Source organism: Saprospiraceae bacterium (assembly GCA_026129545.1).
In the GTDB taxonomy this organism is placed as follows: domain Bacteria; phylum Bacteroidota; class Bacteroidia; order Chitinophagales; family Saprospiraceae; genus M3007.
Map to the genome: position 1 here is coordinate 1 of JAHCHX010000004.1, position 115,343 is coordinate 115,343.

Sequence of the window (115,343 nt, forward strand, 5' to 3'; positions counted from 1 at the left end):
TTTTTTTATTTCACTCACCCCCGGTGGGTGGTTTATAACACCCCCCCCCCCGACTTGCCGCCCCGGTGGAGGCAAGTGAAATGGGCCGCCCTCGGCACCGCCACGGCAAAAGCGCTGACGGAACACGTCGAGCAAGTGGATTTTGTCGGCACGGGCGAGCCGGGGAGCACGGCGGAGGCGTTTCGGAAAGTCAACGGGCGGGGCGCGGGGTTGCGCATCCTCTTCCCCGCCGCCCGCCACTCTCGCCAGAGCGTGATGGCGCTTTTGGCCGACGATTTCAGGTGCACCCATTTTCCGATTTACGACAACCGCCCCGTCGAGGCCCCGCTGCGCTCGACAGCCGACGCGCTCGTTTTCACCAGCCCGATGAACGCGGAGGCGTATTTTTCGACAAATAAATGGGGGAAAAACCAGCGCGTCATAGCCATCGGCGCAACGACTGCCGAAGCCCTGCGCACGTTGGGAGCGGAGCAGGTCGAAGTCGCCGCCGCGCCAACCGAAAAGGCATTGGCAGATGCCGTGCTGCGTTTGCGGGGGTAATTTTTACTTTTGCCCCTTCAATCCACTCACCTTCAAATCATGGCGAAAAGACCCGTACCCGGCAAAGCGCAGCCCCGCCCACAACCCAAACCACAAGCAAAGGCGAAAACCGCCCCTGTCAGCACCGTCGGCGAATCCTCCGGCTGGCTCCGGTTCGCGCTGGTAGCAATAGTCATCACAGCCCTGTGCTACCTGCCCTCCATTTCCAATGAGCTCGTGAACTGGGACGACGACCCGAACATCACCGAGAACCCCAACCTCCAACGCATCAACGAGGACGGGCTTGCAAAAGCAATTCCCGATATTTTCAGCATCGAAAAGGGAGCGGTCATTGGCAACTACAACCCGCTGCCCATCCTGACTTTTGCCGTTGAGAAAAAAATCGCGGGCGGTTTTGGGGAAAAACACACCCGGCTCATCCACATCAACAACCTGCTGTTGCACCTGCTCACGGTCTTTTTCGTCATTAGTCTGCTGGCGCGGATGGGCATCGGCAATTGGGGCGCTTTTGTCGGTGGGCTGTTGTTCGGCATACACCCCATGCGAGTGGAGTCGGTGGCTTGGGCCACGGAGCGCAAGGACGTGCTGTTTGCCGTGTTCTTTTTTGCCGCGCTGGTCTATTATGTGAAATGGCTCAAGCAGGCGGAGCGCGGTGAAAACCGCAGCGGCACCTATATTATCATGCTATTCTTGGCGGCGCTGTCCTGTTTTTCAAAAGTGCAAGCCGTCACGCTGCCGCTCTCGATGCTGGTGCTCGACTATTGGTTTCGGCGCCCCATCAATTTCAAGCTGATTTGGGAAAAAACGCCGTTCTGGGCGCTCTCGCTCGTGTTTGGCCTCATCAACCTCTACACGCTTCGGCAACAAGGCTCCACGACCGACGATGTCACCGACTTCAACTTGCTACAGCGCCTTGCCATCGGCGCATATTCGTTCGTCATTTACCTCTACAAGTTGGTCGTCCCCTACCCCATGTCGCCCCTTTACCCGTACCCAAAGCCGCTGCCTATTGAGGTGTATCTGTTGCCTGTGGTGTTTTTGGCTTTCTGGTATTTTGTCTGGCAAATGTGGAAACGCGGCAACACGCCGAGCGAGGAGGCCCGCTCCAACGACTATCGCATCTGGGTATTCGGCGCATTGTTCATGTTTTTCAACGTGATGTTCCTTTTGCAGGTGCTGGGCGCGGGTCAGGGCTTCAAGGCTGACCGCTTCACCTATGTGCCTTATTTTGGGTTCTTCGCCGTCGCGGCGTGGTATTTTGACAAATTTTACAAATCGGAAAAAACAAGAGGGCTGACCACGGCGCTTGCCGCGGTGTTTTTCCTCGTATCGGCGGTATGGACGGTGCGGCAAATCGGCGTGTGGAAAAACGGCGAGACCCTCTGGACGCACGTCATCAAATACGAGGGCAAAACCAATTCGTTGCCTTATTGGAATCGCGGGCAATACTACCGTTCGCAAGGCGACTTCGACCGTGCCTTGAAGGACTACACGCAAGCGGTGGCCATCAATCCTCAAAATTCGGAGCTCTACAACAGCCGAGGCAAAACCTACTTCGACATGGCCTTGTCGGGCAAATTCAACAACCAACAACGCGAACTGGTGCTAAAGGCCATCAAGGACTACACCGATGCCTTAGCCATCCCGACCATCAAACTCAAAAGCAAAGCCGAGGTGCTCATCAATCGCGGTGCCGCCAATGGCTTTTTGCAAAACTTCGAACAGTCCATCAATGACATCACCGAGGGCTTGGCCATCAACCCGGACAACGCCAACGGATATTTCAACCGCTCCATCGCTTACTACACCATGGGGCAACACGACAAGGCATTGGCCGACTATGACGCATACCTGAAATACAACCCATACAGCGCCGAGGTGTGGTATGAAAGCGGCATGATACTGCGCTCCAAAGGACAAAACCAAGCTGCCATAGAGCGCCTCACGCGGGCGATTCAACTCAAACCGGGCCTTGCTATCGCTTATCTCGAACGCGCCCGCGCCCACGCGCAAGCAGGCAATCGCGCAGCCGCGCAGCAAGATTATCAGCGTGCGCAGCAAATGGGCGCGGCTAAAACGGAGTATGATACGCGGTTGGAAGGGGGGCAGTGAGCGTGGGCATGGGCGCATAAAATTTGAGGCACTCAACACGGTGAAGTCAAAACTTAGCTTGATTCGCCGGGATTTGTCAGTTCACCATGATTAGACTTGTTGCGGTGGAGGCCTTTGGCGAATGGAAAGCCCTTTTTCCGACTGGCTTCGTCAAATTTTTCGCCGAATATGCCCGATTTCGACTGCAAAATTTGTCTCGCCAGTCGAAAAAATGACAATCCCCTACAATCAAAGCCCTCCACCGCAACAAGTCTGTTGAGGGTGCGCGTTGAAAACAGCAGAATGGTCTGTCATTGCGAAAAATATGTTGATGAAGGCGCTACGAGGCGGCTTGTGTTGACAAGTCAATTTGTGTCAACCGCCATGTGCACTTTGAACAGCCTGTTTGTTTAGCCCGCAAAAGTAGCAAGTTTGACAGGCAATTTTGGACAAGAACGAAAGGCAAAAAATAACGCGCCGGCAGCCCTTCAAGTTTAGTGCCGCAAAACAAAGAGAGAAAATTTTTGAAACCCCTACTTTTTTTCAGGGCAGAAACGCTACCTTTGCCCGCCCAAAACGGAAACCCAACTGTTTTTTTAAAAAATAAGCATTTTACGCTGTAAAAATATGGCACATCACAAGTCCGCCCTGAAGCGCATCCGCCAAACCGAGAAGCGCCGTTTGCAAAACCGCTACTACAAAAAGGCGGCTCGCACGGCGATTAAAAATCTGCGCGACCTGAAAGACAAGGCCGAAGCTCAGACGTTTTTGCCCAAGGTCATCAGCATGATTGACAAATTGGCCAAGCGCGGCAACATTCACCGCAATAAGGCTTCCAACCTCAAAAGCGGTCTCACGAAGCACGTCAACGCGCTGGCTTAAAGTCCAAAGCATCGGCTGTTGGCCGCCCGCATTTCCGAAAAGTGTATCCCGTGACCGCGAGATACACTTTTTGTGTTTGTTATGATTGTCTTTTAATGACCGAGTAATGACCAAATTCTATCCGCTGAAAGTCCGCGACATCCGCCGCGAAACCCCCGATACCGTCTCCGTCGCTTTTGAGGTGCCGGAAGACTTGGCTGACACCTTCCGGTTCGTGCAGGGGCAGCACCTGACCCTGCGCACCACCCTTCATGGCGAAGAGGTGCGCCGTGCGTATTCGATATGTACTGGCACACACGAGGGCGACTTGCGGGTAGCCATCAAAAAAGTGGAAGGCGGATTGTTTGGCACGTTTGCCCACGAGCAACTGAAAGTGGGCGACACGCTGGAATCCATGCCGCCGCTGGGTCATTTTTACACGGAACTCGACCCAGTGCATCGCCATCTGTATGTAGCGTTCGCGGCAGGCAGCGGCATCACGCCCGTGATGTCCATTCTAAAAACCACGCTGGCAAGCGAGCCTCACAGCCGTTTCGTCCTTTTCTACGGCAACCGTGGCTTCGACCACATCATCTTCCGCGAGCAATTGGAGGAACTGAAAAACCTGCATCCCGACCGATTGGCCGTGCATCACATCCTGAGCCGCGAATCGCTGGGCAGCGACCTGTTCAAGGGCCACATTGACGGGGAGAAATGCCGCGCCTATTCCCGGTTGCTCTTCCGCGCCGAGGATGTGGATGCCTATTTTCTTTGCGGGCCGGAAGAAATGATTTTTTCGGTGAAGGATGCCCTTGAGCATATTGGCGTGGCGCCCAAAAAGATTCATTTTGAGTTGTTTACCACTTCGGGCGCAAGAAAAAAACAGCCAGCCACGACGACCGCCAAAACTGATGCCTTCGACGCTTCCGTGACGGTCATCCAAGACGGTGCCCAGTTCGACTTCATGCTCACTTCCTGTGGCAGCACCCTGCTCGACGCGGCCATGCGGGCGGGCGCGGATTTGCCTTTTTCATGCAAAGGCGGTGTGTGCAGCACCTGCAAGGCCAAAGTGCTGGAAGGCGAGGTCGAGATGGAAATCAATTACGGCCTTGAAGCCGACGAGGTGGAGGCAGGCTATGTGCTCACCTGTCAGTCGCACCCGAAAACAAAAAGGGTGGTGGTGAGTTTTGATGCGTGAACGCAGATTTTTTGTAAAAAACGTGAGCTCGAAGATATTTGACCTAACAGATGGCGCTTAACTAATTGATTCCCTGACACTCTCGGTTCACAAGGGGTGTCATCTTTTGCGGAACGAAAAAGGTGACATCTCGGCCTGTTTTTGAGATGTCACCCCTCCATGCTTCCGGGATGACACCTCAGAACCCGACAAAGCGAGCATCGCCGACTGATTCCCGATTTTTATCAACTTTTCACCTCTTTGAGGTGCTAAAATGACTTTATGGAAATCAAACGTTTGCGGCATTTGAATTTTTGTGACCACTCAGGCAGGGGCAGCGCCCCGGAATGTGTTTCAGGGCACCGTCGCTGGATTTTCAAAAGTGTTAACTCCGAACTCACGTTATACCTCGCGCCGCCAAGTTTTCAGCATGGTTGGAAGGATGATATCACGTTTACTAAACTTCAAAAGTTTAGTAAACGTTACCCTAGACGATGCTGAAAACTTGGCGGCGCGAGGTATAAAAAACGTAAAGACTTAGGAAGGACAGCAGACATTGAATTTTTGACAGGATTTACAAGATTTACAGGATAGAAGGAGTGGCTTCACCGCTAAAAATCCTGTAAATCCTGTCAAAAACCTATAAGCCTGTCAACCGAGTCTTTCACGCTTGGGGCTGCCTAAGTTTTTTCGATTTTTTCAACAAAGAAAACCATGCAATACTGGCTCGTCAAGTCCGAACCCGACGTTTACAGCTTTGAGCAGCTCGCCACCGATGGCAAAACCCGCTGGGATGGGGTGCGCAACTACCAAGCTCGCAACAACCTGCGTGCTATGAAAACGGGCGACCTTTGCCTCTATTACCATTCCAATATCGGTCTCGAAGTCGTCGGCATCGCCAAGGTGGTGAAAGAACACTACCCAGACCCGACGGCGGAAAAAGGCGACTGGTCGGCGGTGGATTTGGCCCCGGTGAAACAGTTGGCTCGCCCCGTGCTCCTGTCTGAAATCAAAAAGCATCCGGCGCTACAGCAGCTTTTGTTGGTGCGCAATGCCCGTTTGTCGGTAATGCCTGTTTCGTTCGACGAATTTTCCGTCATTTTGCAAATGGGAGAGACGCAACTTTGACACTCTATTCCAAACTTGCAAGACTATGTTCATCTACTCATCAGGTCGGGGTTATCGCACTGGCCGCTTAAGCGCGGGAGGGGGCATCGGCTGTCTTATATTTGGCGTTATCGGGATGATAGCCGCTTTCTTCATTCTAAAAGGGCTGTTCAAGTTGCTCTATTGGGCTGCACCCGTTTTATTCGTGCTGGCCCTCGTCATCAACTGGCGGGCAGTATTGGACACCTTGAAAAACTGGCTCAAAATGATGGAGCGCAACCCGGTGGGCGGCTTGCTCGCTGCTGCCTTAGCGGTGTTGCTGTTTCCTGTGTTTGTGTTCTATTTGTTCATAAAAGCCTTGGGTTACAACAAATTGGAGAAAATGCAGCGCGAGTTTGAGGGCGGCGCAAACGAGGAGTTCACCGAATTCGAGGAAATAGAGAGTATGCCCAAAGCTCGCGAATATGCGGAAGAACCGATGGAGCCGCTCGAATTGCCAGAAAAAGAGCCTGGACAAGCCAACATCGAAAAACGCACGAGCGGAAAAGAAAGTAGGAGCGCCCCCAATGGCAGCACTCCGCCTCCGCCCAAAACCAAGCCCGACAACCCTTACGACACCTTTTTCCCGGATTGAAGGCGGCACCCACACCATCCGCTCCTCACTCTTTGCACTCGGCCACCCCAATCATTGAGTCCGCCGTGCCGTAGTAAAGCAGCCAACGCCCATTGTGCCACACCATGCCCTCCAAGAAGCAGACATTGTTCACCTGCCCCGTCTTTTCAAAATCGCGCTCCGGGTGCAAAAAATGGCGGTCGGCACGGGCGATGAGTTTCTCCGGTTTTGTCTCGGAGAAAAGTGCCTGACCGACGGCATACGCCATGTTGGGGAGCGACTTGTCACCTATGGAGGCATCGTTGGCGCTGTTGTAGAGCAGTAGGATGCCTTCTTTGCGAGAAAGGGCAAAGGGTCCGGGTTCCACCAATTTGCTATCGAAAAAGCCGGGGCGCGGTTTGAGGGCTGCGACGAGATTGCCCTTTTTGTCCGTCGTCGGTTTCCACGAAATCAGGTCGTCCGAGGTGGCCGTGAAAATATCGGTGTCGCCCCAATACATGACGTACTTCCCTTTTATTTTTTTGGCCACGATGTCGCTGCCTGCTTGTGCGCACACGATAGCGCCCGATTTAGACCAGATGTCGCGGTATTTGGCATCGGCAAAGGCGAGGCCGTGTTTTTTCCAAACCACCAAATCGCGGGAAGAGGCGACACAGAGGCGAGCGGTTTTGCCGTCGTAGGCCGTGTAGGTCATGACGAAAGTAGTGTCGTCGCGCTTCACGACGCGGGGGTCTTCGCAGCCACCTTCCCACTCCAAAGCATTGAGGGTGTCAATATCAGGTGCCAGCACCGGGATGGGCGTTTTGCGAAACTGCAAGCCATCGCGGCTTTTGGCCAACCCGATGCGCGAAGTGCTGCGGTCGGGGTTGGTCGCGTCCTCCGCGCGATAGAGCAGCCACACCCAACCGTCTTTCACGACAGCGGCGGGGTTGAGCACGTTTTTTTCTTCCCATTGCACCGTTCGTTTGCGCACCGGGCAAAAAAACTGTGAGCGCTCGTCCGGCTCCAGAATAGGGTTGTAATCATCCAATTTGACAATGGATTGGAGCATCCAAGCGTCTTTGTCGGCACCTTTTTGGGCAAAAGAGCAAAGCGCAAAAAACAGTAGGAGAAGAGACAGCGATATGTTTTTCATGGCGCAAAGCAATGAGTTTTTCATCGCTCACGCAAAAAGCGGCTGAATATCTATTTCAAAACCGTCGAGCAAAACCGAACAAACCTTGCCCGCTGTCTCCAAGAAAGTATGCAGGGAATGGGCATTGTTTTGCTTCACAAAAATTCCATCGCGCGATGTTCGGGGCCAGCCTTTCAAAACTTGCGCACAGGCATCCCCTACCCGACAGTGCGTGTCAGGCAGGGGACGCGTGTCTAAAGTTTGGAAGCATTTTTTAAGGAATATCGGCCACGCCCCGCACCGCATACCCCCGCACCACATACCACACCACAAAGACAAAACAGACCAACGGCACTAACAGGAGATATTTCAACTCAAAATGCGACAACCATCCGCCCAATGGCGGCAGTATGGCACCGCCCACAATGGCCATGATGACCAGCGAGGAAGCCAGTTTGCCCTCGGCAGGCGGCAGCCCTTTGGTCGCCAGGGCAAAAATGGTGGGGAACATGATGCTCTGGCAGAAATAGGTCAACATGAGGCATATCACAGCCACCAAGCCGCCCGTGAAATAGGCCATTACCACCAAGCCCACTGCCCCGATGCTGTACCACACGAGCACCCGGCGCGCTTCATAACGGCTCATCAGCCAAGTGCCGAGGAAACGCCCTAGCATGAAGAGAATCATGGCGAAAGAGGCGTGAAAACCAGCGATTTGCTTCATCGTCTTGCCTTCAAACGGATAGATGGACTGCACCACGCCGAGATGTGTTTCGTTGGAAAAACCCATTTTCAAATCAACAAAATAGCTCCACAGCGTCACTTGGGCGCCCACATTGGCAAACTGAGCCAACACGCCCAACACCAAGTGCCGATGCCGCAGCAAATCGCCAACGGAAGCCTTTTTGCCCAAAGTCTGTTCCTCTTCGCGGCCCACCTCGGGCATCTTGGTGCGCCAAAAGAGAAAGGCCACGAACAGCACCAACGCGGCGATGGCGAGATAGGGGCCGCGAGTGGCCAGCGCCTCGGCAATGCGTATCGCCTCCGATTGCTCGAAGGGCATGGCTGCCAATTCCTCACGCGAATAGTCTGTACCAGAAAAGATGAAAAAACTGCCAATGGCAGGGCCGAGTATGATGCTGATGCCATTGAAGGATTGGGCGAAATTGATGCGCCACTCCGCCTCCTTTTTGTCGCCGAGCACGGTCACATACAAGTTGGCCGCCGTTTCCAAAAAGGCCAGACCGCTGGCGATGGTGAACAGAGCGAACAAGAAAAAAGCATAGACGCGCAGCCCTGCCGCCGGATAAAACAACAAAGCACCGGCGGCGTAGAGCAGCAAGCCAGCCAATATGCCGCGCTTGTAGCCGAATCTGCGCATGAAAATGCCCGCTGGGATGGCAAAAATGAAGTAGCCCAAATAAAAGGCCGAATCCACGATACCCGCTTGACCCCGATTGAGGTCGAGCGCCGTTTGAAACTGTTTGACCAAAGAACCGTTCAAGCTGTTGGCGATGCCCCAAAGGAAAAAAAGGCTGCACACGAGGGCAAAAGGCAGGAGGTAGGGGTTGCGCTGGGTGGATGTTGAGCTCATGGAAGGGATGTCGGTGATTTCGTTTGAGGGGCAAGATTAGAAAAAGATACAGGTCGAACGGGAAGTTTTTTTTCTTTTGCTGCGGCAATTTTGGAAGCCACCATTGCGACAACACAAAAGGTACAAAAATGACAAACCCAAACACATCTCAACAAAAAGCCATCGTCGTGGGCGCGGGTCTCGTCGGCTCACTTTGGGCGGTTTTTCTTGCTCGGCGCGGCTATCAGGTGGAAGTATATGAGCGCCGCTCGGATATGCGAGCCGCAGGATACTTTGGCGGGCGCTCCATCAATCTCGCCATGAGCGAGCGCGGCTGGAAGGCGGTGGAAAAGGCGGGCATCCGCGAGAAAATCGAAAAAGTCGCCATTGCCATGCCGGGCCGAATGATGCACTCCATCGCTGGCGAAACCACTTTCCAGCCATACGGCAAAGAAGGTCAGGCCATCTATTCCGTGTCGCGCGGGGGCTTGAACCTTGAATTGCTCAACATCGCCGATGCTTTTCCCAACGTGCGGTTTTTCTTCGACCACCGCTGCGCCGACGTGGATTTGGAAAAACCCTTCATCACGTTTGAAGACCTGAAAACCAAGCAAATGAAAACAGTGGAAGCGCCGCTCATTTTCGCAGCCGATGGCGCGTTCAGCGCCGTGCGCTATGCCTTGCAGCGCACCGACCGATTCGACTACACGCAATTTTACCTCGAACACGGCTACAAGGAACTGACCATCCCGCCTCATGCCGACGGCACCCATCGGCTCAATCCCGCCGCCTTGCACATCTGGCCGCGTGGCAACTTTATGGTCATCGCCTTGCCCAACGCCGATGGCAGCTTCACCTGCACCCTGTTTTTGCCGTTCGAGGGCGACACATCGTTTGCCAACATAAAAACCGATGCCGACGTGCTCGCTTTTTTCCAAAAATACTTCCCTGACGCGGTGTCGCTCATGCCCACGCTGGTGCAAGATTTTTGGCAAAACCCCACCTCCTCGCTCGTGACGGTGAAATGTGCCCCGTGGCAGTGGCAACAACGCATCCTGCTCATCGGCGACGCCGCCCATGCCATCGTGCCGTTCTATGGGCAGGGCATGAACGCGGGCTTTGAGGATTGCACCATCCTCGATGCGATGATTGACACCTTTCAGGGCGACTGGTCGCGCATCATCCCCCAGTTTGCTCGCCAGCGCAAGGCGGACGGAGACGCCATAGCGGAATTGGCACAGCGCAACTTCATCGAGATGCGCGATTTGGTGGCCGACCCGAAGTTTTTGTTGCGCAAAAAAATAGCCGCTCATCTCCATGAGCGGCATCCCGATTTTTTGCCAGTCTATTCGATGGTAACATTTAGCAACACACCCTATCGCACCGCTCTGTTGGAAGACGACGCGCAGAATAGGCTTTTTGAAAAAATTTTAGCGTTGGACGACATCGAGAACGATTGGGACGGCCCGGCAGTGGAACAGACATTCGGGCAGTGGATGATGCGGCGCTGAACAGCGATGCCCGTCGTCAATTGCGAATGATGCGCATGGGCCTGCCCCCATTTTCGCGCAGCCGCTCTTCCACCAACTTTTGGAACGCCGCCTCCGTTATTTTCTCGCCTTTTTTGGGCGGGGTCAAATCGCCTTTTTTCAATTTTTTGAAATCAATTTTTTGCGCCGCGATGATGGTCTCGCCGTTGTTGATGTCAATCTCGAGAATCATGCCGGGCAGTTGGCCAAACTGCGCTGGACCAGCAGCGAGCGGAAGCGCGTCGGCAAACCAAGCCACAATCTCCCGCTTGCGCACTGTGTCGGTCGTGATGGCTTTCATGCAGCTGTAGCCGAGTATTTCTTTTGTTTCGAGCGTCAGTTTCCAGTTGGCTGACACGAGTGAGTCCTCTATGAGGTAGTTTTTCCCGAAAAACTCGCGGTAGTCCGCTTTGCGCTGCGTTTTGAAATTGCGATAAGAAGTCGCCTCCGGGCGCTGAACGCGCAACACCATGCCGCCCCCGCCGCCCATTGGCTCGTCGTCGTCTTCCTCGACATTGCGATAGAGGCTTTCCGTGGCGTTGAAAAGCAACTCGGATTTGTGAATCCTGTACTCAGGAATCATGGCCTTCATGTCCTCCGCATCCGGCGGCAAGGTGCGGTGAATGTTGACTTTTTCCTCGAACAAGACAATGCCTTCATTTTGTTGCGAAAAGGCAAAAGCGGGAATAAAAAGGGCAAGATGGAGCAGTAAAGTGTTGATTTTCATAGCGTAATTTAATCTTGAATGTTGACGGGACAAAGGTAGGACGTGTCGATGCGCCGACACGTTAACTGACCTTGATATAAGGTTAATTAAGGTTAATCGCTGTGCGCCGACCCATCGGAACCCACTACTTTTGTGCTATCATGTCCGTTTTTCAAAAACATCACCGATTCCTTTGGCTCATCTTCAGCAGTTTGGCGTTGCTGGTGCTGTTTCAGTTTTTTTGGCTGCAAAAAGTATGGCTCGAACAACGCGACGCGCTGCGGCAGGAGACGGACTATATTTTCCAAAAAACAATGACGGCCTTGCAGGATTCGCTCGTGCGGCGCAACATGGTGCGAGAAGGGCTCAACCCCGACAGTTTCCCCGCGCCGCCTTTTCCCGCGCCGCCCATGATGAAGCAGTGGGAAATCAAACAAGATGCCCACGCTATTATTTCAATTAAACCTGGTGCCGAACACCTGCGCCCCGATTCAATAAAATTTGAGCGGGTGCAAATCATGGTGGCGACCGACGAGAACCTTTCCGAAGGCGAACCGCGCTTCGACAGGCTGATTGCAGGCATCCCGCACTTCCACAAGGAAGGGCCGAGCAAGTTCTTGTTTACCGTTGCGAAAGATACGATTCCGTTCGATTCGCTTCGGACGGCTTACCAAGCGGCGCTCGCAAAGGCGGGCATCCCCTTGGCCTTCCGGCTGCTCCATGCCGGGCAGCCCGATTCTTCCTCCAACGCCTGCATACGCACCGAACCCGCTTTTTCGGGCGTGCTGACCCAGCGTTTCTACGCTGCCGAATTCCCCGCCTACCGAGGTTTTTTGGCTCGAAAAATAGTGCCCCATTTCTTGTTCTCGTTACTTTTATTCGGCATCACTTCGGCGGCTTTTGGGCTGATTTACAAAAGTTTGCGCCAGCAAGAAAGGCTCACGGCGCTCAAAAACGACTTCATCGGCAACATCACGCATGAGTTGAAAACCCCCATCACCACCGTCGGCGTGGCGCTCGAGGCGCTGAGCGACTTCGATGTGCTGCAAAAGCCTGAGCAAGCGCGTGAGTATCTCGACATTTCCAAACTCGAGCTCGAACGCCTCACGCTTTTGGTGGACAAGGTGCTGCGACTTTCCATGTTTGAGGAAAAACAGCCGCGCCTGCAATCGGAGCCGCTCCACCTTGCCGAGCTGACAAGCCAAGTGCTCAACGCGATGAAACTGCAAGCCGAAAGTGTCGGAGGCACCATCACTTTTGAGGCGCCCGAACAGTTGCCTACGGTGCACGGAGACAAGCTACACCTCACCAGCGTGGTGTTCAACCTTGTGGACAACGCGCTGAAATACAGCGGGGCAAACGCGCCGAAGGTGCAGGTGTCGCTTGCCCCGCTGCCCAACGACAAAGTAAGGCTGACGGTGCAGGACCATGGAATCGGCATCGCGCCGGCATACCAGTCGAAGGTGTTTGAAAAATTCTTCCGCGTGCCAGCGGGCAATGTCCACACCGTGAAAGGACACGGGCTGGGGCTGAGCTATGTCGCCAACGTGGTGCGCCAACACGGTGGCACCATCCGGGTGGAAAGTGTGGAAGGGGAGGGCACCCGCTTCGTGGTCGAATTGCCGGGCACAGCCACAAGCCTATTTCGTTGATTCGTAGATTTATCCGATTCGACCCACGCGAAGTCTCTACTTTTGCCCGAATTTTTTCGCGCATGACTTTTTCCTCCAAACTCATCGAAAAAGCCGTTGAAGCCTTTGCCTCGCTGCCCGGCATTGGGCGCAAATCCGCTTTGCGCTTGGTGTTGCACCTGCTGAAGCAAGACAAAAGCACCACAGAGCAGTTCACCGCCGCCCTGACGGCCATGCGCGAGGGCATCCGCGAGTGTCGCGTTTGCCACAATCTGGCGGATTCGGAGAGGTGCCAAATTTGCGCCGATGCTCGGCGCGACCACTCGTTGGTGTGCGTGGTGGAGAGCATTCGCGACCTAATGGCCATCGAGGAGACCAGCCAATATCGGGGGCTTTATCACGTCTTGGGCGGGGTCATTTCGCCCATCGAGGGCATCGGGCCAAGTGATTTGCACATCGAAACGCTGGAAGAACGGGTGAAACAGGGCGAAATCCGCGAAGTCATCATGGCCATTAGCCCAACCATCGAAGGCGAAACCACCATCTATTATATCTCGAAAAAGTTGCGTCCTTTGGGCGTGCAAGTGAGTGCCATCGCACGAGGGGTGTCGTTTGGGGGCGATTTGGAGTATGCCGATGAGGTGACGCTGGGACGTTCCATCGTGGCGAGAGTGCCCTACGAGGCCAAGTGATTGTTTGCAAAAATTCCGCTAAGCCGGCTTGTTTCCCCCTCAATCCGAATAATGTTTGTGCAATTGCTGCTTTTTTCTCCCCAAACGGATGTTAATGCCATGATAATCGTCAGTGCATACACTTCATTCAGGCGGTGTGACGTACTTTTGCACGTTGAAATTTTTGCCCTAACTGTATGAGACAAATCACGATTCAGAATCCTGTGTCGGTCAAGGGTGTGGGGTTGCACACAGGCAAGTCGGTGACGCTGACTTTCAAACCCGCGACAGCCAATCACGGCTATCGTTTTCAGCGCGTTGATTTGCCGGAACAACCCGTGATTCCAGCAGATGTGAAATTGGTTTTTTCGACCAATCGCGGCACCTCCCTGCGCAACGGCGAGGCGCAGGTGGCTACGGTGGAGCATGTGCTGTCCGCGCTGACCGGCTTGCAGATTGACAACGTGCTGATGGAAATTGACGGGCCAGAGCTCCCAATCATGGACGGCACTTCGATGCCGTTCGTGGAGGCGCTGCGCGAGGCCGGACGTGCCGACTTGGATGCCGAACGCGAGTATTTTGTGGTGACGGAACCCATCGCTTACAAGGACGAACTGACGGGAACTGAGCTGCTGGCCTTGCCCTCAGACAATTTTGAGGCAACCGTGATGATTGATTTCAATTCAAAGGTATTGGGGCAACAATTCGCCGCGCTTCATAATTTGGACGACTATGTGATGGACATTGCGCCTTGCCGCACTTTTGTGTTTGTGCATGAGCTGGAAAAATTGTTGCAAATGGGCCTCATCAAAGGCGGCGATTTGGACAATGCCATCGTTATAGCTGACCGCAAAATGGAGCAGACGGAACTGGATGAGCTGGCCCGAAAATTAGGCAAACAGAGCGTGAAGGTGGATTCGGAAGGCGTGCTGAACACGGTGAAACTGCATTTTCAGAACGAGCCTGCCCGGCACAAGCTATTGGATGTCATCGGGGACTTGGCGCTCATTGGCAAACCCATTCGGGGCAAGATAGTTGCCACCAAACCCGGTCACACGGCCAACGTCGAGTTTGCCAAAATCCTCAAAAAACATCTGGTGGAAAAACGCCGCTTGCTCGGCATCCCGAAATACGACCCTGACAAAGAACCGATTTACGATGTGATGCACATCTCCAAAATGTTGCCCCACCGCTATCCGTTTTTGCTGGTGGACAAAGTGATAGAGATGAGCGACCATCATGTAGTGGGCGTGAAAAATGTGACAATGAACGAGGCCTTTTTTCAAGGCCATTTCCCCGACAATCCGGTGTTCCCCGGTGTGTTGCAAATAGAGGCCATGGCCCAAACGGGCGGCATTCTCGCGCTGAACACCGTGACTGACCCGGGCAATTGGGATACTTATTTCCTGAAAATTGACAACACCAAGTTCAAAGCCAAAGTCGTCCCCGGCGACACTTTAATCCTTAAAATGGAACTGCTCGAACCCATCCGCCGTGGCATAGTGCACATGCAGGGCACTGCTTATGTCGGCAGCAAAATCGTCTCGGAAGGCGAACTGACCGCGCAAATCATTCGCAAGAATAAGGAGCACGGTGGCAATGGAGGCTGAGCGAAATGAAAAGCTTCAACCCATTCTTTTTCAATGAATTATTCAAACGGCTTGCGAGACATTCACCGCGAAGCAAAAATTGGCAAAAACGTCACCATTGGCCCCTTCACCGTCATTGAAAAAGATGTCGTGATAGGTGACAACTGCCGCATTGAGGCCAACGTCAACATTTTCAACGGCGCCCGCATCGGAGAGGGTTGCCACATCTTCCCCGGAGCATCCATCAGCGCCGCCCCTCAGACGAAAGTGTTGCTTGAGGAGCCGACCACGCTCGAAATCGGGCATGGCTCCGTCATCCGCGAGCATTGCACACTCAATCGCGGCAACCGCAAATTCGGCGGCAGGACTGTCATCGGCGAAAATTGCCTGCTCATGGCCTACGTCCATGTCGCGCACGATTGCTTCATTGGCAACAACTGCATACTGGCCAACAACGTCACGCTTGCAGGGCATATCGAAATCGGGGAATGGGCCACCCTAGGCGGCATGGCCGCCGTGCATCAATTCGTGCGCATCGGCGACCAAGCCATGGTAGGCGGCGGCTCGCTCGTCCGCAAAGACGTGCCGCCCTTCGTCACCGCTGCCCGCGAACCCCTCTCCTATGCCGGTGTCAATTCGATAGGGCTTCGGCGACGCGACTTCAGCTACGACGAAATACACCACATCGAGAACATCTACCGGGTCCTTTTCGTGCAAGGGCTCAGCATCCGCAAAGCACTGAAAATCATCGAGGAAGAAATAGAGCCATCCAACTATCGCGACTTCATTCTGCGCTTTGCCCATAGCTCCAAACGCGGATTGATGAAAGGCTTCCGCACCATCGGCAACCCGGGAAAAGTGATGGCCGAGCCGGTACTTTAATGACATGACTATCCGACTTCAAAACGCGGGGAAACGCTATCGCCTCGATTGGATATTCAAGGGACTAAGTTTTTCTTTTGAAAAAGGTCATCGTTATGCCGTGCTCGGCCCAAACGGTTCTGGCAAATCTACTTTGCTGAAAGTGCTGTCCGGCCATTTGTCGCTCTCGAAAGGCTCCGTGTTGTTTGAAAATCCAAAGGGGAAAGTCGAACCGGATGGCATCTATCGCCACATCAGCTATGCGGCACCCTACATCGAGCTCATCGAAGAGTTCACTTTGGAAGAAGCGCTGACATTCCACGCAGGTTTGAAACCATTGTTGCCGGGTTTTTCGCCCGCCAAACTCTACGAAATACTTGCCTTGCCCCGCTCCCGCACCAAAGAAATCCGTTTTTTCTCCTCCGGCATGAAGCAGCGCGTCAAACTGGCCCTTGCCATCTGCTCCGACACACCCACGCTATTGCTGGACGAGCCAGCCACCAATCTCGACACCCAAGGCATCGAATGGTACAAACAATTGGTAGCCGACTTCGCCGCCAACCGCCTCGTCGTCATCGCCTCCAACGACCCGCACGATGCCGAATTTTGCCCAACGCGCCTCAACATTTTGGATTACAAATAAAAAATCATCTCGTTGACACACTCTGACACCTCCACTCCCATCTTGTTGTTCGACGGTGTGTGCAACCTCTGCAACGCATCGGTGCAATGGGTACTCCTGCGCGACCATAAAGCCGTGTTCAAATTTGCGGCCCTCCAATCCGAAACGGGCCAGGCCTTGTTGCGCCGATTTGGCCTGTCCGACAAAAATTTCGACACCGTCGTGCTGGTGGATGGTGAGCGCATCTTCACACGTTCCGATGCCCCACTAGAAATCGTGCGTCGCTTGGGCGGCGTGTGGGCTTTGCTGTTCGCGTTCAAGATAGTGCCCAGGCCCATTCGCAACGCCGTGTACGATTGGGTGGCCCGCAACCGCTATCGGTGGTTTGGCCGCCGCGAGGAATGCATGCTCCCGCGCCCAGAATGGAAAGACCGCTTCGTGTGAAGGGCCACCGCTACTAGACATTATTTTTGTGCTGCAAAGACACAAAGCCACAAAATGCGGCAAATCAATGCGTATTTTGCATTGCGTCTTTGTGGCTTCGTGGCAAATTTGAAAATGTCCAGCAGTGTGTGGAAGAGCCATCTACCAGACACCCTTGTTCGGCTTCCGACATTCCCTTACTTTTACCCCGTTTTTCATCTGAGTTAATCTTTCTCGAACAATCTCTCATCAGCATTTCCATGAAAAATCTTTTTCCCCTTCACCGCAGCGCGGCGGGCATCGTCGCGGCAGTTGCCATCCTCCTACTTTTCTCTTGCAAAAGCGACCCGAAAACAACCACAGTCGCCAATGCCACCGTCAACGTCCGCATGGAAGCAGCGGCCACCACACTCAACCCCTACCTGCCCGCCACGGGCTATTCGCGTTATGTGGCGCAACGCATTTTCCACTCATTGGGTGAGCTTGACCCCCTGACATTAGAGTTCAAGCCCATGCTCGTCAAACAATTACCCACCAAACGCACCGTCAGCGAAGGCGCTTATGCTGGCGCACTGGCCTACGATTTTGAAATACTTGACGAAGCCAAATGGGACAACGGCTCGCCAGTGACCGGCCACGACGTGGTTTTTTCCCTGAAAATCATCATGCACCCCGGCTTGCCGACGGAGGTCTATCGGGGTTATTTTGAATACCTCAAAGGGGTGGAGGTGGACGCGGCCAATCCCAAAAAATTCACTGCCTATTTCAGCCAATACTATATGCTGATGATGGAAAGCATGTGCGGGGTGCCGATTATGCCTGCCTACAACTACGACCCCGACAACCTGCTGGCAAACATTCCGCTCTCCGATTTTTTGGACAAAAGCAAGGCCGCCGAGCTGGCCGCCAACCCTTCGGCACAGGCGTTTGCCAAAGCATTTCAGGACCCAAAGTTTGTCAACGACAAAAACTTCGTGACTGGTAGCGGCCCCTATCGGCTCGAAAGCACCGACGGCGACCAAGGCGCGGTATTGATAAAAAAAGAAAACTGGTGGGGCGACGCAGTGGCGCAGCGGATACCGCTGCTGGCGGCCTATCCCACCAAATTGGTTTACAAAATCGTGCAGGACGAAGCAGCGGTGGAGAACCTGTTTTTGACCGACGCGCTCGACGTGGCGGTGCAGGTCACGCCAGCCAAATTCCTCGAAATGAAGCAAAACCCTGCCCTCGAAGCCAAGTATGATTTCCTGAGCATCGGCGCCACACAGTACAATCGGCTCGCTTTCAACCTGCGCAACCCCAAAGTGCAGGACAAGCGCGTGCGGGAAGCCCTCGCTCATGCCATTGACTACGACTATCTCATCAACAACGTGATGCAAGGGCTTGCGCAGCGCATCGTCAGCCCCATCAATCCGGCCAAAACGTTTTACGCCAAAAACCTGCCGCTCCGAGAGTTTAACATAGACAAGGCCAAGACCTTGCTGGCCGAAGCCGGTTGGCAGGACACCGATGGCAACGGTATCGTGGACAAAGTCATTCAAGGCAAAAAAACAGACCTCAAACTCGAATTGATGGCGCTCACAAAAGCAAAGGTGAACGAACTGGTGGCTCAGAGCATTGAGGAAACCGCCCAACGCGCAGGCATCAAAATCGTCGTCGTGGGCGTGGACATTGACAAATTGCAGACGGACACCCGACAAGGCAACTTTGAGGTGGCCATGTACGGTGCCGCGCTCCACCCCGGTTTGGTGGAGCTCTATCAGACCTACCATTCGGCCAACCTCGCCCCCAAAGGCGACAATCGCACGGGCTTCACCAAGGCGGACAGCGTGATTGTAGCCATACGCACCACCGAGAACGAAGCCGCCCGCAACGCGCTTTACATAAAAGCCCAAGAAATCATCAATGAGGAAATACCGGAAATCTATCTTTACGCTCCGCTTCAACGCACCGTGGTGGCTAAAAAATTCGACTACGTCGTCACGCCCAACCGCCCCGGCTACTACGAGCAGATGTTCAAGCTAAAGGCCCAACAGTAAAAAAACGACAAGAACAAAAAAACGCAATACAATGGCTTTTGAAGTAGAAGGCAAGCTCCATCGCATCTTCCCGACCGAGCAGAAATCGGCCAGTTTCTCGGCACGCGAGTTTGTGCTCGAAGTGCCTGATGGCAACTACCCACAGCTCATCAAATTTCAGGCAGTACAAGAACGCTGTGGCCTGCTCGACAGCTTTCGGGAAGGCGACCGCGTGAAAGTGCATTTTGACCTGCGCGGGCGCGAATGGAACGGAAAGTACCTCACCAACCTCAATGCTTGGCGCATCGAAGGCGCCGGTGGCGACACAGACAACAACAAAGCCGCCACCGACGAGAACTTTCCCAACGACCCCTTCCCCAACTACACCGACACGCCGCCTTCGGCCGGCAACATGGAAGACCTGCCTTTTTGAGCCACTCCCGTCGTCCTGTCATGCGCCAACGATTTTTCATTTTCGGCCTCTTCCTGCTCGCTTGCTCTATGCAAGCGCAAACGCTCTCCAGTGTCAGCACAAGATGGAGCGACTCGTTTGTGGAGTGGGAAATATACGCCATCATGCCGCGCGACACCACCGGGCAACAACCCGACGACGAAGACGACTCCGAACCGCCGGAAGAAACACTCTATGGCGAACTCAAACTGCGCTGGCTCAATGTCCGAGAAGATTTTTCCGAATGGAACTACGAGCTCGGAGAGGAAAGTGGCACCATCCGCCAAAAATGGAAAGACGACCTCTCTCAATGGGAACTGCGCAGCTATACCGGCAACGTGGTGACGATGCGAGCCATTTGGTCGAACGACCTGACGGAGTGGCGCGTGACCAACAACTCCATCGCACTCGATTTGAAGAGCAAATGGAAAAACCAGTTTGACGAATGGCGGGTGGACGACTCCAAACGAGGCAGCTTTTATCTCTACACCTACACCGAGCGCGACCCTCGCGATTGGGGCATACAAGACGCGCTCAATGAGGAAATATCCCAGTCCATGAAAATGGCGTTGATTTTCCTGACCGTCTTTTTCGGCTCGCCCAAGATGTGAGGCCAGCACGCCGCCCAGAGGCAGGGCTTGCTATCGCTTCCGCTCCGTCACATACATCAGCAAATCCTTGAGCGACTGTCGAGCGGGGCTTTCTGGCACATTGTCGAGCAAATCGAAAGCCTCTCGGCGGTAGCGGTACATGGCCTCCTGCGCATATTGAATGCCCCCGCTTTGGCGCACCAGTCGAATGACCTCGGCCACTCGCTCAGCCTTGTGGCTCTCGTTTTTCACGATATTCATGATGAAACGGCGCGTGGCGCGGTCGGCATTGGCCAAAGTGTAAATGAGCGGCAGCGTCATTTTTTTCTCCTTGATATCAATGCCAAGCGGCTTGCCCACGTCTTCGTCGCCGAAGTCGAACAGGTCGTCGCGGATTTGGAAAGCCATGCCTGTTTTTTCGCCAAAAAGCCACATGAGCTGAATCGCTTCCTCACTCGGCGCAGTGCTCACGGAGCCAGCGCAGCAAGCTGCCGCTATGAGCGAAGCCGTTTTTTGGCGTATGATGTCGTGGTAGATTTCTTCCTTGATGTCGAGCCGGCGAGCCTTTTCCATTTGCAGCAATTCACCCTCTGCCATTTCCTTCACCGCACGGCTGACGATTTCCAACATTCTATACTGCTGGTTTTTGACCGATAGCAGCAAGCCTTGCGACAACAAAAAATCACCGACCAAGACCGCCACTTTGTTTTTCCAAAGCGCATTGATGGAAAAAAAACCCCGGCGCTCGTTGGAATCGTCCACCACGTCATCGTGCACCAAGGTCGCCGTGTGCAAGAGCTCCACTAGCGAGGCAGCCGTGTAGGAAGCCTCATTGATAGGGCCAAAAAGTCGGGCGCTGAGCAAGACGAGCATGGGTCGCACCTGCTTGCCCTTACGCTGCACGATATACCAAGTGATTTTGTCGAGCAAGGGGACGTTGCTGCGCATTGCATCTCGGAAGCGACTCTCAAAGATGTCCAATTCGGCGACTATCGGCTTTTTTATGGCTTCCAGAGACATGGGTTCGGACGGTTGCGGCAGCGACACGGCTGGCGGGACGGTGTTTTTAATTTTCAAAAAAATTGAAACAGCCGCAAGGTAGGAAGGTTGGGGAAATAAGGCGGTTTGACGAGCCAGAATTCAAATGGATTGAAGGGCTTGCCCCGGTCAAGCCCTTCAACCTCTCTTCAACCCCTGCGTTCCAACTTTCTTCTCCTGAGGTATTCGCGGAACGAAATCATGCGCTCTTGCTCCTCGTCCCAAAGTTTGTTGAAGATGCAGCGCAGGCTTTGCCAAAAGGTGATTTTGTTCGCCACTTTGTCGAGAATAGGGTTCTCGTGGTGGCATCGCGCCAGTTCGTAGTTGGGCACCAACGGATTGAGGTGGTGAATGTGATGGTAGCCTATGTTGCCCGTCAGCCAGTGGAAAAGGCGTGGCAGCTTGTAGTAAGTGCTGCCTTGCACGGCAGCGCGGATGTAGTCCCACTTGTCTTTCCACTGTTTGTAGGTGGTCTCGTGTTGGTGTTGCACATAGAAAAACCACACGGCGATGATGGCAAAAAATACCAGAATCGGCAGGTGCACGAGCAGGAACGCCTCGTAGCCCAATAACAGGATAATGCCGAGATGCACTGCCAGCAGCAGCAAGTTGTGTTTCATCAGCGAGCGGCGGGCGTGTTCCCAGCCTTTCATGTTGATCAACGGTATCCGGCTGTGCACGAGTAGGTACCATACCGGGCCGATGACGAACAATACTGGTGCGCTGCGGAACACGATATAGCGTATTTTCTCCAAGCGGCTGAGTTGCCTGAATTCCTTCACCGTCAGCAGGTTGATGTCGCCGATGTCGCGGTGTTCCCACAAGATGCCATTGTGGCCGTGGTGGAAGTTGTGGCTTTTCGCCCAGTAGCGATAGGGCATGAAGCTGATGAGGCTGCAAATTTCGCCGATGATATCGTTGGCTTTGCGCGAGGTCGTAAAAGATTGGTGCCCACAGTCGTGCTGAATGATGAAAATCCGCACGAGGAAGAAAGCATTGACGGCTGCCAACAAAAACGTGAGCCATAGAGACACGTCGAGCAGCAGATACATCGCCGTCCATATAGCTACAAAAGGCAAAAAAGAATTGAGGATTTGGATGGTGGCCTTTTTTGAATCAGGGAGTTGATAGGCTTTCACAATGGCGGGAAGACGCTGCAAAATGGCGGGGTCGTACTGCGAGTATTTCAAGTTACCCATTGAAGAAAAAACAATTGAATTGTTGTTGTGCCGAGGCGGCGACGCGAGGCGCTCCCGTCGGCAGGTGGACAATTGTGACAAAAATGCAAAAATGCCGAGCTCGATAGGAAGATCGGCATTTTCAAAGCGGTGTAAAAGTCTTGCATTTATCCGAAATGACATTTATCCGACGGATGTTATTTTCTCAAAATTGATAATCAATAACAATTTTGAACAGCCGTGCGCCCGTACTTTTGGGTTGTTAATACCGATATTTCAATCGCTCATGAAAAAATCTTTACTCCTGCTCTTAATCGCTTTCGTTTCGCAAGTCTCCGCGCAAAGCAAACGCATCTACGTCAGCGAGCAAGCACCCGGCTTTGACGACGGCTCCTCGTGGTTCGATGCTTTCACCGACCTGCAATCGGCACTATCGCTCGCCCAATATGGCGACACGATTTGGGTAGCGGAAGGCACCTACTACCCCACCGCTACCACCGACCGCACCATCTCTTTCAAAGTCAAAAACGGTGTCCGCCTATTCGGGGGCTTTGCTGGCACGGAGACGGCCTTGGACGAACGCGACTGGCAAGCGCACCCGGTCGAACTAAGCGGCAACCTCGGCTCCTTTCTGCTTTTCACCGACAACTCGCTGCACGTCATGACCTTGGAAAGCCCAGACAGCAACACCGTCGTGGATGGCTTCACGTTCAGATACGGCAACGCCAACCTCAGCGGCAACGGTGCCGACGGCGGCGGCATTTTTGTGCTGGTGCCGAGCACATCGGGGGTGTCGGCGGCGCGAATCCGAAACTGTCTCTTCCAACTCAACTGGGCTTCCGACGCGGGCGGTGCCGTGCAGATATTCTCGCAGGGGGCGGATTACTCCGTTTTTGAAAATTGCGAGTTTGTCAGCAACGAGGCCCGTGTCGGCGGCGCGGTGTATGTCTCCGCCACGCAGATGCACACCCGTTTCGTGGAGTGCCGTTTTTCGTTCAATAAGTCCAACGAATCGGGTGGCGCGGTTGCCTTGAGTGACGTGTTCAATGCCACCCGCATCCAATCATGTTATTTTGAAAAAAACCGCACGGGCAGCGGGAATGGCGGGGCTATTTTCAGCTTGGGCAGAACACTGGCAGGCAAAGGCCCCGTTATCGAAAATTGCCAGTTTGTTGAAAACCGGTGCGCTCTCAACAACGCTTCGCTGAACAGCCAGGCAGGTGGCGCGATTTATCTGTGGGACATGGGCGGCCCCGATACTTTTTCGGTGCGCAACTGCCAGTTCACTAAAAACGTCAGCAACAACGCCTCCGCCGTTTATTTTAGAGGCCAAAATACCACGGGGAGCAATGTTGCGATAAACCGTTGCACGTTTGAAGAGAACGGGACCAACATGGGCACCGTGATGGTGTTGAGCAGCACGCACGCACGTTCGGTTCGACTGCACGATTGCCACTTCAAGGCCCACCAACAGTCCGTGCTGGTAGTGAGTGGGGGCGGATTGGCAAACCCCGAACAGACCCGGATAATCGTGGACAGCTGCTCTTTTCTGAACAACAGGGGTAGCGTGTTTTCGGCAATGGTCGCTGGCAACAACACACACGCCACGCTGTCCAACTCGCTCATCAAAAACAATCAAACATTTAGCACGCTTTTGCACCTGTTTCCCAAGGAATGCCTCATTCGGCATTGCATTTTTGAGCAGAATGAAAAAATGCTCAATTTTTGGGAAAACGAGTCGAACACCGTCTATGTGCAAAATTGTCTTTTCCGAAAAAACCACGCTTTTGACTTCATGTTCGGCACTTATGATGGTGTATTAAACGTGCTCAACAGCCATTTCGACTCCAACGTGTCGGCAGCGGACTATTCCACTATCTGGTATTCGGGGCAAGCATTTGTCAAGAACACGATTTTCACGAACAACCGGGGCGTGACGCTTTCCAACGACTCCCTCATCTCCTACACCATACCGGGCTATCTGAAACCCCACTACGAACACTGCTACTTCAATGGCCCATTGGTCAATCCGCTTTCCAACGCGACCTTTGGCCCCGGCAACCTGACGGGCGTGACGCCAATGTTTCAGCAAGCAAGCATCGGCGATTTTAGGCTCTCGCCCTGCTCGCCCCTCGTGGGTGCAGGCGACAACACCGCCGCCGCCGCTATTCCTTTCGACCTCAACGGCCAACCCCGCATACAAGGCGGCATCGTGGACATAGGCGTTTTTGAGCGCCCCCCACCCGCGCTCGCGTCGCCGCCACAAATCCAGTTGCCTTGTCCCGGCGACGATGTTGGCTCTGTGACCTTCGACGTGACCGATGGTTGCGAGCCATACGCTTTCGTGTGGTCGTCAGACGCAGCAATGGGTCAAAACCTCCATGATTTGCCCATTGGCAATTACAATTTTAGCGTCACGGATGCTCGCGGCTCGTCTTTGGTGGTGCCCATTTCAATCGTCGAAAAAACCGCGCCCTTGCTCTCTGCCGCGGTAGAGCCACTTGTCTGCGGCGATACCGCTGGCGGCAGCGCGGTGCTTTCAGCCGTTGGGGATGCGCCGTTCGTGTTTGAATGGGAAGACGGGAGTATCGCCTCGGAGCGCACGGGTTTGGCGGCTGGCACCTATCGGCTGACGGTGACAGATGCCGACGGCTGTATCGCCACAGACAGTGTTCACATTATGCAGGAGGGAAGATTGGGCGCCGCGGTTCAGGTAGAGCCTATTACCTGCCCGGGCTATTCGGATGGTGCGCTGACAGTGGCTCCCACCCTTGGGCTGGCACCTTTCCAATGGCTCTGGGAAACGGGCGACACGACGGAATCGCTCGTTGGCTTAGTGGCTGGCACCTATCGCTGCACTTTGAGCGACGCTCTGGGGTGCAGCATTGTGTGGGTGATTCCGCTTTTGGAGCCAACGGTGGATTGTGGCGACGGCGATGGCATTTTTCCCAATCCTTTCTCCGATTGGCTGACAATACGCACCAAGCGGGTGCCGGACGCGGCCGCTCATTGGCTTTTGGCGGATGACTGGGGGCGCGTCGTGTTCAGGGCTGCCTTGCCCGACCCTCAGGCAAGGCTGCATCTTGGGCATCTTCCCGCAGGCATTTATTTTTGGCAACTTTGGCAGGGAGGCCAGCTGACGGGCAAGGGAGTGGTGGAACGAATGTAGTCAACGCAACTTTTCGTTGGCCGCATGGCGGGCTGCGTCGCGGGCTGTTTTTTTCTCCAAATTTTTCTTCAACGCCTCTGTCAAGTCCACGCTAGTCTGGTTGGCGAGACAGATGAGCACAAACAACACGTCGGCCATTTCATCGGCCAAATCCGTGTGGGCGCTAGCGGCTTGTTCGGGTGTCTTGAACGACTGCTCGCCATAGAGCCGCGCCATCAGTCGAGCCACTTCACCCACTTCCTCCATCAAAATGGCGGTATTGGTCAGCTCGCCGTAATACCGAACCCCGATGGTGTTAATCCATTCGTCCACTCTCTGTTGTGCGTTTTGTATTGTCATGGTAAAAAAAGTTGAAGGGCTTGCCCGGCCAAGCGAGGCGGACGGGGTTGAAGGGCGGCGGTGTTTTCAAATGAGGTTGTTTCAGATGGTCTCTCTAACCTCTAACCCGACATCCTTATTGAAACTCTTCTCGCCCCAGATACCCCGCCTTGGCCTGCCAGAGCGGGTCAGCGTTCAAGAGTTTTTGGCGGATGGCTCCGTCGTAGTTCAGCGTCTGATAGGCTTCGGCTCTCGCTCGCACCACGCCTCCGAAATCATAATTTCTCAGGGCGGGGAAAGCCGTCCCGAGGCCTGTCGGCACGTCGGGCAGCCGATAAATCACCACGCCATTTGCAGGGGCGGTGTTTACCTCCCAAGTGATGTTTGGCGTGCTGGTGCGCGAACGGGCAAACACCAACACATCGAAGTTGCCCACGCATTGAGTGGCTACCAAGCGATTATCGGCCAACACCGTCGGCAACAGGTCGAAAGTTGGAGTGGGCAGATTGGCCGGGATGCTGGGAGCGAAAAAATCGCAGAAATAGGTGTATCCACCGGGCGTGTTGTCGCTGCCGCTCACACGCACGCGAAAGCCGTTGTAAGGCTTTGGGCCGGGGTTGAACACATCGTTTGTGATTGGCTCAAAAATATCCACGTCGCTAAAAACGGGTATCGCGCCGCCCGGCGCACGCAGCAAATCGCCCAATGCGAGAAATCGCAAGGAAGCCGTATCCACCACGCCGTCCACCTTATATTCCCAAGCGGCGGTGAAGGGAAAAGACATTTTGGCGGGAGCGGCAAAAATCGGGAACAGCAGGTTGGCATCAATCGTGGTGTTGAACACAGGCCCGCTTACGTTATTGAACAGGACAAACCGCCACGTCGGCTCGCCGTTCACCCTGATGCGCAGCCAAATTTTTCCGGTGTGCAACACGCGATATTGACCTGTAAAATTGTTGGAAGGTTGCGGTCGGGAAAATGTAAGCCCCTCGGACACGATAATGGTGTCAACCGATTGGGCACCCGTGAACGTCACGTTCAAGTCCGTCACTTGCTGATAGAGCAATTGGCGGAGGTTCAGCGTCTCGCCATGACCGATGTTGGTGTAAGTGGTCAGGGTCACGAAGGTGTCTTTCACGCCCGAACCAGGCGCGTTGAGGGTCTCGATTTTCACCACGGTGCAGTCAAGCCGGTCGTCAGGGCTTGCGTCGGACACTTCCAGCGTTTCGGTGGCATTGCCGGGTATTTCCTTGTAAGCCAGCACCTTGCCTTCCGCGTTGCTGAGGAACACGGAGAATTGATAGCCCAACGGGCTGAGCTCGTTGTTGACAGAGAGTTTGAAAGTAAATGCGGTAGGGGAGGGGCCTTCATCTTTTTTGCAAGCAAACAAAATGCTTGCGATGAACGCGGTGAATACGATGAAAAATCTGTTCATGGGAAATCGGTTTGGTCAATACGGATAAAAACAACAGGGCAAAGATAACCGCCGATGAAAAAATTAAAGAGGACTTTAACGACGTGTCAGATATTTGCCCACATTATGAACAGCATAGCAGTTTTTTGCGGCGCGAACAAAGGTTCCCACTCTTGGTTTGCCGAAGCCGCCACAGAATTGGGAAAGACCCTTGCCCAGCGTGGTATCCGAGTCGTGTTTGGCGGTGGCAGCGTAGGGCTGATGGGGGTGTTGGCCGATGCGGTTTTGGCACACGGCGGCCATCTCACGGGCATCATCACACATCAGTTGCATGGCCTCGAATTGGGGCATCCCGGCGTGACGGATATGCTGCACGTGGAAACCATGTCGGAGCGCCGGGTGCTGCTGCTCAACGGCACCGATGGCGTCATCACGATGCCCGGCGGCTACGGCTCCATGGACGAGCACTTTGAGGCGCTCACCTTGGCCCAGCTTCACCAATACCGCAAGCCCATTGGCCTGCTCAACGTACGCGGATATTACGACCCCTTGCTGCAAATGCTCGACAACATGGTAGCCAATGGCTTTTTGAAACCCGACAACCGCAACCTATGCCTCGACGCGCCCGATGTGACCGGTTTGCTGGAAAAAATGACTGCCTACGAGTACAAGGCGCTCACAAAGTGGGTTTGAACGAGAAAGGGGGGTTAAAGTTCTTTTAAATAAACCTGTTGGGGCGTGACGAGTTTTTGTTTTTCGGTTCTAAGGGCGCTACTTTTGTTTTTTAATAATCAAAACTGAAAGTTTCCGCTATGCGCAAACTCCTCGTAACTTGCTTAATCGCTCTCTTGGCCCTCGCAGCGTCGGCCCAGACGAATCCCCGCTCCAATGCGCAGCCCGCCGGCTCCACGCGAACCAGCCTGTCGCCTTCCACCACCCAGCCAAGAGGCGGCGACTCCTCCTCGCAAACCGACGGCCGCTCTCCTCAAACATTGGACAACAAGGCGACCAAATCGCGTCTGGATGCCAGCCCGGCGGGTGCCGCGCAGCCCACGTCGCCACGCAGCACCACCGCACGGCCTTCAGAAGCCAACTCGAGCTCGAGCACCACCACCACTCGGGGTATCGGCAGCACCATCGCCAAAAACGCCCCAGAAGTCGCCGCCGTCAATCCCGTGCGGGTGAAATGGATGAGCTTGGAAGATGCGCTCGAAAAAAGCAAAACCGACAAGCGCAAAATCTTTGTGGATGTTTACACCGACTGGTGTGGCTGGTGCAAGCGCATGGACTCCACCACGTTTATGAATCCCGCAGTAGTGCAATACCTCAATGACAATTACTACCCGGTGAAATTCAACGCCGAGCAGCAAAAGGAAATCCTCTACAAGGACAAAACCTATCAGTTCAAGAAAAATGGAGCTAGCGGCCACCACGAGCTGGCCGCCGAATGGCTCAACAACCGCCTGACCTATCCGACCGTCGTCTTTTTGGATGAAAATCAGGGTGTCATCCAGCCTTTGCCCGGCTTTCAGGACGCGGCGAAAATGGAAGCGGTGCTCAATTACTTCGGTACCGACAGTCACAAAAAGACACCGTGGGAGGCGTATTTGAAGAATTACAAGCAGGAGAAGGAATAAGGCGGCTTCAAGTATGCTTGCCAATCGGGGCAGCGCATTGTGTGATGCGTTGCCCCGATTGTTTTTTCAACCCCATCTGTTCGGTTGCCGACAACACTATGGGGCATATACTGTGCCCCATCAAGGTTTTTCAGCTCGCCGCGATTGCCATTTTGGTACTAAATATACTTCGCGCCGCCAAGCTTTGGGATGGCTAAAAGCGCAACCTGTCCAGAAACAGGAAGAGCAATCATGCCCCCCTGACAAATCCCAGCGAATCAAGTTATAGGTTGCTACTTCAATTGCGCTGAAAACTTGACGGCACGAAGTATAAAACCGTTTCCTTTGTCGCTGATTAAATCGCTATTTCTCCCATGCCCGGCAACTCCCTCGGCTCCCTCTTTCGCGTCACCACTTTTGGCGAATCGCACGGCACGGCCATCGGCTGCGTCGTGGACGGCTGCCCGGCTGGGTTGGATGTTGACCTAGAGTTCATTCAACAAGAACTCGCCCGCCGCCGGCCCGGTCAGAGCGCCATCGTTACACAGCGCAAGGAAAGCGACACCGTGCAAGTGCTGAGCGGTGTTTTTGAAGGCAAGACCACCGGGGCGCCCATCGCCTTGCTCATCCCCAACGAAGACCAGCGCAGCCGCGACTACGACCATCTGGCCGACGCTTTTCGCCCCAGCCATGCCGATTACACCTGGGAGGCAAAATTTGGCCGTCGCGACTATCGGGGCGGGGGCCGCAGCAGCGCACGCGAGACGGCTGCTCGGGTAGCGGCGGGCGCGGTGGCAAAATTATTTTTGAAAACACAAGGCATCGAGCTGCAAGCCTACGTCAGTCAAGTCGGGCATTTGGAACTGAAAAAAAACTACGCCGAACTTGACCTTGCCCTTACCGAGACCAACGACGTGCGTTGCCCCGAACCCGCCATGGCCGACAAGATGATTCGCCTCATCAAAAAGGTGCGCAAGGCTGGCGACACGCTTGGGGGCGTGGTGACGGGCGTGGTGCGCGGCTGCCCTCCCGGGCTGGGCGCTCCCGTGTTCGACAAGCTGCACGCCGACCTTGGCAAAGCCATGTTGAGCATCAATGCCGCAAAGGGGTTTGAGTACGGCTCCGGCTTTGAAGGGGTGAAAATGCTGGGCTCCCAGCACAATGACCTTTTTGTGCCAAAAAGTGGAGAAAAGAAGGCAGGGGAAGGGGCACCGTCCACGCTTACCAACCATTCTGGAGGCATCCAAGGGGGCATCTCCAATGGAATGGACATTTACTTCCGAGTGGCCTTCAAGCCCATTGCGACCATCATGCGCGACCAAATTTCCATCAACAAAAAAGGAGAGCCTGTCGTGGTGAAAGGCAAAGGCCGACACGACCCCTGTGTGGTGCCGCGTGCCGTGCCAATCGTGGAGGCCATGGCCGCCCTGGTTTTGGCCGACCATCTCTTGCGAGCCAAATCAGATAAGCTGTGAGGTTGCCAGTCATCGAATTTGCAGCCGCAGTCAACTCAAAACACATTTGAACGTTGATTCTCGGCGACCATCCAATTCTCAATCGAGCCAATTGGATTTGTCCTCCATAACCGAATCATTCGACTACAACCCTGCAATATGTCGCTTTTAAAACGCCTACGCGCCACTTGGTATCCCGATGAGTATCACGGCTGGGGCCGCACCCGTCGCTACTTCGAGGGCTGGTATTTCAAGGTAGTCTCCCCCGACGAGCGTCATGCGTTGGCTCTCATTCCGGGTATTTCGATGGGCCAACACGGTGAGCGACACTCGTTCGTGCAGGTGATGGATGGCAAGGCTTGTCGGGCGCAATACCACCGCTTTTCAGCCGATGCCTTTCGACCTGCGGAGCGGGGGTTTGAGGTTTTTGTGGGAGAAAATTTGTTTTCCGCCCAAAAAGTCAAACTCGACTTGCCGGGCCTCGCGGGCGAAATTCGCTTTCAAAACCCTACTCCTTGGCCTAAAATGCTTGGCGCGCCGGGCATCATGGGTTGGTATTCCTTTGTGCCGTTCATGGAATGCTTTCACGGCATCGTCAGCCTACATCACTCGCTCGAGGGGAAATTGAAAATGGGGGATGAGGAAATAGACTTTGCAAACGGGAAGGGCTACATCGAAAAAGACTGGGGGCGCTCTTTCCCCCGCGCATACTTGTGGATGCAAACCAATCATTTTGACACACACGACCGAGCGTCGCTCATGGCATCGGTGGCACACATCCCGTGGTTGGGCAGCTATTTCATTGGTTTTATCAGCGGCTTTTGGCTTGACGGGCGATTGTTCCGATTCGCCACCTACACGGGCGCGCGCAAGCGGCTTGCCATCCGCGACGAACAAGTGGAGTTGATTTTCAAAAATCCCAAAACAGAACTGCGGCTGCTCGCCCAACAAGCGGCGGGCACGGCGCTCAAATCGCCCATAGCAGGGGAAATGACGGGAAAAATTCAGGAGAGCCTTCAGGCCGAGGTGCAAGTGGAACTGTTGGAAAATGGCCGCCGCATCTTTGAAGGCTCAGGCCGGAACGCGGGCCTCGAAGTGGCGGGCGAAACGGAACTGCTGGTGTAAAAGTTTGGCGACGCTATTCGGAGAAATGCCAATCTTCGCCCCACGAAACCAACTTTTCCCATTTCATGCTCATTTTCAAAGAAGTTGCAACCTTGCAGACTTGGCTGGACGCGGCTCGCGGCAAGGGGCGCGTCATCGGTTTTGCTCCCACCATGGGAGCCTTGCACGACGGCCACCTCGAGCTCATCCGCATGGCTAAGCGCGACGGCTGCCTTGCCGTTGCCAGCATTTTTGTCAATCCGACCCAATTCAACGACCCCAAGGATTTGGAAAAATATCCGCGTCTGCCAGAAAAAGACACGGCGCTGCTCATCAGCGCCGACTGCGACGCGCTTTTTATGCCGCCGGTGGCGGAGGTGTATCCTCCCGGCGTGGACTTGACCCTTGACTTGGACTTTGGGCATCTGGACAAGGTGATGGAGGGCGAGTTCCGCCCCGGTCATTTCAAAGGCATGGCGACGGTGGTGCATCGCCTGCTTGACATCGTGCGGCCACATCGGCTTTACATGGGGCAAAAAGATTTCCAGCAGCTCAGCATCGTGCGCGATATGATTCGTCAGTTGCGATTGCCCGTGCAACTGGTGATGTGCCCCACCGTTCGAGAGCCCGACGGGCTGGCCATGAGTAGCCGCAATATGCGCCTCACGCCCGCGATGCGTGCTGTCGCGCCAGTCATTTATCAGACCATGCGATGGGCACAAGCGGCGCTCCAGCAACAATCAGCCTCTGAGGTGCGGCATGAGGCCATGCGGCGGCTCGCGGCTGCTGGCCTGAAGCCCGAGTATTTCGATGTGGTGGATGGGGTTTCGCTGCTGCCAGTTCGTCAATGGTCGGACAGTGACTTTATCGTGGCCTGCGTGGCTGCTTTTGCGGGAGATGTGCGATTGATTGACAACCTTGTGCTGAAGGGTTAATGATTTATGCGCTACACCGAGGCGACGCACTTTCGGCACAATAGACAGAGATATGTGACACGCAATCGGGTGACGAAGCGTTGACCATAAAAAGGCCCCATTCGATCTCTACATCTGTTGGTGAAAAAATATCGCCATGTGCTACCGCCAGCTTATCACACTTTTTTGGCTTTTTGTTGCGGCGAGAGCAATGTTCTGCCAGTCGTTTCAGAAAGAGTATATGCCGGCTAATGGGGGATTTGTCATACCATACAACGCGGCGCAACGTCCTGACGGCAGGTTTCTCATTTCACATTCGGTCAATAGCGATTCGACTCGATTGTATGTCACTTGTCTGGAGCCGAACGGTGCGGTGGCGTGGAGCGTTGGCCTGCGTGCCCATCCCGATATTTCAGGCGACGAGGGGCTTGTAGAGGCTCCTATTGTGGCTACCACCGACAACGGGTGCATTGTGATGGCGAGCAAATCGTATCAGTCGCAAGTGATGCAGCAGGGATGGGCCTTGGTAAAATTGGCCCCTGATGGTTCCGTGCAATGGAATAGGCAGATGGCTGGGGTAGGGCTGCTCGACGATTTTTTGGAACATTCGGAAGGGTACACTTTTGTGGCAGCACGATACCCGCCGACGCTCAATCGTCGTTATTTGGCTTTGCTTAATAACGACGGCATCGCTCTGTGGGAAAAAGATTTGTCAACCTCCCTGAGCACAATAGCGGTGTCCAAAATGCAAATGTTGCCCGGTCGGCGCATTCTTTTGATGCTTGTGACCGGAAACGCCACTCAGTCGGTTGGCCATCTGCTTGGAGTAAGCGAATCTGGCCAAATTTCCGATTTCCTGTCTTTGCCTGACTTTACTTTTCTCGGTGCTTGCGAACATCCTGACGGGCGTTTGTTTTTTTTGGGCAAAACGACGAACCGGCTGTTGTTGGGGGCGCTGCAAGCAGGGGGATTGGAATGGATAAAGACATTAGAGGTGCCGACGGACTCTTATTCAAATGGCGCATTGATTTTGGATGGTGCGCAAACCCATCTCATTGTCTCTTTTCAGGGAGCCGAATTGCCTGACCAGCGCGTGTTCATGAGTTTTGATTTGAACGGCCAATTCTCCAATGGTTTTTTCGTGCCGTCGAAAGAGGGCGTTGCAAATAGGCTAATTCCCACGACGGACAATGCGCTGGCGTGGGTTTCATTCAGTAAGCGCAATCCGCTGCGTGCTTTCGTATTTGCCAAAACTTCTTTCGACAGTTTGTTGGCCGATTGCCCCATTGGTTTGATGTGTCCGATAGGCACTCGCGATACTTTGTTGAATCCGTTGACTCCGCCAACTTGGAAGACTCAAGATGTTTCCAGAATCGTCGGGCGTTCGGCCAATAGATATGCTCAGTCCATAAATGTTAGTGATTATTGTGCCGATTTGCCTGTTTTCAACGCACAGTTGTTCGCATCGGACACGCTTGCTTGCGTGGGCGACACGATTCGATTTCGCCGCGATAGTTTAGCGCAAGGCTATTCGAGTTGGGTTTTTCAGAAAGGCACCCCCAGTGTCTTTTCGGGAGGGCATCCACCCGGCGTGATATTTCTCGATAGTGGAGATTGGGAAGTGCGGCACATATTTGAACAGATGGGGTGCCGCGATACTGCCTGGTTCAATATCCATATCAAACCAAAGCCACAAATCGGACTGCCACCCGATACCGCTATCTGTGTCGGCACTGCTATTGATATCCGTGTTGGCGGAGCGCCGGACTGGCAATATGCTTGGAGCGATGGAGTCGAGGGAGATGTGCGGGAAGTGATGTATCCGGGCAGTTATAGCGTCACGGTCACCAATGGCGGCGGCTGCACGGATGAGGGTAAGGTGCAAGTATCGGCCATAGATTTTCCCCAGCCTCCGCTGCCGTCTGACACCCTGTTGTGCGAGAAGCAGTCAGTGCTTATTGACCTTGTGGCACCGTTAGGGTGGCAGTATGCTTGGGCTGATGGATTTCAGGGGCTGGGGCGCCTTTTTTCCGAAAAGGGGGTTTATGTTTTATTGGCTGAATCGCCTGAGGGGTGCCAATTGGCTGACTCAATACAAGTGGACGTAGCACCATGCGCAGAGTGCTTTGTCTATTTCCCAAATGTGATAAAACCCGAGTTGGGAGATGCAAACGGGATGTTTGGCCTCCAAACGGGCTGTAACGTGTCAGCATACTCAATCCGAATTTACGACCGATGGGGCGGGCTGATTTTTGAGGGCAATCAGCCTCAACAAAGTTGGAACGGGACATACAGGGGAAAACTGGTCCCGCCCGGTGTCTATGTGTTTCATGCGGCGTTTGTGTTGGAAAATGGGGGCGAGGCGAAGCGGTTTTCAAAAAGTGGTTCTGTAGCCGTCGTCCGATAAGCGAACGGCAACAAAGCGCCTGTCTGATTGTTTTGCCACCTGTTTTTTATTGAGCAATAAACAGCAGAAAATGAAGATAGGTATCGTCTGTTACCCTACTTATGGCGGCTCCGGCGTGGTTGCCACAGAATTGGGTCTTGGTCTTGCCCGGCGGGGGCATGAAATTCATTTCATCACTTACAGGCGGCCTGTCCGGCTGGCGCATTTTGATGCCAATGTGTTTTATCACGAGGTGGATAGCGAGGACTACCCCTTGTTTGAATACCCGCCTTACGACACGGCGCTGGCTTCCAAAATCGTGGACGTGGTGCAATACTCCAACCTTGACATCCTACACGTCCATTATGCGATTCCGCACGCGGCAGTGGCATACATGGCTAAAAAAATCTTGCTCACGCAGGGGCGCTATCTTCCAGTGGTGACGACGCTTCATGGCACGGACATCACGCTTGTGGGCAACAACCGCGCATTCGCGCCAGTCGTCGAATTCAGCATCAACAAAAGCGACGGCGTCACGGCGGTCTCTCAAAACTTGAAGGACGACACCCTGCGGCTTTTCGATATTCAACGCGATATTCGAGTGGTCTATAACTTTATTGATTTTGAAAGATTTAGAAAAACCAACAAAGAGCATTTCAAAAAAATCATCGCGCCTGAAGGTGAGCGCATTCTGGCACACACGTCGAACTTCCGCAAGGTGAAACGAGTGGAAGACGTAGTGCTAATCTTCAAACAAGTCCACGAAAAAGTGCCCTCCAAACTGCTGATGATTGGCGACGGGCCGGAGCGCCAAAATGTGGAACGCCTGGCCCGCGACTTGGGCCTCTCCAAGGAAGTGCGTTTTCTCGGCAAGCAGGACGCTATAGAAGAGCTGCTCGCCATCTGCGACCTCTTTCTCATCCCGTCTGAAAATGAGAGCTTTGGCTTGGCGGCCTTGGAGGCCATGGCCTGCGAGGTACCCGTCATCTCCTCCAACAGCGGCGGCCTCCCGGAAGTGAATATACACGGCGTGACCGGCTTCATGAGCTGCCCCGGCCATGTGGATGAAATGGCCCAATATGCCATACAACTGCTCGAAGATGAAGATATGCTGCAAAAATTTCGCGCCAATGCGCTTGCTCAAGCCAAGCGATTCGACATCGAAAACATTCTGCCGCACTATGAAGCTTACTACGAGGAAGTGCTGGATAGAAGCGCCGCAAAAGTGGAGTGACGCGAGTGGCGCGTGATGCCTACATTTGCCGCATGGATTCCTCAGTTTTTTTCAAATGGCTTGCATTGGTGACGGCTGGCACGGCAGCCGCACTATCTGCGTTGCATTTTGGCTTGCCCGAAGCGCAGGCGCACTGGAAATTTGCGGTCGCCTCCGTCCTGCTTTTTACCCTTGTATGCCTCGGACTTTTTTTTGCTGGCAAAAATGCCGTGCAAAGCAAGAGCAGAGCGGCATTCATCAATCTCGTGTCAGGCTCCGTGTTCGGCAAAATGGTGCTGGCGCTCATCTTTCTGTTTGTTTACCAACGTGCGGCAAAACCCGAAAACGAATGGTTTGTGGGCATTTTCTTGCTTTGTTATGTGGTTTACACGGGGTTTGAGGTGTGGTTCATGACCCGCTTGGCCAAGGCTTGACACTATTTGAGCCTGAAAATTTTTGCCTCTCAATCACTTACTACTGTCAAACGCGCCAGCCCGTATCGCACTGGCCCAAGAAACTGGTGGTTCATCGGTGAACGAAATTTTCACTATCCTTGCACTTCCTCGAGGTCGCGCATCGTTCAGTTTTGGAGCCTTGCGTGGAGGCTCTTTATCATTCACAATCGTAATTACCTTAGGCAGGGGCAGCGCCTCGGAATATGTCTTGGGGCGCTGCCCCTGCCCAATGTAGTTACTCACAATCAAAAAAAGGCCGATGGTTACAAGAAATGGATTTACCCTAATGACCATTGATGAGTTCGAGCAATGGATGGCTGCTCGCCAAGTGACCCGCACAGTGCTGACATTGCAGCAACACCACACCTTCTCGCCGAGTTATGCCAATTTCACGGGGAGCAATCATTTCTCTTTGCTGGTGGGCATGAAAAACTATCATGTCAATTACAACGGTTGGGCAGATATAGGCCAACATTTCACCACTTTTCCCGATGGCATGATTGCCACTGGCCGCAGCCTCGAACTGTCGCCTGCTTGCATCAAAGGGCGCAATGCCAACGCTATCTGTGTGGAAAACGTGGGCTATTTCGATGCTGGCAAGGACAACATGACCGCAGCACACCGGGATGTCATCGTGCGTTCGGCAGCCGCTATCGTCAAGCGTTTTGGGCTGCCCGTCAACACGGACAGAATCGTGTATCACCACTGGTTCGACCTCAACACGGGCGCGCGCACCAACGGCAACAGCGGCTCCGTGAAATCATGCCCGGGCACAGCCTTTTTTGGAGGCAACAAAGTAGCGCACGCGCAGGCTAACTTCCTGCCGCTCGTGACGAGGGCCTTGGGCGGTCATTTTGGGGGGCAATTGACGGGGGTGCTCAAATTTGGCTACGTCACCGCTCAAAGCCTAAACATCCGTACTGGCCCCGGCACGCAGTTTTCGAGGGTGGGGGCCACTTCGCTGGGCGCTATTTTGCGGATTTATCGAGTGCAAAACGGTTGGTATAAAATCGCCAAAAACCGCGAGGAATGGGTGGCGGGCAATTTCGTCACCGATGTGCAAATGGCCGAAGTGGCCAACGCCGATAGGCTCAATGTCCGCTCGGGGCCGGGTACCAATTTTTCCATCGTCGGCACCTATTTGCGGGGCGAGGTGGTCTTCATTTTTGAACAAAAAGGCACTTGGTCCAAAATCGGCCTCGATGAGCGTTGGGTGTCGCGCAATTTTTTGAAAATATTCTGACGCTTGATGGAAACGCCACTCATTTTGTTGCATGGCGCAATAGGCAGCGCCGCACAGTTCGACGCGCTGCGCCCTCATTTGGGTTCGGAGCGCCCAGTTTTTGCCTTGAGTTTTCCCGGTCATGGTGGCTCTTCAGCCGATGAACCCTTTTCCATGTCGCGTTTTTCCGACTTTGTTTTGCGTTTTTTGGAAAAAGAAAAGGTAGTGCGAGCGGATTTTTTCGGCTACAGCATGGGCGGCTATGTGGCGCTGTATTTGGCTTGGCAACACCCCGAGCGTGTGCGCCGTGTTTTCACGCTCGGCACCAAATTCGATTGGACGCCCGAAACGGCTGCCCGCGAGTCAGCGATGCTCAATGCCGAGAAAATAGCGGAAAAAGTGCCCGCTTTCGCACAAATGTTGGCTGCTCGTCATGCCCCTGCCGATTGGAAAGAGGTGCTGCGCCGCACGGCGGATATGCTCCGCGATTTGGGAGCAGGGCAGGGGCTTCCGGCGGAGGCATTTGCACGCATCGGCTGTCCGGTCACGATTGGCCTTGGCGAATTGGACAACATGGTGACACTTGAGGAGAGCCGTGCGGTGGCTTCCGCTTTGCCTCGCGGGAGTTTGGAAATTTTGACAGCTTGCAAGCATCCTATGGAGCAGGTAGATGTCGTACTTTTAGCGGAGCGATTATGTAAATACTTTGAGTTAAACGTAAAAACTTAGCGAGTCCCCCTCTACCCGCCAAAAGGCGGGAGGGGGTGGGGCGGATACGAGCGGCTAAGTTTTTTGCGTCTCAACAAAAGTATACCTCGCGCCTTTCGTTGCATTGGCCTTTGATGTTTACATCCTGTCGGAAGATTTCAAGGTAAAAAGGATAGGTTTGTTCATAAGAAAAAGAGAAAAACTTGAAGTAAATGCCTGTGAGGATGAGTTGAAGTGGGAGAAATGGGTGTCTAGCAATAGAGAACCGTTAGCTGCACTAGCCTCTTTGGTACTTTCTATGATTGCATTTATAGCTTCAGCTTTCATCCTTTGGTGTAGAGAGGAGACGGATTTTGCCACTTTTGTTATGTGGTTGTTCCTCGCCGTTTTCTGCTTGGGCATCGTTTATGTCTTTTACAAAAATCTACGCATGAGGCTGATGGCAGAACTGGCAAAAGAAAATCAAGAAGCTTAAAGATGACAAATTAACATCTCCAATATGGCCATGTAACCTTTTCAGCCTCCCTGCTGTCTCGTGCAGCGACACAGAACATGAAAGCAGCGAGGCGGGAAAGCCGCCGGGAAGGATATGTCCGCGACTCTATCAGACGAAACCCTAGTTCAGCAGGCTCAGGCCGGGCAGCAAAGCGCATTTGCGATGTTGGTGAAACGCTATGAGAAATATGCGTTCACGCTGGCATTGCGTTTTGTCAAAAATCGGGAGGACGCGCACGAAGTGGCGCAAGATAGTTTTCTGCGAGCCTTTCGTTATCTGCCCGATTTTCGAGGCGATGCAAAGTTCTCGACGTGGCTTTACAAAATTGTTTATTCGACCTCTTTGAATTTTTTAAGAAAACAAAACCCTGACGTTCAATCGCTTGACGACGAAAAACGCCCGGTTCATCTGAAAGACGAAGGCGCTCCCGATGTGTCGGCATCCTTGGAACGCCAAGACCGAAACGTCTCGCTTCAAAAGGCGATTGGCCTTTTGTCGCCCGACGACGCGGGCATCATCACGCTGTTTTATATGTACGAACACAGCCTCGACGAAATCTGCGATATGATGGGCCTCACGATGACCAATGCAAAAACCAAACTTTGCCGCGCTCGGCAACGTTTGAAAGTGATTTTGGAAGACAAATTTGCGCACGAGATTGCCTAACCCTGTCTTGAAAGGGATAAAAAACTCGAACAATGGAAAATAATTTGATGCTCTCCGACGACCTTCTGTGGGACTACGCCGATGGATTCCTGACGGCGGAGGAAAAGGCCCGCGTGGAGGCTGCTTTGACCAACCACCCGGAATGGCGCGAACGGTTGGAGGCGGTATTGGCCGAAAAACGCGCTTTCCACGCCCTGCCTTTGGAAAAGCCCAAGCCCGGCTTCTCCGACCGGGTGATGGCCGCATGGGCAACCGAGTCCCACTCGGCTTACGTCGCCACGGCAAAAGGAAAAGACTGGGTGGTGTACCTCGTCTCGACGGTGCTGGGGCTGTTCATTTGCGTGGCGTTTGTGGTGGCGGGCATGCAGGCTGGGCCAAAGACGTTGCCCTCGGGCTTGGAAGTGCCCAAAGTGCCGGAGCTCCAATGGGAACAGGTGGTGGGCAATGTAGCCGTTCAATACGGAGCCTACCTGATGCTGGCTGTGTTGATGCTCAAACTCGTGGAGCGGTATTTGCAGCAACGCCGCGCGCTGGACAGACTGAAAGCATAAAGGCATGGAAAAAGACAAGAAGAAACCGCTATTCATTCATCAACCCGAATACAAAGGCGGGCCGAAGGCGCTCACCCAATTCATTTACGCTCAGCTTCGTTACCCTGCGGCGGCCTTGGAGGCTGGTGTGGAAGGCATGGTGTTGGTGGATTACGACATTGACTACAAGGGAAATGTGGTGGCGACGAGGGTGCTGCAAGGCGTGGGGCATGGTTGCGACGAGGAAGCGTGTCGGGTGGTGCGCCTACTGAAATTCGACGTGCCAAAGAACCGGGGCGTCAGGGTGCTTTTTCACAAAAAAGCGCGCATACAATTTAAGAAGCCAGCCTCTGTCGCGCAGCCTGCCGCCCCAGACTCTCCCCCTGCCGCGCTTCAGGTAAGCTATTCGTTGACACCTGCCGAAACGCTTGCCGAAACGGTCGCGGAAAACAAAAAAGAAGTTTACTCTTACACGATTCAGTTCTGACAAGGTGACTCACGCCAAGTCCTCGAAGGCTTTTTCCGCGGAAATACGAATATCGGTGGCGGGGGAAATAGGCTTGTTGCGGTGGAGGGCTTTGGGTGAAGGGGACTGTCATTTTTTCGATTGGCAAGGCAAATATTGCAGTCGAAATCGGGCATATTCGGCGAAAAATTTAACGAAGCCAGTCGGAAAAAGGGCTTTCCATTCGCCAGAGCCCTCCACCGCAACAAGCCTATTTGATGTTCCTCGCCTTGTCTTGTTACTACTCTAATGAATGGGCGACAGGATGTTGAATTTTTGAGCCAAGAAAAGGGTCGTCGCTACATGATTCGCGTCCCTTCGGGTATCACCGCGCCTTTTTTCACCGCTACCACGCCATCGCGCACACAAAACTCGTCGGTCTCCATATCGGGCAGATGCGTGCCGCCTTTGATGACCACGTTGTTGCCGATGCGACAATCCTTGTCGAGTATGGCGTGCTCGATGTGGCAGTAGTGCCCGATGCCCATTGGGATTTCGTCGGTGTGGAGGGCTATCTCTTCCAGCGTTTGGTAGCTATCGTTGCCCATCACGATGGTGTCTTTGATGACCGTGTTTTCGCCCAGACGCGAGCGCAGGCCAATGATGGAGCCTTCAATCAGTCGCGCATGGATGATGGAGCCTTCCGCGATGAGCGCCCGATTGAGTTGTGTGCCGCCATAGAATTTGGCAGGTGGCAACATCCTGCCGCGCGTATAGACTTGGCGGTTGGAGTCGAAGAGGTTGAACGACGGGATGTGGTCGGTGAGCTCTATGTTGGCCTCATAGAAGGAGCGGATGGTACCAATATCGGTCCAATACCCCTCGTATTGATAGGCAGCGACTTTGCGGCCTTCGTGGATGGCTGCCGGGATGATTTCCTTGCCAAAGTCCGTTGCTTCGGGATGTTGGTCGAACAAGTCGCTGATGGCTTTCCGATTGAAGATGTAGATGCCCATGGAGGCGAGGTAGTTGCGCCCACGCTTTTTGTTGAGTGGGCCGACCTCGCTGACCCAGTTGGGCAGCTCGTCGGTGTTGGGTTTTTCTATGAAGCGAGGGATGTACCCGTTTTCGTTCACTTTCATAATGCCAAACCCCGTGGCATCGCGGGCATCCACGGGCAAGCAGGCGATGGTGATGTCGGCACCTTTTTCGATGTGATGTTTGGCCATTGCCTCAAAGTCCATTTGGTAGAGCTGGTCGCCGGAGAGGATGAGCACATAGTCGAAGTCTTGCCGCTCGTAGTGTTTTCGGCTTTGGCGCACGGCATCGGCGGTGCCTTGAAACCACTCCTTGCTGCCTGGTGTCTGTTCGGCAGCCAGAATATCCACAAAGCCGCGTGTGAAAATATCGAAATTGTAGGAGTTTTTGATGTGGGCGTTGAGGGACGCGGAGTTGTATTGCGTGAGCACGAACATCCTTTTCACGCCGGAATTGATGCAGTTGGAAATCGGGATGTCAATGAGGCGGTACTTGCCGCCTATCGGCACGGCGGGTTTGGAGCGTTGTTCGGTCAGCGGGAAAAGGCGGCTTCCTGCGCCGCCGCCAAGGATGAGGCAAATCATTTTAATCATGGTGGGTGGTTTGTTGTTTGCTGTTTCGTTTACAAATCGTACTTGTTGTCAAAGCCTTGTTGAACACTCCGTTTGCGAAGTTTTATTGAGGCAGCCGCAAATTCGCAAAGGCTCTAAGAATTTGATTGTTAAATCTTTGTGCCTTAGTGATTTTGTAGCAAAATGTAAATATGATGTCTTGCCCTTACTTTTTCTTCACTACTGGCTTGCTCGTTGTTTTGGCGGCAGCGGGTGGTTTTTCTTCGGATTTTGGGGGCTTTTCCATTTTGTTCTTGGGAGGCTTTGGAGGCGATTTTTTGGCCGCGGGTTTTTGGGTGGTTTTTGTGGGAGCGGCGATGCCCTCTTCGTGGTTTGTCACCGCCTGTTTGGGAGGCTTGGCTGATTTTGGGGTTGGGGCGGATTTGGGAGTGGTTGGCTTGGCCTTTGCCTCATGTTTGGCCGGGTCTTCTGCGGGAATAGGTTTTGCCGCTTTGGCCGCTGGCTTTGCGGGCGCTTCTTCTTTTTGGGGCAAAGGCGGCACCGATTCGGGAGCTACGCCGGCACCTATGCGCTGATACACCGACACATATTTTTCGATGGTTTTTTCCCATGAAAAATCAACCGACATGATTTTTTGGCGCAAGTAGGCGACGATGCCCGGCTCGTTGTGCCACATCGCAATGGCGCGATAAATGGCATGGGAGGCATCTTCCACGCTGAATTGGTCGAAGCGGATGCCGCGTCCTTTGCCGTCTGGCTCGCCGATGTCCGGCACTGTGTCCTTCAGGCCGCCCACGCTGCGCACGATGGGGATGGTGCCATAGCGCATGGAGTACATCTGGTTGAGGCCGCAAGGCTCCACGCGAGAGGGCATGATGAGGAAATCCGAGCCGGCGTAGATTTGATGAGAGAGCGCCTCGTTGTAGTCAATCACGGCATTGAAACGACCGGGATACTGGTGCGCCATGGCGCGGAATTGGTTTTGCGTCCAAGGCTCGCCCGTGCCCAGCACGAGATAGCAGGCCCGCAGCCCGCTGTGGATGGAGCGCCGATAGGTGTCGGGCAGCAAATCCACGCCTTTTTCGCCCACAAGCCGCCCGATGAAGCTGATAAGGGGCAAATCTTCGGGGAATCCGAACCACTCGCAAAGCACCCGTTTGTTTTTCGATTTGAAGGCGGCGATGTTGTCGTTTTCCATGCGATGGTGTATCATCGGGTCGGTGGCGGGGTCCCACACATGGGCATCAATGCCATTGACGATGCCCCACTGCTTGCGCCACTCGTCGCGGAACAGTTGCTCCAGCCCGAGGCTGCTGCTGTGCAGCTCGTAGAGATAACTTTCCGACACGGTGGTGACGGCCCACGCCGTTTTGATGGCGGCGGCCATTGGGTTCACGATGCCATTCCAGTCCAAAATGCCGCGAGCGCCTGCTTCGTAAGGGGGCAGCAAGTCGCCATTGTTCCAGCTAAAGGCACCTTGATATTGCCCGTTGTGTATCGTGAAAACGGTCGGGATGGGCGCGAGCTGCTGGTAATTGGGGCAGTATTTCACCATCCAAGGGATGAGCGCGGTGTGGTGGTCGTGGCAATGCAGCACGCGCGGGCGCTCTTGCCACGGAAACGACATGAGCCAATCCAGCACTGTCTGCTGGAAGGTGATGTAGCGTTCCACCTCGTCGCCGTAAGGAGCGCCGGAAGGGTCGTTGTAAATGCCGGGGCGGTCGTACAGTCCCGGAATGTCCACCACGAAAAAGGGGAACCCGAGCGTGTTGCCTTTTTCCTGCTGCACGGTGAAGCGCCGCTCTCGCCAATTGACCCAGACGGAGCCGCTATACACCGTGACCCATTCCCGGCTGTGTATCCATTTCAGGGCGTACTTGGGGATAATGGCTGCGGAAAGCATGCCCGCTTGGGTAAAATACTTGGGCAAAGAACCGACCACGTCGGCCAAGCCGCCTGTTTTGGCGGCGGGGTAACATTCGGCGGAGATGTGCAGGACTTGTATCATTTTGCTGCTTTTGACGAAGAGTTCTTAATGTGCTAATGGAAGAATCACGCAAAAGCAGGATTCTCCAAGAGCGCGTTTCAAATTGTCTCGGAGAGCATCGGGATTAACACATTGTGCTTATCAGCGGTCGAGGGTCAAATTTGCGGGTAAAATACACACATTGCCTTCTTCCTTTCCAAATGACATTGTGGGAAAATTTTTGAAAAAATATACTTTGGCAAATGTTCGGTGGAACTTTGCTTTATTTGCCAAAAAAATTTTCAAACAATGAATCACAACTTTTCTCGTCGCCAATTCCTTAAAAATACCTCTCTTGCCGCCGCCGGAACGGTCTTGGCACCGCAGCATCTGCTCAACGCCCTGTCTTTTCCGCCGATACAACATTTGGGCGTGCAGCTGTGGAGCATCCGCGAGGACATGGGCAAGGATACGCCCGGCACGGTGAAGGCATTGGCCAACATGGGCTACCGCGAGGTGGAGGGCTTCGGCTATTCGGATGGCAAGATGTTCGGCATGCCAATCGCTGATTTTTCCAAACTATTGAAGGACAACGGTATCTCCATGCCTTCGAGCCACGTCATGTTTACCTCCAAATCTTTCGACGCGGCATCGAAATCGCTCACCGACTCGGCCAAAAAAGCCATTGACGACGCGGCCGCCATCGGGCAGAAATACGTCGTCTGCCCTTACATGATTGATGAAGACCGCGCTGCCGTCGCGGACATGGTGAAGGTGTTTGCCGCTGCCGGCGAATATGCCAAGAAGGCGGGGTTGCGTTTTGGCTACCACAATCACGATTTTGAGTTCACCAAGCGAGGCCCCGACAATCGCCTCATCGTCGAGTGGTTGCTTCACGAGGTGGACCCCAAACTGATGGCTATGGAAATGGATATTTACTGGGTAGCGTTCGCCCACCACAACCCGCTCGATTGGATAAATCTATATCCCGGACGCTGGGAACTTTGCCACGCCAAGGATATGGCAAAGACCGAAAAACGCGAGAGCATCGAGGTGGGCGATGGTTCCATTGATTTCACCGCCATTTTCAAACAGAGCCAAAAAGCGGGCTTGAAATACTACATCGTTGAGTTGGAAAACTATGTGACCACGCCTTTGGAGGGCGTGAAGCGGGCGCGTCAGAATTTGCTGAAATTGAAGTTTTGAGGATGTTGAGAGCGTGGAGGGGTTGAGCGTGAGACTGTTCAAAAAGGCAGGTCACCTTTTGCGAGCAAAAAATGGAGGCGCGAAGGAACACGCCACTGGGCATTTTCAAATTTGCCACGAAGTCACAAAGACGCAACGCAAAATGCTCATTGATTTGCCGCATTTTGTGCCTTTGTGTCTTGCGGCACAAAAATAATGTCCAGTAGTGTGGCGCAGGGCACAAGGTTTTGATTTTCAGAAATTTATGCTCTGAAAAATGCGGTTCGTGCCGCGTAAAAAGAAAACATCTCGACGCTCAACCCCTCCAAACTACTCGCTCCATACCTGCACCCCGCTGTTGTTGTTGCTCACGATGAAAATTCGTTTGCCACCCGCGCCGCGCAGCACGGCTAAGTCGCGGGCCTCCTTCATGGCCCAAAAACCGGTGTTCAGGTTGTTGGCCCAAGAGAAGTTCCCTTTCCCGTCGCCCAACAAAAGCGTGCCGTTTCCGGCGTCGCATCGGTTGGTTTCCACTTCAAGGCCGTATTTGTTGCCAGCCAGCAGCAGGTCGGTTTTGCCGTCGCCATTGAAATCGCCCACTGCAATGCCTTGCACGACAGATACTTGTGCCTGTATGGGCAGGCTTCGGCGCACGAATTTGCCGCCCTGATTTTCCCACCAGCAAGTTTCCAAAGTGTAGCAATAAAGATTGAGGGCGGCATCCAAGTCTTTTTGTGGCCACACCTTGTCCATAGTGGCCACGGAGTAGTCTTTGGCGTAGAGGAATCTCTTTTTCAGCGGTGGCATCTGCTTGTTGAGCACCTCTTTTTGCATGAGTGGGTATAGTTTTCCATCCTCGTGATAGGCCACGATGGGGTCGAGGGTGCCGTTGTTGTCGAAGTCTTTGGCGAAGCAGCGCAGCGGGGCATCGGCGGTGGCGGTGAGGCGAGTGTTCAGCCCCAAATTGCCCGTCACGAGGTCAAGGTCGCCGTCGCCGTCCACGTCAGCCACCGCAAGCCGCCACCACAGCCCGTTTGATTTTTCAAGTCCCCATTGAGCAGTGACATTCTCCAACTTGTTGTTTCTCAGTTTGAAAATGGTGACAGGCATCCATTCGCCCACCACGATGAGCTCGAGTTGTGGGTCGTTGTCCACGTTTGCCCACACGAGGTCGGTCACCATGCCGCAGCGCTCAAACTCCGGCGCCACCGCTGCGGTGACATCGGTGAATCGGTTGCCATCGTTGCGCAGCACGACGCTTCGCGGAATGAGCGGCCACTTGGCAGGGGTGGCGCGCCCGCCGATGAACAGGTCGAGGTCGCCGTCGCCGTCGTAATCGTGCGCGGCCACACGGAGCGCCACATCTTGGCTTTGAGGCACGGCGCCTTGCGCGCTGGCAAAATTGCCCTTGCCGTCCGTGTTGATATAGAGGCGGTTTTGCCAGGCCAGCGGCGAGGTGGCCTCCGCGCCGCCGCTCACCACAAACAAATCGAGGTCGCCATCGCCATCGGCATCGAAAAACACCGCGCCGTGGTCTTCGTAGATTTTGTCAGCCTCCCAAGTGGCGGCAGATGTGGGTCGGAAGGAGCCATTTGGCATTTGCACAAACAAGCCTCCCGGCTGGTCGAAGGCGTTGCCGATGTAAAAATCGTCGAGGCCGTCGCCGTTCACATCGCCCACTGCCATGAGCGGGCCGAGCTCGGTGATTTTCCACGGGTTGAGCGGCCATGCCTCGAAGTCGTTGAACTCGTTTTCCGTGTGGGCGAATTTGATGCCTGCCGTGTTGTTTTTTTCCGAAAACAAAGTGGTGCTGGGTTTGTCGGGGCCGATGTGAGCGACGTAGCCGGTCGCGTCGGTCTGCTTCAGCAGCAGCCGCTGATTGGCCGACACGTTGGTGAGGGTTTGGGTCTTCCCGTCGGGCCAGCGCACCACGAGTTTGTCCACTTGGGCGGTGTTGCCAAGCCCGAAGTGGAGCAAATGTTCGACGGAGGAAAAAATGCCGCGCGTGGGGAAGTTTTCGAGATACTGAATTTGCCCGTTGTTGTAGTGAATGATGGCGGAAGCGCCCACGGCAAACAGGTTGGGGGCATTGCCTTGCAATTTGATTTGCAGGTAGTTGGAGTTGGGCTGACCGCTGCTAAGGTTTTCATAGACGAAGGCGGGCTGCTCCAAGTTGTTCACCACCAGTTCGAGGTCGCCGTCGCCATCGAGGTCTGCCCATGCGGCGCCGCCCGACCATGCGGCGGGCACGGTCATCCATTGGCCGCTCACGTCGTTGAACGTCCAGTCGCCCTTGTTCTGAAAACAGAAGTTGCGGACTTTGAAGGTAGGCACGAGTTTCAGAAAGTCGTCGAAGTTGGGGTAGATGTCGCGGAGGCGTTTGCCGCTGTGTTCTTTTTTTATTTCTGGAAAAGTAAAATCTGCGAAGTCGCGGCTGGTCACTTCACGTCGGTAGCCATTGGTGACGTGGAGGTCGCGCAGGCCGTCGTTGTCCATGTCGAACAGCAGCCCGCTCCACGACCAGTCCGTTTGAAAAACACCGGCGAGGCAGGCCACATCGCTGAACGTGCCGTTGCCGTTGTTGCGCTGGAGCACGTTGCGCACCACTGGCTCGAAGTATCCGTGCTGCACGATAGCGGTGTGCTTGCTGAGCGAGTTGGTGGCAAGGAAAGACTTGCGGCGGGCGTTGTTGGCGGCCAACATATCCACCGCGTACAAATCCACGCGGCCGTCGTTGTCAAAATCCGTCAGGTCCGTGCCCATCGTGTGTTGTGAGCAATGTTGGAAGTAGTCGGCTAATTTGTTGGTGAACGTCCCGTTGCGGTTGTTGATGTAGAGCAAGTCGGGTTGCACGAAATCGTTGCCCACCAATATGTCCACGAAGCCGTCGCGGTTGATGTCGCTCACCGACACACTCAGTCCATAAGCCAGATTCCACACGCCCGCCTGTTTGCTGATGTCGGTGAACTTGCCTCCGTCATTTCTGTAAAAACGGTCGGTGTCGAGCGGGGCTTTAGGTTCGAGCAGGGGGATGTAGGTTTTGCCATCGGGTCCGAGGTTTGCTTCCAGTTTGTTGGAATGTACCTGCTCGGTAGGATAGTTGAGTATGTAGCAGTCGAGGTCGCCGTCGTTGTCGAAGTCAAAAAAATTGGCACCGGTGGAGGCGCTTTGGTCATCGAGTCCGAATTCCTTGGCGCGTTCGGTGAAGGTCACGATTTGCCCCTGTCCGTTTGGGGAAGGAGAGGTGCCGTTGTTGATATAGAGCTTGTTGCGGCGCTGCTCGTTGTTTTCCACCCCGCCTCGGCACACATAAATATCGAGCCAGCCATCGGCATTCACGTCGGCCACGGTGACGGCAGTTTCAAAACCCTCTTCGGATGTCACGCCCGCGGCATCGGTGATGTCGCGGAATTTGAGTTTCCCCTCGTTGAGGTAGAGGCTGTTTTTTCCGTTGCAAGCAACAAAGTAGATATCGGGCAAGCCGTCATTGTTGAAATCGCCTACGGCCAGCCCCCCCCCGTTGTACATGTTGATGTTGGTCGTGATGTTGTTTTCGTAGGTCTCGATGATTTTATTCTGAAAATCAATCCCAGTCGCCTCGGGCGACAGCAGTTTCAAGAGAGGGTTGGAGGCGGTTAGCGTAGGCTCTTCCACTTGTGTAGGCGCTAAGGCCGTATCACCTTTGCAGCCAGACACACCTATAATAATATAGGCACTGACCCAAAAAGTAAAAAGAGAAACTACAAACCGAGAGATAGGGTAAGGTCTTACTTTTGCCATGTCTGAAAAATTAGAACAAAACGTCTGCCACTGCGATTCCGCCAACTTTTCGCTCCTCACAATCATTTGATTTACCTAAGCCCAGTGAGGGGCGACGAAAAGCGACTGATAGTACGCAAGACACCGCAAAGGTATTTTCATCATGGGGATAATTCAGAAGTTTAAACAATGGCTTGCCGAACCAATTGACGGGCGGGTGCTGGGCCTGTTCCGATTGGTGTTTGGTTTGTTCATGGCCTACGAGGCGTACGTCTATTACCGGATGGGTCTGATAGACCAAGGATTGTTGGCTCCCAAGGTGCTGTTCAAGTACGATGGTTTGGGTTGGCTGCATCCAATTTCCAAACCAGTCATGTTAGTGGCATTGGGCGTGATGGGCGTGTCCGGGTTGCTGATAGCGGCGGGCTGGTTTTTTCGCTGGGCTTGTTGGTTGTTCGCGTTGAGTTTGTCGTTCATTTTCTTTCAGGAAAAAAGCTATTACAACAACCACATCTACCTTTTCATCCTGCTGGGCATTTTGCTGAGTTTCACGCAGGCTGACCGTTTTATGTCGTGGCGCAAAAATGCCTATTCGTCCGGGATGCCCGTCGTGGCGCGTTGGCAGCAGTTCATCTTTCAGGCACAAATCATCATCGTCTATTTTTACGGAGGCATTACCAAACTCAAAAGCGATTGGCTTTTCCGGCAAGAGCCGATCCGCTCCATGGCCGAGACCATGCCGTCAAGCCATTTGATGGCACCTTTTGTCAAATCGGAATTTGCGATACACGCGCTGACCTATGGCGGCCTGCTGCTCGACCTGTTGGCCCCGCTGCTGCTTTGGCATAAACAAGTGCGACGTTGGGCCTTGTTGCCTTTTGTCGGGTTCCATCTGGCCAATAGCCGCATATTTAGTGATATTGGCATCTTTCCTTACGTCATGCTGGCCTCGCTGATTTTATTTTTTGAAACAAGAGAAATCCCATGGCTACGTCGGTTGGTGAAAACGCCCGCGCAAGCACCAGCCTCCAAAAAGACCAAACAAAAAGACCCCCAGACTACCGCCTCCATATTGCCGGCCGAAAATCCACTATCAACGCCCCGCTGGGTAGCGTATGCCCTCGCTGTGTATTTTGCCTTTCAATTGCTTTTCCCTTTTAGAGGTTTTTTTCTTCCCAACAACATGGACTGGACAGGTATCGGGAAGAATTTTGCATGGCGCATGAAAGTGGATACCCGTGCGTTGGAGGCATTCGAGGTGACCATACACCATCCGACCACAGGCCAAGTGATGCCAGTGGAAGTGCTCACGTTTGTCAATCAGATGCAGGTGCTGAACATGACCCTCGATGTGCGTTCCGTCGCCGCATTTGCGCGAGCGATGAAAGAGGTAGCGGCGGAAAGAGGCGTGCCGAATGCAATCGTGAAAGCCCGCATCATGGTGCGCTACAATGGCCGGCACGCGCAGCTGTTTGTCAACCCTGATGTGGACTTGGCATCCGTGACTTATAGCCCCTTCAAAAAGTTGGATTGGGTGATACCCTTAAATAAGTAGAGGGCGCTTCGGCGAAAAAAAAATTCACACAGAGGGTGTACTTATTCCAAAACTGAAAATATATTTGTGGCCTCTTTTGTGCCCATTGGGGTAGAAGGGCTTTTTTTTAATCGCGTAAGTCTCATGAAAGGTAGGTTGTGTCTTGGCATTTCTCACGCCCGGCACGGATAACAAGACCCGCAAGTCGGTTATTTCTCACCTTCTTTTCATTCTCCCACATCCGATTCTTGGCAAGGTTTTTGCCTTTGATTCACGACATTCTTGCACATTTCTCCCGGTGGCAGAGCGATGTTGAGTTTGTCACTTTGCAATTGACTTAGTCCGACTTTTCATACTTCACACGGTACTCCGTCTTTTTTAATCTCATGAAAAAAAACTGTACTCAGTTTTCGCCATACGGTGATTTTTTCGAGCATTGATAGCGCTGGTCACGCCACGCTATCAATGCTTTTTTGTTTTCAAAAAAGGCATTCATAGACTCTAAGCAACTAAAAATCAGCGAGTTTTTGTTGCTCAACGCCTATGGAAATCATCAATCAAACATCTTTTTAACTTAAATTTTCACACATCATGAAAAGAACATTCGTAAAACGGGGTCTGATGTCGCTCGTCGCCGGGTTCTTCCTGTTTGGTGTACTGATGCTGACGGCTGTAAGCGCTCAAGCGCAGTCGGGGGCTACACCGTACACATGGAAGGGCTCTGACCAAGCGGTTTTGGTTCTCGAGCAAGAGGTCGCAAGCCTCTACAACCAACTGTCCAGCCTGCAGCCAGGTTCGGCCAACTACAACAACAAACTGGCGCACGCCCTCTACTACAGAGTGATTCGCCGGGAGGTGAACCAAGGCTCGTATGTGTCTGTGGCAGTAAATACCGCGTTGGACATCGTGACGAACAATGCCGGCACTTTTTCGCCCGCCGATGGTTCGGATATGTTCAACGACATTACTGTGGACGCTGCATTGAGGCAGCAAATGAAAAACAACGCTATCAATTTGCTGACGCTTTGAGTCCCTGATGTTTATTGGTGACCGAAGTTTTTTTTCTTTTTTTTAAAACAACAATCGTCTCATGGAAAAGAGAATAACTACACTTTTAGGGCTGATGCTCATGAGCTGTCTGTTTGTTACGCAGGCTTTCGCTCAGGCAAACGTCCTTCATCCTGTAGCGGGCAACCTTGGCACCTTCACTATTGGTGCAGGTGGCAATACCTTCTACAACTACTACGACAACGGCGGTCCCGCTGGTGTCTATGCAACCAACATTTTTAACTCTACCGTAACCTTCGCTCCAAGTGTTGCTTCCAACAAGGTGCGCGTTACGTTCACTTCCTTCGCTACTGAGGCAGGCTTCGACTTCCTCAGCGTTTACGACGGCCCCACCACGGGTTCTCCTTTGATTGCCTCGACTGCTGGCGCTACTCCGCCAACCAACCAGCCGGGCAACGTGGTGCAAGCTACCCTTACCAACTTGACGGGTCAGCTGACCTTCAGCTTCTTCTCCGACTTCATCATCACAGCCGCTGGCTGGTCTGCTGTCGTGGAAGAGTTGGTGGCGGGCTGTACGGTCAACGCTCCGGCGAACATTACCGTGAGCACTGGCCCAGGTGCTGTTGGCTGCACGGTCAATGTGACCACTCCCGCTCCGACGTTCAACCCGGGTGGATGCCAATCTAACTTTGTCATTCGTTACACGGTCAACGGCGGCGCTCCTATCGTGGTGCCTCAGCCAATACCTGCCAATATCAACCTCGGCCCCTTGCCCAAAGGTGTCAATGTCATTCAGTGGCAGGTGGCGAGTGCGGCAGGTGTGGTAAGTGCTATTGCCAACCAAACGGTGACGGTGATAGACAACACCCCGCCGATTATCACTTGCCCAGCGAACACCACGCTCAACCTGCCTCCGGGCTTCTGCTCGATTGCGTACAGCTATTCGGTGCCTTTCACCGACAACTGCCCGCTCACGGTCAATCAGGCTGCTTGGGCTATAGATACGGCTGCACCGCTCTTGGTGAACTCCTCGCTTTCTTGCGGTATAGGTCCGAACCACTACTTCCAAGTGCTCAACCTGCCTCCGGGAGCCTTTGCGACTCCGTTCCAAACGACTTTTGCTCGCATCGGCGTTAACAGCGCGTATCAGATAAACTCCACTTTCCAAGTTCGTCTGTGGACGCTGAACAACCCTGCTCTGCCCTACAACGTGACGCTCGCAAACCGTACCCTGTTGGGCACCTCGGCGGCACTGCCGTTGCCAGCGGGTCTTGGTGGTGGCAACTTCAACGTTCCCATCTCTGTGACCATCCCGGCTGGTTCCACTGTGCTGTTGGAAGTGATTTCCAGCGGTCCGTTCTCTGTGGGCAACCAAGGCGGTGGCGGTGGCCAGTTGACATGGCTCGGTGCCACTCCTTGTGGCATTTCGCCTGATGCTCCGCAAACGTTTGCGCAGATTGGCTTCCCCACCAACGATATGGCTGCCGTGTTGTACGGTCAGGTTACTGTGCCCGGCTTCGGTGTTCAGTACGCTGGTCTGCCTTCTGGTGCCGAGTTCCCGATTGGTACGACGACCAACTGCTTCACCGCTACGGACGTGGCTGGCAATACTGCTACCTGCTGCTTCACGGTGACTGTGAACGAGTTCCCCAACCCAATCACTTCTTTGGTGTGCAACGACTGGGTGAACGTGTCTTTGGATGCGTCTTGCACCATGACACTCGGTGCTGACCAAATCCTCGAAGGCGGCCCCTATGGCTGCTACGATGACTACATCGTTCAGTTGGACAAAGTGCCGCCTTTCGGCAACGGTCCGTGGGTGCCCGGCGTATTGGGTCCGCAGGACATTGGCAAGACCTACGCCGTGCGCGTGGTGGACCCCGAAACTGGCAACAGCTGCTGGGGCAACCTGCTCGTCGAAGACAAGTTGGCTCCGGTGCTTAATTGCCCAGAGGCAAGCATTCCTTGCAACATTGTGCCCAATCCTGCTCCAATTGACAACTGCCCGGAAATTTCGAGTGGCAATGTCGTGTTGTCGCAAAATGCCGCGTTCACCAACTATTGGACGGGTTACATGGGCAACGTGCAAAACCTTACTGGCTCTCTTATTGAAGTCAAAGCAATAAAAGCACAGGCTTCTCTCGCTGGTGCTGCTGCTGGTGTTTACAACCTCAGGGCATACATGAAAGTTGGCACTTACGTCGGCTTTGATGCCAATGCTGCTGCATGGACACTTGTGGGCGAAGTGAACGTCAACATCACTGCTGGTTTCCCCACTGTTTTGTTGTATGATATTCCGTTTACGAATTCATTTAGCATACCCGGTGGCCAAACAGCTGGTTTCTACATTGTTGTTAACAATGGTGCCAACACGCTGGTTCGTGTAGTAGCTGAGCTTGGCGCTGCTGATACCGACGACGGCAAACTGCTGATTAACAACCCGGGCAACTGGGTGAATGGTCTGTTTGGTGGCGTTGCGTTCCCGGGCGAACAGGTGAGACCACGTATTGACTTCACCTACAGCTCGAAAATTCCTGCTTGTGTGCCGCTGCCTAATGCCTTGACTCAAAACCAAGTAACCAAAGTTGGCAATACTTGGGTTGTGAACGCAGGCGCTGGTAGCCCCGTCATGGAGAACTGCTCCAACGTGACGCTGAGCTACATTGATAGCGAAGTGGCACAAGACTGCGCTTCTGGCTTGACGAAAATCATCAATCGCAAGTGGACGGCTGTGGATGCTGCCGGTAATACCCGTACTTGCATCCAGAAAATCAACGTGCTGCGTCCGAAGCTCGGCGACGTGGAATTCCCACCTGACTACGACGACGTTGACGAGCCTGCACTTCCGTGCACCGCTGGCAACCCCACGCCGCAGTATATCCAAGGCTTGGGTCTGCAAGGATTCCCGCTCGTGTTTGGTCAACCCGATGGCTGCACCATCAACTGGACCTACACCGACACGCGCATTGACATCTGCGACGGCACCTACAAAATCCTGCGCAAATGGATTGTTATTGACTGGTGCGCTGGCCAATCTGTGGAGCACAGCCAAATCATCAAGGTACTCGACAAGACCGGCCCCGCCATCTCGTGCCCAGCCGACCTGACGGTCTCGACCGACCCGTTCTCGTGCTGCGCCATCGTGAACCTTCCCGACGTGATTATCCGCGACAACTGCTCGCGCATCAACAACATCGGCGGGATGATAATCGGCATAGACCCGTTCACGCTGGACACCATCGGGATGTTCCCCATCGGCGGCCAGCTGACCAACTTCCCGGGCAACAACCTGTGGGACCTCGACACGTTGGGCGCCTTTGGCCTGACGCCGTGCCTGCCCGCCGGCACGCACACGGTCATCTACCAGGCCGAGGACGACTGCGGCAACACCTCGACGTGCTCGTTCCGCCTGACGGTTCGCGACTACGTTCCGCCGGTGGCGGCCTGCACCGAGTTCACGGTGGTGAGCATCGGTGTTGACGACCCGTACGACTGCTACGGCCCCGGGGGCTTCCTGGGCGTGCCGCCCGCCCTGGGCGACTGCGAGTTTGGCGGCGTGACGTGGGTGAAGGCCTCGACGTTCGACCAAGGCTCGTACGACAACTGCAACAACATCAAGTTCACGATACAGCGGATGGCGCCGTACTCTGACTGCATCAACTCGCTGAACTCCATCAACGGCTTTTTGCCGTGCGACGACCAGTTCCCGGACTTCCCGAGCGAGTTCGAGCGCGCGGTGGCGGAACAGGACTCCATCAAGTTCTACTGCTGCGAGGTAGGCACGACGCAGACGGTGATACTGCGCGTGTACCAGTTGGACGCCTTCGGCAACTTCGCCATCGGCCCCGACGGCACTCCGATACACAACACCTGCATGATAGACGTGCTGGTTCAGGACAAAATCAAGCCCGTGTGCATCTCGCCGGCGAACGTGACGGTCTCGTGCGAGGCCTTCGACCCGAGCCTGTGGGCGTACGGCAAGCCGACGGTGCAGGACAACTGCTGCCTCGACGAGAACCGGGTGTACCAGGGCCAGTGCGGCCTTGAGCACTCGGCGAGCTACGCGCTGTTCGACACGCTGTGCAACCGGGGCACCATCACGCGGACGTTCCGCGTGTACGACTGCCACGGCCAGTCCACGCAGTGCACGCAGCGCATCGTGGTGACGTACGAGCAGGACTACTGGATACGGTTCCCCAACGACGTCATCGTGACGGTGTGCGACGGCACGGGCAACTACGGCGCGCCGACGTTCAACGGCGCCCAGGACTGCGAGCTGCTGGGCGTGTCGTTCGAGGATCAGGTGTTCACGGTGGTTCCGGACGCCTGCTTCAAGATAGAGCGGACGTGGACCATCATCAACTGGTGCACCTACAACCCGAACGCCAACTGCGTGACGGTTCCGAACCCGGAGCCGAACGCGACGGCGAACTCACCGCAGAACCTGACGGGCCCGACGGTGTCGCCGTGCGGCACGCCCGCCCCGTGGGCTCCGACGAACGTGGCCATCGCCCCCGGCCAGGCGCCGACGAACTTCTGCACGTTCTGGTCCGCGACGGCGAACTGCTACCGGTACAAGCAAATCATCAAGATAATAGACAACCAGAAGCCGACGGTTGACTGCCCGGCCTCCCCGGTGGAGTACTGCGACCTGTCGGCGAACGACCCGCTGCTGTGGAACCAGTCGTACTGGTGGGACGGCGTGTCGCACGACCTTTGCGAGGGCGACGCCCCGCTGAGCATCACGGCGACGGACGCCTGCTCCGGCGCGAACGTGAACATCACCTACCTGCTGTTCCTCGACTTGGACGGCGACGGCTCGATGGAGACGGTGGTGTCGAGCAACAACCCGCCGGCTCCCGGCACGGTGAACTACAACAACCTCGGCACGCCGAACTACTCTGGCGGCACGCCGCGGGTGTTCGACGGTCGCCCGGTTCCGGCCGCGCAGGTGTACCGCTGGGCGGTGCACTACACGACGAGCGGCACGTCCCGCACGGCTGCGGTGCAGTGGAAGACACAGGCGCAGCTGCCGACGCCGGCCAACCCGAACGGCACGTCCGGCGTGGTTCCGCAACTGCCCTACGGGACGCACAAAATCAAGTGGACCATCTCCGACGGCTGCGGCAACGAGGAGACTTGCGAGTACCACTTCGTGGTGAAGGACTGCAAGGCCCCGACGGTGGTGTGCCTGCACGGCCTGTCGGTGAACATCATGCCGACGAAGATGATAACGCTGTGGGCATCCGACTTTTTGCAGTACGGCGAGGACAACTGCACGCCGTCGAACCTGTTGAAGTACGGCATCCGCAAGGCTGGCCAGGGCACGGGCTTCCCGGTCGACGCGCAGGGCAACCCCATCACGTCGGTGACGTTCACCTGCGCGGAGCTGGGCCAGCAGCCGGTGGAACTGTGGGTGCAGGATTTGGCGGGCAACGCCGACTTCTGCCTGACGTACCTTGACGTGCAGGACAACGCGGGCAACTGCGGCAACAACAACATCAACGTGGCCGGCGCGCTGAAGACCGAGGACGCGCAAGGCCTCGAGGACGCGAACGTGAACCTGCAGAGCGGCGCGATGAGCCACTTCGCGATGACGGACGCCGACGGCAAGTACCAGTTCAACGGCCTGGTGGCGCAGAACGCGCCGTACACGGTGACGCCGACGAAGGACGACAACCCGCTCAACGGGGTCTCGACGTTCGACCTGGTGCTCATCTCGAAGCACATCCTGGGCCTCGAGCCGTTGAACAGCCCGTACAAGATGATAGCGGCGGACGCGAACAAGTCGAACTCCATCACGACGTTCGACATCGTGGAGCTGCGCAAGCTCATCCTCGGCATCTACACCGAGCTTCCGAACAACACCTCTTGGCGCTTCGTGGACAAGTCGTTCGCGTTCCCCAACCAGGCCAACCCGTTCCAGACGCAGTTCCCCGAAATCAAGACGGTGAGCGGCTCCGCGGTTGACCAGTTGAACGAGGACTTCGTGGCGGTGAAGGTTGGCGACGTGAACGGCACGGCGATACCGAGCTCGCTGCTGTCAGGCGACGACCGCACGGCCGGCACGCTGCTGTTCGACGTGGACGACCGCGAGTTGCGCGCGGGCGAGTTGGCGACGGTGACGTTCCGCGCCGCCGAGCGCGTGCAGGGCTGGCAGTTCACGCTGAACCTGTCGGGCCTCGAGGTCGCCTCCATCGAGGAGGGCGAGAAGGTGCGGGCGTCGAACTTCGGCGTGTTCGCCGACGCGCTGACCACTTCTGTTGACGGCGACGCGGCCGAGTTCTCGGTGACGTTCCGCGCCGTGAAGGCCGGCCGCTTGAGCGAGATGCTGGGCGTTTCGAGCCGCATCACGCGGGCGGAGGCCTACTCGCTGTCGAGCGACCGCATGGAGGTGGCGCTGCGCTTCAACGGCGCGGGCGGCGCGACCATCGCGGGTGTCGGCTTCGAGCTGTACCAGAACCAGCCCAACCCGTTCGTGAACAAGACGGTCATCGGCTTCCACCTGCCAGAGGCGGCGGATGCCACGCTGACGGTGTTCGACGAGAGCGGCCGCCTGCTGTTCGTGCAGAAAGGCTCGTTCGCCAAGGGTCACAACGCCATCGCCGTCGACCGCGCCCTGCTGGGCACCAGCGGCCTGATGTACTACAAACTGGAGACCTCCACCGACTCGGCAACCAAGAAAATGGTGCAGACGAAGTGAGTCTCTGACTGAGGCAAGAAGTGGGGGGGCGAGCGATTGCCTCCCCGCCTCTTCGCCTTGATAGAAAAAAAGCATGAGGCGGTGGACGAGCCGACCGCCTGACGGATTGTCCGGGAAGCGATTTTCAAAGACACATACTTTAAAATCGGTTTTTGGGATGGCCTCTCTCCTAAAGTTGGAGGGGGGCTTTTTTTGTGGGAAAAAAAGATATGGGAGACTGCTTCGGTATAAGCATCAAAATTTTCTTGCCTTGCCCGAATCATATTTTGCGAAATGCCCCTTTTATTGTTTGTAACTTCCGATTCGAATCAATGTTAATTTTCCCAAAAGCAGAAACGAAATTTAATTTTCTGTAAATTTTGCTTAATTTTGCCCCATTAAAAGCGCGTTCGAGCATCCAATGCCGCTTACTCAACACTTCTCCGATATTGTTTTAGAAATGCCGACCCCGCTCGGCGAATGGAGAAGCCGCCCTGCCTCCCAACCAAATTTTAGCCTCTGTTTTTATTTTACGGATACGCGACAATGGCGCAGTGCGCCAAGTAGTGTTTAGTTTCGGCATTGAGCAGCAAGAGTTGTTCGATGTCTCCTTTGTTTTTTGGATAATCCTGTTTTGGCCGCCACACCGCAGCGCTAAAACGGAGTGTCCTTGTTTTTGAACATTCTCCTTCAACATTCATAACTCATCTTTGAGATAAACCATGTCCCTCTCTCGTTTCAATGCACTCCAAGCTATGGAGAACCGCATGGAGCCGTTTCCGGTAGAATTTGCGGAAGGCCAAGCGGAAAACATCGCGTCATATTTTGACATCAATGTGTTCAATGACGAAGCGATGAAAAAACACCTGCCCGAAACGGCTTACCTCAGCGTGAAAGCGGCTGTTCAAAGCGGCCAAAAACTCACTCTTGAAGTGGCTGATGAAGTGGCAAACGGCATGAAAAAATGGGCGCAAGAAAAAGGCTGTACCCACTTTGCGCATTGGTTTCAGCCGCTCACAGGCAAAACTGCCGAAAAGCATGACTCTTTTTTTACCTTGACCCACGATGGTCGAGTTATTGAGGAGTTCACGGGTTCGGCATTGGTGCAGCAAGAACCCGACGGTTCGTCGTTCCCTTCCGGTGGGATGCGCAGCACTTTTGAAGCGCGCGGCTACACCGTGTGGGACCCGTCCAGCCCGGCCTTCATCATGGAAGTGGGCGAGGGCATGACACTTTGCATTCCCACTATTTTTGTGACGTACGATGGCGAAGCGCAGGACTACAAGCTCCCGTTGCTTCGGTCGCAGGCATTTTTGGACAAAGCGGCTGTTGCGGTGGCGCAGTTTTTCGACCCGAATGTGACGAAGGTAACGGCTACATTGGGTTGGGAGCAGGAGTATTTTGTGGTGGACGAGGCACTGTTCAATGCGCGGCCTGACTTGGTGATGGCGGGCCGTACTTTGTTGGGACGCCCCGCGACCAAACACCAACAATTGGAAGACCATTACTTTGGTTCCATTCCTGAGCGCGTGTACGCATTCATGCGCGATTTGGAGACGGAAAGCCACAAGTTGGGCATCCCGGTTCGGACTCGCCACAACGAGGTGGCTCCCTCACAGTATGAAGTGGCACCTGTTTTTGAAGAAATCAACGTCGCGGTAGACCACAACCAGCTGTTGATGGACTTGATGGACCGTGTTGCGCGGCGGCACAAGCTGTGCGTGTTGCTCCATGAAAAGCCCTTTGCAGGTATTAACGGCTCTGGCAAGCACAACAACTGGAGCATGGGCTCGAACACGGGGGTCAACCTTTTAGGTCCCGGCAAAATCCCTGGAAGAAACCTGCGTTTCCTGACCTTTTTTGTGAACACGATAGCGGCTGTGCACAAATACGCCGACATTTTGCGTGCGAGCATCGCTCATGCGGGCAACGACCACCGTCTGGGCGCAAACGAAGCACCGCCCGCTATTATCAGCGTGTTCATTGGTGAGGCGATGACCCAACTGCTTGACCAAATCGCCAAGGGGAAAAACACGGATGGCAAAGAGGTGAGACGTGCGCTCGACTTGATTGCCAAACTGCCGAATCTTGAACTCGACAATACTGACCGCAACCGCACCTCGCCTTTTGCCTTTACGGGTAACAAGTTTGAAATCCGGGCGGTTGGCTCCAGTCAGAACTGCGCTGGCCCAATGACGGTGATGAACACCATGATGGGGTTGCAATTGGTAGAGTTCAAAGCAGATGTGGATAAATTGGTTGCCAAAGGGGGGGATAAGGACGAGGCAATTCTGACGGTGCTAAAAACGCTCATCAGAAAGTCGAAGGCGATATGCTTCGAGGGCAACAACTACTCTGAGGAGTGGAAAGAAGAGGCTCAAAAACGCGGCCTGAACAACTTCCCGACCACACCGGAGGCGCTGGATGTCTTGGGAAGCAAGTTGGCGCAGGACTTCTACGCAAAATCTGGCGTGATGAGCAAGGTTGAGTTGGAAGCGTTCCACACGGTGCAACTCCATGCTTATTGCACGAAATTGAGCATCGAAGCCAAGACGTTGGACGAAATCGTGCACTCAATGGTGATGCCGGCGGTTATTCGCTATCAGACTGAATTGGCTGACAATATCTACTCCATGAAGGAAATTGGAATGGACGATGCGATTGGCTATCAGAAAGATATGCTGAAGCGTGTGGTGAAGAACACCAACATCATCCGTGAAGGCTTGGAAAAACTGCACAAGGCGCTCGAAAAGGCTCATGAAGCAGAATCCGTGCGCGAAGAAGCAGGTATTCTTTGCCACAAGGCAAAGCCTCAGATGGAGATTATTCGTGAGGCAGTGGATGAATTGGAAGCCATTGTGGACGACCAATACTGGCCTTTGGTGAAATACCGCGAACTGCTGTTCTTGAGATAAGCAGTTTTGTCAATTGTGATTAGACATGAGCCACCCTGTATTTTGGGGTGGCTCATGTGTTTTTAAGCGTTCCTTACATAAAATAACGTGGGGCCGGGGTTATAGGCAACACAAAAAAGTCCCGTCCGCTTCACTTGGCCGGGCAAGCCCTTGAGTACAGGGCCTGACAAGGTGGTCTTGAACGAACAACACTTGCAATCTTTTGAAAATCATGGCCATCAGACAAATCCCGACAAATCAAGGTAGAAAATCCTCTGCGCGTGTCGCTCATCATTCCGCTACGGCGCTGGTGGGTTGCGCTTCTGGCATCGGGGCTATTGTTTCCTTCCGCTCTTCCAGAGGCTTCACCCTGCCTGCCAGCCAAATGCTCATTGCAATCAACGCCATGGATAGGTAACCAACCCAATCGTAGTGCTCGATGCGACCTTCGGCTGTTTTGTGCACAATAGCTCCTCCAATCAGCGCCGCCACGCCAGTGGCCAACTGTTGCATGGATGAGTTGATGCTCATGAAACCACCGCGCTGCTGTGGCGCGACCACCCCCGAAACAATGGCTTGCACGGGTATCATGCGCCCATTGACAACAATGAAAAACATACCGGAGATAAGCAACACGCTCCACAAGGGCATGGGCCAAAGGTTGGTGATGAGCCAGACGGGTATGAGCGAAAGCAAAGCGAAAACAACGAATACTGGGTATTTGCCGCGACGGTCAGCGATTTTTCCCACTAAGGGCGAAGTAAAAATGGTGAGTGCCCCTCCCACAAGGTATATGAGGAAAATGTTGCTTTCGCTATATCCCACGTTGCCGACCAGTGAAGGGGCGATAAAGGGTATGGTGACAAAATGCCCCATCATCAGCACGATGGAGAGAGTCAGTGCCTTCATCTGATTGGGTGTCTGGAAGATGTTGGTGAGCACATGAAGCGGGTTGCCTTTGGGTTGGGCATTGTTCAGATGCTTGTTGACTGGCGACACAAACGTGGCAATCAGGATGGCGACCAACACACCTACCCCTCCAATGGCGGCAAAGGGAATATGCCAACTAAATTTGGCTGCCAGCCACAAACCTGTCGGGACACCCGCCACCGATGCAAGCGAAAACGCCGTCATCAATATGCCCATGGCGCGTGCGCGGCGCTCATACTCAAATGTATCGGCCACGATGGCCAACACCTGAGCGCCAATCATGCCACCAAACAAACCTGCCAGCACTCGAGCCGCCACGAGCAACTCATAGTTGGGGGCCAAAGCACATGAAAAAGTGCCGATGACAAACCCTATATAGGCAAACAGCAGCACCTTTTTGCGGTCGAATCTATCCACGAAAAAAGCTGAGATAAAGCTCGAAATCCCTGCCGTAATTGCATAAGCCGAAACGGCTAACCCAAATTGTTGGGGGGTGATTTTCAGGAGGTTCATGAGTTGCGGACCCAAGGGCATCATAATCATGAAGTCCATGATATGGGTAAAATTGACCGCAGCGAGGATAAATAGCAGTAGGCGTTCTTTTGAATTCATAGCGCGGGGAGAAACAGCTGGTAGGTGCAAAGAGTTCGCAGGCAAAATGTTAAAGAGCGTGTGAAGTGAACCACACTACCGGACGTTATTTTTGTGCTACAAAGACACAAAGGCACAAAATGCGGTAAATCAATGGGCATTTTGCTTTGCGTCTTTGTGACTTCGTGGCAAATTTGAAAGTGTCCAGTAGTGTGGAAGTGAACAAGTTATCCTTCACACCTTCTTATACCTCCTGAATGTTGCTTCCAATCACCCATCGTTTGTCGCCAATGCGATGCCAGCCGTTGCTGCTGGTCTCGTGAATGGTGACGAGCGCGCCCTGTTTCAGCTCGGCCACCTTGGGGTTGTTGGTGCCGGGGCCTGAGCGTACGTTGAGAAAAGACGAGGTCACCTTGCCGCGACGGGTCGTGACGGGTGCATTGTTCCCAGCGATTACCTGAATAAAGTCAGCACTTGCAAAGCGCCCCTGCCCGATACGCCAAAAACCAGAGACTTTCTCGAACAAACTCACGATGTCGCCCTGATTCAATTCGGCTACTTTGGGGTGAGAGGTGCCAGGGCCAGAACGCACATTCAAAAATTTGGAAATGACCTTGCCGCGTTGTGTAGCGGTGGAGGAGGGAGGCTGGGAGGCAGGGGTAGGGGGCACGTTGGCTTGGCCACCGACGGCCATTTTCACGGCTTTGAGTGCGTTGATGCGGCCATAGCCGAGATAGGGAGAATGGCCATTTGCATTGTAGCCGCTGCCGATTTTGTCAGTGCTTTGGCGCAGGATGTCCCTGATTTGGCTCAGGGTCAGGTTGGGGTTGGCGCTCAGCATAAGCGCACAGATGCCAGCCACCAGCGGCGTGGCGCTGGAGGTGCCGCCGAAGCCGCTGGTAAAAGTGTGCATCATGCGTCCCCTGTCGTCCACCTCTATGGTGGCGGTGGTGATGCCCACGCCGTCGTTTCCGTTGGTAGGGGCACACAGGAAGGCATTTGGACCGTAGAAAGAATAATCGGAGCGTTCGTCGAGGCTATTGGAAGCGGTGACGCAAATACCTTCTGGGTGCGCGGCAAAATCGCTGATTTGGCGAGGCACGTTGTTGGAGGCAGGGTTGGCGTTGCCAGCTGCGAAAAACATGGGCACCCCTTTGCCGCCGCGCCCTTCGCGGGCGATTTTGTTCAGGTAGTTGGAAACATAGGTAGAAAGCGGCACAGGTTTGGGAAAGCCGAGGCTGCAAGAAATGATGTCGGCACCATTGAGCAGCGCGTGTTCAAAGGCATTTTTGATAGCTTCGTCGCTGAGAATGTCGAGTTTGATGGGGATGATGCGGGCGTTGGGTGCTGCGCCCAGTATGCCTTGCGCATCCAGCGCGCCGGCGGCGACGGCAGCGCAAGAGGTGCCATGACTGAACACGCCCCAACTCCCGTCGGCTGCCTGATACCAAGGGGAAGCATCGGCGCTTCGATTGGCGGCGTTGAATGGGTTACGGACTTTGGTGCCATCGCCGCGCAGTTGCGGATGGTCGGTGGCAAAACCCGTATCAATCACCGCAATCCTGATATTGCTGGAGCCTAAGCTGCCTATGAAAGCCCATGCCTCTTTCACTTTGGCATCGGCACCGCGCTTGAAGTGGGATGCGCCAAAAATGGCGTTTGGTATGTCAACAATCGGGATGGCACCGCCAGTATTCTCCAGATGCCATTGGGTAGCGAAGAAGCGGCCTGTGGGCGGTGCGAAATTGTTCGTGACGGGTTTGGTCACAAATTCAGGCTCCGCCACCGCCACGATTTTCTTTTTCTGCATGAGCATCACGCACTTGATGGGGTTGGGGGACTTTTCCGTGACGCTCACGCGATATGCTTCCGGGCTGACGATTTCAATCACATTCAGGCCGAGCTCATCCATCAGGTCGCGTTGCTTGTCAAAATCGGTGCCGGGTTTGAATTCGAGGTAAATGTTTCCCGTGGGGATGAAGGGCACCTCTTCGTCGCCGTCCACGTTCCAGACGTGGGTGCCGATGGACACGTCGGGTTGGGCGCGGAGGTCTTCCAGTTTTTGGTCGAGATTGCGCTTGGCCTGAAACACCTCAAACCCCTCAAAATCATCAGGCGGTGCCGCTGTCACGCCGCGTTTGGCCGCTTTCTTTTTCACGCCGTACTGTACAGCGCCTTTGGTCTTGCTTTTGGTCAGGCTGATTTGAACACCACCGTAATTGAAGGTGGCTTTATCTGTTTTTTTCGATGCCATCGGAACACAGGGTTTTAAAGTTGAAAAAATACTTTGGAAACATGGCAAATGTAGGACTTTGAGAGGCGTTGCGGGGTTGCTATATTTTAGAAAAACCGTAAAAACTTAGGCAGCCCCAAGCGCATAAGACTCGGTTGGCAGGCTTTTAGGTTTTTGACAGGATTTACAAGATTTACAGGATTTTTGGCGGCGAAGCCACTTTATTGAACCTATAAATTTTGTAAATCCTGTCAAAAATTGAATGTCTGCTGTCCTGCCTAAGTGTTTACGAAAAACCTAAAAAGCGTGTTGCCGAGTATTTGACGAGTTGATATATTTAAAAATTTTGAAAACGCAATAATTTATTATTTCATACGCTGTAAAAGGCAGTTTTCGCCAATTTTTTATCAACCTAACAATCCATATGCAAAAAATCCTCCTTGCTCTTGCTTTTTTGTTGGCACCCCTTGTCTCGCCAGCCCAAGCCACCATCTCGTCTGTTTATTTTGAATTGGGCAAACACGAACTCAGCGCCACTGCTCGGCAAACGCTCGACGCACTGGCGCTGCAACTGCTCGTCGCTCCCGACTACATGATAAAAATAGAGGCATGGACTGACGACCGCGGTTCCGAATCGTACAACCAGCGCCTCGCCACACAGCGTGCCGAGGCCGTGCAGCAATACCTCGCCGACAGGGGCCTGCTGCCCGGCAAAGCCACCGTGCGCAGTTGGGGCAAGCAGAATCCTGCCTACGACAACTCCACCGAAGAAGCCCGCCAGCTCAATCGCCGAGTGGACGTGACTTTTTCCCCGGTTTTCTTTTCCGACTATCGGGCGCTGCAAACTCGACTGTCGGCACCAGCCGAGCAGTTGCTGCGCATCCTTCCCGACCGCGAGCAACAAATCACGGCAGCAAAAGGCACCATCATAAAGATACCGCCGCAGGCTTTTGTATTTGAGGATGGTACTGCTCCCACTGGGCCTGTGGAACTCATGGTGCGCGAGGCATTTTCGCCTTCCGATTTTGTTCTGCAAAATCTTACCACCTTGAGCGATGGCCGCATCCTTCAAACAGGTGGGATGGTCTACATCGGCGCACAGGCCGATGGCAAGCCCCTCCGGCTGGCGGAAGGTGCGTCGCTTACGGTGGCGCTTCCAACGCGACGTGCGGACCCCAACATGGAGCTGTTCTACGGCGAGACCAACCCCGATAACAGCATCAACTGGTTGCCTACACGTCAATCCTTTCGGCAAACGATGAAAAAGCCTCGCACGGAAATCGAGATTGACCCCGCGACAAGCGCCCGCATCGTGGCGCTGCAAGTGCCCGAATACCCCGAGCCTTTGGTGCCGAAATTCTCTGGCGACCTGCCGCCCATGCCGCGCAAGCCCGTCGCCCCCATCGCGCCCAAACCACCCCAAAAACCAACTTGGGAAAACGCACAGCGGAAATATGGCTACGGCTATGGCCCCGTGATGAACAGGATGACTAAAAAACGGCTCAAAAAGGCACAGAAATACTATCAAACTGCTTTGGCAAATTACGAGCGCGACTCGCTTAGCTTCATCAGGCTTCAGCAACGCTACTTGAACAACTTGGATAAACATCAAGCCGCGCTTGTTGCATATGAGACAGCTGAACAGAAATGGAAGAACGAGGTCGTTGACCGCATCAGCGCAATCATCCAGTTCGACCGCGAGTACTACCTGCACGAGTACTCGAAAAACTTGCAAACAACCATCCGGTATGTGGGCAAACACATACAGCGGTATGAGCATTACAGCGACTTGGAAAATGCGGTGGAAAATATCCTCGAACGAATGATGCGCTACAGAAACACGGATGGTTTGGCAACGGCCAATGCGAACAGGTCTGTCACAAAGGCGCTTTATCGCCAGCATATCGGCTCGAAAATCATGGATAGCCCCGGCTATTTCAGTCTTACTGAACTGGCTCGAAGGAAATGTGGCCCCGACACCTTGCATCGTGTCACTCACAGAATGCGCATGAATTGTGGCCTTGTGGCTATTTCCGATAGCCTGCGAGCAAACATTCGGGAAAAGGAATTGCTCGAAGCAGCTACGACACAAGATGCCGCCGTCGCGCTCAATGCATACGTCGCCGATGTGACCCGTTTAGGCTGGATTAACTGCGACAAATTCTTGGACGACCCGGCCGAAAGGGTACAGCTAGTAGTGAACGAGCCGGAGGATGCCATGATTTATGCGGTGTGCCGCGACATCAGCAGCATTCTGCCGCTCAACCGATACAAGGACGGCTCATATTCCGTGTCGGGATTGCCCAAAGGGAGAAAGGTGTCGGTCGTCTCTATCAAATTGAAGGAGGGAGTGCCATTTTTTGCGATGCGCGATGCGCGGGCTGGCGACGCTGACGCATTGAACATGGAATACAAGAGCATGACGCTACGCGACTTGAAAGAAGAGCTGAAAAAGCTGAACATTTGAAAAAGCGCCAGAAACCCGCATCGCTTCACGACGAAAGGGCCGCGGCATTCATGCCACGACCCTTTCGTCCTTCATTCTCAAGCCCTTTCAACAGGCAATTATTTCACGTCGGCAAAGAATTCTTTCACTTTGTCTTTGTGAACAATCATTTGTTTGTAAGTGTATTTGCCTGTCACCGGGTCTTTCACGGCTTTCACCACTTTCACGTGGTCTTTGCCGGAGCCTGCGTTGGCAGCACGCTGAGCAACACGGGCGTTCTTTGAAACTTTCTTTGCCATGATTACTTAATTTCGCGGTGAACGGTGTATTTGCGCATGATAGGGTTGTATTTTTTCAACTCCATGCGGTCGGGCGTGTTTTTGCGGTTCTTCTGCGTGATATAGCGCGAAGTGCCCGGCAAGCCGCTGTTTTTATGCTCGGTACATTCGAGGATGACCTGAATGCGATTGCCTTTGCTTTTCTTTGCCATGATTTTTTTATTTCAACAATGAGCGATGAACGAACGAATAACGAAGTGTGTGCGGCAGGCAATCAAAGATTGCCATGATAGATAATCTCGCCTTTTTTCTCCAGCTTCTTGATGTACTGGTACAAGCCTAATTTGGAGATGGTGCGGATGGCCGAGGCGCTCACTTTCAGCGTGACCCATTCACCTGTTTCAGGCATGTAGAATTTTTTGGTTTGAAGGTTAGGATAGAAGCGGCGCTTCGTTTTTCGGTTGGAGTGGGAGACGTAGTTGCCGCTCATCGGCCTCTTGCCCGTCAAATCACAAACTTTAGACATTGAACTTGAATTTGAGTGTTCTAATTGATGGTTTCAAAAAATGAGGATGTATCGGCATTTTGATACACCCTCAAACACTTCAACTGTGGTGACTCCGAGAGGACTCGAACCTCTAACCTTCTGATCCGTAGTCAGATGCTCTATCCATTAAGCTACGGAGCCATTTTTCGGGGTGCAAAGATAGCGCAGGGCTGCCCGAAAAACCAAGTAGGTTTTTAAAATTTTGGAAATTTCCTGGATACGACAAAATCGTTGCGCCCAATGCTCATCACATATACCCCTGCTGGAAGGTCTTTTGCGTCGTATTCGACGTAGTTGACCCCAAACTGTTGTGGCGTCAATTCCTGCTCATGGAGCAGTTGGCCGAGCATATTGAACACGCGAAAACGATATTTCTCAAAAATGGGTGTCTGATAATAGATTTTGAAAAAATCGCGGCCATAGGTCTCCACCTCCAAGATGCTGAGCGGCCCAATCACCCCGTCGCAAAGGTCACGAACGGCGCTGGTCGCATTGCCTATGTGCAAATAGCCGCCAGTCTTGGTCACGTCTTTGAGCGATGTCTCGGGTTGCACATTGTCGAGGATGAGGTCGCGCATCCGTCGGGCGCAGGCTACGGGGTCGGTGAGCGCGTCGGAGGTGAGTTTGTCGCAGGGCATGCTGTAGAGCAGGGCTAAGGCCCCCGTCACATGTGGGGCGGCGGCTGAGGTGCCGCCAAAGGTGCTATACGTCGGGGTGTTGTTGGGGGCTTGCACGACCGTCGTGTAGGAATCGTTGCCCGGAGCGCCCAAGTCAATCGAAATAGCGCCATATCCGGTACTGGGTACTCTGGTGCCGAGTTTGTTGGTGTTGTTCACTGCAATCAAAAACTCGCTGGGGCAGGTGGTGGGCATATCGCCTTCCACGTCCACGTTGGTATTGGTGTTGGTGGTGGCGCCGATGCTGATGATGCCAACTTTGCCCAACGAGTCATACACGGCGCACCAAAGCGGGTGGTTGACGGCCTTAGCCTTGTCGAGGCCAAATGAGGCGTTGGTCGTGACGACGAAAGCGCCTTGTGCCCCGTTGGTCTGATTGTAAAGCCGGCGGGCGGCTCCGGTGTAGTAATAGGCAGCTATGATTTCGGACTCGAACTCAACGTTGAAAAGGCCCATGAGTTTGACATTCCAGTTGACCCCCGTGACTCCGATGCCGTTATTGCCCCGCGCACCGACGATGCCACAGACCGAAGTGCCGTGGCTACTGTTGGTGGTGCCTGCGTTGTCGTTGCTCGTGCGAGGGTTCCAGCCGCCATGGTCGTCCACATACCCATTGTTGTCGTCGTCCACATTGTTGTTGGGGATTTCAGCGTGATTCAGCCAGCGATTGGGCACGAGGTCGGGATGGGTGAAAAAGATGCCCTTTTCCAACACCGCCGCCACGATGGTGTCGCCATTCAGGGTGACACCGCCAGTGGCCGATTCCCAAGCATCGGGCGCGCCTATGAGCCTCATGCCGTCTTGCCGCCACCATTCGGTATCGTTGGGTTCCAAGCCGCGGTCAACGGTGCGGTGGTTGAATTGAGCTGCTTGCACATTGGGCAGGCGACGAGCCGTTTGGAGCATGGCTTCCGCATTTACTTGGTTTTCATCAAACTGAAAAAGGTAAATATGCCATTCAGGGGCAATGTTGGCCTCCATTTCCACAGTGCCACGTCCTGTTTCGTTGAGCAAAAGGAGAGTGCGTTGCACATCGGCGCTGGGCGAGAGCTGCACGAGCAACTCACCGAGGCGGCGTTCATGCCCGTCAAGGGTGAGCCTGGTGCTTTTTCCCGCATCGGCTTGCCCGAAGGTGAGCGCCGTGTGGGTGAATAAAAAAAGCAAGACGATGACAATGTGTTTCATGTTTTAAATTTGTCTGAGCTGGCGGAAAATGAATAGTGCGGTCAAAGAAAAGAGAAATTCGGGAAAAGGTTGGGTTTTGACTGGCTCGAATTTGTTTGTTTCAAGCCAAGTCCAATGTTTCTCGTAGTTTTTGGAAATAAGCCGCCGAATGTAGCAGCCTGCTTCCATACCAAGAAAACATCTCTCCGTCAACAAGTTGGATTCGCGCATTGGGGCAAACTTCCCGCAACGGCTCAAAGTGTTTTTCGGCAAATGGGTAAGGCTCGGACGAGAGCAATATGACTTTGGGTTTGGCTTCGGCGAGTTCTTCCAACGTGATTTCGGGGTAACGACTTTTGTGCGAAAAAACGTTGTGAAAGCCCGCAACGCGCAGCATTCCGTCAATGAAAGTGTCGCCGCCCGCTACCATGTAGGGTTTTCGCCAGATGAAATAGGCGGCGGGGCAGCGGGTGGAAGGTGGAGGGCAGAGGGCAAACTCTGTTTTTATTTTTCCAATCAATTTCTGAGCCTCGACGGCTTTCCCGACCACTTGACCCACCTTCGCCATCATGTCGCAGGCCTGTTCGAGTGTTCGCACATCGCTGAGCCAAACGGGGTAGTGCGCGGCGAGTTCTTCTATCTGAGTGCGCTCGTTTTCCTCCTTGTTGCCTATGATGAGGTCGGGCTTCAGGTTTTTTATTTTTTCAACATTCAACGTTTTTGTTCCTCCAATACGGGTCTTTGTCCCAAACCATTTGCTCGGATGGACGCAAAACTTCGTGATGCCAACGACTTCATTCTCAAGGCCTAAATCCGCCAACAACTCTGTCTGCGAAGGCACGAGCGACACTATGCGGCGCGGCGGCCAAGCAGGAATTTCGAGTTCTCGATTGAGTTGGTCGGTGAAAGTCATTTCGGTATTAAAAGTCATTAGGGGGGCATTTTGAGGGTCATTAGGGGTCATTAGGGGGCATTGGGGGTCATTCATTTTTTTAAAAATGACTTTTATCGTCGGGGCAAATCAGTTCTCTGGGTAGAGGGCTGGACAAGGTATAGTCAACGCAAATCAGCCCCGTCCGCTTTGCTTAGCCGGGCAAGCCCCCTGATTATAGGGTCTGACGAGGTGGTTTTGAACGAACGGCGTTCGCAATCCTTTGAAAATCATACAAATCAATCAAGGGCATCCTTGCCTTGCCTACGAGCAGGTTCAAATTTCCTTTAATCTGGGCATAATGCTTTACTTTAATGACCCCTAATGCCCCTCAAAATGCCCCCCTAATGACCCTCAATGCCCCCCAATCTCTGCCTTATCGCCTCGTACAACACGATGCCGGCGGCGACACTGACGTTGAAAGAGTCGAAGTTGGTTGCCTGCGGGATTTTGACGACCGAGTCGGCCATTTTTTGGAGCTTCGGGTGCACGCCCTCGCCTTCCGAACCCATCAGGAGCGCCGTTGGCACGGTAAAGTCTGCCTCGAAAATCGGCTTGGAACGCTCGCCCAACGCGGTGGCAACAACCTGCACGCCAGAGGCTTGCAACATTTCCACCGTGCTGAACATACTCCTGACCCGACACAGCCGAATCCGCGCCAACGCTCCGGCAGAGGCCTTCATGGCCTCCTCATTGGCAGGTGCGGAGCCTGACTGCGGCACCACGACCGCATGAACGCCCATGCACTCTGCCGAACGGCAAATCGCGCCGAAATTCCGCACGTCCGTCACCCCGTCGAGCAGGATGAGCAGGGGAATCTGGCCTTGCTCGAACACGAAGGGCAGCACATCTTCGAGCGACTGGAACTCTACCAAAGCCAGATAAGCGACCACGCCTTGATGCGTGCCTTTGGTCATTTTGTTGAGTTTTTCGCGGGGTACCACTTGGAGCGGTATGCCGTGTTCCTTCGTCAGGTGGCGAAATTCCTTTTCCATCTCCCCGCGTATGCCCTGTTGGAAATAAACTTTTTCCACCGCTTTTCCGGCGCGAATGGCCTCCGCGACGGGGTGGTGGCCGTAAATCAGGTTTGAGTCTGCCATGTTGTGGGTGAGCCAACCAAAAGTTGGCGGCACGGGGCAAAAATATACCTTGACTCGTCAAGATTTATCTGATGCGCAGAATTGCGCTCTCTGATTTTAGATGAATCGGGACTTCACATAACCTGCGGCGGTGTCGGAATTCCAGCGGACTGACCGGGCAACAGACTTGGGCAGGGAGGCGTTTAATGCGCGTTTGGGAGCCTTGGAGCATTGTTGAAAATGCGCAGGGATGATGACTAAAAACTAAAGACACAAACAACCATGGAGTTTCTCAAATCCCGTTTCCGCAACGAACAGCAGTTCCGACTTTTTGCCATGCTTGCGCTGGCTTCGTTTTTCTGTGGCTTGCTGGTGGCTGGTCGCGCTTACATTATTCGGCACGATTTGACGCACATCAACACGTTGAAAGATTTGTATTGGTTTCGAGCGCCCACGTTTTTTTTCCTGCTGTGGAATTTGTTTTTGGCTTGGGTTCCCTACCTCACGGCGCTGAAAGTGGAGCGATTGCAAAGGCTCGGAAGCAGCCGTCTCTTGTTGTGGCTTGGGCTAATCGTTTGGTTGGCTTTTTTGCCCAACGCGCCTTACATCATCACTGATTTTATCCATTTGCGCCACCGCCCGCCAGTGCCATTCTGGTATGATTTGTTCTTGTTTTTCACAACAGCCAGCTTGGGGCTGATACTCGGCCTGCTTTCGCTCTATGAAATCCACCTCGTTTTGAAACGGTGGTTTTCGAAAACCTTTGCTCAATTGCTGATTTTGTCGGCCATCGGTCTTTGCGGGTTCGGCGTGTGGCTGGGGCGTTTCCAACGCTGGAACTCTTGGGACATCGTGACACGCCCAGATGCGCTGTTGCTCGACATCGCCAACACGCTCGCCACTCGCCATGCACTCGTGCACGCTGTGGGTATATCAGCCTTGTTGTCGGGAATTTTGCTCATGGGATATGGTTTGCTCACGGTCATGCTTGATGATAGCAAGACCCACTCTGGCAAAACCCGGCCCTTGAAATGAGGCCTACCACACATTCAGCACTTCGGGCTGCTCTTTGTAGAGCTCTTTCACCGCAGGCACGAGCCATTCGCCGCCAAAGGTGACGGTGTGGTGATGGGAGAAATAGATTATCCACGCTGCGCTGGCATCAAACACCACGCCTTCGTAAACACCTTTGAAGATGGATTCCGGCACAATTTCAAAAAGCCCCTCCTCGCAATCGAGCATATAAAGCGGTGCTTCGTGACGCTGGCGAATCATCTGGATGACTTGCTGTGTCTTTTCCTCCGCCATCCCGTTGAGAAAAACGACTTGGGTGGGGGAAGCATCGGTGAGCGGGTTCCAAAAATTGGAATCAAAATTCCATTTTTCCTTTAAAATGCGACGCAGGAGGGCTGCTTGCTCTCCGCGGACACGCTTGGGGGCAGCCCCATTGAGCACTGGCTCTGGCTGGAGCGGGTCGCCGGGGAAAAGCACGGGCAATTCGTGAGCGATGGTGCGGGCCGATTTTTCCACCACGCGGAAGAGGGAGCGCAGGTATTCCGGCACGTTCGGGTCAATCGGAATATGCACCTGTTTTTCGCGGCGACCGATATGGATGTCGAGGAGGAATTGCACGGGGGCGGCGGCGGCGACACGCTCCACCGTTTCGAGTGCCAAATCCGAGTTGAAAATGGTGAAATAATAGAGATAATTGCCGGAAAAACGGTCGTTGCCGCGCGGGATGCCGTTGCAATGCGTCTCCAATGCTTCCTGAATAGGGTCAAGATAGCCCGTTGTGAGGTCGTCGTACCATGGTGCTCCGGCGGGATAGCCATGCCATCGGCGCATCTGAAAATGGAGTGTGAGCACAAGCACTTCTTGGGGGGCGGGTTTGCGCCAGCCTTGTGCCTGCCACTCGGCTCCCGCTGCACGGAGGGCTGCTTGAGGGTCGGTTTCTGGAGCGAGGGAAGCGACTTCCTCTTTTTCGGGGGGCAAGCCACACACGCCAGTCTCGGTGCGGAGCTCACTCCCCGACTCGGCGGTCAGACGGACATAGTGCCAACGGCTTCCGTACTGCTGATAAAGGATTAGTCGGTACAAATTCATGGGGAAAAGGTAACGCATTCGCGGTAATCTGGAAAAATTATATCAATAATGGAAAGAAAAGTTCGTGCCAGTAATTGAAAATAAAAGGCAAAAACTTAGCGAGTCCCCCTCTCCCCGCCAAAAGGCGGGAGGGGGGGGCGATACGAGCGGCTAAGTTTTTGCAATAAAAGATAAATGGCCTAATGCTTCCGTTCCCCAATCTCACTCGCGTTCCTCCTTTTTCTCCGACTGAAATATGTGCCGAAACCGACTCGGCAACAACCTGAACTTCTGCCCCAGCCATTTTTCCAAAGTCAGCGCCACCAGCGCGTAGCCTTCCGTGACACCCGGCATGGGTACCACCACGATGACAAAAAACGGCAGGAACCGGGGGATGTCCTTCAACTGCTCGATGGCCGCCCGCAATTCTTCAGGTGTGGGGTGGCGGTGCGCCGGGGTGAGCCGCAGCTTGCCCGAGCCGTGCCGGGCGAAGGTCTTGAGCATAAGGGTCGTCTCTTTGCCTTCCATGACAAGGGCCCAGAGCAGGCGTTGCGGGAGACGGGTTATTTCGCGGAGTTTCATAGCGGCACAAAGGTAACGCCAACCCACAGACTATCATGCAAGACATTCAACTCGCCATCGAACTCGGCGTTGAACTGATGTGAGACATCGTGGCTGCCATGCCCGTCCGCGAAAAAATCCTGCACGAGATGCTGAGGCCGAGAAGGGAGGGAGAATGAGCAAGGCCTTAATCCTTCAAAACACTCAAATCAAACTCAAAACCCGGCAATACGTCTTCTCCTGACAGTTTTTTATCGAAGCCTGCGAGAGTTTCTGTGCTGCCGTCGGCGCGGTAAACCCAGACGGATTGAGATTCGGGGTCGAGCAGCCATGCAAGGCGGACGCCGTTGGCTATCCAAGCATCGGTCATTTTTTCTTTTAGTTCCGTCAGCGAATCACTCGGGCTGCGTACTTCAATGACGAAATCGGGGACGATTTTGGCGAAAGATTGCCGCTCTCGTTCTGACAGGCGGTCATATTTTTCACTGGAAATCCATGAAGCGTCCGGCATCCTTTTGGAGCCATCGGGAAGGGTGAACATGACAGAAGAACTGAAAGTTTTCCCGAGTCTGGTTTTGCGATTCCAGACAGTCAAATCGGTACCGACCTCAAGTTCGCTGCTGGCAGAATCAGGAGAAACAGGGGGCATAACAATTACATTTCCGTATTTGTCTTGTTCGATTTTCAGTTCGGGATTTTCCCGGCAAAAAGCGTAAAACTCTTCGTCGGTCATTCTTCTGGGCTGGAAATGCCGCACCTCCCATTCGCCGAAACGGAGAGAAATTTTGCCATTTTTGGGTGGTGGAGTGAGGACTGCCGCTTCCATACTTGCTCGATTTTGGATAAAAGTAAAGCGAGAATTTTGAACCCAAAATTACAGATGTTTCCCGAAAAATAAAAAACGGCTTGCCCGGCAAAACTGCCAGACAAGCCGCTTGTGTCGGTAGTACAGTGGATTTGCAAATCCGCCGTAACTTTCAATTGGCTACACACTGCAAGTTCGCTACTTTCGCCAACTGAAAGTTGGCGTTACTGCGCGCAGGCTCTCATGCAAGACATTCAACTCGCCATCGAACTCGGCGTTGACCTGATGTGAGACATCGTGGCTGCCATGCCCGTCCGCGAAAAAATCCTGCACGCGATGCTGAGGCCGAGAAGGGAGGAAGGGTAACTACGCGAGCAACAAGCCTTGCACCCGAGAGAAATGGCGGATGTTCACGGTCTTGACAGGCAGGTTGTCGACGAGGGCGGTAGCGGCGATGAAAATATCGGTCGCTTCTATCATTTGCCCTCGGCTGCGGAGGTCGCGGAAGATTTCGCCGGCTTTTTCGGCTATTTCAGTTGTAAAGGGCAAAATGAGCAATCCTTGCAATTCATAGCGCACAGAGGCCATCTTAGAAGCATCGGTTGCTCCGGCAAACAGTTCATAAACAGTCACGGATGAGACATATCGCAGCCCTGTAGAAGAAAGTTTGAAGAGCGTAGTTTTTGATTTGTCCTTCGAGCGCAGATGCTCGATGAAAAGCGTTGTGTCTATTACTATTCTTTGATTTTCCAGTTATTGAGAAGTTGACGCGCTTCTTCGATGGGAGCAATATCTTCGTCTGACCAGACACCGACTTTCAGCAGGTTTTCACGATAAGCCTCGACATCAAATTTGGCTTTTTCTTTCTTCTTTTCAGAAATCAAAAAATCCAAATAGTCAAGCAGTTGTTGCTTGGCCTCTGGGTCCAAGAGTTCAAATTTTGAAAGCAATTCGCCCATAATGCGAGAATTTTGAACCCAAAATTACAGATGTTTCCCGAAAAATAAAAAGCAGCTTGCCCGGCAAAACTGCCAGACAAGCCGCTTGTGTCGGTAGTACAGTGGATTTGCAAATCCGCCGTACCATTTACACTTCCTCCAACTTCTTCGTCACCACCTCTTTCCCGTTCATCTGGGACTTTCTGCCGAAGAGCAGCCCTGCCCCATCGGCATCTATCAGCACCGTGTCGCCTTTCACATAGTCGCCGGCGAGCAGGTGTTTGGCGAGTTCGTTGATGAGGTCGCGCTGGAGCGTGCGCTTGAGCGGGCGCGCTCCGTACTGTGGGTCGAACCCATTGTCCACCAGCGTCTGGGCGGCGCTTTGGGTGAGTTCGATTTGCAGTTCCTGCTTGGCCAGCATCTTGCGGACGTTTTTCAGGAGGATGTCGAGAATTTGCGCCATCTGGTCCTTGAGCAGCGGGTGGAACACCACCACCTCGTCAATGCGGTTGAGAAATTCGGGTCGCAGATTCATTTTCAAGGCATCCATCACAGCGGCCTTGGCAGCTTCGAACACCTCGTGCTTGCGCTTGTCGGGCATTTCGTCGTAGTCCTCGAATGCCTCGCGGATTTGGTCGCTGGCGAGGTTGGAGGTCATGATGATGATGGTGTTTTTGAAGTTGGCCGTGCGGCCTTTATTGTCGGTCAGGCGGCCATCGTCGAGCACTTGCAGGAGTATGTTGAAGGTGTCCGGGTGGGCTTTTTCAATTTCATCCAGCAGCACGATGGAGTAGGGGCGACGGCGCACGGCTTCGGTAAGCTGGCCGCCTTCGTCGTAGCCGACATAGCCGGGCGGTGCGCCCACGAGCCGCGACACGCTGTGTTTCTCCTGATACTCGCTCATGTCAATGCGTGTGATGGCTTTTTCGTCGTCGAAGAGGACATCGGCGAGGGCTTTGGCGAGTTCGGTTTTGCCCACGCCCGTCGGGCCGCAGAAGATGAAGGAGCCGATGGGCTTGTCGGGGTCGCTGAGGCCTGCGCGGCTGCGGCGGATAGCATCGGCGACGGCTTCCACCGCTTCGTCCTGACCGATGACGCGCTTGTGCATTTCGGCTTCGAGGTGGAGCAGGCGTTCTTTTTCGCCTTTGAGCATCTTGGCGACGGGGATGCCCGTCCAGCGTGCCACCACTTCGGCGATGTCGTTGGAGGTGACCGTTTGGGTGGTCATGCGGTTTTCGGGCGCGAGTTCGGCGAGTTTTTCCTCAGCGGCCTTGAGCATGGCTTCTTGCGCCGGGATGTCTTGGTATTTGATGCGGCTGGCGACTTCCAGATTGCCTTCGCGCTCGGCGCGTTGATATTGCAGGTGTAGTTCCTCCAACTTCTGTTTGCAATTCTGAATGGCCTCCACGATTTCTTTTTCCGACTGCCATTTTGCCCGCAGGCCGTCGAGTTTTTCCTGCACGTCTTGGATTTGCTTGTTCATCGCCTCCAGCTTGCGCTCATCTTTTTCGCGCTTGATGGCCTCGCGCTCTATCTCCAACTGGCGCAATTGGCGGTCAAGTTTGTCCACCGCTTCCGGCACGGAGTCGAGTTCGAGGCGGAGTTTGGCGGCAGCTTCGTCTATGAGGTCAATCGCTTTGTCCGGCAGTTTTCTTTCGGAAATGTAGCGGTGGGAGAGTTCGGCGGCAGACACGACGGCCTCATCGAGAATTTGCACTTTGTGGTAGTTCTCATATTTCTCGCGCAGGCCGCGCAGGATGGAAATCGTGTCTTCCATGCTTGGCTCGTCCACATAGACGGACTGGAAACGCCGCTCAAGGGCCTTGTCGCTCTCGAAGTATTTTTGGTATTCGTCGAGCGTGGTGGCGCCGATGGTGCGGAGCTCGCCACGCGCGAGGGCGGGTTTCAGGATGTTGGCAGCGTCCATCGCGCCTTGCCCGCCGCCCGCTCCGACGAGGGTATGGATTTCGTCAATAAACAAAATGACCTGCTCATTGCTGTCAATGACCTCTTTGATGACGGCTTTCAGGCGCTCTTCAAATTCGCCTTTGTACTTCGCGCCAGCGATGAGGGCGGCCATGTCGAGGCTGAATATCTTTTTGCCCGCGAGGGTTTCGGGGATGTCGTGGCGGACGATGCGCCAAGCGATGCCCTCGACGATGGCGGTTTTGCCCACGCCGGGGTCGCCGATGATGACCGGGTTGTTTTTCTTGCGACGGCTGAGGATGTGCAGCACGCGGCGAATCTCCTCATCGCGCCCGATGACGGGGTCGAGTTTGCCCGATTCGGCCAGTTCGGTGAGGTTGATGGCGTATTTCTGGAGGGCATTATAGACTTGCTCGGTGGTTTGGTCGGTCACTTTGCGGCCTTTGCGGAGTTCCTTGACGGCGGCGGTGAGGGTTTCGAGTGTCGCGCCGTTTTCGCGGAGCAGGCGGGCGGTTTTGTCGTTGCCTTTGGCGATGCCGAGCAGCAGGAGTTCGAGGGAGATGTACTCGTCGCCGAAGTCTTTGAGCATGGCTTTGGCGGCGGCGACAGCTTTGTTGGCCTCGTTGGTGAGGTACTGCTTGTCGGCGCCCTGCACTTTGGGGGTTTCCCACACAAGTTTGTCGAGGTCTTGCTCGAAGCGGGAGAGACTGACACCGGTTTTTTTCAATAAAAAATCGGTGACGGAGTCGTCCACTTCCAGCATACCCTTGAGCAGATGGGCGGTGTCCACGCTTTGTTGCTCGTAGCCGGCGGCGATTTGCTGGGCTTGAAGTATGGCCTCTTGGGCTTTGATGGTGAAATTATCGTAGGTCATTTTTGTTGGTGATGCGTTGAGTTGGTGATTTGTGGAGTTATTGACAAAAGTTGATAAGGGTTTATGAGTTTGATAACGCAGCGTACGCCGTGATTCATCAACCGTTATCAACGCTGTAAACCTTCATCCACTCTTTCTCAAATTTATTTCCAAACCCAAAAATGAGGAGAGTGGCTGAAAAAGTGGCAGGTTGGGTTGAATTTTGAGGACTTTTTGGCGGGGGAAATTAATATAGGGTGACGATTTGGCGCTAGCCTTTTCTATGCGTGTTTGGCAAGCGCTGCGGTTGGTTTAATCATGGCTTCTGTAAATTCGGTATTAAGTTTTTCAAAACCCCTTGCCGAGGGCGGTCTCTTTTTTTTTTTTTTGCATCAAAATATTTTGTTTCTCAATTTGAAATCATCTCATCATGCAAAAAAAGAATCTTTACATCGCACTTGCCGTGGTGTGTTTGTTGGCTTGCCTATCCATTTGGTTGGGGTGCCAAAAAGAACTAAACGGCAACAACGGCTCAAGCGGAGTGCTGAATCGAACGGACTGTGTCCTGTTTATGAGTTTTGAAGTAGAGACCACCACGGCAGCTCGCACGGTGGTTCCTTCGGATTTTGCTCAATTGGAGCCTATTGACCAAATCATGGCTCTTCCGCACCGGGAGCGCTTTGCCGTTGAGGTTTGCTACAAATCATCGGGACAAAAGGACCTGTCCATGACGCGGCTAACACCAACGGAGCCAATCAATTACCCCAAAAATACGGCTGATGGGTACTTAGCGCCGGATTACAGCCGCTTGATTGTTGTGAATGGTGTTGCGACCTACTACGACCAGTTCAATAACGTGATGCGAAGCGGGTCACACAGCCCCGATGCCGATGCTGTAATACATATTTTGGACATGGTGGCCAATCGCAAGCCGCTTACCGATGCGGAATTCAACCAAGGCCTCCAAATCATGCGAGATAGTGGCTTGGCGATACAGGAACATCAAAACAATCTGGTCACTATTCGTTACAACTACCCGGACGGCTCCTATTCCGTTCAGGCTCTGGACAAAAGTACTCGTGCCGCCGTCGGCAACCTGCATTATGGGCCTAACGGAAAATTGCAAACGCGCTCTATGCTTGATGTGGAAGGCACAGCGCAAAACCCCATCGTCAGGCGCGCTTATATGGAATCGTTCATCACGTCCATGGTTGGGGATATCCCCATGAAAGTGGAGCAGTACTCCAAGTTTGACAATTTCACGCTCACATTCAATCAATAAACGCTTTTCCAGTCATGAAACAAATTGCTTCTTCAATCATATTGCTCGTGCTTGTCACAGCGCTGAACGCTCAGAACAGAAATACTTTGTGGCTAAATGGAAATGGAGCCACTTCTGTAAGCTGGAATAGAGCTGTCACGGCTGCTCAGAATGAAGGTTACGATTTCAATAGAGTCAATACCTTTTTTTATGCCCCCCACCTAAACGGTGTCGTCGGCTCTGCGAATCAAATGAACGCACAACTGAACGACGAAAACTATACAGATGTGCTGGGTATCGGCCATGACGGCGGCGGTATTATCCTCCGCCAAATGGCAAATGCTCAAGATAGCCGCCTTTCTGCCCTAATCCTTGATGGCGTGCCAAACCAAGGGTCGAGGGTGCTTGAGGCAATGTTGCCACAAGGTACGACAAATCAAATGACCACGCTCATCAACCAAGTGCTCGCATTCAAGTCCAATGCCAATCAATGCAATGCCTGCCGAATTGTGGAGGCATTTCAGGATTGGGTGAATGCGGTCAATGCAAACGAACAGAAGTACAGGGAATATCAGCCTAATAGCCCAGTAATGAACAATTTAGGCACTCCCTCAATGCCCTACGCGGTCATTTGGGGCAACGAGGACGAAGATGCCTTGGTGCTTACCCGGCTTTTGGGGTCAAGGGCACAAGCGGTGCTTTGGGGCGATGACACGGGTTATCTGGAATGTTACCGTGATGAAATAGAAGACCGCCGCCGCTTGATAAACGATGCCTATTTCGACGGGTTGGCACAGTCGGTCATAACTGCCGCCAGCGCGGTCGGAAAATTTTTGAAGCCCACCGGCCCGAATATCGCGGACGGTGTATCCAAAGGCCTTGAAGCCATTCACAAAGCTATTCAAGCGGCTCGCAGACGCGACAGGGAAATGGCCGAACTGCTCGAATGCGAGATGGTTCATCAAGGCCTGAACGGTTATTGGAACCTCATAGTAAGCGATGGGTACACTCCTGTCACCACACACATAACCGAAGAATATGACTGTTGCGAAACCTGTTATGGCGAGCCGGATGCCCAAGTACAAGGCTATTGTTTTGCTTGGTGCATGACGTTGGAATGGCCTTGTACGCGGACATATACGGTTACTCACTACGAATACGAACCACACGACGGCCTATTGAGCAAATCCGAACAACTGCTTGCAGGGGCCGCAAAAACATACGAAGCCAAAAAAGCCAACCATTTTCAAGAGCAATTCTGGACGCAACAGCCCATCAAAGATGCGTTTGTTGATTTGTTCAACGGCGGAGCGGGCGCTGCTTTCCAAGTGCCAAAGTAATACTACCCAACAATTTTGTCAGGGCTGACGATACATTCATTCGTCAGCCCTGACATTTTTGCATTTTATGAGAACCATACTTTTTTTGCTTGGAATGTCTGCCTTGCTATGCTGTGGCAAAAAACAAGTTGAAAAACCCGTACTGATTTGGCGAAGCTCGCCCTTCGGGAAAGTCCAGATTGAAACAATTTACCCCATTTTTCATGACAATAAAATAATGGTCACGCATAGCACGGAACACGCCCCGTTCACCATTTGCGCCTTGTCAACAAAGGACGGACACATCATCTGGCAGTATCAAGATACCGCCGTCAACCCAAACGTGCTTTACTATAACCTCAGAGCGTATCAAGACGGCAGCACCCTGCTTATCCCTATGGGCAACCGCTTGATGGCATTTGATATGCAGAACGGCAAAAAACTGTGGGAAAACACCATGCACGACGCTGCGGAAGATTTTATAGAAGGCATTGGCTCGCTTGCTTTCCGCATCTACTACGACTTGGTTGAGCCTAAAGCATATTTATATTGCATTGACACAAAAAGAGGCGATGCTTCCCTGTTTCAAGTTTTTGAAATCGAACAGGGCCACAAGGCATTTTATCGAACCCCACGCCCACTAATCGGTCAACGCGGCGATACCTGCCTCGTTTTCACCAGTATTTTTCAAAACCTACAATCAAAGGAAACATTCGCTGGTCTTAATTGGATGGACTATCAGAGCAAGTCAATCACTCAACGCGACACTATCTATCCAATCAATTATCAAGGTGAAGGTGTTACTAAACAGCCATTGCTCGACCCAGCAGGCAAACAACTTTACTTTGTGGCAAACAATGAATTAGTTTGTTACCATGCTTGGACTCGAAAGGAGCTGTGGCGAACCGAAATGCCCCGCGACATGCTCACCTCTTTCCCCGTCGCCGACAGAAAAAGAGTCTATTTCGCGTGTGAAGACGGAAAAGTTTACGCTGTTGATAAAAACAATGGCAACATCCTTTGGTCAACTCATGTATCGGGAACCCCCAGCAGGATTTATGACGACGGCCAGTCGCTTCATGTAATAGGCGGCAGCGACGGGATATGGCACATCTTGGACAAGGATACTGGAATTGAAACCTTCCAGACAGAATCGCCAAATCGCGTCAACTACCCGAGTATTTTTTTCCGACGTGCGTTTTCAGTTTGTCCAGACAAAAACGCCGCGATTTGTACCGATGGAAAAGATTTTTTTTATTATCAGTGGTGAACCATTCAGGCTGAAAAAAACGCTGCATTTGCCTATCTAAGTACCCGGACAGATTTATTTCACACAACGACACGGGGACACTACGATTTTATTTTTCTGATAATCAATTCTTTGTGCCGTTGTGTCGTCGTGTGAAATGCTTGAATAATTTTGTCTCAGCACTTACCTTGAATAGAATTGATAAACGCAGGGCATTTGGATTTAAAATTTGCCACAAAAGCGCCAGAACACAAAGATTTACGGGGCAATTTCGTAGAGACTTTGTGGCAAGATTAAGAAACATGGTTATAGTCAACGCAAAGTGGTTTTGAACGAACGGCGCTCGCAATCCTTTGAAAATCATACAAATCAATCAGGGCTATCTTCAAATCTTCTTTAATCTGGGTATAACGGCGTGCACAGCACAACTTTAAACAATCAATTGGCGGCTATCCCTCCACTCCAAACTCCTTCATCAGCTCCAACCCGTAGTCACGAATCACCTCCACCACCCGGATAGCCCTTTGCCCCCGCTCCGTGAGGGCGTATTCCACTTTGGGCGGCACCACAGGATAGACCGTGCGGCTGACGAACCCTTCCTCTTCCAACTGGCGCAACTGCGTCGTCAGCATCTTGTGCGTGACGTGCGGGATGTCTTTTTTCAATTCGCCGTAGCGCATCACACGGTCTTTCAAGCGCCAAAGGATGGGCATTTTCCACGCGCCGCCGATGCGGTCGAGCGCGAACTCGACCGGGTTGTAGTAGAGTTTTTTGTTGTAGAGAAAGTCGGGCATTTATGTTGAACAGGTTGATTCGTGGAAGATAGGCTCACATCAGATGGCATTTTTTGAAAGCAAATACCACACTCGCTCACCAAAAAGTGAGTGACGCACTTCGCAGTAAATGTATTGCCATTGGCCGCATCGCGGGGAAACATTTGCACCGTCAATTTTCAAAACGGTTCAAAAAAAATCCTTCTAGACATGAGCGCCAATATCAACATTGCCCGCCCCAAAAAAATCGCCCTCATTGCCGCCAACGCCTCGGTGAGCAAGCAAACCGGATGGCCCATCGGCTTCTGGTGGGCCGAACTCACGCACCCCTACTGGGAATTCACCGAGAACGGCTACACGGTGGACATCTTCTCGCCCGAAGGCGGCGCCCTGCAAGCCGACGGCTTCAGCGACCCGGAGGACGCGAGCGGCTACTCGGCCCACGACATCCTTTCGCTGGGCTTCAAAAAATCTGCCCAACACGCCGCCCTGCTCCAGCAGACCCGCCCCATCTCGGCCATTCGGGTCGAGGACTATGACGCGGTGTTTCTCACCGGCGGCCAATCGCCCATGTACACTTTCATTGACAACGAAGCCCTGCACCGCCTCGTCGTGGAGTTCTACGAAAAAGAAAAGGTGCTGGGCATCGTGTGTCACGCAACTTGTGTGCTCCTGAAAGCCAAAACCGCCGATGGCAAGCTGCTCGTGGACGGCAAGACCTGGACGGGCTTCGCCGACAGCGAGGAACAGTACGCCGACAATTTCGTCGGCCAACGCATCCAGCCATTTTGGATTGAGGCGGAGGCAAAAAAACTGCCCAACACCAATTTCATCACAGGCGGCATGTTCAAGCCCTTTGCCGTGCGCGACGGGCGGCTCATCACGGGCCAGCAGCAATTCAGCGGCGCGGCAGCGGCCAAGATGGTGGTGGAAGCACTCGGAGTGTAAGAAGGTCGTCAAGAGGCAGTCGTCGTGGCATACCTAAAAGTTATACCCAGATGAAAATGATTTGAATCTGCCCGTTGGCAAGACAGGGGTTTCCTTGATTGATAACAGTGATTTTCAAGGATTTAAACGGGCATTTTTTCGCAAACCACTTTTCGTTGAGTATAGTCAGGCGAACGAAATATGAAAAGAGCATTGGAAAAATGAAACGGTTGAAAACATGGGCGGCGGTCGTGGCATTGAGCTGCTTTTGTCAGGCCGCCCTTGCCCAAATCAACGAGAGCGACACCCTGCTGCTGCAATACGCCAGCGCCGTGGGGGGGAGCTGGCAGACGGGCAACCTCGATGCGCTGGCCTTTCGCGCCAAAGCCGAGGCCAGCCTGGCGCCAGCCCCCTTCTGGGCCTTCAAGACGCAGAACTCGTACCGCTATCAGGAATTTTTCGACCGCAAGGCCGACGAGGATATTTATAGCCGCAACTTCCTCTACGGCTGGCAGCAGCGCCGGGTCTATCCCTTCGCCATGTTGTTCGTCTCCACCAATTTTCGGCGGAAAATCAACTTTCGGCACTTCGAGGGCGCGGGCGCGACGTGGCAGGTCGTCAGGCAGCCGCAGCACACGGTGAAAATCTCGCTATCGGCGGTGTACGAGCTCACCCGCTTCGCCGACGATGCCTACAACTATTCGGAATACGACGGTTCGCCCAATATTCAAACTTGGCGTGCCACGACTTGGATTTTTGGCAAACACGCGCTGGCAAACAATCACCTGCGACTCCACTACGAAGCCTTCGTGCAGCCCTCGCTCCAACGCGCCAACAACTTTCGCTGGCAGGCCGAAATCGGCCTCGAATGGCCCATCTGGAAAGGCCTTAGTTTTTCGGCCAACTACATCTTCGCGCACGAAAACATCGTGGTCAGCACCGTAAAACCCAATGACCGCCTGCTGACATTTGGCATCGCTTACAATGGGAAAGTAAAGTCAACACCATGATAGTCAAGCGCATTTTCAACCCGCTCAAAGTCGCCCGCTACCTCCGCGCCGAGTTGGCGCTCTCCGTGGGGGTGTCGTTGGGCGTGTATTTTTTGTTCCAAAAAGGCATCGCCCAAGTCGGGCTGCCTTTTTCGATAGCGGCCATTTTGGGCAGCGCGTTGGCGATTTTTGTCGCTTTTCGCAACAACAGCGCCTACGCCCGCTGGTGGGAAGCCCGCACGCTTTGGGGCGGCATCGTGAACAACAGCCGCATCCTGCTGCGTCAAATCATCGCCAACGCCGACCACGCCGTGGCAACTGGCAAGGCTAGCCCCGAACATGCCGCCGCTTTCAAGGCCGAAATGGCCTACCGCCAAATCGCCTTCGCGCACGCCCTGCGCCTCCACTTGCGACAGCAGCCGCACGGCGACGAATACCGCCATTTCCTTTCCGAAAAGGAGTTGGCGGCGCTGCAAGGCAAGCAAAACATCCCGAACTTGCTGCTCCAGACGCAAGGCATTCGCATCAAGGAAGCCATGCGCACCGAACTGCTGGGGCCGTTCGACAATATCAGCCTTGAGCCGACGCTAGCGGGGTTCAACAATTTTCAGGGAAGTTGCGAGCGCATCAAAAACACGCCCCTGTTGCGCCAATACGATTTTTTCACACGGCTTTTCCTGCTGGTGTTCATGCTTTTGCTGCCATTTTGCCTCATCGGCGATTTCGCCAAAATGAACATCGCCGCGCTCATGCCGCCAGTGTCCGTGTTGATTTCTTTTGTGTTCGCCACACTCGGCAAGGTGGGCGAGGTCAATGAAGACCCGTTCGAGCACCGCATCACCGACGTGCCCATGACGGCTATATGCAACACCATCGAACGCGATTTGCGGGAAATGCTCGGCGAGCAGGCATTGCCCCCGAAAATGGAAGCGCGAGATGGGTATTTGTATTGAGGACATGCCATCATGGTCATCTGCCTAATCATAGCGAATCAAGGTATAAAAGCAACCTTGTCATGAACAAAAACCGCATCGAGGCATTCAGCGACGGAGTCATTGCCATCATCATCACCGTCATGGTGTTCGATTTGAAAATCCCGGAAATCGCGGGAGATTTCTCGGAAAAACACTCGTGGCTGGCGCTTGGCGCTTTGCTGCCCAAATTGGGTGCCTACGCGATGAGTTTTGTGGTGCTCGGCATCATGTGGCTCAATCACCACATCATGTTCGACCAAATCCGGCACAGCACTTCCAAGCTGGTTTGGTACAACAGCCACTTGTTGTTCTGGATGTCGCTCATTCCGTTGCCGACGGCATTTTTGGCCTTGCATCCGCTGATGCCGCAAGCCTGTATGTTTTACGGCATCGTGCTGGGCGGGTCAGCCCTCGCATTCACCTTGCTGCGCAAGTACGCCACCACCACCGCACTCATGCCCCACCACCACCGCTACCACACCAGCAACCGCGTTGCCACGGCGCTTTATTTTTCGGCAGCGCCATTAGCCTTCGTCTCGCCTTATTTGTCTTACCTGATTTTCTTCGCTATCCCAATCTGGTATTTTTGGCCAGACAAATTACATAGGCCTGATTGAACCAACCACCAACCAGCAACCAGCAACCAGCAACCAGCAACCACCAACCAGCAACCAACAACCACCAACCAACAACCAGCAACCACCAACCACCAACCAGCAACCACCAACCACCAACCACCAACCACCAACCACCAACCAGCAACCAACAACCAACAACCAACAACCAACAACCAACAACCAACAACCAGCAACCAGCAACCACCAACCAACAACCACCAACCACCAACCAACAACCACCAACCACCAACCACCAACCACCAACCAACAACCACCAACCAACAACCACCAACCAGCAACCACCAACCAGCAACCAGCAACCACCAACCAGCACCAACAACCAACAACCAACAACCAGCAACCAGCAACCAACAACCAACAACCACCAACCACCAACCAGCAACCAGCAACCAGCAACCAGCAACCACCAACCACCAACTACCAACCACCAACCACCAACCAGCAACCAACAACCAGCACCAACAACCAACAACCAGCAACCAACAACCAACAACCACCAACCAGCAACCAACAACCAGCAACCAACAACCAACAACCAACATGCACATCGCCATCATCGGAACCGGCAACGTCGGCGGCGCGCTCGCCCAAAATTGGGCCAAAGCTGGCCACACCATTCACCTCGGCATCCGCGACTTGAACAATTTTAAAGGAAAAGAACTCCTCGACTTGCCCAACATCACGGCGCACACCATCGCCGATGCGGTGGCGGCTTCGGAAGTCGTGCTCATCGCAGCCACACCGCCAGCCATTTTTTCAGTCGTGGAACAAATGGGCAAGGTGGAAGGCAAAGTCATCATTGATGCCATGAACTCCGTCAGGGGAGGCCCCGAACCTTACGCCAACACCTTCGAGGCGCTGAAAGACCTGGCCAAAGGCGCACATCTCATCAAGTGTTTCAACACAACGGGCTTTGAGAATATGCGCGACCCCAAGTATCCCGGCGGGGCGCTCGATATGTTCATGGCAGGCAGTTCCGAAAAAGGCAAACAAGTCGCCCGCCAGTTGGCGCTCGACGCGGGTTTTGCCGAATGTTACGACTTCGGCGGCGACGACAAGGCGGCGCTGCTGGAACAATTCGCGTTGGCTTGGATAAACCTCGCCATCATGCAAGGGCAAGGGCGGGGCATTGGCTTCAAGGTATTGCGGCGTTGAGGAGGCCGCCCTATCGCGAGAACGTCGGAAGGGTTTCAAACCCTTCCGACGTTTAAGATTAACCCTTCCGACGTTTGTTGTAAATTTAATTTAGCCGCGTACATTTGCCCAATCCTTATATTTGCCGCGCCTCCTCCCCATAGATTTTTATGCTTGACCAAATCAAACGCTCACTCAAAGAAGACATCAGCGCTCCCCGCTACGGTGAAGCCTTCCGGCGTTTGAAAGAAGAAATTTTGCTGCCCAATTGCGACCTCTACGACGACACCGTCCTCATCGAGGGTCGCTACAATGAAGCCAACCGCGCTGGCCACCTCGGCATCATTGATTTCCGCGAAAAAGACCGCAGTTTCAACAACATTGCCGAAGCCCTGCTCTGGCTCATCGGTCGCATGGGAATCGCGGATTTGAAGGAGCAATGGAAGCAGGAAGCCGCCAAGCACATCGCCATACCCGAATACCACGCCTTCACCTGCGACCGCTTCGAGCAAAGCGACCAGTTCCAACTCGTTTTGATAGAAAACCCGGCGAGCAAAAAAATCCACCACTTTTACCTCTATGGCGATGCGCGGCAGGCACACGAAAGCTTGCATGAGCGGCTGGGACGCGATTTGAGCGGACACCTCCTGAATTGGGAAGAAGGCGACTACGAGCCGGAAACCAAAATCCTGTTCAAAACCCTAAAACCCGCCGTGCACCGCCACCCTGTGCTATACAAAAGGGAAGTCGTCAAAACCCTTTTCGCCAAGTTTTTCCCAAAAATCAACGAAAAAGAACCCATAGACACCAAAAATGTGTCCCACCTGCTCGGCAGCCCATACTTGAAAGATTTTGGTGCCGACGACCTTGTTTTCGTCCTCATCACCATGGACGATGCCAACTGGAACAAGGACGTGACACCGCTGGCCGTCGAAACATTCATCTCCTCTTTTCTCAACGTCGCATTGCCCGCAAAAAAAGCCCCGCGCTTCTTTTTCTTCTTCGGTATTGAATATCAAAAAGAAAACTCCAAAAAGCGGGAAGAAGTGGACGAAGCCATTCAAAACCGCAAATTAGGCGGCGAGGTACTCGACGAACTCCAACCCGTGCCTACCGACGAAATCACCGAATGGTTCAGCCGATACCGTAAAATCATGGTAGAGCGCGGAAAAGAACCCCGCGAAATGACCGAAGCATTCTTCGGGCAACACCAAACACGCGACATGAAAGAAATCGAAGCCGTACTCTTCGAACTCATCTGCATCCACAACAAAGGTTTGGCTATCCGAACCGAAAACCTGAAACGATAACACTATGGCAAAATACATTCCAAGCCCCGCACAGCAGTATGCCCTCGATGCAGCCATTGAAATGAACCAGCCCTTGCTCATCACCGGAGAACCCGGCACCGGCAAAACCGAAATGGCCGAGTGGGCGCTGGATTACCTGAACCAAAAAAACAACAATACCTACTGGCCCGAAGTGCTGCGCTTCAACACCAAAACCATTTCCAAAGCAACCGACCTGTTCTACACCTACGATGCGCTCTCGCATTTTCAGGCAGCCAACATGCGGGGCGAGCAAGCCGCGTCGGTAGAGCAGTTCATCACGCTCAACGCATTCGGCAAAGCGGTGGCCTACTCTGACCCCGCGCGCACGGAACTGGCCGAAAAATTCGGGTTGGTCATGCCCCAAACACCCATGAACTCCGTCGTGCTGATTGACGAAGTGGACAAAGCCCCCCGCGACTTCACCAACGACCTGCTGGACGAAATCCTCCACTACCGCTTCGCCATCCGCGAAATCCCCGGCTTCGAGGCGCAAAAAGCACCCGGCAGCAATATCGTGGTCATCCTGACCTCCAATTCGGAAAAAAACCTGCCCGACGCCTTCCTGCGCCGCTGTGCTTTTTTCCACATCGAGTTCCCCAAAGGACAGTTGCTGCGCGACATCGTGGAGTTGCATTTGGGCAAAATCACCCCCGAAACCAAAAAAGGCTACGACCAATTGTTGACCTTTTTTGAAAAAGCGCGGGAAAAGTCGGTACGCAAAGCGCCCGCCACCGCAGAGTTGGTGGCATGGCTGCGCATCCTCGGACTGAAAGGCTACCTGACATCCAACAATGCGGACGAACGCCGCAAACTGCTCGAACACAACCTCTTGTTTTTGGTGAAAACCAAAGACGACCTCGATGCCGTGAAGGAATTGTTGAAAAACACCGAACTGTAATGATTGAAAATATTCAACCCCTCCGAGATTGGGGCGTGTGCATGACCTCGGCGAGGTCAAATGTTGGTAGTAGCATCATCAGGTTCAACATACCCCATGCCGACCTCGTCGAGGTCAAATGTTGGTAGCATCATCAGGTTCAACATACCCCATGCCGACCTCGTCGAGGTCAAATGTTGGTAGCATCATCAGGTTCAACATACCCCATGCCGACCTCGTCGAGGTCAAATGTTGGTAGCATCATCAGGTTCAACATACCCCATGCCGACCTCGTCGAGGTCAAATGTTGGTAGCATCATCAGGTTCAACATACCCCATGCCGACCTCGTCGAGGTCAAATGTTGGTAGCATCATCAGGTTCAACATACCCCATGCCGACCTCGGCGAGGTCAAGTGTTGGTAGCATCATCAGGTTCAACATACCCCATGCCGACCTCGGCGAGGTCAAGTGTTGGTAGCATCATCAGGTTCAACATACCCCATGCCGACCTCGTCGAGGTCAAATGTTGGTAGCATCATCAGGTTCAACATACCCCATGCCGACCTCGTCGAGGTCAAATGTTGGTAGCATCATCAGGTTCAACATACCCCATGCCGACCTCGTCGAGGTCAAATGTTGGTAGCATCATCAGGTTCAACATACCCATGCCGACCTCGTCGAGGTCAAATGTTGGTAGCATCATCAGGTTCAACATACCATGCCGACCTCGTCGAGGTCAAATGTTGGTAGCATCATCAGGTTCAACATACCCCATGCCGACCTCGGCGAGGTCAAATGTTGGTAGCATCATCAGGTTCAACATACCCCATGCCGACCTCGGCGAGGTCAAGTGTTGGTAGCATCATCAGGTTCAACATACCCCATGCCGACCTCGGCGAGGTCAAATGTTGGTAGATAAATTCAATTAAAAATATGGCAGATGTTTTTTCTCAAATCTATATCCAAACCGTGTTTGCCGTCAAAAACCGGCAAGCCCTCATCCGTCCAGAGTGGGAAGAAGAACTCTACGAATACACCACAGGAATCGTTCAAAATCGTGGAAACAAAATGCTGGCCATCAATGGTATGCCCGACCATATTCACATATTCATCGGCCTGAAACCCTCGGAAACCATATCCGAGTTGGTGCGGGAAATAAAGATTTCCACCAATGATTTTATCAAGGAGTATCATTCGTCAAAACATAAATTTGATTGGCAAGCAGGATATGGAGCGTTTTCGTATAGCCGCTCTCATCGTGATGCCGTGTGCAAATACATTTTGAACCAGAAAGAACATCACCGCAAAAAGACATTTGAAGAAGAATTTATGAAAATGGTCGCCGATTTTGAGATCGAAATCGGGAAGAAGCAAATGTTTGATTTTTTTATACCGGATGAATCGTAGGTACCAACATTTGACCTCTCCGAGGTCGGGATGGGGGTGGCTGACACGCTGGGTCTACCAACATTTGACCTCTCCGAGGTCGGGACGGGGGTGGCTGACACGCTGGGTCTACCAACATTTGACCTCTCCGAGGTCGGGACGGGGGTGGCTGACACGCTGGGTCTACCAACATTTGACCTCTCCGAGGTCGGGACGGGGGTGGCTGACACGCTGGGTCTACCAACATTTGACCTCTCCGAGGTCGGGACGGGGGTGGCTGACACGCTGGGTCTACCAACATTTGACCTCTCCGAGGTCGGGATGGGGTATGTTGAACCTGATGATGCTACCAACATTTGACCTCTCCGAGGTCGGGATGGGGGTGGCTGACACGCTGGGTCTACCAACATTTGACCTCTCCGAGGTCGGGACGGGGGTGGCTGACACGCTGGGTCTACCAACATTTGACCTCTCCGAGGTCGGGATGGGGGTGGCTGACACGCTGGGTTTACCAACATTTGACCTCTCCGAGGTTAGGAATAAAAGCGAAAGGTCAATTTAATGATACGACCATGAAAAAGATATGCGAATGACCTCTCCGAGGTCGGGATGGGGGTGGCTGACACGCTGGGTTTACCAACATTTGACCTCTCCGAGGTTAGGAATAAAAGCGAAAGGTCAATTTAATGATACGACCATGAAAAAGATATGCGAATGACCTCTCCGAGGTCGGGAATAAAAGCGAAAGGTCAATTTAATGATACGACCATGAAAAAGATATGCGAATGACCTCTCCGAGGTCGGGAATAAAAGCGAAAGGTCAATTAATGATACGACCATGAAAAAGATATGCGAATGACCTCTCCGAGGTCGGGAATAAAAGCGAAAGGTCAATTAATGATACGACCATGAAAAAGATATGCGAATGACCTCGGCGAGGTCAAATGTTGGTAGCTAATGTTAAAAATGCAACCGCAACACACACATATTGCCCTACCGTTGGAGCAATTTTTTGCCCAACTCCACGCCGCCGGTTTCCGCATGGACACCGCGCGGAAGATGCGGCTGTTGCGGGCATTGAAGTCGCACGGTGCGGAGCATATCGGGAACGTCGAACAATTAAAATACGCCCTCGCCCCCTTCGTCGCCACCACGCCGGAGGAGCAGCGGCGGTTCTACGAATTCTTCGACGCATTCTACCGCGATTGTGAGTTAGAAGCAGATAAATGGGCGGACGGTGAAACAGACCCCGGCGAACCGCCGTCGCACAAACCGCCGCCCCCCGGCTTTTGGAAAAAACACCGATGGTGGCTCGCCCTGTTGCCCGCCCTGTTGGCTGCTTGGTTTGCCGCACCCTATATCAAAAACTGGCTCACCCCCTTGCCGCCGTCTTTACCGCCCGCGCGTATCGAATATGCCGGGCCTGACGACAACATCCGCCGGGAAGGCCAGCAAAAACCGTTCAAAAACGCCACCACCGACATCCACCCCGACTCCTGCCGATGGGAAGTGCGCGACGCTGAGACCGGTGCCTTGGAACACGCCGATACTGCCCTGCATTTGGACTGGGCGGCACAAGGCTACGGAAGCACCAAAAAAATCATCCTGAATGCCGGGACGCGCGGAAAGGACTCCATGCAGGTGAACATCCACTGCGCCAACCCGCCCGCCATGCCGCTCTGGACAGCTCCCGAATCGCCGCTCTTGCAAGGCCGCGAGTACGAGTTTGCCGTCGCGCCGAAAGAGAAAAACGCCCGTGTGCAGTGGTTTTTACAGGGGAGCATTGGGGGAGGAATCAGAAGAGACACCACCATCTGGGCTACAAAAATCCGCTACGCATTTGAAGGAAACGGCCCGGCCAGCGTGACATGCAAAGTCTATTTCAACGAAAAAAACTGCTACGCGGAAGAAGTGCGCTCGTACACGGTCGGCACCGACAAACCCATGCTCCCGCTCGCCGACCTGCGCTACGACACCCCGCGCACCGAAGCCCGCCTGAAAATCTGGGTCTGGCTCTTGTTCCTCTTGCCCCTGCTCCCTGCGGGCTGGCTGATTTGGCGCTGGTGGCAAAAACGCCACGAAAAACCCCAATTGCTCACCGACGACGAACTCGCCGCCAAACACCCGCTCCACGACAAAGCCCCTTACCTCATCCCCTACCTGCCGCAAGACGGCAAAATCAGCACCCCGCCCGATTTCTTCCGCATGGCCGACGTGCTGCGCCGCCGCGAAGAAAGCGAACACCGCGAGGTGGACGTGCCAGCCTCCGTGCGTGCCACCGTGGACAGCGGCGGATTCCCGACCCTGCTCGAACGGCGCAACACCACGCCGCCCGACTACCTCTTCCTCGTCGAGCGACCCTCCGCCCAAGACCAACAGGGGCGGCTGTTCGAGCGGCTCACATCTTTTTTCCGCAAACAGGATGCGCCCCTCACCGTGTTTTTCCACGACGGCAACTTCCACAGCTTCTGGAGCGACGAAAAACCCGACGGCGTGTCCCTCGATTTTTTGCAAAAACAACACGCGGGCTACCGGCTCGTGCTCATCGGCACGGGGCATGGGCTATACAACCCCTACGATACCCGCCTGCCTGCGCTGCGCCGCTCGCTGCTGGATGCCCTCCAGTTCTGGAAAAAATCGCTGCTCCTCTCCACCCTCCCCGTCAGCGGCTGGGCGGCGCAAGAAGTGCTGCTGCACCGCCATTTCCTGCTCTATCCCGCCGACACGGAAGGCATACGCGCCGGCCTCGAGGCGCTGGACGCCCTGGAAGAACACGAACCCGGCCCCTACACCAAATGGGAAGAAACCCTCGCCCGGCACCGCAGCGACCCCAACCCGCGCCTCCAACTTTGGGATACAGTGGAGCAGCACCGCGACTTTCTTACCCCCCGTAGTGTCAACGAAGGCGGGTCGCCCTCCAACGGCAATCTCTCAACCTTCATCAAGGCTTCGGCGGGCAAACCCACAACCAGCAACCAACAACCAACAACCAACAACCAACAACAAACAACCAGCAACCAACAACAAACAACAAACAACCAACAACCACCAACCGGCAACCAACAACCAACAACCAACAACCAGCAACCAACATCCGACTTCAAATGGCTCTGCGGCCTCGCCGTCTCCGTGCTGCCCGACTTCTCGCTCACAGTCGCCATTGGCAAAAAAATGGGCCTCGAAGTCACCCACGACAGCCTGCTGCGCCTCAGCCGCATCCCCTGGCTCAACCAAAACGAACCCGACCACTACCTGCGCCTCGCCCTGCTGGCCCAACTCAGCCCGGAAGAGGAGCGCCTCGCCCGCGAAGCAGTGGCCGAGGAACTCGAAGCCGTGCGCAAAAACGTGGTCGGCGGCTACGCCGAACTCGACTGGAAAACCAGCCTCGCCATCCACCGCTTCGCCCTCGACCCACAACACCCCGAACACCGCCAGACCCTGCGCGAACTCATGCAACTCGGCCTGCTCTCCGAAGGCCAGTTGCGGGAACTCGACGGGCTGGTGCAGCGGCGGCTGGAGCCGGGGCCCGATGGTGAGGCGGTGAATCAAAGTCACCACCTCACTGCACCCGCCGGGACGCGCTTCGCCGCATACTTGGACCGCAAGCTGTTTTTCACCCCAAACATGGTGTGGGCGCTCCTGCTCACTGCGCTGTCGCTGGGCATGCTGGCTTGGGGTTGGTGGCAGCAACGGCAATGGCAGCAGCAGGCCGAGCCGCCCGCTTCGATGCTGGCGCAACAGGAGGCAGTGGTGGATTCGGCGCTGCTCTGGCACAACGAAGCCGTGCGGATGGCCCTGAAAATCAGAGCCGAAGAAGAGTATGTGGTGTGGGCGGGTACCTTGCAGGATACGGCGCGGGCAGCGGGGCGCCTGTTCCGAATGGCCGACTCCCTATCGCGGGCCGAATCGGTGGCAAGCCCCCTGCGCGACACCAACTACCTGCACTTCCAATTGAACATGGCCGCCCAGCAGTTCAACTTTTTCCTGTCGCAAGTGCCGTTCATGGAAGCCGCCACGCTGGCCGCCGCAGAAGAATATCGCCTCGCCCAAGGGCGCTTGGGCGGCCTCTTCTCGGTGGACTCCCTGTTGCTCAACCTCTCAAAATCCGAAAACCGCTCCGCCAGCCTCACAGCCCTGCACGGTCACGGCATCTGCCAGTTCTATTTCCACCAATACGCCCGCATACCCGGCTCGCTCGACTCCGCTCTATTGGCTTACCACGACATCCTGCGCCGCACCGACTCGCTCTACTTCGACACCCTCTCCACCATGCCCGTGAACCTCCAAACGCTGCTGGCCGCAGAAAATGCCATTGAACTGGCGGCCAGCATAGTGCTGCGCGGGCAAATGCTGGACGCGGCCACCAACGGCTACCTGCCCGAGGGCATCTACCAGCGGGCGGTCGTAAGCGCCGAAGGGTTGCCTTATGGCTACTTGCTGAATAACGGACAATTCCGCGTGGACTTGCCGGGCAGTTGGAAAGCACCCGTCCGGTTGTTCGTGCGGGCACCCGGCTACCGACCTGCCGAAATGACCGTGCTGCCCCAGGATTTTGATAAAGCCATAGTGGTGCGTTTGGTGGCTGATACGGTGACCGCCGCCGTGCAAGACCCGCCCCCATCCACGCAAAACACTGCCCAAATCCTCGCCGACATCAACCGCTCCATGGTGCGCATACAGGGCGGCACTTTCACCATGGGCTGCCTCGACGAAAAACGCGATGGAAGCTGCGCCGATACCGAAAAACCCTACCGCGACGTCACCCTCGGCGACTACTACATCGGCGCGACGGAGGTGACTATCGAACAGTACCTGATTTTTTGCGACGAAACCAAAACGCATTACCCCGAATGGCTGGAGCCGGGAAACGAGTACAACATAGAGACGGGGACAAATGATTATTACAAACGAAGGGGTATGAGCCGCGAGAATAAAAAACACCCCATCACGGGCGTTTCGTGGAACGATGCTGTGGCCTATTGCGAGTGGCTCTCGAAAAAAACCGGCCAACCATACCGCCTGCCCACCGAAGCCGAATGGGAATATGCGGCCCGGGGCGGCATCGCGTGGAAAGACGGCCTTCAATACGCGGGCAGCAACAACATAGATGAGGTGGCTTGGTACGAGGGCAACTCGGGCAGCCAGACGCACCCCGTGGCGGGTAAAAAGCCCAATCAGCGCGGCCTCTACGACATGAGCGGCAACGTGTGGGAGTGGTGTCAGGATGTCTGGCACGACAATTATCAGGGCGCCCCCTTGGACGGCCGCGCTTGGATGGATGGCGGCAGCAGTGGCACCGCCGTGTTGCGCGGCGGCTTGTGGGGCAACGTTGGTTCGAATTGTCGCCCGGCCTCTCGCATCTGGGATCTACGGGACGGCAGGGACCGCGACTTCGGGTTCCGCTTGGCCAGGGCGGCCTCGGCGGGGGGGCGGTAACCCTATGGCACTTTTACCCTCTTACCCTTTGCCCTTTTTTTCTTTTATTTTTTTTCTTCATTCGGCGAAGCCGAAAAAATTTTTTTTGAAAAGGTTTTTTTTCAAAAAATGCGAAATTTGCAGCGGGTATGGCGCCCACCGCCGTGTTGCGCGGCGGCTCGTGGAACAACAATGAATCGAATTGTCGCCCGGCCTCTCGCAACAGGAATCAACGGAACAACAGGAACAACAACAACGGGTTCCGCTTGGCCAGAACTGCTCAGAATCACGGCCAGTACACAAAGCATTTTGCACGGGATTGGGACTACGGTTCCGCCCGGCTGAGATGAGTAGCCCAGGCGCCATGCCCAGGTCTATGCTTGGTCTCGAGCAATCGGGACGAATAAGACCGAACAGGTCGCGTGGCCCCGGTACGGCTGGTAGCCCCGAGCATTCGGGGTCGAACGTCGCGCCGGGGCTTTTTGTCTCCTCGCCGCCTCTATCTTCTGCGTCTTTTATACCTTGATTCGCTAGGATTTGTCAGATGTCTATGATTGATTTCCTTGATTTTGAGCAGATTGCGCTTTTGCCATGCACAAAACCTAACGGCGCGAAGTATAGAGCCGTTTTGCCCGACGTTTACGAAACCTTCAAGGTTTCGTAAACGTGGAAAACGTGGAAACGGTCTATTATTCAAAAATCTCGCGGTTCAGTTTCCGCCTTAGCCGCCAGGTATTCGCTTGGAGGGCATGGCCTTCCCAGCCACGCAAGCCGCGGTGGAATTCCTCCAGGGTGATTTTTTCTTTGAAAAAGGCGGCGATTCGACGGCGCGTGCGCTTGCGGAATCGGCGCACGTTGCTGGAAGGGAGCAACCGAAAATGAGGAAAGATGCGAAAACCCAGAAAAGTGACCCCTTCCGAGGTGCGATACACGCGGCTTTTGCGCTCGTGCAGGAGCAGCCGGAAGTCTTGCAGAAAGACTTCGATGGCTTTTTTCACTTCCCACAGTTCTTCTTTGGAATGGCCGAACACGACGAAGTCGTCCACATAGCGGAGGTACGGCATGCCGAGCGTTTCGCGCACGAAGTGGTCGAGGCGGTTGAGATAGAAGTTGCCCCAGAGTTGGCTGGTGAGGTTGCCGATGGGCAGGCCGCGTCGGCGCAACCCCTCCCCCACTAGGAGGGGAGTCATATCGTCGCCGGGAAAGTAGGCGATGTGTTCCTCCTGCGGGTTGGAGTTGTCTATGATGAGGTCAATGAGCCAAAGGGTGTTGCGGCAGCCGATTTTGCGGCGGAGTTCGCGCTTGAGGATTTGGTGGTCAATGGAAGGGAAGAATTTTTTGACGTCGCATTTTAGCACGAAGGGGTATTTCAGACAGTAGGCCTGAAAGCGGTTGGCGGCTTTGTGGGTGCCTTTGCCCTTGCGGTTGGCGTAGGTGTCGGCAATCATGCTGCCCTCCAGAATAGGCGCGATGACGTTGCACAGCGCATGGTGCACCACGCGGTCGCGATAGGGCGCGGCGCTTATCATGCGGGGCTTGGGGTCGAGGATGTGGAAGGCACGGTAGGGGCCGGGCTGGTAGGTTCGGGTCTCGAGTTCGGCTTTTAGGGCAAAGAGGTTGCGCTCCAGTTCCACGTTGAAGCGGCCCACATTGGGCTGAAAGCGCTTTCCCCGCTGCGCTTTTTGCGCCGCCAAGAGCAGGTTCTGAAAGTCCGTGATGGCGGGCCAAAGGTTTTTGTGTGTTTTCATGGCAGACTTTTGAGCCAAGCACCGACTTGAGCGCCGATGTTGTTGATTTTGTCCTGCACATATTCGTAGCGGCGCAAATCGAGGCAGTGGAGGTCTTTGGCCAATCGAACGAGATAGCGGAGTTTTTCCAGTTCGAGATTGACACGCTGCAGGATGTGCTTTTTGGCCTCGGCGCGAGAGAAATATGCTTCGACAAGCATTTGCAGGATGTCGGTCAGCAGGTTTTGAATGCGGTCGGCGAGCACAAATTTTTGGTGACGCGGAAATTTGACCAATCGCGGCACGAGGTAAAGGAGGAGGTCATAGGTATGGGTGACGACGGTTTCTTTTTCTTGCATGATGACAAATTTTTCGGGCAGAAAACAAAACAAAAAGTTTTTCATTCTACTTTTGCAACGTCGGAAGTAAACGTCAGTAAACGTCGGAAGGATTTCAAACCCCAACGTCGGAAGGGTTTCAAACCCTTCCGACGTTACGAACACCCTTCCGACGTTCGGACGAAACAACAAAACCCTTCAACAATGAAAAAACATACTTCCCCCATGCGATGCGGTGTTTTTTACCACATCTACAATCGGGGCATCAACGGTGAAGACCTGTTCAAAGAAGAGCGCAATTACGCATTCTTCTTGCGACAGTATGCGAAGTACATCCAACCCGTCGCAGAGACTTACGCTTATTGTCTGTTGAAAAATCATTTTCACTTGTTGGTGAAGACGCGGGCGGCGGCGGACATTCTTCGGAACATCAACGTCGGATATCCCAACGTCGGAAGGGTTTCAAACCCTTCCGACGTTACGTCCGACGTTACGGACGTTACGAACACCCCTTCCGACGTTTCGTCCGACGCTACGAACGCCGACAAAATCATCAGCAACCAGTTCTCCAAACTTTTCAACAGTTATGCCCAAGCCATCAACAAAGCTTATAGGCGCACGGGCGGCCTGTTTGAAGAACTGTTCCGGCGCATTCCGGTGGACGACGATGATTACTTTGTTCAATTGGTATATTACATTCACGCTAACCCGCAAAAACATGGGTTTGTGGAGGATTTTCGTGATTATTCGCACTCTTCTTATCATGCCCATTTGTCGAAAATGGACACCAAACTCAAAAGGACAGAATTGTTGAATTGGTTTGGGGATGAGGAGGGTTATCAAAAATATCACCTGCCGAATCAGGTGTTGGAACATTTGGAAAAATTTGAAATCGAATTTGATTAACTGAAAAATGAACGTCGGAAGGGTTTCGCGGCCCCCAACGTCGGAAGGGTTCAAAACCCTTCCGACGTTACATAAACCCTTCCGACGTTACGTTACAAACCCTTCCGACGTTACGCAAATATGGCAAAGCAAAAACGCGACAACTCCACGCCCCCCACCACCTCGCACAATCACGAGGACACCGTCATCACCCTCTCAGGGATGTACCAGAATTACTTTCTGGACTACGCTTCCTACGTCATTCTCGAACGCGCCGTGCCAGCCATCGAGGACGGCCTCAAGCCTGTGCAGCGCCGCATCCTGCACGCTATGTACGAGCAGCACGACGGGCGCTACCACAAAGTCGCCAACCTTATCGGCCAGACGATGCAGTTCCATCCGCACGGCGACGCGGCCATCGGCGATGCGCTCGTGAATATGGGCCAGAAGGAGTTGCTCATTGATTGCCAAGGCAACTGGGGCGATTACCGCACGGGCGATAACGCCGCCGCGCCGCGCTACATCGAGGCACGCTTGACAAAATTTGCCCTCGACGTGGCGTTCAACCACGACACCACGGTGTGGCAACTCAGTTACGACGGTCGCAAACGCGAACCCGTGACGTTGCCCATGAAATTCCCGCTCGTGCTGGCGCATGGGGTGGAGGGCATCGCGGTGGGTTTGAGCACCAAGATTTTGCCGCACAATTTTATCGAAATCATCAAGGCGAGCATCGCGTGTTTGAAAGGCCGGAAGTCGGAGTTGATTCCCGATTTCCCCACGGGCGGCATGATTGACGCTTCGAGCTACAACGGCGGCACGCGCGGCGGCAAAGTGCGTGTCCGCGCCCGCATCAAAGAGGAAGACAAAAAAACGCTCCACGTCACAGAAATACCTTTCGGTGTCACCACTGCCGACTTGATGGAGAGCATCGTGAAGGCCAACGAAAAAGGCCAAATCAAAATCAAAAAAGTGACAGACAAGACGGCGGCCAATGTGGATGTGGAAATCGAACTGCTGCCCGGCACCAGCCCCGACGTGACGATTGACGCGCTCTACGCCTTCACCGATTGCGAGGTCAGCATCAGTCCCAACTGCTGCGTCATCGTGGACAACAAACCCCTGTTCACCGACGTGAACGAGTTGCTCCGCATCTCCACCGAAAACACGAAGGAACTGCTGCGGATGGAGTTGGAAATCCTGAAACACGATTTGGAGGAAAAACTTCATTTTTCCTCGCTGGAAAAGATTTTTATCGAAAACCGCATCTACCGCGACATCGAGGAGTGCGAGACTTGGGAGGCCGTCATTTCGACCATTGACGTGGGTTTGAAAAAATACGTCATCACGCCATCGGAAGCGGGTTTTTCAAAAGAAACAAAGAAAATCAAGTTGCTGCGCGACGTGACGGAAGACGACATCGTGCGCCTCACCGAAATCCGTATCAAGCGCATTTCCAAGTACAACTCCTTCAAGGCCGACGAGGAAATCGCCAAACTGAACGAGGAACTCGAACAGACCAAGCACCATCTCGCGCACCTCACGGAGTATGCCATTGATTATTTTGAAAACTTGTTGGCAAAACACGGCAAAGGCCGCGAGCGCCGCACCGAAATCGCCCAGTTCGACACTATCCAGGCGACGGCGGTGGTGGCGAACAACGCCAAACTTTACGTCAACCGCGCCGACGGCTTCATCGGTTATGGCCTCAAAAAGGACGAGTTCGTGCAAGATTGCTCCGACATTGACGACATCATCGTGTTCCGCCGCGACGGGGTGATGAAGGTGGTGAAAATCGGCGACAAAACCTTCGTCGGCAAAGACATCGTGCACGTCGCCGTTTGGAAGAAAAACGACGAGCGCACCACTTACAACATGGCCTACGTGGACGGCAAATCGGGGCGCACCTACGTCAAGCGTTTCAACGTGACGGCCATCACCCGCGACAAGGAATATCAACTCGGCTCTGACGCGAAGAACTCCAAGTTGCTCTACCTCACGGTGAACCCCAACGGCGAGAGCGAGGTCGTGACCGTGACGCTCAGCCCGGGCAGCACGGCGAAAATTAAAGTGTTCGACTACGATTTTGGGGAACTGGCCATTAAAGGCCGCGACTCGCAGGGCAATATTTTGACCAAATACCCGGTGAAACAAATCCGCCAAAAAGAGGTCGGCAAGAGCACCATCGGCGCGCAAAAACTGTGGTTCGACGACATCACGGGCCGCCTCAACACGCAGGAGCGCGGCCATCTGCTGGGAGAATTCGACACGGGCGACAGCCTTTTCATCCTCTACAACGACGGCTCCTACGAAGTGACCGACACCGACGTGCAGCAGCGATTCGAGATGAAAGAAATCCTCACGCTCTGCAAACTCACGCCCGACCTTGTGGTGAACGCCGTCCACTTCGACGGCCACAAGGGCTGGACGATGGTGAAGCGTTTCCGCATCGAGACCAACAAACTCAAAGAACGCTTCTCCTTTCTCACCGACCACCCGAAGTCGAAACTGCTTTTCGCTTCCGTCAAGGAAAACCCGCGCATCAAGTACACCTTGAAAATAAAGGGCAAAGCCATGACGGGCGAGGTATCGCTTGGCGACTTCATGGACGTGAAAGGTTGGAAAGCCGTCGGCAACCGCCTCAGCGACCAGATGCTTGGCGGGGTGAAGGAAATCGAGGCGGGCGAGGTAAGCCGGAAGTCTGTTCCGGCTCAAACTGAATCGGCACCGGCGCAACAGGCCAGCCTTTTTGGCGAGGAAGAGGAATTAAGCCGGAACACCGCTCCGGCAGAAAAACCCGACGAGAAAGAGGCTGGCGACAAGAAGACGTATAAGGCGGGGGATACGATTGAGTTTGATTGAAAGCGCATAAAAAACGCAGGTGAGGGTGGTAGCACACTACTGGCCATTTTCAAATTTGCCACGAAGTCACAAAGACGCAAAGCAAAATACGCATTGATTTGCCGCATTCTGTGCCTTTGTGTCTTGCAGCACAAAAATAATGTCCGGTAGTGTGAGGCAGAAGGCTGACTTCATCTCCGCTAAAACAGTATGCGACCTAAAAGCAAGTCTTACATTCCTCCGCCTTCTACCCTCTACCTAAGTTTTTACGAAAGCGCATATTTTCGCCCCAACCATTTTGCATTGCTATGAAACGACCAAAAAAAGGTGAGTACGCCCCTTTTCACGAGACCTATTTGAAAGTGGTACCCTCGCGTGGGACCGCGCGGAGCTTGCTGAAAAAAACCTTCAAGGAGTTCCAGCAGCTGATGAACGGGCTGCCGGCGGAAATGGGCGATTACGCCTACGCTCCGGGCAAATGGACCATCAAGCAGCTGCTGATACATCTGATTGATTCCGAGCGCGTGTTCTCCTATCGCATCCTGTCCTTCATGCGTGGCGACCGCATCGCCCTGCCGGGATTCAATCAGGATATTTGGATGGAGGAGGTGGACGTGTCGAAACGCAGCATCAAGGACTTGATGAAAGAATGGAAAACCGTGCGCGACAACACGCTTTTTCTCTTGCAGCAATGCAGCGAGGAACAGTCAAAATTCCTTGGCACGGCGGCGGGCTGGAAGGTGACGCCCCGTGCGTTGTTCTACGTCATCGTCGGCCATCAAATTCACCACACCAACGTGTTGAAAGATAAGTACCTTGCGCCGCCTACCACCTGACCATTTTATACCTCGATTCGCTAGGGTTGTCGGATGCTCATGATTGCTCTCCCAGATTTTGAGCGGATTGCACTTTTAGCCATGCTTAGAACTTGGCGGCGCGAGGCATAAGTAATTTCCTGTTTTTCAATATTTTATGGGCGAGGCATCTCTTGCCCCACTTTTTTTCTGCCGACACCATGCGAACATTAGGCGAAATCCACGACCCTGTTTTTCACGAAAAGGACTACAATGCCATCGAACGTTTTTTCCTCCGCTTCATCCGGGACAAACGGGACTTGCCCTTCGTGTTCCTGTGCCTGAAAATCGTGTTTTCCATCATTCCCGTTTCCATAGCAATTTTTTTTGCGGAAGGCATCTACTGGTGGGCGCTCGCCGCAGTCTTTGTGGGCTTGCAAGTGCTCTTGTTGGGGCCTTTTATCCTGATGCTTCACAACACGAGCCACAATCCCTTCTTCAAAAGAGAGTACGCACTGAGCAATCGAATCATCCCTTGGGGCTTGTGTCCTTTCATGGGGCAAACGCCCGACACCTATTTTAGCCATCACATAGGGATGCACCATGCGGAGAACAATCTTGCGCTTGACACCAGCTCGACGATGCGCTATCAGCGCGACAGTTTTGCCGACTTTCTGAAGTATTTTTTTCGCTTCTTTTTCATCGGCATCGTGGAACTCGCCCGCTACCTTCGGCTCAAAAACAAGCGGTCTTTCTTGAAAAGAGCAGTGGTCGGCGAAATCGCGTTCCTTGCCGCCTGCATCACGCTGGCTTGGTTCGACTGGCCATCCACGGTAGTTGTCTTTGTGGTGCCGTTGGTCATTGTGCGTTTCTTGATGATGACGGGCAACTGGGCACAACACGCTTTCGTGGCATCGCACGCGCCCGAAAACAACTACCTCAACAGCATCACTTGCATCAACAACGCCTACAACAAACAGTGTTTCAACGACGGCTACCACATCGGGCACCATCTGCGGCCCCACCTCCACTGGACTGAAATGCCCAAGGATTTTGTGAACAACACCGACAAGTACGCTGCGAACAAAGCACTTGTTTTTGAAGGGGTTGACTACAACCAGATATGGGCCATGCTGATGCTTCGGCGCTATGATAAGTTGGCCGACCACTTGGTCAACATACACGGGATGTACGCCTCCAAAGAGGAGGCCATGGCGCTGATGATGGAACGGACAAGAAAATTTGAAAACTAAGTCTCGCCTTATTTGAACATCTGTTCGATGACTGCCTCGAATTTTTTCTCGATGAACTCCCGCTTCAATTTGAGCGTGGGCGTGAGCAGCCCGTTTTCGGAAGTCCAAGGCTCGTGCAGCAGATGAAAAACGCGCACCTTCTCGATAGGGCCGAGCCTTTCCCCGTTGACGCGCTCTATTTCTTGCCGGAAAAGTTTGTCCACTTTGGGATTCAGCACCATGAACTGCGGCGAGGTCCAATGCACGTTGTTTTCGCGGCACCATGTCTCCAGCATATCGAAGTTGGGTACGATAAGGGCCCCGACGTGAGGCCGATTCAGCCCCACGCACATCGCTTGGCTGATGAAGGGCGACAGGGCGAGTTGTTGTTCCACAAAAGCCGGAGCGACGAATTTGCCCGTCGTGGTCTTGAAAATTTCGCTTTTCCGCCCTGTTATTTTCAAAAAACGCTTGAACTCGAACTTGCCCATATCACCGGTCTTGAACCAGCCATCGTCGGAAAAGCGGGCAGCCGTCTCGTCGGGCAAGTTGTGATAGCCCACCATCACGTTAGGCCCACGCACCTCTATTTCGCCCTCGCCCTGCTCATCCGCCTCCACGATGCGCACTTCCACGCCCGGCGCAGGGATGCCTACCGTGCCAAAATGCACGCCACCCGGCTCAAAGCGATTGAAAGCGATTACAGGGCTAGTTTCCGTGAGGCCATAACCTTCGCGCACGTCAATGCGGGCTGCGGAAAAAAGCCTGCCGAGGCGCGGCTGCAAGGCTGCCGCCCCGACGGCAATGTATCGGATGCGGCTGCCCATTCGCTTGCGCCAATGCCTGAACACCAACACATCGGCCACCCAGCGTTTGAGTAGATAGTCCAGCGGCATCGCCCTGCCACCCGAGTATGGGAACCGCTCGCCGAGCGCAATGGCCCAATCCATCACCTTTTTTTTGAGCGGCCCGCTACGGTTGCGCTCTTCCATCAGCCGTTCGTGCATTCTTTCGAGAATGCGCGGCACGGCTGTGACGATGTGCGGGCGCACATCTGGCAACAGGCGTGGCAAGTTTTCCGCCGCATCGGCGTACCAGACAGGCGTGCCCGCCGCTTGGTACACATACGTCACCATGCGCTCGAAAATGTGGCTGAGCGGCAAAAAACTCAACGCCGTCACGTCTGGTCCGACGGGCACAATGGCGAGCACGGATTTGATATTGCTGACAATGTTTGCATGAGACAACATCACGCCTTTGGGCATCCCTGTGGTGCCGGAAGTGTAGAGCAGCGTCGCTAAGTCGCGTTCGCTTATTCCATCGCGGATGTATTGGATTTTTTCCAAATCGCGGGTGCTGGGCGCTTGAAGCATCTGCCCCCATGGCCGCCAGCCATCATGCTCGTCATTTTCAAAAGAAAAAACAAACTCCGGCGACACGGCAGCCTCACGCAGTCGCTCGAACATGGCAGCGTTGCTCACAAAAAATCCGCGCAAACCCGCGTCGCGGGCGATGTGCGCTATCTCGTCGCGTCTCGATGTGGCATGAACGGGCACTGGCACGACCCCTATCTGGAGCATCGCCGCATCGGCTATGGCCCACTGCGGGCTGCCACAATGCGCAAGAATGCCCACGCGGTCGCCTTTGTGAAAGCCCAAGTGAAGCATCCCGGCGCTCAGTTCGTCGCGCGTTTTGAGCAGTTCTTGCGTGCTCCACGTCTGCCATCCGCCTTGCACACGCTCTGCCAGCGCCACCTGATGGGGGTATCGCTGTTGTTGATATTCAAGTATCTCGAACAGTCGCGTGAAGTCCATGCGTTTAGTGGCTTTTGGGTTTTTCTTCCGATATTTTAGAAAAACCGAAGAGGTCTTTCATTTTTGTATAAATATCCGTGTTGTCGTACACGCCGTTGAACTGCTCGGCACCCGGACCGTATGCAAACACCGGGACGAGGGAAGCCGTGTGTTGAGCCGTCACGAACACCATTTCGAGGCTGTCTTTGCCGCGTCCCTGTTCGAGTGCCATGCCGCCGGTTTCATGGTCGGCGGTGACGATGACGAGCGTGTGGCCGTCTGCTTCCGCGAATTTCAGCACCTCGCCGATGGCCAGGTCGAAGTCGAGCATTTCGCGCACCAGACTGGGTGCGTTTTTCGCGTGGCAAGCCCAGTCAATTTGCGAGCCTTCTATCATTAGGAAAAACCCTTTTTCGCTTCGTTTTTTCAAAAATGGAGGTGCCATTTGTGCGGCCAATGGCAAGTAATCGCGGCCTTTGGTGGCGCTTTCGGGTTCTTCATTGGCCGCAAACCAAGCAAAGGGGCGTTCGGGCGATGGGGTTACGTCGCTCAGTTGTTTTTGGGAAAAATCGGTGACGTAATAGTTTTTGGCGGTCAGTTCTCGCACCAAGTCGCGTTGGTCAGCCGTCCGCTGGTTGAAGTATTTTAGCCCGCCGCCGATAAACAGGTCAATATCGGTTTGTAGAAAAAAGGTGGCGATGGCCTGCATATCGGAGCGGTCGGGCACATGCGCAATGAACGAGGCCGGGGTGGCGTGGGTGATGCTGGAGGTCGCCACCAAGCCAGTGGCCAGCCCGTTTTGCTCGGCTTGCTCGAGTATGGTGAGGCAAGGAGATTTGTCTTTGCACACCCCGACGGCCCCGTTGAAGGTTTTGCAGCCACAAGAGAAAGCCGTTGCGCCAGCGCCCGAATCGGTCACGATATGTTTGGCCGAATGGGTCTTGATAAGCCCTGTGATGGGAAAATGCTCCAAGTGGAGGCTGTTGCCATTGGAGTAAAGACCTGCCGTGATTTGAGTCAGCCCCATGCCATCGCCAATCATCAGGATGATATTTTTGGGTTGGGCGCCAGCGGTGAGAAGAGGTCTTTCATCTTCCAAGAATTGGAAAGAAGAAAGAAGGAGAACAGGCAACAACAGGATAAAGGTCAGTTTTTTCACGAATCCTACCATTCTTGATGATGAAATAATCATGCAGAAACCAGGTACCGCTTTCCGGGCAGCGTCCGTATCACGCCTTTGAACTCTAAGCCCAAGATAATGGAGGCCAATTCGCCTGGCGTGAGTTGGGCGGCCTTCGAGAGGTGGTCAATCGAAATTTCCGGTTGGTCGCGCACGATGCTGAGGATATTGGTTTCGGCGGGGTTAAGGTCGAGGAAAAGTTGGGTTTGCACGGATTTTTGTTTGCTGGCCTCGTCCCAGCGAAGGGCAGCGGCGATGTCGGCGGCAGATTCCACGAGTTTTGCCTCTTCTTTTTTGAGGAGCAGATTGCAGCCCGCACTCTTGGCATCGCGCACCCGACCGGGCACGGCGAACAACTCGCGTTCGTATTGTGTGGCCAATTCAGCGGAAATCATGGAGCCTCCGCTGGCAGCCGTTTCTACCACGACGAGCGCGTCGCTCAGCCCGGCGATGATGCGGTTGCGCATGGGGAAATGCTCGCGGTCGGGTCTGGTGTCGTGCACATACTCCGTCACCAATCCGCCATTTTCGAGCATCTTGAGCGCGACGCTGCGGTGTTGGCTGGGGTAGATGTTGCTCAAGCCATGTCCCAGCACACCGATATTGGGCATATCCAAGGCGCAAGACTTGCGATGCGCCGTGATGTCTATGCCAAAAGCCAGCCCGCTGACCACTACCACGTTGTATGCTTTCAATCCCTCCACTATTTCCTCGCATATTACCTTGCCATAGTCGGTCGGCTGGCGGGTGCCCACGATGGCGACTACCCGACGGGCTGCCAACAAATCGAGCGAGGAACCCTTGAAAAATATCATCGGAGGACAATCGTGGCACTGCTTGAGCCGTGCGGGATACTGTTCGTGTGTGTAAAAAAGCGCCTCCACGTTGTGTTGTTCGAGAAAAGCCATCTCGCGTTCGGCTAATTGAAGTGGGGCTGCGGAGAGCAGATAATCCGCCGTGATGGGGCCTACGCCGGGTATTTTGACCAACTCTTTTCGAGGAGCGCGAAACACTGCCTCGGCGCTGCCGCAATAGCTGACGAGCACTTTGGAAGTGACAGGGCCTACTTGCGGCACTAATGTCAAGGCGATTTGATGTTGGAGGCTATCGGTCATTTAAAAAAGCGGTCAATGTGGGCCATAGAAGGAGCGTCGCGGCACTTGAAAGAGCTTGGCCCAGTCCATCGTGCCGCCCCGAACGAGCGTGATGCCCTCGTTGATTGGCGATTGTTCCTTAATTTTGGCCGGAAAAATAGGGAGATAACCTCAAAACAGAAGACCACCAAAGCTTTTTCACATGAAAATTCCCAGAGTCGAGACGCTCATCATCTTGGTCTTTTTTGGTTGTGTAGTCCTGTGGGCTATTTCAAAATGCGGCACTCAACGCGCTGATTTTGTGCGCCACGCACGGGAATTGAACGAAGACGAGCCGACCGAGCGCCCCACCCAACGCGACACAGCCGTGGCACGACGCCCCACGCCCCCGCCCGTGAACACACAAAACCCGACACCAGCCCCGCCTGTGGCTACCACCCCGACCACTGCCGCTCCCATACCTCAGCCCGGCGCACAGCCTGCCAGGCCCACTATCTCAAACCAGCCCAGCCCCGCCGCGGCCGAACCTTCCGCCACAAACCCCAAATATGCCACGCTCTATGTCACCATCGAAGGGCTGAAAGTGCGCAAGGAACCCGGCCTGAAAGGAGAAACCATCGCCAAACTCCAACTTTATGAACCTGTGACATTTTTGAACCAAAAAACCGATTGGACGCAGGAAATCAGCCTTGGCCTTGAAAAGGTGACCGACCATTGGGTCAAAATCCGCACCCAAACGGGCAAAGAAGGGTGGGTGTTTGGCGCTGGCCTGCATTACTACAAGATGAAAAGGCAGGGCGTCTTGGAATAATCGCTCGTAGTGCCTACCGAAACCCTTCCCTGCAACCTTCCAACCGTACTACACGTCAACAAATGGCATTTCAATGGAAAGGTCGTCAACCCGACCAAAGCCCCAACCCTTGGAAAACCCTCTCCGCTCAGACAGTTTACGAAAACCCGTGGATTCGGGTAGAACACCGAGACGTGCTCAACCCATCTGGCGGCGCGGGCATCTATGGGGTTGTTCATTTTAAAAACACAGCCATCGGCATCGTGCCCCTCGACGACGAAGGTTGCACTTGGCTTGTGGGCCAATATCGCTACACGCTGAAAAGATATTCGTGGGAAATCCCCGAAGGCGGCGGCTTGGTGGATACTGACCCGCTCGAATCGGCCAAACGGGAACTCTTGGAGGAAACGGGCATCATTGCTCGACGCTGGACACCCTTGCTGGAGATGCATATCTCAAACTCCGTGACAGATGAGTATGGAGTTGTATATGTGGCACAGGATTTGGTAATGGGTAAAGCACAGCCCGAAGAAACAGAACAGTTGCTCATTCGCCGCCTACCATTCAGCGAAGCCGTGGAAATGGTCATGCGGGGCGACATCACGGATTCTCTCTCGATGGTCGCGCTTTTGAAAGTTAACGAATGGCTGAGAAACGGCATCATATAAGCAACTGGTCAGACACGTTTTGATTTTAATAACACTAAGCCCATGTAACCAATACCCTTTTTGGGCGTTTACTTTGCATTTTTTTAATCAAAACGATAAATCTCGCTTCGTCCCCCGTAGCTTATGCTGACTTTAAAACGATTCTTCATCGCAGATGTGACTTTGCTAACCGCTTGTCTCGCAATTGTTTGGCTAAGTATCGAGCGTCCCGCTTCCTTAGCCTTGAGCGCAGGCATGGCTGGTCTGTTCAACGCACCTTACGAGCCAGCTTCCGCAAGCGAAGCAGTGCCTGCGGTGAAAGAAACCACTCCCACGATAGGCACTTCCGATTCCAAAGCAACCATATTGGTCGAAACATCCAAACCAAGAGCCACCAAGCGCAGACTTTCCTCCAAAGTGCTTGTGCCCGGAGGCCCCGACACGATTCCGTATCTTTCTTTCGACCCCTCGATGCTGAAAGCCATGTTTGAGCAGGCCAACTATCTGCGCCGCTCCGATGTCCCCAAGACTGGGGCATCCGGCATATCCAAAGAAGAAATGCTCCGCACGGTGGAGCTGCTGCAAAATGTGCAACTGCTCGACCCCACTGTGATGCTCACCACTTTCGACTTCTACGGTATCAACACCGATTTGCACAACAACCGCGTTCGTATGACGGGCTACTACACCCCCGTTATCAAAGCCAGCCGTGTCCGCACGAGCGAATACACGGTGCCCATGTTGCGGCGGCCCGAATCGAACGTTCCGCCAGCCGAGCTCATCGAAGAAGGGGCACTCGAAGGAAGAGGCCTTGAGTTGGCATGGTTGCGGAGCAAAAAAGAATTGGCGAACGCTCAGCTGCAAGGCAACTGCTTGGTGGAATTTTCTGACGGGCAGCGCCAACATTTCGGCTTTGGCGGCTCCGTGAAGCGGTCGAAAGGCGGCAAGGGCAAGTATGTTTTCTTTACGCCTGTTGACAATGAGGTGCTTGGCTGTGGGTTTTTCCCACTTACGGCGGGTTATTCTGTGGCTGTTGACCCTCGCTTCATACCTATTGGCAGCACGCTCTTGGCTGAGTTGCCCAACATCGACGCGAATGGCAAACTCCTGGGCTACACCTATCGCATCATTTTCGCCCAAGACCGAGGCGGAGCCATTCTGACCACCAAGCGGATGGACTTGTACTCGGGCGTAGGTCAGATGGGCTTGCAAGAAGCCCGTAAAATCAATCGCTATGGCAGGCTTTGGCTGATGTTGCCAAAGGAAAGATGAGGCGTTTCTGACGAATGACGGATTACATCGGCTATTTCTTCCTGCGCGTCATTATCGAGATATTTCGGTTCGTGCCTTTTCGGATAGTTTACGCTATATCCGATGGGTTAGCGTATCTGCTGCTCCGTGTTGTCGGGTATCGCAAAGGGGTAGTCGCTGAAAACCTGCGGCGGGCATTCCCCGAAAAAGACGATGCGGAGATAAAGCGATTGATGTGGCTTTCTTACCAAAATCTGGCCGACAACACGCTTGAAAGTCTCAAACTCTTCACCACGCCTATCCCCGAAATCCATCGCCGCTGCCCTGTGCTCAACCCCGAGTTGGTAAATCAATATCTCGACCAAGGGCAGCCCATCATTCTCGCCGGGAGCCATTACAACAACTGGGAAATTTGTGGCATCACCATGCCCCCGCACTTTCACGGGGCCACGGTGACGGCTTTCAAGCCGCTGTCGAACAAGCTGATGGACCGCTATCTCAATAGTGCCCGCTCCCGAACGGGTATGGAGATGGTGGGTATGGAAGACACATTCAAGGAAATGCGCAAGCGGGCAGGCAAACCGGTTGTTTATATTTTGCTGGCCGACCAGTCGCCGAGCAGTCGGAAAAGCGCGCATTGGGTGCCGTTCTTTGGGCAAGACACCGCCTCGTTGCCGGGCACCGATGTGCTGGCGCGAAAATTCGGCTTTCCCGTACTTTATTTTCATGTGAGGCGCACCAAGCGCGGCTTTTATGAGGTTGAGTTCTTCGAAATCTGGAAAAACCCGCACGAGGCTGCCGAAATGGACATCACTCGCGCTTATGCTCGTCATTTGGAGGCCATCATCAGGGAGCAGCCGGAAAATTGGCTGTGGAGCCACAAACGCTGGAAAATCAAGCGCGAATCTTGAAAAACCAGCTATTGAGTATGTGCGGAATGACCGCTTTGAAAGCAAGGGTAAAGTACATCTTGATTCGCTAGGACTTGTCAGATGAGCATGATTGATGTCTTTGATTTTGACCGGATTGTGCTTGTGGTCATGCTCAAAATTTGGCGGTGCGAGGTAAAACATTCCCATGAACGGCCATGCCACACCTATTCAGGGGCTTATCGCCTGTTCATGTCTGTCGCAAAGCCTTGTATCACTTCCAACAATCGCATGGGCGACAATAGGTTCTTGCCTGTTTCGGACTCTTGCGCGGCGGGGTCCAAGTAGCCGCTCAAACTGCGCACTCGCTCGGCATTGAGCGGCTGAAAGGCCATGGACCAATCCTTGAACAGTCGTTTGGGAATGTATCCCTGGTGCAAAATGACTGGCTCGCGGTGTCGTTGGTCGAGCGAGATTCGATGCGCATAGAGGTCGCGCACCACGTCGTCGTCTCCTTCCAATAGCTGAATAAAATTGCCGTAGCCATAGAGCAGGATACCTGTGACGTTTTTCTCGATATTTTTTGACCGGCACTGTCGGAGCAACACTATCAAGTCGTCGTCGTTGAAATAGGCGTTGGCTTTGCTTCGGTAGATGAGTTGGAATACTGGCATGGGTCAGGTCTGTTTATAGTTCCAAGTGCCGCGCAATGAGGCGCGACGTTTTTTGTTTGCAGGGCTAAATTACAGCGTTGTTGGAAAATTCACCTATCGGCACAAAAGATTGAAAAGCCGGACGTTTGCTATTTTTGCACAGCAAATCCATTCAAACGACTTTGTCATGGAAGCTTACGGTGCTATTCTAAATTTGGTTATCCCTATTTTTTTTCTGTTGTATTTCATCGAGAACATCGTGGCGTGGCGGCGCGGCGAGCGGGTCATTCGTGGGTTGGACAGCATATCGAGTTTTAGTTCGGGCATCACCAACGTGGTGAAGGATGTGTTGGGGCTAAGCGTGGGGATTCTCAGCTACGCTTGGTTGGTGGAGCGGGTAGAGATTTTCCACATCGAAGCCACTTGGCTGCTGTATGCGGTCGCGTTCATCGCGGTAGATTTTCAGGGTTATTGGGTGCATCGCTGGAGCCACGAAATCAATTTTTTGTGGAACCGCCACATCATTCACCACAGCAGCGAGGAGTTCAATCTTTCGTGCGCGTTGCGACAATCCATTTCCACGTTCATCAATTATTTCACCTTTTTGCTGCTGCCTGCCGCGCTGTTGGGCGTGCCGGGCATGGTAATCGCCATCATTGGTCCGTTGCATTTGTTTTTGCAATACTGGTATCACACCAGGCTTATTGGCAAGATGGGCTGGCTCGAAAAGGTCATCGTGACACCTTCGCACCACCGCGTGCATCATGCCATCAATCCCGAATACATGGACAAGAACTACGGGCAGATTTTTATTCTTTGGGACAAATGGTTTGGCACGTTCCAAGAAGAACTGCCCGAAGTGCCGGCTGTTTACGGGGTGAAACGCCCTGTGCGTACTTGGAACCCGTTCAAAATCAACTTCCAGCATTTTTGGCTGATGTTCACCGATGCTTGGCGCACGCGCAGTTGGTGGGACAGAATCCGGCTCTGGTTCATGCCGACGGGCTGGCGCCCTGAGGACGTGCAGCATCGCTATCCGGTATTGAGCATCGGCGATGTGTACCACTTCGAGAAATATGACACCCCCGCTTCTCGGGCGCTGGTGGCGTGGTCGTGGGCGCAGATGTTTTTCAACTACTTTTTGCTGATTTATTTCTTTGCGTATCTCGGCAAGATTGGTGCTCCGGGCGTGTTTCTCTACGGTGCCTTTGTGTTTGCCTCTATCTACGCTTACACGGAGTTGATGGACAGGAATCGCTACGCTCACTTGTTTGAGTCGCTGAAATCTGCTTTTGGCCTATATCTGATTTGGCAGGCGGGGGGCGATTGGTTTGGTGCCCGGTCCAATGTGGGCGCATGGTATGTCCACATCGTCGCGGCATACTGTGTGTTGTCGGCCCTCGTCTCTATCTATTTTGTGGAATTTGAAATCAAGCGGGGTTATGGGCGCCTGATGACGGAGCATGAATCCTTTATGAGCGCCTCAGGAGAGAAAAAGTCTTCGTAAGCCAGCCTCCTTTGTCGTTAAGAGCAGGAAATTGAGTGCACTTCGAATGGTCGCGGAACGGTATCGCGGGATGAAATTTCGCGCACCTCGGAATATCATACTGGGTTACAAGCGCGACGATTTGAAACGCGCCCGGGAAATTTTGATTTAAAATTGCCGACTACATGATTTTAGGTTTTTGATGTGCCAAGCGCAACGTCGAGTTTTGGTCGTCGAACTTTTGCCTCATCAATCAACCAATCATGTAGTCGGCATTTCCTTTCCGTTCAGTCACGATAATCATCCTCATCCTCGTG

General features: G+C 53.9%; 93 protein-coding genes and 1 tRNA gene (1 of these 94 running past the window's edge). 61 read left to right on the forward strand and 33 right to left on the reverse strand.

Translation table 11 applies throughout. From position 1 onward, the window contains the following. From KIS77_20160 to KIS77_20185, 6 genes are all read left to right on the forward strand, one after another. Positions 1-540: uroporphyrinogen-III synthase (locus KIS77_20160; protein ID MCW5924644.1), on the forward strand; the 540-nt coding region annotated here is incomplete at its 5' end. A gap of 39 nt (positions 541-579) precedes the next feature. Continuing rightward, on the forward strand, positions 580-2,652 hold the full coding sequence (locus KIS77_20165; GenBank protein ID MCW5924645.1) for a tetratricopeptide repeat protein: 2,073 nt from the start codon (positions 580-582) through the stop codon (positions 2,650-2,652). A 606-nt stretch (positions 2,653-3,258) separates the two neighbouring features. Then, entirely contained in the window at positions 3,259-3,513 is a 255-nt protein-coding gene (gene rpsT / locus KIS77_20170) for a 30S ribosomal protein S20 (protein ID MCW5924646.1), read from the forward strand. 106 nt (positions 3,514-3,619) lie between these two features. Next, entirely contained in the window at positions 3,620-4,690 is a 1,071-nt protein-coding gene (gene paaK, locus KIS77_20175) for a phenylacetate-CoA oxygenase/reductase subunit PaaK (GenBank protein ID MCW5924647.1), read from the forward strand. 693 nt (positions 4,691-5,383) lie between these two features. Then, on the forward strand, positions 5,384-5,797 hold the full coding sequence (locus KIS77_20180; protein ID MCW5924648.1) for an EVE domain-containing protein: 414 nt from the start codon (positions 5,384-5,386) through the stop codon (positions 5,795-5,797). 25 nt (positions 5,798-5,822) lie between these two features. Further along, positions 5,823-6,410: a hypothetical protein gene (locus KIS77_20185; GenBank protein MCW5924649.1), complete on the forward strand. Its 588-nt coding sequence runs from the start codon at positions 5,823-5,825 to the stop codon at positions 6,408-6,410. 25 nt (positions 6,411-6,435) lie between these two features. Here KIS77_20185 and KIS77_20190 read toward each other — a convergent pair whose 3' ends face one another. Both KIS77_20190 and fucP read right to left on the reverse strand, forming a co-directional pair. Further along, a complete protein-coding gene (locus tag KIS77_20190) occupies positions 6,436-7,524 on the reverse strand; it encodes a hypothetical protein (GenBank protein MCW5924650.1) in 1,089 nt (362 codons plus the stop codon). A 253-nt stretch (positions 7,525-7,777) separates the two neighbouring features. Next, positions 7,778-9,097, reverse strand: coding sequence for an L-fucose:H+ symporter permease (gene fucP / locus KIS77_20195; protein MCW5924651.1), 1,320 nt, complete (start codon positions 9,095-9,097; stop codon positions 7,778-7,780). Positions 9,098-9,225: 128 nt separating this feature from the next. Here fucP and KIS77_20200 point away from each other — a divergent pair, with 128 nt between their 5' ends. Beyond that, positions 9,226-10,587: an FAD-dependent monooxygenase gene (locus tag KIS77_20200; GenBank protein MCW5924652.1), complete on the forward strand. Its 1,362-nt coding sequence runs from the start codon at positions 9,226-9,228 to the stop codon at positions 10,585-10,587. Between the two features lie 16 nt (positions 10,588-10,603). Here the strand turns inward: KIS77_20200 and KIS77_20205 are convergent, their stop codons facing one another. Beyond that, positions 10,604-11,332, reverse strand: coding sequence for a GLPGLI family protein (locus tag KIS77_20205; protein ID MCW5924653.1), 729 nt, complete (start codon positions 11,330-11,332; stop codon positions 10,604-10,606). A 140-nt stretch (positions 11,333-11,472) separates the two neighbouring features. On the opposite strand from KIS77_20205, the gene KIS77_20210 reads away from it, so the two are divergent. The 9 genes from KIS77_20210 to KIS77_20250 all read left to right on the forward strand — a co-directional run bounded on the left by KIS77_20210 (position 11,473) and on the right by KIS77_20250 (position 20,188). Continuing rightward, a complete protein-coding gene (locus KIS77_20210; protein MCW5924654.1) occupies positions 11,473-12,963 on the forward strand; it encodes a HAMP domain-containing histidine kinase in 1,491 nt (496 codons plus the stop codon). A gap of 62 nt (positions 12,964-13,025) precedes the next feature. Continuing rightward, positions 13,026-13,634, forward strand: a complete 609-nt coding sequence (gene recR, locus KIS77_20215; GenBank protein MCW5924655.1) for a recombination mediator RecR — start codon at positions 13,026-13,028, stop codon at positions 13,632-13,634. Between the two features lie 176 nt (positions 13,635-13,810). Beyond that, a complete protein-coding gene (locus KIS77_20220) occupies positions 13,811-15,223 on the forward strand; it encodes a bifunctional UDP-3-O-[3-hydroxymyristoyl] N-acetylglucosamine deacetylase/3-hydroxyacyl-ACP dehydratase (GenBank protein ID MCW5924656.1) in 1,413 nt (470 codons plus the stop codon). A 33-nt stretch (positions 15,224-15,256) separates the two neighbouring features. Further along, positions 15,257-16,084 carry an acyl-ACP--UDP-N-acetylglucosamine O-acyltransferase gene (gene lpxA / locus KIS77_20225; GenBank protein ID MCW5924657.1) on the forward strand — a complete coding sequence of 276 codons (828 nt, stop codon included), beginning with the start codon at positions 15,257-15,259 and terminating at the stop codon, positions 16,082-16,084. A gap of 4 nt (positions 16,085-16,088) precedes the next feature. After that, the gene (locus tag KIS77_20230) at positions 16,089-16,706 is read left to right on the forward strand and encodes an ABC transporter ATP-binding protein (GenBank protein MCW5924658.1); all 618 of its coding nucleotides are present in this window, start codon (positions 16,089-16,091) and stop codon (positions 16,704-16,706) included. Positions 16,707-16,718: 12 nt separating this feature from the next. Further along, positions 16,719-17,129, forward strand: coding sequence for a thiol-disulfide oxidoreductase DCC family protein (locus KIS77_20235; GenBank protein MCW5924659.1), 411 nt, complete (start codon positions 16,719-16,721; stop codon positions 17,127-17,129). A gap of 239 nt (positions 17,130-17,368) precedes the next feature. Further along, on the forward strand, positions 17,369-19,147 hold the full coding sequence (locus KIS77_20240; GenBank protein MCW5924660.1) for a hypothetical protein: 1,779 nt from the start codon (positions 17,369-17,371) through the stop codon (positions 19,145-19,147). A 31-nt stretch (positions 19,148-19,178) separates the two neighbouring features. Next, the gene (locus tag KIS77_20245; GenBank protein MCW5924661.1) at positions 19,179-19,559 is read left to right on the forward strand and encodes a DUF3127 domain-containing protein; all 381 of its coding nucleotides are present in this window, start codon (positions 19,179-19,181) and stop codon (positions 19,557-19,559) included. A 20-nt stretch (positions 19,560-19,579) separates the two neighbouring features. Beyond that, a complete protein-coding gene (locus KIS77_20250; protein ID MCW5924662.1) occupies positions 19,580-20,188 on the forward strand; it encodes a hypothetical protein in 609 nt (202 codons plus the stop codon). 30 nt (positions 20,189-20,218) lie between these two features. On the opposite strand, the gene KIS77_20255 is transcribed toward KIS77_20250, so the two are convergent. Next, positions 20,219-21,187 carry a polyprenyl synthetase family protein gene (locus tag KIS77_20255; protein MCW5924663.1) on the reverse strand — a complete coding sequence of 323 codons (969 nt, stop codon included), beginning with the start codon at positions 21,185-21,187 and terminating at the stop codon, positions 20,219-20,221. Positions 21,188-21,354: 167 nt separating this feature from the next. Next, a complete protein-coding gene (locus tag KIS77_20260; GenBank protein MCW5924664.1) occupies positions 21,355-22,404 on the reverse strand; it encodes a fatty acid desaturase in 1,050 nt (349 codons plus the stop codon). 265 nt (positions 22,405-22,669) lie between these two features. Between KIS77_20260 and KIS77_20265 the strand changes: the two genes are divergently transcribed. After that, a complete protein-coding gene (locus tag KIS77_20265) occupies positions 22,670-25,552 on the forward strand; it encodes a right-handed parallel beta-helix repeat-containing protein (protein MCW5924665.1) in 2,883 nt (960 codons plus the stop codon). On the opposite strand, the gene KIS77_20270 is transcribed toward KIS77_20265, so the two are convergent. Beyond that, on the reverse strand, positions 25,553-25,891 hold the full coding sequence (locus tag KIS77_20270; GenBank protein ID MCW5924666.1) for a nucleotide pyrophosphohydrolase: 339 nt from the start codon (positions 25,889-25,891) through the stop codon (positions 25,553-25,555). Positions 25,892-26,006: 115 nt separating this feature from the next. After that, the gene (locus tag KIS77_20275) at positions 26,007-27,305 is read right to left on the reverse strand and encodes a hypothetical protein (protein ID MCW5924667.1); all 1,299 of its coding nucleotides are present in this window, start codon (positions 27,303-27,305) and stop codon (positions 26,007-26,009) included. 105 nt (positions 27,306-27,410) lie between these two features. Between KIS77_20275 and KIS77_20280 the strand changes: the two genes are divergently transcribed. The 14 genes from KIS77_20280 (at position 27,411) to KIS77_20345 (ending at position 40,535) form a co-directional block, all read left to right on the forward strand. Continuing rightward, complete coding sequence (locus KIS77_20280) at positions 27,411-27,977, forward strand: TIGR00730 family Rossman fold protein (protein ID MCW5924668.1); 567 nt, start codon at positions 27,411-27,413, stop codon at positions 27,975-27,977. 119 nt (positions 27,978-28,096) lie between these two features. Beyond that, complete coding sequence (locus KIS77_20285; protein MCW5924669.1) at positions 28,097-28,921, forward strand: DUF255 domain-containing protein; 825 nt, start codon at positions 28,097-28,099, stop codon at positions 28,919-28,921. 353 nt (positions 28,922-29,274) lie between these two features. Then, positions 29,275-30,375, forward strand: coding sequence for a chorismate synthase (gene aroC, locus KIS77_20290; GenBank protein ID MCW5924670.1), 1,101 nt, complete (start codon positions 29,275-29,277; stop codon positions 30,373-30,375). A gap of 138 nt (positions 30,376-30,513) precedes the next feature. Beyond that, complete coding sequence (locus tag KIS77_20295; GenBank protein ID MCW5924671.1) at positions 30,514-31,479, forward strand: hypothetical protein; 966 nt, start codon at positions 30,514-30,516, stop codon at positions 31,477-31,479. A gap of 65 nt (positions 31,480-31,544) precedes the next feature. Further along, positions 31,545-32,393, forward strand: a complete 849-nt coding sequence (gene panC, locus KIS77_20300) for a pantoate--beta-alanine ligase (GenBank protein ID MCW5924672.1) — start codon at positions 31,545-31,547, stop codon at positions 32,391-32,393. A 136-nt stretch (positions 32,394-32,529) separates the two neighbouring features. Continuing rightward, entirely contained in the window at positions 32,530-34,779 is a 2,250-nt protein-coding gene (locus KIS77_20305; GenBank protein ID MCW5924673.1) for a gliding motility-associated C-terminal domain-containing protein, read from the forward strand. 70 nt (positions 34,780-34,849) lie between these two features. Continuing rightward, positions 34,850-35,992 carry an N-acetyl-alpha-D-glucosaminyl L-malate synthase BshA gene (gene bshA, locus KIS77_20310; protein MCW5924674.1) on the forward strand — a complete coding sequence of 381 codons (1,143 nt, stop codon included), beginning with the start codon at positions 34,850-34,852 and terminating at the stop codon, positions 35,990-35,992. A gap of 32 nt (positions 35,993-36,024) precedes the next feature. Continuing rightward, a complete protein-coding gene (locus KIS77_20315; protein ID MCW5924675.1) occupies positions 36,025-36,405 on the forward strand; it encodes a hypothetical protein in 381 nt (126 codons plus the stop codon). Between the two features lie 280 nt (positions 36,406-36,685). Next, positions 36,686-37,669 (forward strand): SH3 domain-containing protein, encoded by a 984-nt coding sequence (locus KIS77_20320; GenBank protein ID MCW5924676.1) that lies wholly within the window; start codon positions 36,686-36,688, stop codon positions 37,667-37,669. Between the two features lie 6 nt (positions 37,670-37,675). Then, complete coding sequence (locus KIS77_20325) at positions 37,676-38,377, forward strand: alpha/beta fold hydrolase (protein MCW5924677.1); 702 nt, start codon at positions 37,676-37,678, stop codon at positions 38,375-38,377. Positions 38,378-38,534: 157 nt separating this feature from the next. Further along, positions 38,535-38,831: a hypothetical protein gene (locus KIS77_20330; protein MCW5924678.1), complete on the forward strand. Its 297-nt coding sequence runs from the start codon at positions 38,535-38,537 to the stop codon at positions 38,829-38,831. A 114-nt stretch (positions 38,832-38,945) separates the two neighbouring features. Continuing rightward, positions 38,946-39,518 carry a sigma-70 family RNA polymerase sigma factor gene (locus tag KIS77_20335; protein MCW5924679.1) on the forward strand — a complete coding sequence of 191 codons (573 nt, stop codon included), beginning with the start codon at positions 38,946-38,948 and terminating at the stop codon, positions 39,516-39,518. Positions 39,519-39,550: 32 nt separating this feature from the next. Next, positions 39,551-40,069, forward strand: coding sequence for a hypothetical protein (locus KIS77_20340; protein MCW5924680.1), 519 nt, complete (start codon positions 39,551-39,553; stop codon positions 40,067-40,069). Between the two features lie 4 nt (positions 40,070-40,073). Beyond that, positions 40,074-40,535 carry an energy transducer TonB gene (locus tag KIS77_20345; GenBank protein ID MCW5924681.1) on the forward strand — a complete coding sequence of 154 codons (462 nt, stop codon included), beginning with the start codon at positions 40,074-40,076 and terminating at the stop codon, positions 40,533-40,535. Between the two features lie 317 nt (positions 40,536-40,852). Here the strand turns inward: KIS77_20345 and KIS77_20350 are convergent, their stop codons facing one another. Both KIS77_20350 and KIS77_20355 read right to left on the reverse strand, forming a co-directional pair. Then, positions 40,853-42,124 (reverse strand): glucose-1-phosphate adenylyltransferase, encoded by a 1,272-nt coding sequence (locus KIS77_20350; protein ID MCW5924682.1) that lies wholly within the window; start codon positions 42,122-42,124, stop codon positions 40,853-40,855. Positions 42,125-42,308: 184 nt separating this feature from the next. After that, positions 42,309-44,111, reverse strand: a complete 1,803-nt coding sequence (locus KIS77_20355; protein ID MCW5924683.1) for a glycogen synthase — start codon at positions 44,109-44,111, stop codon at positions 42,309-42,311. 267 nt (positions 44,112-44,378) lie between these two features. Between KIS77_20355 and KIS77_20360 the strand changes: the two genes are divergently transcribed. Further along, on the forward strand, positions 44,379-45,275 hold the full coding sequence (locus KIS77_20360) for a sugar phosphate isomerase/epimerase (protein MCW5924684.1): 897 nt from the start codon (positions 44,379-44,381) through the stop codon (positions 45,273-45,275). A gap of 309 nt (positions 45,276-45,584) precedes the next feature. Here the strand turns inward: KIS77_20360 and KIS77_20365 are convergent, their stop codons facing one another. Continuing rightward, positions 45,585-49,034: a VCBS repeat-containing protein gene (locus tag KIS77_20365; protein ID MCW5924685.1), complete on the reverse strand. Its 3,450-nt coding sequence runs from the start codon at positions 49,032-49,034 to the stop codon at positions 45,585-45,587. 142 nt (positions 49,035-49,176) lie between these two features. On the opposite strand from KIS77_20365, the gene KIS77_20370 reads away from it, so the two are divergent. The 4 genes from KIS77_20370 to KIS77_20385 all read left to right on the forward strand — a co-directional run bounded on the left by KIS77_20370 (position 49,177) and on the right by KIS77_20385 (position 61,152). Then, the gene (locus KIS77_20370) at positions 49,177-50,568 is read left to right on the forward strand and encodes an HTTM domain-containing protein (protein MCW5924686.1); all 1,392 of its coding nucleotides are present in this window, start codon (positions 49,177-49,179) and stop codon (positions 50,566-50,568) included. A 570-nt stretch (positions 50,569-51,138) separates the two neighbouring features. Further along, entirely contained in the window at positions 51,139-51,576 is a 438-nt protein-coding gene (locus KIS77_20375; GenBank protein ID MCW5924687.1) for a hypothetical protein, read from the forward strand. Positions 51,577-51,637: 61 nt separating this feature from the next. Next, a complete protein-coding gene (locus KIS77_20380; protein ID MCW5924688.1) occupies positions 51,638-58,258 on the forward strand; it encodes an HYR domain-containing protein in 6,621 nt (2,206 codons plus the stop codon). A 701-nt stretch (positions 58,259-58,959) separates the two neighbouring features. Beyond that, a complete protein-coding gene (locus KIS77_20385; protein MCW5924689.1) occupies positions 58,960-61,152 on the forward strand; it encodes a glutamine synthetase III in 2,193 nt (730 codons plus the stop codon). 270 nt (positions 61,153-61,422) lie between these two features. Here the strand turns inward: KIS77_20385 and KIS77_20390 are convergent, their stop codons facing one another. Together KIS77_20390 and KIS77_20395 are read right to left on the reverse strand one after the other, a co-directional pair. Beyond that, positions 61,423-62,673 (reverse strand): MFS transporter, encoded by a 1,251-nt coding sequence (locus tag KIS77_20390; GenBank protein ID MCW5924690.1) that lies wholly within the window; start codon positions 62,671-62,673, stop codon positions 61,423-61,425. A 223-nt stretch (positions 62,674-62,896) separates the two neighbouring features. Next, positions 62,897-64,906: a S8 family serine peptidase gene (locus tag KIS77_20395; protein ID MCW5924691.1), complete on the reverse strand. Its 2,010-nt coding sequence runs from the start codon at positions 64,904-64,906 to the stop codon at positions 62,897-62,899. Positions 64,907-65,309: 403 nt separating this feature from the next. Between KIS77_20395 and KIS77_20400 the strand changes: the two genes are divergently transcribed. Beyond that, entirely contained in the window at positions 65,310-67,352 is a 2,043-nt protein-coding gene (locus tag KIS77_20400) for an OmpA family protein (GenBank protein ID MCW5924692.1), read from the forward strand. 98 nt (positions 67,353-67,450) lie between these two features. Here the strand turns inward: KIS77_20400 and KIS77_20405 are convergent, their stop codons facing one another. The 7 genes from KIS77_20405 to rlmB all read right to left on the reverse strand — a co-directional run bounded on the left by KIS77_20405 (position 67,451) and on the right by rlmB (position 72,028). Next, positions 67,451-67,630, reverse strand: a complete 180-nt coding sequence (locus KIS77_20405) for a DUF4295 family protein (protein ID MCW5924693.1) — start codon at positions 67,628-67,630, stop codon at positions 67,451-67,453. A gap of 2 nt (positions 67,631-67,632) precedes the next feature. Continuing rightward, the gene (gene rpmG / locus KIS77_20410; protein ID MCW5924694.1) at positions 67,633-67,821 is read right to left on the reverse strand and encodes a 50S ribosomal protein L33; all 189 of its coding nucleotides are present in this window, start codon (positions 67,819-67,821) and stop codon (positions 67,633-67,635) included. A gap of 62 nt (positions 67,822-67,883) precedes the next feature. Further along, on the reverse strand, positions 67,884-68,135 hold the full coding sequence (gene rpmB / locus KIS77_20415; GenBank protein ID MCW5924695.1) for a 50S ribosomal protein L28: 252 nt from the start codon (positions 68,133-68,135) through the stop codon (positions 67,884-67,886). 86 nt (positions 68,136-68,221) lie between these two features. Further along, positions 68,222-68,297, reverse strand: a tRNA-Arg gene (locus tag KIS77_20420). A gap of 53 nt (positions 68,298-68,350) precedes the next feature. Further along, positions 68,351-70,018, reverse strand: coding sequence for a S8 family peptidase (locus KIS77_20425; protein ID MCW5924696.1), 1,668 nt, complete (start codon positions 70,016-70,018; stop codon positions 68,351-68,353). Between the two features lie 100 nt (positions 70,019-70,118). Further along, positions 70,119-70,910: an ABC transporter substrate-binding protein gene (locus KIS77_20430; protein ID MCW5924697.1), complete on the reverse strand. Its 792-nt coding sequence runs from the start codon at positions 70,908-70,910 to the stop codon at positions 70,119-70,121. A 362-nt stretch (positions 70,911-71,272) separates the two neighbouring features. Beyond that, positions 71,273-72,028 (reverse strand): 23S rRNA (guanosine(2251)-2'-O)-methyltransferase RlmB, encoded by a 756-nt coding sequence (gene rlmB, locus KIS77_20435; protein MCW5924698.1) that lies wholly within the window; start codon positions 72,026-72,028, stop codon positions 71,273-71,275. A 261-nt stretch (positions 72,029-72,289) separates the two neighbouring features. On the opposite strand from rlmB, the gene KIS77_20440 reads away from it, so the two are divergent. Beyond that, complete coding sequence (locus KIS77_20440) at positions 72,290-73,042, forward strand: DUF1361 domain-containing protein (protein ID MCW5924699.1); 753 nt, start codon at positions 72,290-72,292, stop codon at positions 73,040-73,042. A gap of 3 nt (positions 73,043-73,045) precedes the next feature. Here KIS77_20440 and KIS77_20445 read toward each other — a convergent pair whose 3' ends face one another. From KIS77_20445 to clpB, 6 genes are all read right to left on the reverse strand, one after another. Then, the gene (locus KIS77_20445) at positions 73,046-74,128 is read right to left on the reverse strand and encodes a hypothetical protein (protein ID MCW5924700.1); all 1,083 of its coding nucleotides are present in this window, start codon (positions 74,126-74,128) and stop codon (positions 73,046-73,048) included. A 183-nt stretch (positions 74,129-74,311) separates the two neighbouring features. Then, entirely contained in the window at positions 74,312-74,671 is a 360-nt protein-coding gene (locus KIS77_20450) for a hypothetical protein (protein ID MCW5924701.1), read from the reverse strand. Positions 74,672-74,837: 166 nt separating this feature from the next. Beyond that, a complete protein-coding gene (locus KIS77_20455) occupies positions 74,838-75,476 on the reverse strand; it encodes a Uma2 family endonuclease (GenBank protein ID MCW5924702.1) in 639 nt (212 codons plus the stop codon). A 345-nt stretch (positions 75,477-75,821) separates the two neighbouring features. Next, complete coding sequence (locus KIS77_20460; protein MCW5924703.1) at positions 75,822-76,208, reverse strand: type II toxin-antitoxin system VapC family toxin; 387 nt, start codon at positions 76,206-76,208, stop codon at positions 75,822-75,824. Then, a complete protein-coding gene (locus tag KIS77_20465) occupies positions 76,190-76,414 on the reverse strand; it encodes a hypothetical protein (protein MCW5924704.1) in 225 nt (74 codons plus the stop codon). The genes KIS77_20460 and KIS77_20465 overlap by 19 nt, the downstream gene beginning before the upstream one ends. A gap of 127 nt (positions 76,415-76,541) precedes the next feature. Continuing rightward, entirely contained in the window at positions 76,542-79,193 is a 2,652-nt protein-coding gene (clpB, locus tag KIS77_20470) for an ATP-dependent chaperone ClpB (GenBank protein ID MCW5924705.1), read from the reverse strand. 409 nt (positions 79,194-79,602) lie between these two features. Between clpB and KIS77_20475 the strand changes: the two genes are divergently transcribed. The 3 genes from KIS77_20475 (at position 79,603) to KIS77_20485 (ending at position 83,022) form a co-directional block, all read left to right on the forward strand. Beyond that, positions 79,603-80,454, forward strand: coding sequence for a hypothetical protein (locus KIS77_20475; GenBank protein MCW5924706.1), 852 nt, complete (start codon positions 79,603-79,605; stop codon positions 80,452-80,454). Positions 80,455-80,468: 14 nt separating this feature from the next. After that, positions 80,469-81,773 (forward strand): hypothetical protein, encoded by a 1,305-nt coding sequence (locus tag KIS77_20480; protein ID MCW5924707.1) that lies wholly within the window; start codon positions 80,469-80,471, stop codon positions 81,771-81,773. A 67-nt stretch (positions 81,774-81,840) separates the two neighbouring features. Further along, positions 81,841-83,022 (forward strand): PQQ-binding-like beta-propeller repeat protein, encoded by a 1,182-nt coding sequence (locus KIS77_20485; protein MCW5924708.1) that lies wholly within the window; start codon positions 81,841-81,843, stop codon positions 83,020-83,022. Between the two features lie 428 nt (positions 83,023-83,450). On the opposite strand, the gene KIS77_20490 is transcribed toward KIS77_20485, so the two are convergent. Continuing rightward, a complete protein-coding gene (locus tag KIS77_20490; protein ID MCW5924709.1) occupies positions 83,451-83,795 on the reverse strand; it encodes a helix-turn-helix transcriptional regulator in 345 nt (114 codons plus the stop codon). A gap of 189 nt (positions 83,796-83,984) precedes the next feature. On the opposite strand from KIS77_20490, the gene KIS77_20495 reads away from it, so the two are divergent. The 11 genes from KIS77_20495 (at position 83,985) to KIS77_20545 (ending at position 97,796) form a co-directional block, all read left to right on the forward strand. Continuing rightward, the gene (locus KIS77_20495; protein ID MCW5924710.1) at positions 83,985-84,722 is read left to right on the forward strand and encodes a type 1 glutamine amidotransferase domain-containing protein; all 738 of its coding nucleotides are present in this window, start codon (positions 83,985-83,987) and stop codon (positions 84,720-84,722) included. Positions 84,723-84,922: 200 nt separating this feature from the next. Next, positions 84,923-85,711 (forward strand): DUF481 domain-containing protein, encoded by a 789-nt coding sequence (locus KIS77_20500; GenBank protein ID MCW5924711.1) that lies wholly within the window; start codon positions 84,923-84,925, stop codon positions 85,709-85,711. After that, the gene (locus tag KIS77_20505) at positions 85,708-86,643 is read left to right on the forward strand and encodes a hypothetical protein (protein ID MCW5924712.1); all 936 of its coding nucleotides are present in this window, start codon (positions 85,708-85,710) and stop codon (positions 86,641-86,643) included. Before KIS77_20500 ends, KIS77_20505 begins: the two co-directional genes overlap by 4 nt. A gap of 62 nt (positions 86,644-86,705) precedes the next feature. Continuing rightward, the gene (locus tag KIS77_20510) at positions 86,706-87,281 is read left to right on the forward strand and encodes a DUF1211 domain-containing protein (protein ID MCW5924713.1); all 576 of its coding nucleotides are present in this window, start codon (positions 86,706-86,708) and stop codon (positions 87,279-87,281) included. After that, positions 87,278-87,952: a hypothetical protein gene (locus tag KIS77_20515; GenBank protein MCW5924714.1), complete on the forward strand. Its 675-nt coding sequence runs from the start codon at positions 87,278-87,280 to the stop codon at positions 87,950-87,952. Before KIS77_20510 ends, KIS77_20515 begins: the two co-directional genes overlap by 4 nt. Then, positions 87,843-88,457 carry an NAD(P)-binding domain-containing protein gene (locus KIS77_20520; GenBank protein MCW5924715.1) on the forward strand — a complete coding sequence of 205 codons (615 nt, stop codon included), beginning with the start codon at positions 87,843-87,845 and terminating at the stop codon, positions 88,455-88,457. Before KIS77_20515 ends, KIS77_20520 begins: the two co-directional genes overlap by 110 nt. A 149-nt stretch (positions 88,458-88,606) precedes the next feature. Continuing rightward, positions 88,607-89,746: a hypothetical protein gene (locus KIS77_20525; protein MCW5924716.1), complete on the forward strand. Its 1,140-nt coding sequence runs from the start codon at positions 88,607-88,609 to the stop codon at positions 89,744-89,746. 4 nt (positions 89,747-89,750) lie between these two features. Beyond that, positions 89,751-90,665, forward strand: a complete 915-nt coding sequence (locus KIS77_20530) for a MoxR family ATPase (GenBank protein ID MCW5924717.1) — start codon at positions 89,751-89,753, stop codon at positions 90,663-90,665. A 913-nt stretch (positions 90,666-91,578) separates the two neighbouring features. Further along, a complete protein-coding gene (tnpA, locus tag KIS77_20535; protein MCW5924718.1) occupies positions 91,579-92,052 on the forward strand; it encodes an IS200/IS605 family transposase in 474 nt (157 codons plus the stop codon). Positions 92,053-95,988: 3,936 nt separating this feature from the next. Beyond that, positions 95,989-97,467: a formylglycine-generating enzyme family protein gene (locus tag KIS77_20540; GenBank protein MCW5924719.1), complete on the forward strand. Its 1,479-nt coding sequence runs from the start codon at positions 95,989-95,991 to the stop codon at positions 97,465-97,467. 128 nt (positions 97,468-97,595) lie between these two features. Beyond that, positions 97,596-97,796, forward strand: a complete 201-nt coding sequence (locus tag KIS77_20545) for an SUMF1/EgtB/PvdO family nonheme iron enzyme (GenBank protein ID MCW5924720.1) — start codon at positions 97,596-97,598, stop codon at positions 97,794-97,796. 339 nt (positions 97,797-98,135) lie between these two features. On the opposite strand, the gene KIS77_20550 is transcribed toward KIS77_20545, so the two are convergent. Further along, complete coding sequence (locus KIS77_20550) at positions 98,136-99,194, reverse strand: group II intron reverse transcriptase domain-containing protein (GenBank protein MCW5924721.1); 1,059 nt, start codon at positions 99,192-99,194, stop codon at positions 98,136-98,138. After that, entirely contained in the window at positions 99,191-99,532 is a 342-nt protein-coding gene (gene avd, locus KIS77_20555) for a diversity-generating retroelement protein Avd (protein ID MCW5924722.1), read from the reverse strand. The genes KIS77_20550 and avd overlap by 4 nt, the downstream gene beginning before the upstream one ends. A 183-nt stretch (positions 99,533-99,715) precedes the next feature. On the opposite strand from avd, the gene KIS77_20560 reads away from it, so the two are divergent. From KIS77_20560 to KIS77_20575, 4 genes are all read left to right on the forward strand, one after another. Beyond that, positions 99,716-100,417, forward strand: a complete 702-nt coding sequence (locus KIS77_20560) for a hypothetical protein (GenBank protein ID MCW5924723.1) — start codon at positions 99,716-99,718, stop codon at positions 100,415-100,417. Between the two features lie 120 nt (positions 100,418-100,537). After that, positions 100,538-103,258, forward strand: coding sequence for a DNA gyrase/topoisomerase IV subunit A (locus KIS77_20565; protein MCW5924724.1), 2,721 nt, complete (start codon positions 100,538-100,540; stop codon positions 103,256-103,258). Between the two features lie 287 nt (positions 103,259-103,545). Next, positions 103,546-104,073, forward strand: coding sequence for a DinB family protein (locus KIS77_20570; protein MCW5924725.1), 528 nt, complete (start codon positions 103,546-103,548; stop codon positions 104,071-104,073). A 179-nt stretch (positions 104,074-104,252) separates the two neighbouring features. Continuing rightward, positions 104,253-105,284: a fatty acid desaturase gene (locus KIS77_20575; GenBank protein ID MCW5924726.1), complete on the forward strand. Its 1,032-nt coding sequence runs from the start codon at positions 104,253-104,255 to the stop codon at positions 105,282-105,284. An 8-nt stretch (positions 105,285-105,292) separates the two neighbouring features. Here the strand turns inward: KIS77_20575 and KIS77_20580 are convergent, their stop codons facing one another. From KIS77_20580 to dprA, 3 genes are all read right to left on the reverse strand, one after another. Then, on the reverse strand, positions 105,293-107,077 hold the full coding sequence (locus KIS77_20580) for a long-chain fatty acid--CoA ligase (protein MCW5924727.1): 1,785 nt from the start codon (positions 107,075-107,077) through the stop codon (positions 105,293-105,295). 4 nt (positions 107,078-107,081) lie between these two features. After that, positions 107,082-108,098 carry an alkaline phosphatase gene (locus KIS77_20585; GenBank protein MCW5924728.1) on the reverse strand — a complete coding sequence of 339 codons (1,017 nt, stop codon included), beginning with the start codon at positions 108,096-108,098 and terminating at the stop codon, positions 107,082-107,084. A 146-nt stretch (positions 108,099-108,244) separates the two neighbouring features. Further along, positions 108,245-109,351 (reverse strand): DNA-processing protein DprA, encoded by a 1,107-nt coding sequence (gene dprA / locus KIS77_20590; GenBank protein MCW5924729.1) that lies wholly within the window; start codon positions 109,349-109,351, stop codon positions 108,245-108,247. 181 nt (positions 109,352-109,532) lie between these two features. Here dprA and KIS77_20595 point away from each other — a divergent pair, with 181 nt between their 5' ends. The 4 genes from KIS77_20595 (at position 109,533) to KIS77_20610 (ending at position 112,929) form a co-directional block, all read left to right on the forward strand. Next, positions 109,533-110,141 carry an SH3 domain-containing protein gene (locus tag KIS77_20595; GenBank protein ID MCW5924730.1) on the forward strand — a complete coding sequence of 203 codons (609 nt, stop codon included), beginning with the start codon at positions 109,533-109,535 and terminating at the stop codon, positions 110,139-110,141. A gap of 62 nt (positions 110,142-110,203) precedes the next feature. Continuing rightward, entirely contained in the window at positions 110,204-110,788 is a 585-nt protein-coding gene (locus tag KIS77_20600; GenBank protein MCW5924731.1) for an NUDIX hydrolase, read from the forward strand. Positions 110,789-110,911: 123 nt separating this feature from the next. Beyond that, entirely contained in the window at positions 110,912-112,039 is a 1,128-nt protein-coding gene (locus KIS77_20605) for an MltA domain-containing protein (GenBank protein ID MCW5924732.1), read from the forward strand. 14 nt (positions 112,040-112,053) lie between these two features. Continuing rightward, positions 112,054-112,929: a lysophospholipid acyltransferase family protein gene (locus tag KIS77_20610; GenBank protein ID MCW5924733.1), complete on the forward strand. Its 876-nt coding sequence runs from the start codon at positions 112,054-112,056 to the stop codon at positions 112,927-112,929. Between the two features lie 197 nt (positions 112,930-113,126). On the opposite strand, the gene KIS77_20615 is transcribed toward KIS77_20610, so the two are convergent. Continuing rightward, positions 113,127-113,561 carry a BLUF domain-containing protein gene (locus KIS77_20615; protein MCW5924734.1) on the reverse strand — a complete coding sequence of 145 codons (435 nt, stop codon included), beginning with the start codon at positions 113,559-113,561 and terminating at the stop codon, positions 113,127-113,129. Between the two features lie 166 nt (positions 113,562-113,727). Here KIS77_20615 and KIS77_20620 point away from each other — a divergent pair, with 166 nt between their 5' ends. Continuing rightward, positions 113,728-115,047: a sterol desaturase family protein gene (locus KIS77_20620; protein ID MCW5924735.1), complete on the forward strand. Its 1,320-nt coding sequence runs from the start codon at positions 113,728-113,730 to the stop codon at positions 115,045-115,047. A gap of 266 nt (positions 115,048-115,313) precedes the next feature. On the opposite strand, the gene ftsH is transcribed toward KIS77_20620, so the two are convergent. Continuing rightward, positions 115,314-115,343, reverse strand: partial view of an ATP-dependent zinc metalloprotease FtsH gene (gene ftsH / locus KIS77_20625; protein MCW5924736.1) — the final stretch only. It continues 2,010 nt past the right edge of the window; the window shows 30 of its 2,040 coding nt (coding positions 2,011-2,040); its start codon lies beyond the right edge, outside the window; its stop codon occupies positions 115,314-115,316.

What these genes read in the sequence shown, in the direction of transcription:
- KIS77_20165 (MCW5924645.1), top strand. Translation starts at nt 580, where the DNA reads ATGGCGAAAAGACCCGTACCCGGCAAAGCGCAGCCCCGCCCACAACCC.
- rpsT (MCW5924646.1), top strand. Translation starts at nt 3,259, where the DNA reads ATGGCACATCACAAGTCCGCCCTGAAGCGCATCCGCCAAACCGAGAAG.
- paaK (MCW5924647.1), top strand. Translation starts at nt 3,620, where the DNA reads ATGACCAAATTCTATCCGCTGAAAGTCCGCGACATCCGCCGCGAAACC.
- KIS77_20180 (MCW5924648.1), top strand. Translation starts at nt 5,384, where the DNA reads ATGCAATACTGGCTCGTCAAGTCCGAACCCGACGTTTACAGCTTTGAG.
- KIS77_20185 (MCW5924649.1), top strand. Translation starts at nt 5,823, where the DNA reads ATGTTCATCTACTCATCAGGTCGGGGTTATCGCACTGGCCGCTTAAGC.
- KIS77_20190 (MCW5924650.1), bottom strand. Translation starts at nt 7,524, where the DNA reads ATGAAAAACATATCGCTGTCTCTTCTCCTACTGTTTTTTGCGCTTTGC.
- fucP (MCW5924651.1), bottom strand. Translation starts at nt 9,097, where the DNA reads ATGAGCTCAACATCCACCCAGCGCAACCCCTACCTCCTGCCTTTTGCC.
- KIS77_20200 (MCW5924652.1), top strand. Translation starts at nt 9,226, where the DNA reads ATGACAAACCCAAACACATCTCAACAAAAAGCCATCGTCGTGGGCGCG.
- KIS77_20205 (MCW5924653.1), bottom strand. Translation starts at nt 11,332, where the DNA reads ATGAAAATCAACACTTTACTGCTCCATCTTGCCCTTTTTATTCCCGCT.
- KIS77_20210 (MCW5924654.1), top strand. Translation starts at nt 11,473, where the DNA reads ATGTCCGTTTTTCAAAAACATCACCGATTCCTTTGGCTCATCTTCAGC.
- recR (MCW5924655.1), top strand. Translation starts at nt 13,026, where the DNA reads ATGACTTTTTCCTCCAAACTCATCGAAAAAGCCGTTGAAGCCTTTGCC.
- KIS77_20220 (MCW5924656.1), top strand. Translation starts at nt 13,811, where the DNA reads ATGAGACAAATCACGATTCAGAATCCTGTGTCGGTCAAGGGTGTGGGG.
- lpxA (MCW5924657.1), top strand. Translation starts at nt 15,257, where the DNA reads ATGAATTATTCAAACGGCTTGCGAGACATTCACCGCGAAGCAAAAATT.
- KIS77_20230 (MCW5924658.1), top strand. Translation starts at nt 16,089, where the DNA reads ATGACTATCCGACTTCAAAACGCGGGGAAACGCTATCGCCTCGATTGG.
- KIS77_20240 (MCW5924660.1), top strand. Translation starts at nt 17,369, where the DNA reads ATGAAAAATCTTTTTCCCCTTCACCGCAGCGCGGCGGGCATCGTCGCG.
- KIS77_20245 (MCW5924661.1), top strand. Translation starts at nt 19,179, where the DNA reads ATGGCTTTTGAAGTAGAAGGCAAGCTCCATCGCATCTTCCCGACCGAG.
- KIS77_20250 (MCW5924662.1), top strand. Translation starts at nt 19,580, where the DNA reads ATGCGCCAACGATTTTTCATTTTCGGCCTCTTCCTGCTCGCTTGCTCT.
- KIS77_20255 (MCW5924663.1), bottom strand. Translation starts at nt 21,187, where the DNA reads ATGTCTCTGGAAGCCATAAAAAAGCCGATAGTCGCCGAATTGGACATC.
- KIS77_20260 (MCW5924664.1), bottom strand. Translation starts at nt 22,404, where the DNA reads ATGGGTAACTTGAAATACTCGCAGTACGACCCCGCCATTTTGCAGCGT.
- KIS77_20265 (MCW5924665.1), top strand. Translation starts at nt 22,670, where the DNA reads ATGAAAAAATCTTTACTCCTGCTCTTAATCGCTTTCGTTTCGCAAGTC.
- KIS77_20270 (MCW5924666.1), bottom strand. Translation starts at nt 25,891, where the DNA reads ATGACAATACAAAACGCACAACAGAGAGTGGACGAATGGATTAACACC.
- KIS77_20275 (MCW5924667.1), bottom strand. Translation starts at nt 27,305, where the DNA reads ATGAACAGATTTTTCATCGTATTCACCGCGTTCATCGCAAGCATTTTG.
- KIS77_20280 (MCW5924668.1), top strand. Translation starts at nt 27,411, where the DNA reads ATGAACAGCATAGCAGTTTTTTGCGGCGCGAACAAAGGTTCCCACTCT.
- KIS77_20285 (MCW5924669.1), top strand. Translation starts at nt 28,097, where the DNA reads ATGCGCAAACTCCTCGTAACTTGCTTAATCGCTCTCTTGGCCCTCGCA.
- aroC (MCW5924670.1), top strand. Translation starts at nt 29,275, where the DNA reads ATGCCCGGCAACTCCCTCGGCTCCCTCTTTCGCGTCACCACTTTTGGC.
- KIS77_20295 (MCW5924671.1), top strand. Translation starts at nt 30,514, where the DNA reads ATGTCGCTTTTAAAACGCCTACGCGCCACTTGGTATCCCGATGAGTAT.
- panC (MCW5924672.1), top strand. Translation starts at nt 31,545, where the DNA reads ATGCTCATTTTCAAAGAAGTTGCAACCTTGCAGACTTGGCTGGACGCG.
- KIS77_20305 (MCW5924673.1), top strand. Translation starts at nt 32,530, where the DNA reads ATGTGCTACCGCCAGCTTATCACACTTTTTTGGCTTTTTGTTGCGGCG.
- bshA (MCW5924674.1), top strand. Translation starts at nt 34,850, where the DNA reads ATGAAGATAGGTATCGTCTGTTACCCTACTTATGGCGGCTCCGGCGTG.
- KIS77_20315 (MCW5924675.1), top strand. Translation starts at nt 36,025, where the DNA reads ATGGATTCCTCAGTTTTTTTCAAATGGCTTGCATTGGTGACGGCTGGC.
- KIS77_20320 (MCW5924676.1), top strand. Translation starts at nt 36,686, where the DNA reads ATGGTTACAAGAAATGGATTTACCCTAATGACCATTGATGAGTTCGAG.
- KIS77_20325 (MCW5924677.1), top strand. Translation starts at nt 37,676, where the DNA reads ATGGAAACGCCACTCATTTTGTTGCATGGCGCAATAGGCAGCGCCGCA.
- KIS77_20335 (MCW5924679.1), top strand. Translation starts at nt 38,946, where the DNA reads ATGTCCGCGACTCTATCAGACGAAACCCTAGTTCAGCAGGCTCAGGCC.
- KIS77_20340 (MCW5924680.1), top strand. Translation starts at nt 39,551, where the DNA reads ATGGAAAATAATTTGATGCTCTCCGACGACCTTCTGTGGGACTACGCC.
- KIS77_20345 (MCW5924681.1), top strand. Translation starts at nt 40,074, where the DNA reads ATGGAAAAAGACAAGAAGAAACCGCTATTCATTCATCAACCCGAATAC.
- KIS77_20350 (MCW5924682.1), bottom strand. Translation starts at nt 42,124, where the DNA reads ATGATTAAAATGATTTGCCTCATCCTTGGCGGCGGCGCAGGAAGCCGC.
- KIS77_20355 (MCW5924683.1), bottom strand. Translation starts at nt 44,111, where the DNA reads ATGATACAAGTCCTGCACATCTCCGCCGAATGTTACCCCGCCGCCAAA.
- KIS77_20360 (MCW5924684.1), top strand. Translation starts at nt 44,379, where the DNA reads ATGAATCACAACTTTTCTCGTCGCCAATTCCTTAAAAATACCTCTCTT.
- KIS77_20365 (MCW5924685.1), bottom strand. Translation starts at nt 49,034, where the DNA reads ATGGCAAAAGTAAGACCTTACCCTATCTCTCGGTTTGTAGTTTCTCTT.
- KIS77_20370 (MCW5924686.1), top strand. Translation starts at nt 49,177, where the DNA reads ATGGGGATAATTCAGAAGTTTAAACAATGGCTTGCCGAACCAATTGAC.
- KIS77_20375 (MCW5924687.1), top strand. Translation starts at nt 51,139, where the DNA reads ATGAAAAGAACATTCGTAAAACGGGGTCTGATGTCGCTCGTCGCCGGG.
- KIS77_20380 (MCW5924688.1), top strand. Translation starts at nt 51,638, where the DNA reads ATGGAAAAGAGAATAACTACACTTTTAGGGCTGATGCTCATGAGCTGT.
- KIS77_20385 (MCW5924689.1), top strand. Translation starts at nt 58,960, where the DNA reads ATGTCCCTCTCTCGTTTCAATGCACTCCAAGCTATGGAGAACCGCATG.
- KIS77_20390 (MCW5924690.1), bottom strand. Translation starts at nt 62,673, where the DNA reads ATGAATTCAAAAGAACGCCTACTGCTATTTATCCTCGCTGCGGTCAAT.
- KIS77_20395 (MCW5924691.1), bottom strand. Translation starts at nt 64,906, where the DNA reads ATGGCATCGAAAAAAACAGATAAAGCCACCTTCAATTACGGTGGTGTT.
- KIS77_20400 (MCW5924692.1), top strand. Translation starts at nt 65,310, where the DNA reads ATGCAAAAAATCCTCCTTGCTCTTGCTTTTTTGTTGGCACCCCTTGTC.
- KIS77_20405 (MCW5924693.1), bottom strand. Translation starts at nt 67,630, where the DNA reads ATGGCAAAGAAAGTTTCAAAGAACGCCCGTGTTGCTCAGCGTGCTGCC.
- rpmG (MCW5924694.1), bottom strand. Translation starts at nt 67,821, where the DNA reads ATGGCAAAGAAAAGCAAAGGCAATCGCATTCAGGTCATCCTCGAATGT.
- rpmB (MCW5924695.1), bottom strand. Translation starts at nt 68,135, where the DNA reads ATGTCTAAAGTTTGTGATTTGACGGGCAAGAGGCCGATGAGCGGCAAC.
- KIS77_20425 (MCW5924696.1), bottom strand. Translation starts at nt 70,018, where the DNA reads ATGAAACACATTGTCATCGTCTTGCTTTTTTTATTCACCCACACGGCG.
- KIS77_20430 (MCW5924697.1), bottom strand. Translation starts at nt 70,910, where the DNA reads ATGACTTTCACCGACCAACTCAATCGAGAACTCGAAATTCCTGCTTGG.
- rlmB (MCW5924698.1), bottom strand. Translation starts at nt 72,028, where the DNA reads ATGGCAGACTCAAACCTGATTTACGGCCACCACCCCGTCGCGGAGGCC.
- KIS77_20440 (MCW5924699.1), top strand. Translation starts at nt 72,290, where the DNA reads ATGGAGTTTCTCAAATCCCGTTTCCGCAACGAACAGCAGTTCCGACTT.
- KIS77_20445 (MCW5924700.1), bottom strand. Translation starts at nt 74,128, where the DNA reads ATGCGTTACCTTTTCCCCATGAATTTGTACCGACTAATCCTTTATCAG.
- KIS77_20450 (MCW5924701.1), bottom strand. Translation starts at nt 74,671, where the DNA reads ATGAAACTCCGCGAAATAACCCGTCTCCCGCAACGCCTGCTCTGGGCC.
- KIS77_20455 (MCW5924702.1), bottom strand. Translation starts at nt 75,476, where the DNA reads ATGGAAGCGGCAGTCCTCACTCCACCACCCAAAAATGGCAAAATTTCT.
- KIS77_20465 (MCW5924704.1), bottom strand. Translation starts at nt 76,414, where the DNA reads ATGGGCGAATTGCTTTCAAAATTTGAACTCTTGGACCCAGAGGCCAAG.
- clpB (MCW5924705.1), bottom strand. Translation starts at nt 79,193, where the DNA reads ATGACCTACGATAATTTCACCATCAAAGCCCAAGAGGCCATACTTCAA.
- KIS77_20475 (MCW5924706.1), top strand. Translation starts at nt 79,603, where the DNA reads ATGCAAAAAAAGAATCTTTACATCGCACTTGCCGTGGTGTGTTTGTTG.
- KIS77_20480 (MCW5924707.1), top strand. Translation starts at nt 80,469, where the DNA reads ATGAAACAAATTGCTTCTTCAATCATATTGCTCGTGCTTGTCACAGCG.
- KIS77_20485 (MCW5924708.1), top strand. Translation starts at nt 81,841, where the DNA reads ATGAGAACCATACTTTTTTTGCTTGGAATGTCTGCCTTGCTATGCTGT.
- KIS77_20490 (MCW5924709.1), bottom strand. Translation starts at nt 83,795, where the DNA reads ATGCCCGACTTTCTCTACAACAAAAAACTCTACTACAACCCGGTCGAG.
- KIS77_20495 (MCW5924710.1), top strand. Translation starts at nt 83,985, where the DNA reads ATGAGCGCCAATATCAACATTGCCCGCCCCAAAAAAATCGCCCTCATT.
- KIS77_20500 (MCW5924711.1), top strand. Translation starts at nt 84,923, where the DNA reads ATGAAACGGTTGAAAACATGGGCGGCGGTCGTGGCATTGAGCTGCTTT.
- KIS77_20505 (MCW5924712.1), top strand. Translation starts at nt 85,708, where the DNA reads ATGATAGTCAAGCGCATTTTCAACCCGCTCAAAGTCGCCCGCTACCTC.
- KIS77_20510 (MCW5924713.1), top strand. Translation starts at nt 86,706, where the DNA reads ATGAACAAAAACCGCATCGAGGCATTCAGCGACGGAGTCATTGCCATC.
- KIS77_20520 (MCW5924715.1), top strand. Translation starts at nt 87,843, where the DNA reads ATGCACATCGCCATCATCGGAACCGGCAACGTCGGCGGCGCGCTCGCC.
- KIS77_20525 (MCW5924716.1), top strand. Translation starts at nt 88,607, where the DNA reads ATGCTTGACCAAATCAAACGCTCACTCAAAGAAGACATCAGCGCTCCC.
- KIS77_20530 (MCW5924717.1), top strand. Translation starts at nt 89,751, where the DNA reads ATGGCAAAATACATTCCAAGCCCCGCACAGCAGTATGCCCTCGATGCA.
- tnpA (MCW5924718.1), top strand. Translation starts at nt 91,579, where the DNA reads ATGGCAGATGTTTTTTCTCAAATCTATATCCAAACCGTGTTTGCCGTC.
- KIS77_20540 (MCW5924719.1), top strand. Translation starts at nt 95,989, where the DNA reads ATGGCCGCCCAGCAGTTCAACTTTTTCCTGTCGCAAGTGCCGTTCATG.
- KIS77_20545 (MCW5924720.1), top strand. Translation starts at nt 97,596, where the DNA reads ATGGCGCCCACCGCCGTGTTGCGCGGCGGCTCGTGGAACAACAATGAA.
- KIS77_20550 (MCW5924721.1), bottom strand. Translation starts at nt 99,194, where the DNA reads ATGAAAACACACAAAAACCTTTGGCCCGCCATCACGGACTTTCAGAAC.
- avd (MCW5924722.1), bottom strand. Translation starts at nt 99,532, where the DNA reads ATGCAAGAAAAAGAAACCGTCGTCACCCATACCTATGACCTCCTCCTT.
- KIS77_20560 (MCW5924723.1), top strand. Translation starts at nt 99,716, where the DNA reads ATGAAAAAACATACTTCCCCCATGCGATGCGGTGTTTTTTACCACATC.
- KIS77_20565 (MCW5924724.1), top strand. Translation starts at nt 100,538, where the DNA reads ATGGCAAAGCAAAAACGCGACAACTCCACGCCCCCCACCACCTCGCAC.
- KIS77_20570 (MCW5924725.1), top strand. Translation starts at nt 103,546, where the DNA reads ATGAAACGACCAAAAAAAGGTGAGTACGCCCCTTTTCACGAGACCTAT.
- KIS77_20575 (MCW5924726.1), top strand. Translation starts at nt 104,253, where the DNA reads ATGCGAACATTAGGCGAAATCCACGACCCTGTTTTTCACGAAAAGGAC.
- KIS77_20580 (MCW5924727.1), bottom strand. Translation starts at nt 107,077, where the DNA reads ATGGACTTCACGCGACTGTTCGAGATACTTGAATATCAACAACAGCGA.
- KIS77_20585 (MCW5924728.1), bottom strand. Translation starts at nt 108,098, where the DNA reads ATGATTGGCGATGGCATGGGGCTGACTCAAATCACGGCAGGTCTTTAC.
- dprA (MCW5924729.1), bottom strand. Translation starts at nt 109,351, where the DNA reads ATGACCGATAGCCTCCAACATCAAATCGCCTTGACATTAGTGCCGCAA.
- KIS77_20595 (MCW5924730.1), top strand. Translation starts at nt 109,533, where the DNA reads ATGAAAATTCCCAGAGTCGAGACGCTCATCATCTTGGTCTTTTTTGGT.
- KIS77_20600 (MCW5924731.1), top strand. Translation starts at nt 110,204, where the DNA reads ATGGCATTTCAATGGAAAGGTCGTCAACCCGACCAAAGCCCCAACCCT.
- KIS77_20605 (MCW5924732.1), top strand. Translation starts at nt 110,912, where the DNA reads ATGCTGACTTTAAAACGATTCTTCATCGCAGATGTGACTTTGCTAACC.
- KIS77_20610 (MCW5924733.1), top strand. Translation starts at nt 112,054, where the DNA reads ATGACGGATTACATCGGCTATTTCTTCCTGCGCGTCATTATCGAGATA.
- KIS77_20615 (MCW5924734.1), bottom strand. Translation starts at nt 113,561, where the DNA reads ATGCCAGTATTCCAACTCATCTACCGAAGCAAAGCCAACGCCTATTTC.
- KIS77_20620 (MCW5924735.1), top strand. Translation starts at nt 113,728, where the DNA reads ATGGAAGCTTACGGTGCTATTCTAAATTTGGTTATCCCTATTTTTTTT.